Source organism: Aquabacterium sp. A7-Y (genome assembly GCF_026153205.1).
Taxonomy (GTDB): Bacteria; Pseudomonadota; Gammaproteobacteria; order Burkholderiales; family Burkholderiaceae_C; genus Caldimonas.
Genome location: NZ_JAPFBW010000029.1, coordinates 1 through 91,652 on the forward strand (window position 1 = coordinate 1; position 91,652 = coordinate 91,652).

The following is a 91,652-nucleotide window of genomic DNA, read 5'->3' on the forward strand; positions in this document are numbered from 1 at the left end:
TGCGATGGTCCCCGGGGCCACGTGGGCGCCGCCCGGCCCCCCGACAGCAGCGGCAAGCCCATCGGCCCCTCATCCGGCGTCGCCTCCCACCGTGCTGGCCGTCGACGACACGCGCATGAACCTGGAGCTCAAACGCGACCTGCTGGAACCACACGGCTACCACGTGCTCACTGCCGACGACATGCAGCGCGGGCTTGAACTGGCCGCTCTGCACCGTCCGGCGCTCATCATCTCCGACGTAGGGATGAGCAACGGCAACGGCTTCGACTTCATCCGGCGAGTCAAAGCCGATCCCGCGTTGTGTGGCATCCCTTTCATGTTCCTGTCGGCTACGCATTGGGATCCGGCATCGCAGAAGCTGGGACTGGCACTCGGCGCCGCCCGCTACCTGCTGCGCCCGATCGAACCGCAGATGCTGTTGGATGAGGTGCGGGCCTGCCTCCGGCCTTGATGAGCGCGCTGGCGTTCCGTCCAGTGGGCAGGAAGGCAAGACTGGAGGCCTCGCCGCTGCTCAGCCTGGGCGGTTAGGAGGTTGCGCGGTACCCGACACCCGCTGTCAGATCACGCACAACGCGTGCAACGCCGGGCATGCCGGCTGCTCTTTCCCATACGGTGACCGCTCGAGTTGTAGTGAGAAGGGCCGAGGAGACGCAGCGGCGAATGCCAACGCAGGCGAAAGCTTCAACCGTGTCTAGCTCCCAAGTGCTCTTCTTCCGCGGGCCGGCGGCCGCAAGCCGGGCGGCCACCGCCATCGCCATCGGGATCGTGACCGGCGTCCTGGTTCTGGCGCTGTACGCAGTGCTGCACTTGAGAGGTTCGGCCGTCGAGGCGGCTGAGGACCGCCTCGATGATCTTGTGCTGTCGCTGGCCGAGCAGGCGTCGCTGGCGTTTTCTGCCGCCGATTTCGTGCTCGATGGCGTCGTTCAAGCCGTCGCCGCCCAACACCTTCCCGACTCGAAGGCACTGCGGGCTCGATTCGGCACCCACTCCGAACACGAGTTGCTGCGCGCGCGCGAGCAGAGCTTCGAGCCCCTCAGCATGGTCGCAATCACCGACGCCGAGGGCGATATGGTGGTCCACTCGCAGGGCTTTCCTACGCAGAAGATCAACCTGAGCGACCGCGAGAGCTTCGCCGCTGCCAAAGCCCAACCTGCCGGCAAGACCTACGTTAGCGCGCCCGTCCGCAACCGGGTCGACGGGAAGTTGACCTTCTACCTGTCGCGCCGTCTGGAATCGCCGAAAGGCGAGTTCATCGGGGTTGCCATGGTGGGTTTGTCCTGCGACTACTTCGTACGCTTCTACGCGACGCTCAGACTCGACCGGAGCGCTCCTCAGAAGGACGTCATGGCGACCACACTGTTGCGCAACGATCTGACCGTGCTGGCCCGTTCACCGGACGAGGAGAACGGTCTGGGCCGGCGTTTGCGTCGGGACGGCGTTTATGGTCGCCTGGCCGCCGGCACCCACCGACCGACGGATAACGTGGCCGAGTACCGGCCTTGGGATGCTGAGCCCGCCCTCGAACGACACATCCTGATGTCGGCGCAGCCGGTACCGGGCTTCCCGGCGCAGGTGGCTGTGGCCGCGCGCGAAACGCTTTACTTGGCCGCCTGGCGCCGTCAGGCGCTGGTCATCGTAGGGCTGGCACTCGTGGCCTCTGCCCTGCTGACGACGACCTTTAGCGCGCTGCTGCGGGGGCAGCGGCGCCGCGAGCGGCACTTGGCGGAGGTGCAGCGGCTGCGTGAGGCGGCGGAGGCGGCCAGCCGGACGAAGTCCGAGTTCCTTGCCACCGTGAGCCACGAGATCCGCACCCCGCTGAACGGGATTCTCGGTACTGCGGATCTGCTGGTCCGCTCGCACCTGCCGCGCCGCGAGCGAACACTGGCTGAGACACTCCTGCGCTCCGGGCGCAGCCTGCTGGGCATCATGGATGACATCCTCGACCTCTCGAAGATCGAGGCGGGGGAGCTGCGGGTCGACTCGGTGGCGTTCAGCCCGGCGGACGTGCTGCGCGAGATGCACGACCTGTTCCAAGGCTATGCCGCGGAGAAGGGGCTCGAGCTGGCCGTGGAAGTGTCAGAGTCTGTGGCGCCGACGGTGATCGGCGATCCGAACCGTGTGCGGCAGGTGCTCGCCAATCTGGTCAGCAACGCGATCAAGTTCTCTGCAGGAGGACGTGTCAGCCTCCGTCTTGCGGCAGCGCCGGACTGCGGCACGCTCGCCCTGTTGCGCTATGAGGTCGACGACTCGGGCATCGGCATTCCGGAGGACGCGCGTGACCGGATCTTCCAGCCCTTCGCCCAGGTCGACAGCTCGGTGAGCCGCCGCTTTGGCGGCACCGGCCTGGGCCTGGCGATCTGCAAGCGGCTGGTCGACCTGATGGGGGGCCGCATCGACTTCCGCAGTACGCTGGGCCGCGGTACCTGTTTTTGGGTTGAGCTGCCCGTGACGCTGGCCCACACGACGGAGACTGCGTCACCCGTGCCTGAAGACGCCTCCGAGTTTCGCTTCGTTCACAGCGGCGCCATGCCGCTCGGGCTTGTAGAGCCTCTCACCGAAGCAGCTGCTGGCCCGGTGCGGCGCCATGTCCTCGTGGTCGAGGACAACACGGTCAACGCCCTGGTGCTCGAAGCGCAGCTTGCGAAGCTCGGCTGCTCCTGTGATATCGCCGTCAATGGCGAGGACGCGATGATCTGCCTCCGTGGTACCCGCTATGACCTGGTGCTGATGGACTGCATGCTGCCGGGGATGTCCGGGTCTGAGGTGACTCAGCAATGGAGAGAGCAGGAGCGCCAACGGGGGCTGCCGCGGCTGCCGATCATTGCGCTGACCGCCAACGCGCTGGCCAGCAACGTTGAAGACACCCAACGTGCTGGCATGGACGACTTCATGACCAAGCCCTGTACCGTGGACAAGCTCGCGTCAATGCTGAGGCGCTGGTTAGCGCCTCGAGCTGCTACAACTCCCATGTAACGTGGCCGCAGGACATCTCACGGCCTCTCGGACAGTCGCCAAACAACAGGCGGTCCTATGGAGGTTCTAACAGAGAGGCATTTGGAACTCCGCACCCGTCAGTCTTGCATGTTCACCCAGCGGGGAAGGGTGCGGGCCCCGCCCAGTTAAGCATCGTGATGTATTCACGACGATGCCGCCGCGTGGCCGGTCGAGGATCTTGGCGCGACGTGAGAATGAGCTGACGTCCGTAGAAGTGGTGTAACTCCTGAATTGCGGCAAGGCGCGTAGGGCGAAGCCCGAAGCGGCTTGCCGCATGGCGATGACTGCCTCCATGGGAGGTTCATCGTGGTCCTTGGATATGGTTGAGGTGCGACCCACCAACCTGTCCCCAAGGAGAGATCCACGATGACCACCCCCACTCTCGCATTGAGCGAGCTGCTGGAGAAGGGAGCCGACATCGACATGCTGCGCCAGAGGGTTCAGTTCATGGCGCAGCGGCTGATGGAGCTGGACGTTGAGGCGCTCTGCGGTGCTGGCTACGACGAGAAGAGCGCCGAGCGGCTGAACAGCCGCAACGGTTATCGGGATCGGGCCTGGGAAACGCGAGCCGGGCGCATCGAGCTCAAGCTACCCAAGCTGCGCCAGGGCAGCTACTTCCCGGGCTTCCTGGAGCCGCGGCGCACTGCGGAGAAGGCGCTGGGCATGAGTGGGGCTCCAAGAGCCAGGTCTCGCGGCTGTGCGGTGAGCTGGATGAACGGGTGGGCGCCTTCCTGAACCGCCCGCTGGAAGGGGACTGGCCCTACCTATGGATCGACGCGACGTACGTGAAGACCCGCGAGGCCGGGCGTATCGTCAGCGTGGCGGTCATAGTGGCGGTGGCAGTCAACACCAACGGCCAGCGCGAGGTATTGGGCTTGAAGGTCGGCCCCAGCGAAGCCGAGCCGTTCTGGATGGAGTTCCTGCGCAGCCTGGGCCGGCGGGGCTTGCGCGGCGTGAAGCTAGTCATCAGCGATGCACACGAAGGCCTGAAGGCCGCGGCCGCCAAGGTCCTGAAGGCGACCTGGCAGCGCTGCCGGGTTCACTTCATGCGCAACGCCCTGGCGCACGCCGGCAAGGCCCAGCGACGCATGGTCTCGACCGCCATCGCGACCGTCTTCGCACAGGACAGCGCCGAGACCGCCCACCAGCAGTGGCGGGCAGTGGCGGATCAGCTGCGCGAGAAGTTCCCCAAGCTGGCCGCACTTATGGAGGCCGCCGAGCACGACGTGCTGGCCTTTATGGACTTCCCCAAGGCACACCGGCTGCAGATCCATTTGACCCACCCGCTGGAGCGCTTGAACGCCGAAATCAAGCGACGTACCGACGTGGTTGGCATCTTCCCCAACGAGGCAGCCATCATCCGCCTGGTAGGCGCCGTGATGCTGGAGCAGAACGACGAATGGAGTTTGCAGCGGTGTTATATGCAGCTTGAGGGCTTGCAGGCGCTCAGCGATACTGCCCCCACTCGGCTGCCCGCTGTGGCCTGCTGAGTCTTGTGCATCTCAGCCTTCTTCCAGGCTACGGAGATACACCACCCGCTGGGACACGATCGTAGCGCCTGCGCTTGCGACTCTGTTCGGCTTCCATCCCGTCCAGCTATTGATAACTGGGCAGCATCGTTATCGCTGCAGCGGCGCTTCTCAAGACGGGTTCACCGGCTTGCTCTTACCCACAAATTCGCCTTATCTGTGAGCGGTTGGCGCCGAACCGCTGAGATTTCCTAGTGAGTTCAGCGTCGTGTCGCAACTTGGCAGTACGGCACGGCCGGAGGCTGCCATGGCGAACTCGCAGGGAACAAGAGCAGGTCAAGCGATCAAGGTGGGGCAGAGCAGCTGGATCGACCAGGAGTTGGACGAGCGCGTTTTCAAGGACGCTCGCCTGGGTCGGCGCCTGCGAGGGTTGCTGGCGCAGTTCGCTCAAGCGCCAGGCCGGCGCATTCCATTGGTATGCCAAGATTGGGCCAACACCCCGTGGACCTTGGTTTCGACGACGAGCGGACGAGAGCCTGCCCGGCACCCGCACAAGTTCCGAAGTTCGACGAGACGGTATGTGACGCTGGTCGCGCCATTCAGCGGCCATTCAGTTCCATCGCGCGTCTCGTCGCCCGCGAATCGGAAAAGTGGGGCCGCCCGCCCGCTTTTCGAACGTTCCGGCTCGTGCGCGCGTGGGAGCATTCCAAAAGTCTTGCCCAAACTCTCCCCCGGCTTCTACGCTGACATGTTCGCTCCCGCCCCTCTTCGACCAACGCGTCGGCTCTCGGTTGCTGCTTGCAGAATCCGTCTTGCCATTGCCCGGCTGTCCTGCGCCCTGGTGGCGACACTCGCGGGCTGCGGCGCCGAGAAGACAGGCTACGAACCGACGTTCTCGGCGGAGCCCCTGGCGCCGGAGGCCGATGTCGTGACCGTTGCGGTGCACCCTCTGCACGGCCCGCAGAAGCTGGTGACGCTGTACCAGCCGCTCGTCGACTACTTGAACACCCGCATACCTGGCACCCGGTTCGCTCTCGAGGCTTCTTCCAGCTACGGGGCATTCGAACAGAAGCTGCGCGATCGGAAGGTTCATGTCGCGCTGCCCAACCCCTACCAAACGGTGATGGCCGAAAAGCATGGCTACCGGGTGATTGCAAAAGTGGCCGACGATCGGGACTTCCGAGGTTTGATTCTCGTGCGCAAGGATGGCGGCGTGCAACGGCCCACGGATCTGAACGGAAAGTCGGCGAGCTTTCCCGCACCGACCGCCCTGGCAGCAACGCTCCTGCCGCAGCGTTGGCTGCACGACCACGGCGTGGACATGGGGTCGCTGACGAAGATCTACGCCGGTACTCAAGAAAGCTCGATCCTCAACCTCGTGCTGGGCAAGACGACGGCGGCCGGCACATGGCCGCAGGCCTGGCGCAGCTTCCAGCAGGAGCAGCCGCACCTTGCCTCACAAGTGATGGTGAAGTGGGAGACAGAGCCTCTGGTGAACAACTCCATCATGGTCCGGCCGGACGTCAACGATGTCTTGGCTGCGAAAATCAGGGAAGCGCTTTTGTCGCTTGCAACCGAGAGCGGCGGCCGTTCGATGCTCTCGCGCATGGAAATCCGCGGTTTCGAAGCTGCGGACGCCGGCGTGTATGACAAGGTGCGCCTCTTCGTGCGGAACTTCGAGCGCGACATTCGGCCGGTAGGCTGGAACTGATCGGAATACACCAAGTGCTGCAACAGCGCCGTTCATTCCGCGTGCGGCTCGCAGCCGGGGTCGCTCTCGTGCACGCCGTGCTCATGGCGCTGTTCGTCGCGCACCTTGTCATCGGACAACAGCGCTTTCTTCATGAGCGACATGTTCAGCGCAGCATGAGCTTGACACAGGGCATCGCGCAGCATGCCGTCAACGACCTGCTGAGTGCCGACCTCGCGGCCGCGCAGGAGATCATTCAAGGGTTTGTGTCATACCCCGAGCTGCGCTATGCAGCCGTGCTCGACCCCACCGGGCGCATCGTGGCTCACACCCAGCTAACACGCGTCGGTATGTACATGACCGACCGTGAGACGCGCAGGATGCTCGACGGCCCACTGACCGCAGCGGTGCTGGTCGACGACGGCCAGGTTCTGGACGTTGCTGCGCCGGTGCTGTGGAAGGGCAAGTTGCTCGGCTGGGTACGTTTCGCCGCGGGCATGGAGGGCGTGAACGAGCAACTCCACAAGGTGACCATCGAAGGTCTCGGTCTTGCGGCCCTGGCGGTAGCACTCGGCGTCGTCCTCGCGGTTTGGATGGCACGCAGCACCACCCGCGGCCTATACGATCTGATCAAGGTTGCAGATGCGACTGGTCGAGGGGACCGCAACGTGCGCGCCGCAGCCGAGCACAACGAAATCGGACGCTTGGGAGCATCGTTCAACGAGATGCTCGACGCTCTTGCCGCTCGAGAAAATGAACTGCGGGCGGCCAATCAGGAACTTGAATCTCGCGTTGAACAGCGCACGGCCGCCCTGGGGGAAAGCGAGGAAGCACTGGTCGCGATCCTCGAACAGGCGAATGACGCCTTCGTGAGCGTGTCGGATGACGGGCGCGTCGTGAACTGGAACAGGGCCGCGGAGCAAACGTTCGGCTGGAGCCGTCAGGAGGCGATCGGGGCGCCGCTCGCTGAACTCATCATGCCGCCCGAGATGCGGGGCATGCACCCCGGCTGGATGCGTCGTTACCTGGAGCATGGCGGAGCGACGCGTATGGTCGATCGCCGAGCGGAACTCAAAGGCTGGCGCCGCGACGGTACGACGTTCCCGGTGGAAGTGGCGGTACGGGTGCGAAACCGGCGCGACGGAACCAGGTTCTTTGACGCCTTCATGCGTGACATCAGCGAGCGCAAGTCGCTGGAAGCACAGCTGCAAGCCCTGGCGATGGAAGACGCCCTCACCATGTTGCCCAACCGGCGTGCGGCGTTGCTGGCCATCCCGCCGGCCCAGGCCAGAGCCATCCGTTCGAACAGGAAGATCGCCATCCTGTACCTTGACCTGGACGGGTTCAAGGCAGTCAACGATCGGCTGGGCCACCCGGCCGGCGACGAGGTCCTGCGATCCTTTGCGCGCCGAGTTAAGGTCTGCGTACGTGCATCTGACCTCGTTGCTCGCTTGGGTGGAGACGAGTTCGTGGTGCTGCTGGAAGGTGTGACCGATGCGGCAGATGTTCGACATGTCGCGGCAAAGATCATCGATGCTGGCAGCCGGCCGTACCCGCTAGGCGCGGCTATAGCAGAGATCTCGGTCAGCGCAGGCGTGAGGATCGTCGACAATGCTGAGGAAGGCGACCCCGCAGACCTTCTGGCCGACGCTGATGAAGCGTTGTACGGGGCGAAACGTGCAGGCAAGTGCCGAGCACACGTCTGGGAACCCTCGACGCCGGCAGTCAAGATGGAGGCCGGGTCTGAAGAGTCCCGCAGCTCGTTGCCCAGCCCCACGGCGGGATTCGGGTAAGAAGCGGGGATCCTCGGTATAACGGGTCGAGGACGATCTCGTCCACCTGCGCGTTCACGGTCGACTTCGCTTCTTCCCGGATCGGTTGGCGTCATGCTGCCATGACCGGTTGGATGAGGAAGGGCGAAGTCGACGCCACCAAGGGCTGTATCGAGGAGGTCTTTGACGGTCCTGGCAGATCCCTCGCGGGTCATGCCGCCCGTCGCGCAATTCCAACCATGCCGTCATTCACACACGCCTCGCGCCGGATTGAATCCCGGCGTGAGCACGTGTCTTCATTTCTGCAAGAACTGCTGCTATCCGTCCTCGCCGTCGCAGGCTAGCGGCCCATACAGGATGGGCCTCGCGGCCGACACGGCAAAGCGTCCGCTCGCAGCTTGGCACGCAGCGTGCTCATCTAGTCGGGCTTCCCATTTCTCACGCGGAACGCGATGCAGTACGACTTGGAACGTGGCAAGAAGACGCCCAACGCCGGGCGGAACCTGCCGCTGCGACTGGCTGTCGCAACGGCCGCGGCTACCGCGCTCACCTCTGCCGGTGGCCTGCTCGCGCGAGTGCTGCCGATAGAGCATGTCCCCATGAGCGGACTGGTGGCGGCTCTCACCGACATGCAAGGCACTACCGCGCTGTGCCTCCTGGCGATCTCCACCTCCGTCATCGCGATTGCAAGGAGCGCAAGGAGCGCACGGAGGCGCTCGGGCCTCGTTCTTGCACTCTGCTTGTTCTCTGCATGCATTGGCACGGCAATCGCGGCCGAGTATCTGGGGAAGGTGGATCTGGGCATCGACCACTGGTTCAACCCCAGCCCCAGCGACAGCGGCACGCGCTATCCGGGGCGGATGGGGTTCCCGGCCGCCATCGTCGTGATCCTGACATCGATCTCGCTGATGATCCTCTCGCAGGAGCACGGTGCCACTGTCCGCCGATTCGGCTTTTGCGCCGCGACAGGCGCGCTGTTGTTGCCTTACGTGTCCTCCCTGGTGCTGCTGCACGACCCGACGAGTTCCGGCTACCTGTTGCAGGAAGTCGGCTCCATCAGCCTCGTCTCGAGCACCGCACTCCTCACCATGGGGATCTCAGTGCTTGCGCTGCACGCGGCTCGACAGGGGACGACCTGGCGACAGGCTACAGCGCCGGTCGGTACCCGATTCATGGCAGGCGTGGTCGTGCTCGCTGCGCTGTTTCCCGCCCTCATGGCGTGGCTCAGGCTTCTCGTCAGCGAACTCGCAGGCATGGGCATCGGCGCAGGGGCGCTGTGGGTGGTCGGCATCTCGGTTGCGCTTTTTCTGGTCGCCGGCGCGCTCGGCGCTCGGTGGATCGGGCGGTATGAGTCCCGCTGGCTGGAGCCAGATCAACTTGCCAAGCTTTTCACGCCCTTCAACCGGCTTGGTCAGGAGCGGAGCAAGATCGAGGGTACAGGCATCGGCTTGGTGCTGTCGAAGCACCTCGTCGAGGGGATGGGTGGACGTATCCTTGTGAGCAGCTCCGCAGGGGTCGGCTCGCGGTTTTCCGTCGTCCTGCAATTGTGGTCCGGACCCGTCTCCGGATTTGCTGACATCACCCGCTCCGCGTCCCATGGCCGTTCTTGATGACATGGGCAAACCGCCTGTCAGCCATTCTCGTCCCATCATGGTCTGTCAGCTGTTGACCGGGTTGTGCCAAGCCGCCATGCCAAGCGCGCGTTCACGAGGTCTGGCGTTCCTGTACGACTATGTCGGTCCACAGGTTGCGAGCAGGGTGTCAGAACAGGTTCTCGAACAGTACATCGCAAACTTGATCGGATGCGCCATCGAGGGGACAAGCAGCGGCTGCGTGGTGCTGACGGCAGAAGCGATCGCCGGTGGTGTGCCGCAGCGCGGGCCCATGGCGCTGGTTCACGTGAGCATCGCCGGTACAGGCTGGCGGCTACAGGCGGACGAGTTCGAACGGCTGTTCGACGGACAAGTGTTGCTCGATCGGGAAGAACGCTTTGGTGACGTCCATCGCGGCATCACGATGCGCCGGGCGATTTGCCTGGCGAGCGGGTTGGTGATGACCTACATGGCATCGCCTCGGGAGGGCTGCGGTGTATCGCTGTCGTTTCCTGCGGTGCAGGGCGATCTGCCCGCCGGTGAAGACATCGACGCAGGCGGGGCGGTGGTGTGGATTCTCGCGGCCCGTGCCCAACGCTACGAGCTACTCGCAGCTCGCTTCGAGCGCCTTCGATGGCACCCACGACTGTTTCATTCTGTTGGGGACGCCGAGGCGGCCCTTCGGAACGGGGCAGGGAATGGCGAGCCTGCATTGGTCATCGCGGTCGAGTCGCCGCAAATGACACATCAGGAGGTAATGCGGCTACAGACGGCGCTCCCCGCCGACGTTCCGCTAGTGCTCTGTGTCGCGCAAGCTGGGGATGCCGCGGCGAGCCATGACGGATTGCTGCGGGTGCGCTTGCCGCTCAGCCCCCTGGAGATCCAGAGCCTGTCGGTCCACGCGTTGCAGCGCCAGCGCCGCCAGCACCCGCACGTGCTCCACGGAGGAGCCGACCCAAGGACGAACGCCGCACGACGGCCGCTGGTGATGGTCGTTGATGACAATCCCGTCAATCAGCTGGTTGCGTCCGGGATGCTCAAGGCCTTCGGATGCGAATCGTTCTTGGCCTCGGACGGACAGGAGGCTTTGGCGCTGGCACGGCTGCGCGTGCCCGACCTGGTCCTGATGGATGTGCAAATGCCGGTGATGGACGGCCTGCAGGCGACCGCAGAACTGCGCCGGCTCCAGGCGAGGGGCGCAATTCCTCGGTTCCCGATCGTCGCGGCCACGGCCTACGCAAGTGGCGCGGACCGGGATCAATGTATTGCGGCCGGGATGGATGCGTTCATGACCAAGCCGCTCGACCTACCGCTGCTGGAAGACGTGCTTCGCCGCTATGGTTGTCTACGCGGCGCCCCGGCATCCGACGATGACGGCAAGATCACCTGATCGCTGGCCAACGCGAGCGTCCGGTCAATCTTGCTCTTACCCACATCTTTAAGGCCGAAGTGAGTAGCCGAACTGGATATCAGCAAGTCGTGCCATTCCTCGCCAGATGACGGTATTGCCTGGCGGCGGATCCGAAGCGCGGGCCAAGTACCCGCCGAGTCGGGCGAGCTGGATCAGGCAGGACGATAACGACTGTCTGCAAGGCGATGCTGCCGCACGAGAAGGTGGTTTGAGACGGTCCAGCACCTCGACTGACCCTGCCTCGATTTCACGTACTGCAAGCCCTCAAGCTGCATATAACGCCGCTGCAAACTCCATTCGTCGTTCTGCTCCACCCGGCAGCGCTGCCAGGTCGTCTTCAGGACCTTGGCGGCCGCGGCCTTCAGGCCTTCGTGTGCATCGCTGATGACTAGCTTCACGCCGCGCAAGCCCCGCCGGCCCAGGCTGCGCAGGAACTCCGTCCAGAACGGCTCGGCTTCGCTGGGGCCGACCTTCAAGCCCAATACCTCGCGCTGGCCGTTGGTGTTGACTGCCACTGCCACTATGACCGCCACGCTGACGATACGCCCGGCCTCGCGGGTCTTCACGTACGTCGCGTCGATCCATAGGTAGGGCCAGTCGCCTTCCAGCGGGCGGTTCAGGAAGGCGCCCACCCGTTCATCCAGCTCATCGCACAGCCGCGAGACCTGGCTCTTGGAGACCCCGCTCATGCCCAGCGCCTTGACCGCCTCGTCCACCGAGCGGGTGGAGATGCCCTGCACGTAGGCCTCCTGGATCACCGCCGCCAGCGCCTTCTCCGCAGTGCGCCGCGGCTCCAGGAAGCCCGGGAAGTAGCTGCCCTGGCGCAGCTTGGGTAGCTTGAGCTCGATGCGCCCGGCTCGCGTTTCCCAGGCCCGATCCCGATAACCGTTGCGGCTGTTCAGCCGCTTGGCGCTCTTCTCGTCGTAGCCAGCACCGCAGAGCGCCTCAACGTCCAGCTCCATCAGCCGCTGCGCCATGAACTGAACCCTCTGGCGCAGCATGTCGATGTCGGCTCCCTTCTCCAGCAGCTCGCTCAATGCGAGAGTGGGGGTGGTCATCGTGGATCTCTCCTTGGGGACAGGTTGGTGGGTCGCACCTCAACCATATCCAAGGACCACGATGACCCTCCCATGGAGGCAGTCATCGCCATGCGGCAAGCCGCTTCGGGCTTCGCCCTACGCGCCTTGCCGCAATTCAGGAGTTACACCACTTCTAGGGACGTCAGCGTCACAGCGGACGCGCTCTCAGAGCCACTTCCGGCTGAACGGGCGAAAGCCGCTGACTGCATGTTCTAGCCGTCGGTCAGCGTTCGAGTTGTGTGCTGAGGGCCGTCGGCCACTGGCGACCTGTACGCAGTCGATGCTTCTCCTGGTACACCAGGGCCTTGGAAAACCGCTCTCTTTGACCCTCGCGTAAATCCGCGTCGGCAAGGACTTCCGCGTGTCTCCCTCGCGGCAAGCGGCCTAGCAGCCTATGCGTGAACGGAGATCTGGCCCTTGCCCGACTTCTTCGAGCGGTACATGGCGGTGTCTGCCAGCTTCATCAGCGTTGCAGAGTCGTTGCCATGGTTGGGTGTCATTGCGACTCCGATGCTCGCGCCGACTCTCACGGACGACCCTTCGGGCAGCGCAATCGGCTGGCCCACGGAGTCAACCAGCCGATGCAGTACGACGTCGACTTCGCCCGCCTCACCGAGATGTGTGAGCACGAGTGCGAATTCGTCACCCCCCAACCGGGCGACCACGTCGTTAGCGCGCACGCATGCCAAAATTCGCGCAGCGACCTCGCGCAGCACGACGTCTCCGGCATCGTGGCCGAGCCCGTCGTTCACCTGCTTGAACCCGTCAAGGTCGAGATAACAGACCGCAGCTGTCTCACCGCTGCGCTTGGTGTCCGTCAAGATGTAGTCCAGGCGTTCCCTGAAGAGCAAGCGATTCGCAAGGCCGGTGAGCGGATCGTGCAACGCCAAGTGCTGCGCCTTTTCCTCACTTGCCTTGAGCGCGGTGATGTCCGCCAGCATCCATAGCGAATCCTCCTGTGACAGCTTGGCGCCGGCCAGGTCGATCCAGATGGAACGCCCGCTCTTGTGACGCATTCGGACTTGCGCGCGATAGGCCCCGCCTTCCCGCATCGACGCTGCCGCGAGCTTTCCCTGCTCCAGGTACGCGGCTTCATCCTCCAAGAGCTGCCGTGCGGAAGCGCCTGACAGCTCACTCCCCTCGTATCCGAAGAGCCGCTCCATGGCTCGGTTCTTCCAGACGATCTTCCGATCCTTGATCTTTGCCATGCCGATCAACTCGTTGTCCAGCATGACATGCTGTTCGGCCGCTAGCCGGGCCAGTTCAGAACGGGCCGCGTGCTCGCGCCGGTGCTGTAAGAAGATGACGACCGAGAAGCCGCCCATGGCGACGATGATGGCGCTTACCAGCACGACCTGCTGCGCCAATTCCTGGCGCCAGTCGGCGAGGAAGTCCTCTGTCGCCAAGCCGGCCAGAACGGTCATCGAGCCTCCGTTCAACTGCCGGTAGGCGGTGATCCGCTCGACGCCATCGAGCGCCGTTTTTGCACGATACCAGCCGTGTTTCGGCTGCACCGCGATCAGTCGTTGCAGTTCGGACGACACGAGTACTTCGCCCAACCCCTTCGTCGATTCCGGCTCTTTCGCCGAATATCGGGCCACCAAGCGCATTTCCTTCGATCGCAGAGAAATGGCGCCGGTGCTGCCCAAAGAGAAACGCTTGAACTCTTGCATGAAGTGCGCGGTCGACAGGTTGGTGTACACGACGCCTGCAAAGTGGCCATCGGCATCCTGCAAGCGCCTCGCCAGGATGATGCCCCAGGTTCGGATGATGCGGCCCTGCAATGGCTCGGACACGATCAGACCGGAGGCACCGCGTACTGCTGCTTTGAAGTAGTCACGGTCCGCGACGTTGACAGGGGCCGCACCGGCGACGATGCCATAGACCACATTCCCTTCAGCGTCCGTCGCCCGCATCGTGTCAACTTGAGGTATGAGCGCGAGCTGGTCGGCGATGCCGCGCTCTATCGTCGTCCGCCGCTCGGCGGCGTTCGAACTTGCCCGCTGAGCCTGCAGCGCGACAGTCGCCAGCGCATTGTCGATTTGCTTGAGCTCCGCGCCGATTTCCGCGCTCAGGCTGTCGGTCAGGTTTTCGGTGGCCTGCCGTGCACGGTCAGCGTGGGCCCTGGCACTCGAATCGAGCGCCGACCACGTGGCAGCCATGAGGATTGCGGCCATGACGATGTTGCCCGCCACCAGCCAGTAGGCCAGCTGCCGGACAGACGTTTCACTGGGTTGGAGAATCTTGTTCATCCGCGCTGCCGAGGGCGCCGATCCCCAAGAACGGCGCTAAACAAAACGGGCATACCGAAACCGATTCCGTCCAGGATCCTGTTGGACCCCATGCTGGTCTGCATGCGTGACATCGGCTCTTCGAAATTGCCCGCATCATCTTAAATCCCGTGCGCCGCGATACATGTCGGTCTCGTCGCCCGCTGCCTGCCGTTTTCTCTCCGTCTGTGGTAGAGCAAGCGAGGTGGAAAACCGCTCTCTGTGGCCTTCGCGTAAGTCCGCGTCGGCAAACGACTTCTGCGTAGGCCAGAGCGAAGAAGTTGCCCTACTTTTTAGAGAAGAGAGAGGAAAAGAGAGTCGAAACCGGGCAAAAACGGGCGAGAAGAGCGCAGACGTGGCCTACGCAGAATGGCCCGGAACCCCGCGCCGTCGCGGGACACGCCCAAAGCAAAACGCCCAACCGAGAGCGGTTGGGCGTTGTGTCTTGGTGCAGGACTGACGGCCCGTACTCAAACTCTGCTGCGGTGTTGCGCGGGCGTCTGCGGGGTAGGGCGGGACCGCGAGGGCGACCTCCGGCGCCCGGGCGGCGGGACCCCGATCTTTCCCTTCCCTGCGCCGCCGAGTCCCTTTATCGTGTCCCCCGCGGCAACCGCCGCAAGGCGCCGGCCTGAAGGTGCGGGAAACACCCCAGGCCAGCTAACCACAACCAACCTACCCAGGAAGTCAATCGTGGCTGATGACAATCATAGGCCGGGCGTAGCCTCGCCCACAATCAAGTTACCCAAATGGGAACGGCACGTCACCGTGTCGTATACGTTCCGCTCCTACGACAAGTCGGGACCCGGAGCGTACAAGCAGGCTGGCGACTACAAAGTGCCTTGGATACGCCTGAGCGGCAGATGGCTCGAAGCTGCGGGCTTCAGCATCCAGGCGCGAGTGCGGATCAGGATCATGGCCGGCTGCCTCGTGTTGACCACGGACTGAACCCGGGAATCGCTGTAGTGCCTAACCAGCGGCGGCCGGCGACTTGAGTTGCCGGTCGATCGAAGCGTCCACAGTTATTGAGCCAGTCTACTGCACCGCCGCGGTGGCCCCTTGGCTGAATAATCGTCGGTGTTTATACCTTTAAGCCTTGATAAATGACAATTTGACCTTCCGTGACTGGTTTCCTCGTTGTTGCAAGTCACTATGCATTCTTCTTCGTTGATGTAATTGCATGCCGCAGGAATGAATCGAGGGACTTCCAGGACGTGCAAATATCAAAAAATGCACGACCTGCTGGCTGGAATCAGGTACTCGCCAAACTTCAGTTCAACAATTCGAAGAACCGAGGTGAAAGCGGCATGACTTTCACTCCTGTAGAAAACTCAATTCGGCAGGCGCCGTCGACGGAAATTACCTCGAGCACACGTCCCTCCCCGAACCCTTTAGTATGAAGGACCCTGTCTCCAACACGGATTAAGCCGAGGCCAGGCACCAGTGCGCACTCTACTTTAGCTTCCATTTCCTCATGGTTGGGCTGAAATTTTGAACCGAACCGAGACCATAATAATGGAAGCTTGAGATGCCAGCGGGAAACATCCGCATCTTTCCAATCCCAGAGCGCTGGAGAATCTGGTAAAAGCGCGTAAGCGGATACTGAGTCAAGCGATCCTAGTCTTTGTGTATCGATTTCACCGATGGTCCCCAAATTGCTCAATTCTTCAAAAAATGGATGATCGAGCGTTCCGAATCGGAAAGTTGCCGTTGCGAGTGAGTCCGGATTTGAGGCAATTTGGCGGTGAAGCTCTTTGCCTTGCAATATGATCCAGTTTCTAAAGTACTCGAACGAATCGTCACCAAGCGGTCTGCCATTTATTAGGCTTCCCGCTTCCCAGCACTCTAGATGATCGAGTTCCTTGCATGCTAGTTTGTACGCGCCGGCGATCGATAGGTGCTTTTCTAGTTTCATCGCGCGGATCGACGTAGAGATACGGCTCTGTATCGACTGTATTGCTTCTTCTCGAAGTATTTCGTCGAGCCAAGTCCAGAGATCAACTTTATCCATTGTCGAAATCCTTATTGAATTATTGACAAGGTGTGCAGCGATTGGAGTACCACTCCTGCCATTTTCTGTATCGCTCCATTCCGCTATCCGGATTGTGGCTGATGTTTGCGAATGGTCTATAGTATTGAATCTCTCGCCTCTCCGCATTCTCGCACTCAGCACGAGTTTGATATTGGCGCCTCTCCTCGTAGGTTAGCCTGCACCGATCGCATTCATATTGCCTGATCTTCCCATCAGGTTTGTTTCGGTGTTCATACTCTCTCTGTCGTGGATCTCGCTCTGTAATGCCCACATAGATCACCTCCCCAACACAGTCAACGATGTTGTAGAGAATGCACTCGTTCCCCCGGCTTCGACTATTGTCGGCCGTGTCGCGGCTTCGATCGCTCCCGCCATCGTCGCCACGGTTGCCGCCACCGAAGCTAAATCCTGCCCCTGACCCTACCCCTCCGGCTCCCCCGCCTCTGCCGAAACGTCCTCCGCGGAGGCCGATCAGTCCCGTCGGATCTGACTCCGTAGAAGGATTGGAGTCAACGTAGCTGAAGGTATTTAGTCCCGCATCCAAGCCAACGGGGTCACTTTGGAGATACCGTCCGGAGTGAGGACTATAGGTGCGAAAATAGTTATAGGCTGTAGCAGTTTCCTGGTCGAAGTATTGGCCTGGGAAGCGCAGGTGGAAGTCCAACCGCTGCGCACTGACTTGCCCTTGTGGCGCGGAGTTGGCTGCTGCAATCCCGAAGGGCTCGCTCAAAACCGGCCACTCCCAGCGCTTGGCCCCCGTGGCGTCAGTAATCGTTCGAGGAGTGTTCAAGTGGTCGCTATGTATATAGCGTACCTGCGGCGGGTTTACTAACGTGCCTGCGCTGCGGACCGGCTGTGTTGGCGTTATTCCAGTGACGACAGCTACCGGTAGATTCCCGAGCCAGATGTACTCACGCTTGACCAGCTGATTCGCATCTCGCTCGGCGATGAGCTGCCCACCCTGGTCGTAATGGAAGTAGGTATCGCTGGAGCCGACATAGGCCGGTGGGCTGTAGGTGACGGCGCCCGAGGTGAGGGTCGAGCCGGCCTTGCGAATGCGCTGCCCCAGCCCGTTGTGACTGTAGACATGCCGCGCCATCGGCCCATAACTCACATTCAAGCGGCCGGTGGCCACCAGCCCCTCGCTGGTGGTGTAGGCGTAGTTGATGGTGCCCAGCGGGTTGGCCGGATCGACGGTGATGTTGCCGGTGGCATCCGTCGTGAGGGCCTGCGCTGGATTGCTGTCCTGCTGCACGCTCTGCAGCCGGTTGTTGGTGGTTGGGTAGGTGTAGGTGGTGGTGCTGGCCCCGGCCCCGCTGAGCACTCGCTGGGTGCGGTTGCCGTTGAGGTCGTAGGCGTAGCTGTAGGTGGCGGTGGGCAGCACCGCCTGGGTCAGCCGGTCGAGGTTGTCATAGCCGTAGGTCACCTTCGTGGGAGTGGCCGCCGGGCCGGTGCGGATCTCGGTGATGCGGCTGGCCGGATCGTAGACGATCGTGTACTGCGCCTGCTCGGGCGAGATGCCCGTAGCCCCTTGGCCGAGCGTGAAGCCGGTAATCCGCCCATCGATGTCGAAACTGCGGCTGTAGCGCTGCACCGGAGCCGTGCTGCCGTTGCCGTAGTTGAAGCTCTTGACCGCGTAGCTGACAGCGCCAAGCGGCTGGTATTGCACTGCGCTGACCACCGCCTGCGGTGTGCTGCCGCCAGGGTCGGTGGTGGTGATGCCGCTGACGCGCCCTTGGGCGTCGTACTGGTAGTCGACCTTTCGGCCGGAGGGATAGGTCAGCCCCAGCAGCCGGCCGGCCTGGGAGCCGCTGCTGCCCCAGCGGTAGCTCAGGGTGTCGGCGGCCGTACACGTGGTGGCCGCACCCCAAAGCTGGCAGCGCCGCAGCAGCCGACCCTTCGCGTCATACGCAAACTCCAGGCGGCTGGTCTGCACAGCGCTGGGGTTGAGCTCGGTCAGGCTGGTGAGCTGGCCACGGCCGTAGTTCTCGGCCCCGGCGGTGGTGCTGTAGGCGTCATAGCCGTAAACCGTCTTGCCGCCGCCCGGCCAGGTGATGGTGGTGGGGCGGTTCAAGCTGTCGTAGGCGTAGAAGATCTTCTGCCCGCGTGAGTTCGTCAGCTCGGTGACATTGCCCGCGGCATCGACCTTGGTGATGGTGGTGGTGCCGGTGTCGGGGCTGATCAGGTTGACCGGGTTGCCCAGGCCGTCGACGCCGTAGCTGGTGGTGTTGCGGCGCGGGTCGGTGACGCCGGTGAGCTGGTCGCGTTTGTCGTAGGTGTAGTCGACGACCGGGGTGCCGGCGCCGGTGGCCGGCACCGGCAGCACCTGCTGTTTGAGGCGGTAGAGGCTGTCGTAGCTCTGGGTGGTGACCTGCGAGCGCGGGTCGGTGATCTTGGTGCGATTGCCTTCAGCGTCGTATTCGTAGTGGGTGGTGGTGGTCTGGGTGGGCGGGGTCTGCGCCCAGGCCGACAGGGGCAGCACCTGGGCTGCGACCAGGGCGGTCACCAGGGCGCGCTGCGCCCATTGCCGCGGTGTGCCGAGGGTGGTCATGAGGTCCTCTCCCGAAAGGGGGTTGTTATGCGGTAGTTGTTCTGAAAGCGGAAGGCGCTGCCTCACTGGAGAGTCCCCGTCGCGGTTTTCAGGCGGCCCAGCGCGTCATAGGCCCGGGTCATGTTGCGCATCAGCACGCCGCTAGGATCTTTGATCTCTTCCTTGGTCCTGTTGCCGGCCTTGTCCAGCGTGTAGGTCACCGAGTTGCCCAGGCCGTCCTTAAGGCCGGTCAGGCGATGCGCATCGTCATAGCTGTACTCGATGTAGCTCAAGTCGGGCTGGGTCACGCGCTGCAGCAGGCCGGTGGGGTAGTAGTCGTACTTGGTCAGCTCGGTGCCCACCGTCACGGTCTTCAGGCGCTGGCGCGGGTCATAGGTGTAGGTTGTCACGACGCCGTTGGTGTCGCTCATGCTCAGCACCTGGCCATGCGGGTTGTACTGGGTGTACTTGGTGACCTGGCCTGCGGGGTTGGTGACCTGCTTGAGATCGCCCTGGGTCCAATCCACGGTAGTGTCGGGGTAGTACTCGTAGCGGGTGATGTCCGCGACGTCGGTGCGCGGGCCATCTTCCGTCAACACCTGGCCCAAGCTGTTGTAGGTGTAGGTCCACTGCCGGGGCGCGACGCCGACTGCCAAAGTTGCGGCGAAGCCCTTCGAACCGTCGACGTCCGTTGTGGCCTGTTCCACGCGCTTGCATACCACCGCGATGGGCTGCTGGTCGGGCAGTTTCGCCTCAGCGGGCGCACAGGTGGCGATTGCTCCGTTGTTGAACGGGTCGGCTTGGCCGTTGTAGATCGTCCACACGATCCGGCGCGGCTCTGCTACCTTGGTCGTCATTGCCCAGCGCGAGTGCCATTCCGTACTGACCTTGCGTGCTTCTGGCGGAAGAGTCGCACCAGGTGCTATGTAGGAGCTGCAGGCGGCAGTATTCGCCAGACCTTCCACTCGCACTGTCTCAAGGTTCCGCCCCAAGTCGTATCGATAGCACACGCGCTTGCCGTTGAAGTCGTCGCGACTTGTCGCGTTACCTTGTGCGTCGTATGCGATATGGCTAGAACTGGCCGCGCAACCGCTCCCGGCGGGCTGGCTGACGCCGGAATTGCGCAGCATGGTCGAAGTGACATAGTCGCCCGTGCCAAATGCCGTGGTCGGAGCAAAGCCCAAGCTGCTTCCGTTGGGTTGCGCCACCCGCACGTCCTGCGGCAACACCCATTCGTGATACCGCCACACCATCTCGGTGGACCAGTCGATTTGCTCTCGGACAACCAGTCTGGGCGGGCTGGAATAGCTGGCTTCGAACTTGTTCACCTCACCGGCGTGTTCGCTGCTCTTGACCCAGCCGCCGGCGTCGTACTTGAAGGTGGCATACCGCTTGTTGTTCTCGTCGACGATCCCCGTCAGTGCCCAGCTTTGCCCTGGGTTCGGGCTGTCATACAAAAAGCGGCGTGTGGTCTGATCCGGCCATGTCACCTGCGTCAGATTCCCCGCTGCGTCGTAGCCCATCTGAATCACCGCACCCGAGGGCGACTGAATGGTGGAAATGACGACCTCGCTGTTGGCCGAAGCCTTGTAGGTAAAGCTGACGCGGCGTCCGAAGGAGTCGGTCAGGCTCAACAAGTGGCCCGCCCCGGGCGCAATCGATGGATCGGTACTCGCGTCACTGAAAACCGGTGTGACCCGCGTTCCGTTGGCGAGCACCCAGTTCTGCCACTGCCCGAAGTTGTTGTACTGCTCGAGTCCCAGCCCGTTCTGGTCCCTGTACTCGTAGCCTCCGTCTTTGGGTACGACCGTGTCTTGCGTGGCGCGCGACGCCGTCCACTTGCCTGCGATAATGTTGAAGCTGACGAAGCGCCCGCCATCTCTTATCGCCTGCATGCTGTGGGTGTGACTCAAAGCAAGCTGGCGGTGGATCGAGGTGGACCACAGCCTTCCGAGGTTGCCGCCCCAGGGGCGCGGTGTGATGAACTTTTCGTCGATGTCGAGGCGGGCCCGCGCACTGTCGTAGATCAACTGCAGCGGTACACCGGCGATCGAGATACCCAGGTCGACCACCTCCCGCTTGTTGCCGTAGAGGGGATAGAAGGGGTTGCCTTGTGACGGGTTCTTCGGGCAACTGCGGGGTGGCGACTCGTAGACGTCCTTGAAGAGCATGCAGTTGCCGGCAGGCATGTGGTAGGTGTCGTTTTGATTGGGATAAACGACCCACTTCGCCGCGAGGCCACAGTAAACGTAAGACCGATAGGCGCTGCCGTAGTTTTTGCCGCCCCACGACCATTGTCCTTCGGTTAAAGCGCAGGCGTAGCCCTCGGAGCGCTTCTCTTTGAAATAAGGGGGAGGAAGACGATTGAACGGATGGTATTCCACCGGTACAAGCTTCGTTGACGAAGACGCAGTAAGCGTCTTGTCGCAAACCTCTTCAGGTGTTGACGCGGACGGCGTACCGTTGCCGTCGAAACCGTATGGCGGGTCTGGCAGAGTGGAGTACCAGCGTTGATTCGGTGCAACGAAGTACCAGCCGCCGCCCGCGTCAGAGGCGAACCCGACGCTCATAGAGGTCGACAGCCCGCCTAGCAGTGCTCCTCGGACGAGGAAATGGACGAGGCGATATGCCTCCTGGTTTTGCATGGTGGGTTCCTTCCCTCAACGTTTTAATGAAATTAAGGCAATCGGCGTGGGATCTATGACGGTTAGGAACTAACACCCGATCTCCGTCGTTTCAAGGATGATTCTTGGCATTCGTCGTCTCGATACGTCACCGAAATCGGCCGCGCCTGTGAAAGCTGGTAGATGGGCAACTGCCGGTGGGGATGTCACTCCGCGGTAATCCTCCGACGGCCAGCTGCCGGGGCGATCACTGGAAGGTAATGGTGCGCGACGCGCATTGACGACTGGCCGGACCTTCGGGCTCCTGTATCCGGCGGGTCGCCGGAGCAGGGGCGTTTTGGTCCGGCACGATTCGCCTTGACTCTGCTTCTCGCATGTTTCCCTCCAATCCCCGTTTATCTTGTTTGCTGTGCCGGGGCAAGCAGCGTCGGCAGCATAGGCAAAGTAAGAAGCGGTCACAACGACATGTATCTCAGCTCCCCCTTGGACGCGGGGGTGCCTCTGTTCGTACTGGCGGTTCGGTGCTAGCCGCGCGAGGCGGGTCCGGTCTCTGCCACTGAAATCGCGGCACACGTCTGCTTAGCGATGTCCTGCTTTGCTTCAGTGGGGTAGGGCCGTGGATGTCTTCGCGGCAGAGAACATGACTTCGGTGGCATCGGAAAACGGGCAACCAGTCGCAGTCTTGCGACAGCTGCCGAAAGACAGCAAGAAGGACTTGGCCTTCTCGCGGAAGGGAGCGTTCATCACGCCACAACCCCTCAAACGGAGAAATGCCATGAGCCACAGCAGCATCACCGACACCCAGTGCCAAGTTCTTGAGCATGCCCTGGATCACGCCGAAGGTCGCATCGACTGGTTCCCGGAGAGCGTCAAGGGCGGTGCCCGAGCCAAGGTTCTGCAGGGCTTGCTGAACCGCGCGCTGATCATGCTGGACGGCGATCACCACCTGGTGGCCGAGGCCGGCTACGAAGCGCTCGGCCGCGACCTGCCCAACGCGAAGGCCATCGCAGCCGCTGAGCCTGCCGCGCACGACGCCGAGCTGGAGCAGGAGGTCGCAGCGGCCGAGGCGCAATGGCAAGGTGAGGCGAACACGGCCGAGACCAACGACGCCGCTCGCACGGCGCCTTCGGACGCCGCGGCGGTAAGGCCCGAGCCCCGCGCCAAGACGCCGCGCGCGCCCCGCACCGACAGCAAGCAAGCGCTCGTGATCGGCCTGCTGCGGCGCCCCGAGGGCGTGACGGTGGAGCAGGTCCAGGCGGCCACCGGCTGGCTGCCGCACTCGGTGCGTGGCCTCTTCGCGGTCGCGCTGAAGAAGCGGCTCGGCTTGAACGTGGTCTCGGAGAAGAACGAGAGCGGCGAGCGCCGCTACCGCATCGTCGACGCGCACGGGGCCTGACGCGACCAAACGAACCGCAAGAGCCGGCCGGCTCTTGCGCCATCGAGCACCGACCATCCTTCAAAGGGCCATCCCGTGAGCAACGACTCCCTGAGCATCACCCAGCACCTGATTGTGCGGTATGCCATCGACTACACGGAGGGCCGCATCGAGTGGTTCCCGCCTCACGTCCACGGGGCCGCCCGCAACAGCGTGCTGCAGGCGTTGTTCAACCGGGGGCTGGTCACGACAGACGGCCCGCGCTGGCTTGTTGCCTATGCGGGCTATGAAGCGGTGGGACGGCGGCGTCCGCATGTGCCGCCTCCGAACCCCTTCGAGGACCTGGCCCGCCTGGTCGACCAAGCCCAGGCGATCTGGGAGCTGGAACACGGCAAGCCCATGCTGCACGAGCCGGCGCCCATCGGCTGGTACGCCGACGCCGCGGCGCGGAGGCGGGCGCGATGAGAGCCGATGCCAGCAGGGCACCCGAATCGCTCGGTTTCATCGGCACGATGAAGGAACACGCACCGGCCGCGTGGCCGCTCTCGATGACCGCCATCGCCTACGCCACGGGCCAGCCGCTGGAGGCGATGAGGGCGTTTCTCGACAGCGCGTCGGGCCGGCACTTCGCCGACGACGTGCTGAACCGCCTCCGCCTAGGGCTCCCACTGGCCGACGCGATCCGCGCAGCTGTCCACGCCTGGATGACCTGGCGCATCGATGCAAGGACGGAGAGGCGCCGCGGCATCCCGCGCGGCTTGCCCTACCTGACCGGCTTTGTCATCGACGCGGAGATCGGCGAGGAGGCGGCCGGCTGGTGCGACACGGACCACACGTTGCTGTGATGGTGGTGATGGTTGTGACGGTCAATCGCTATTGTTATAGGTTCTCGGAAAAAGGAAGGCGCTCAAACGCCCATGCATCGCAGTCGTTCTCTTTGGCTTGGGGCCAGTCGTTCTGCAGGTGCGCTAGTTCGTGCAGTACCAAGAGAGACACGAAGGCGCGCGGCGAGTCGAGGCGCTGAAAGACGTCAATGTCTTCGTGCCCGCCGAAGAGGTCGATACGCTCTTTCACGCTCTGGACGGTGTCCGGGTCTATCTCGCTCCGGAGCAAAATCCCCCAAGCGCCTGCCTTGCCTGTGATGGCCATTGCACAGGGATTGCCGAGACACTCGCCTCGGCGTTCAGCACACCACCGCGCGATGTCGGGGACGATTAGCAGGTCGACGGATCGAGTAGCGTGCTCTCGTAGCAACGCCTCCAACTCACTGCGAAAGGGCTCAACGATGATCGTTTCCATTCTCTCGCTCTGCTTCTTATGTTGGTTGGCCGGCTCTGTATGGCCACCGATCCAGAATACCGGAGGGAAGTATGAGCGTCCATGGGACCGGGCCCCAGGGCACCGCGAACGGAGGTGCAAACGCTGCGAACCTTGGTTCGCATCTGTCGGTAGACGAGCGTCGCGCGTTTCCCGCCCGCATGGGAAATCCGCCAGGAAGGACCCATACCAACCCGCCATACCCTTTTCTCGCGCGTAAAGAATAGGAAAACACCATCACGACAGTCACAGCCGGCTTGTGACGATGGCTCGCAGCCGGGGCTACTACCTCCTCCCCCGAGACAGTAGTAGGAATCCACCATCACAACCGTCACGACCATCACCGGGTGACGGTGCCCAACCGGGGTCTATCCCTTTTCCCAGAGCAATAACAATAGGAATTGACCGTCACCACCATCACGACCATCACACCCGCCACAGCCGTGGCAGCGGCGATGGCCTGATGCTTATGACAGGTGGGCCGCGGGTTTGGCTCGCTAGACTGGCCCGCTTCATCAGCCGCCGACCTCGCCGATGCCCTCCCAATTCAACTGCCTGCGCTACTGGGACCTCTCTAACCAGATCCGACTGGACGACGCCATCGCGCTGTGGTGCAACGTCGATCCCGCTGAACTCGGCCGCCTGGGGTACGACACCCACTGCATGAGCGCCAAGCGGGCGGCCCTGGTGACTGCCCTGCGCGACGGCCTGCTGGAGTACGAAGACCTCGGCATCCCCACCGGCCGGGGGCGGGTCATCATGGACGCGCCGCTCGATGAGTTGCTGGAGAAGGACCGGCTGTTGATCAAGAAGCCTAGCTTGCGCCGCTGGTTCGAACAGCTGCCCTTCGAGGACCGGCCCGCGTTCCTGTTCGACGAGTCGCGCCAGCCGGTGCTGCCCGATGGCAGCGAGGCGGCCGAGATGAACAGCCTCAAGGCCATCGCCGTCATGGCCCACCTCCTGGCGCGATCTGCGCCGGGCTACCGCACGGGCGAGCGCCCCAACGCCGAACAGATCGGCAAGGCCGTGGCCGAGGTTGCGCAGCAGCTGTTCGGCGACGACGTCCGCGGCTTCAAGTCCTTCCACAAGAAGGTGGGCGAGGCGCTGAAGGTGTTTAACCGCGAGCTGCCCAAGCGATCTTGGGAAACCTGAAGTTCAGGAAATCGGCCTGAACTTCGGCAGGTTCCGAGCCTGCCCAAATCAACACTCAGCATTCCGAATGAACCCCAAGGAATGCCGAGATGCCCAAACGGGTCCGAACCCCGCAGCAGCAAGCCGCCACCGCTGAGCTGCGCGCCGACTTCTGGCGCGCGCCCTCCGAAGCCCTGCTCGACCGCAAGACCGCGGCGGCCGGCTTGGGCTACACCATAGGTTGGATGGAATGGGCCGCGACGCACGGCGGCGGCCCGCTGTTCACCAAGATCGGCCGCAGCGTGCGCTATCGCAAGGCCGATGTGCTGGCTTGGCTCGATGCCAACAGCCGCCGTGTCCGCAGCACCGCCGAGCTGAACGGCCGCACAGGGGCGTGAACGTGCCTGTGCCGACCCCTGCTTCCCCGGATTCAACCGGGGAGGGCGCAGTTGCAGTGGAAGACACCCGGCTTCCCGCATCTGAGCCGCAGCTGCAGCAGCCGGAGTCGGAGGAGCCCGCCAGCCCCACCGAGATCGTCGAGCGGGCCATCGCCCGTCTCGGGAAGGATGTCGCCGCGCTGTTCGAGCCCCCGGTGCTCGCCGCGCTCGCCAAGCTGCAGGCGGAAGACCTGCCGACCTACCTGCGCCTGCGGTACAAGGCCAAGAAAGCCAACCCGGCCTGTTCCGTGACCCGGCTGGACGAAGCGGTCAACGGCAAGGAGCCGGGCGGCGGGCCGCCGCCCTCGGCGCTGGACGAGCTGGTCGCGCTGGCCCGCACCGAATGCGACCTGCACCACGACCAGGACCGCCAGGCGGTGGCGATCATCTCGACGCCGCGTCGCCGCGAGGTCTGGCGCGTCAAGTCCTCGGGCTTCGAGGCCTGGCTGCGTGCCGCGTACTGGCGGGCGTTCGGCGCGGGCGCCACCGACACCATCATGAAGGCGGCCCTCGCGACGCTGGAGGCGGCCGGTATCAACGACGGCGATCAGGTCGAGGTTCACCTGCGCGTGGCCAGGTACCAGGACGGGTATGTCATCGACCTGTGCGACGAGCACTGGCAGGCCGTTCACGTCACGCCCGATGGCTGGCGCATCGTCAGCCGCTCGCCCGTGCTCTTCACCCGCACCGCGTCGATGCGGGCCTTGCCCGAGCCCGAGGCAGGACCGGGCGACGTCACCCTGCTGCTGCGCTACACCAATGTGCCGCCTGCCGATTTTCCGATGCTGCTGGCGTGGCTGATCGAGTGCTTTCGCCCCGACACCCCGTTTCCCGTGCTGGAGCTGGTGGGCGAGCAGGGCTCGGCCAAGTCCACCACCCAGTCCGTCCTGCGCAGCCTGGTCGACCCGAACAAGGTGATGTTGCGCGGCCGACCGAAGAGCGTCGAAGACATCTTCGTCGCGGCCCACAACAACTGGCTGGTCAGCTACGAAAACCTGTCCAGCCTGACCGCGGAGCAGCAGGACGCGTTCTGCACCCTGGCGACGGGGGGCGGCTTCGCCGCGCGCCAGCTGTACAGCAACGGCGAGGAGCACGTCATGGAGACCAAGCGGCCCGCGGTGCTGAACGGCATCGCGGTGGTCGCGACCCGCCCGGACCTGATCGACCGGGTGGTGCACATCGACATGCCGGTGATCGCCCCCGAGCGGCGCAAGGACGACAGCGAGACGCGCGACGCCTGGGAGCGCGACCGGCCCAGGGCGTTTGCCGGCCTGCTCGATCTCTTCTCGCGCGTCCTGGACTACCTGCCGGAGGTCCAACTGGAGCAGAAGCAGCGCATGGCCGATTTCGAGCGCCTGGGCGCAGCGGTGAGCTACTGCCTCGGCTGGGAGGAGGTCGATTTCCAGCGCCGCTATGCCGAGATGGTGCGGGCCGGCGCCGAGCGGGCGCTGGAGGGCAACCCGGTGGCGCAGGCGCTGGACAAGTTCCTGGCCAAGCGCATTCCGCCCATCAGCTGGAAGGGCACCGCGGGACAGCTGTACGACGAACTCAACCAGTACATCGTGCACGACCGCACGACCTGGCCGCGGTCGCCCAAGGGCCTGTCCGACCAGCTGCGACGCATTGCCCCGGCGTACCGAACCAAGGGCATCGAGATCAGCCACCTCGGCCACAGCCGGGAGGGCGCGATGTGGCGCATCGCTTCGGTGAAGCCCGCGTCGGCGGCCCCTGTATCCCCCAACGCCACGCCACCCGGCGCAGAGGGTGGCCTTTGATTGAAATGGACAACACGTGAAGACGCCATCAGGACTCCATCTCGCCTGGGCGCGCCACTTTGCACGCAAGGCCGCGCAGAACCCGAACTCGGCGCGGCATCCCGGCGAGCCGGGGACGGCCGCTGCGAAGGCGCCGCCTCCGTCGAACCTGCATCCGGCCTGGATGCGCTACTGCGAACTCGAATGGCCCGATCCCGATGCGCCAGGCAGCGCCATCCTCGATGCGGCTGGTCACCGCATGCAGTTGGTGAAAGCCAGCGAGGCCCCGCCCGCGGGGCGGCCCTACGCCGAGGCCGTGAAGGCGGCCACGTCGTTCCACGTTCCCCCCAGCGAGGCCGAGGGCTGGGAGCCGACCAGCACGATCCGCCCGGCCTTCGGCGCGCCGGTGGCGGTCAAGAAGCGGCTCAGCGCCAACGTTTGGATCAGCGGGACCGTGTTGCCCGGCGACGCGCGCTACCCGAAGTACGACTACTCCGACGCCGCATCTTCGGCGTCATCCACTTGAGAACGTAACCCTATGAAGTTGAATCCTTTCACGAAGAAAAACACGGGCGGCTACTACGCCAAGGTCAAGGCCGAGTACGAGCAGCTGAGCCGGGAGCTGGCCGAAGCGAAGCAGCAGCTTCCGCTGGCGCAGGCGGACTTCGATGAGAAAAACCGCTTGTTGCGCGCGGCCGAGGCCCGGAGCAGCCGGTTCACCGCCAGCGACGAGGAGCAGGCCGCACGCAGCGCGTGCCACGGTGCCAAGGAGGTGTTGAGCCAACTCGAGTGGCGGATACGCGAGCTGGACAGCACGGTCACGCCCCTGGGATGGGTCGTCCATGCGCCCGGAAAGCTGGAGACAGCGCGGCAGACGATCAAGCAGCTGAAGCAGCGGCGCGCATCTCTTGAAGGCGATCTGGAGAAGACCGGGCGTGTCATCGACAAGGTCGAAAAGCGCGCCGAGCAGTTGCGCCAGCGCATCGCGGACGAGACCGTTTCGGCCAGCCAAGCCATCGCCGACGCCGAAGGCGAGATCGCTATGCCGGACTCGCTGATGCGCTTGGAGTCGGAGCTGCGGGTGACCGAGACGGCGCTCGGCGATCAGAAGCGCAAGGCCGAGGAACTGCAGCGCGAGTTGCAGGCGATCCCCAAGCAGCTAAATGACGCCCGTAGCAGCTTCCAGCACTCGCGTGCCGACGTCGCCGATATCGAGTTGCGCGAGCAACTGCACTTGTTGATGAACAGCATCGCGCGAGCCACAGCGGCGGCACACGAAAGCCTTTACTCCCGGCCCGACAACAAGTACGAGATCGAGGTGCCGCATGAGTACGTGACCGCTGCCAAGGAGCAGCTGGATGCGGAACTGAGCGCCCTCTGATCCGACCGTTTGCGGCGCCACTGCAGTGGCGCCGCCCCGACACCTTCACCTCATCATTGACGGAGCACGGTTTGCCCCTTGCCTTCTGCCCCGCACAGAGCGTCCATACGACGGTCTCAACGACGGGAGCCAACCCGATGAACGAACGACGCAGCGCTGCCAGTGTGGCGGCGCAGATTGCCAGCCTGAGCGAGATGGCGATGAAAGACCTGTGGGCGCTTTGGGACGATCACTTTCCCAAGCGCCCCAACCACTGGAACCGCGACTACGTGGAAAGCCGCGTCGCGCACCGGCTGCAGGAGCTGGCCTTCGGCAAGCTGCCCGAAGCGCTGGAAAGTCAGCTGCTGAAGATCGGCGCGTCCGATTCCAAGTTCAACCCGAAACGCGGCGAGGTGACGCTGACCCCTGGCACGATCCTGACGCGCGAGTACCAGGAGGTCGAGCACCGGGTGATGGTGACCCCCGAGGGCCAGTACGAGCTGAACGGCCGGCGCTTTAAGAGCCTGTCGGCGGTGGCGCGCCACATCACGGGTGTGCAGTGGTCCGGGCCCGCCTTCTTCGGCCTGCGCGCGCCCCGCAAGGGAGGCAAGGCATGAGGGCCGCACGCGGGGGCACAGGGGCGCCTGTGACGCCGAAACGGCGGTGCGCGGTCTACACCCGCAAGTCCACCGACGAGGGCCTGGAACAGGACTACAACAGCCTGGAGGCCCAGCGCGATGCCGGGCTCGCCTACATCGCCAGCCAGCGGCACGAGGGCTGGGTTGCTGTCGAGGATGGCTACGACGACGGCGGCTACTCGGGCGGCAACCTGGACCGGCCGTCGCTCAAGCGGCTGCTGGCCGACATGGAGGCACGCCGCGTCGACGTGGTGGTGGTCTACAAGATCGACCGGCTCACCCGCAGCCTCACCGACTTCGCGCGCCTGGTCGAGGTGTTCGACCGTCGCGGCGTGTCCTTCGTGTCGGTCACCCAGCAGTTCAACACCACCACCAGCATGGGCCGGCTGACGCTGAACGTCCTGCTGTCCTTCGCCCAGTTCGAGCGCGAGGTGACCGGCGAGCGCATCCGCGACAAGATCGCCGCCAGCAAGGCCAAGGGGATGTGGATGGGCGGCGTGCCGCCGCTGGGCTACGACGCCAAGGACCGCAAGCTGGTGGTGAATGCCGTCGAGGCCGGGACGGTGCGACACATCTTCGAGCGCTTCGTGCAACTGCGCTCCATCGTCGAGCTGGCGCGCGAGCTGAACCGGGACGGTGTGACCACCAAGGCGTGGATCACACGGGAGGGCCGGGAGCGGGCTGGCCAGCCCATCGACAAGCAGTTCCTCTACAAGCTCCTGCACAACCCGGTGTACCTGGGACAGATCCGGCACAAGGGAATGATCCACGCCGGTCAGCACGAGCCGATCATCGAAACCGAGCTTTGGGAGGCCGTCCAGGCGGTGCTCGCCGAGGGCGCGGCGCGGAGGGCTGCAGAGACAAGGATGCGGGCCAAGCGCGACGTGCTGCTGCGTGGCTTGCTGTACGGGCCCGAGGGCGACCGGATGATCCCGACCTTCACGACCAAGCCCGGTGGCAAGCGCTACGGTTACTACTACTCGATGCGGGACAAGAAGTACGGGCATGGCACGAGCAAGCTCGGGGCGATTCCGGCTGCCGAGATCGAGGCGGTGGTGCTGCGGCAGGTCTTCGATGCGCTGCGAGCGCCGGAGGCGGTCCAGGCGGTGTGGAACCGGGTGCGCGAACTGGACCCGAGCGTCGACGAGCCGCACGTCGTGGTCGCGCTGTCGCGGCTGGCAGACGTGTGGGGTCAGCTGTTTCCCGAGGAGCAGCACCGCATCGTGCAGCTGTTGATCGAGCGGGTGCAGATCACGCAGGCCGGGGTGGAGATCCAGTGGCGCGACCTCGGCTGGCGCGAGCTGGTGGGCGAGCTGCGGCCGAACACCATCGGCGCCGAACTGCTGGCCAAGGAGCGCGAGGACGCGGAGGTGATCGGATGACACGGATCAATCAGACTGAGCCGGCCCGGCACCGAGCAGGAGAGGGCGCCGGGGCGCCGGGCGTGACGACCTTCGTGCCGCTGCGATTCAAGCGGCACGGGGTGAGGAAGGTGGTGATGCACGCGGAGCCGGTCGAGGCGCCTTCTGCCAGCAAGGCCGAAGCGTCGCGCGTCGACCCGCTGGTGGTCAAGGCCATCGCCCAGGGCCTGTACTGGCAGAAGCTCCTGCACGAGCACAAGGTGAAGGACGCGGCCGAGATCGCGCGAGTGGAGGGAACGGACCGGGCCCGGGTCACGAAGATCACGAAGCTGGCGCTGCTGGCGCCCGATGTGATCGCCGCGCTCGTCGACGGGCGGCTGCCCATGCGCCTGCAACGGCTGCTCCGTGAGGAGATCCCCTACGACTGGCGGCAACAGCGACAGATGTTCGGGGGCAACTGATGGTGGACATTTCACGTGTCCCTGAACATGAAGGCAGCAAGGCGGCCTTCGACTCAAAGCACGCGTGCGCGAGCCTCTCCGGTGGGCGGCTCTTCGCAGCACGCTGACAAGCGTGTCCCTCACGCTATGTCTTTATGGTGCTGAACTCCTGTAGTTCGACCAGCATCAGGGCGGCACACGCAATCGTGATCCCATTGCACATGTGCAGGTATCTGCTGTATGGCATTTCGCGCTCGGCGCCGGTGCCTCCGCTACGGTACTTGACCCGCTCGCCGTCGCGAGCAATAGCTGCATGGTGCGATCCATTTCGCAGGGCGCTGTCCTCCCATTTCGTGAAGGCGGCAAGAACAGGGGCGGCAGAAAAAGGTGCCGACTTTTGCGCCTTGTTCAAGTCCTTGATGTACTTCGTCAGACTCATAGCTGCGAAGGTGTCAAAACTGCGGCCGTGATTGATGTTGTTTAGACAGGCAAGCGTGACGTAGGCAGAGGTGAGCGTTTCGTACGCCTGCCCGTAGTAGAGCTTCACATCATTGAAGCGCTTGGCGCCAACGATCAGCTCGTCCACGTCGTCGCGGCCCACCCGCGCGTATGCCAGGAGCTGTCGAAACTGATCGAAGTTGGAGAAGTAGTCATCGAACAAGGCCGAGTAGCGCGCAAAGTTGTCCGACTCCAACTCCGCTCGATAATAGTTCTCGAAATCCGCTACTGCCTGACCCTGGATTGCTCGAAGATCGCGCACAAGTCCGCGAAGGGGCCGCCGCAGGTTACCGATCGCCGGGTGCAGTGCGTCGTCAAAAAATGACGTGATGCATTTGAAGGTGGTGGAGCATCGAAATTCTTTCAGATACTCTCGCCGCTTCTCCGAGTACCGGGCGATCTGCTTTGGCAGAACGCCCGCTGGGTCACCGTTGGAGTGCAAGGACATGACGCTCTTGACAAGGGCCCATAAAGCTTTTGTCTCCGGGAGTTCGAAATGCAGAGAAACATCCAGATGTCTTGTCCCTGCTGGTACTCGCATAGCGGCATCCACGAGGTCGAAAAAATCCAACGAGGGGAATGCCTGGGGCGAGTGATAGTCCTCAAGACTGAACGCCATGGAAGGGTGCAAGTTGACGACAGTCAGGTCGGGTGAGTCCTCTTCAGCCACACGGCAGTTCTCTAAGAATTCATACCAGGCTGTAGGAGGTGCACCGAGCTTGACCTTCACCGTGAGTGGGCTGAAGCAGTTCGGGCAATCGAAACTGTGAGCGCATTCCTGCTCCAAGCCGACCCCCGCCCGTACAACGAACTTCAACCCACAGACCAGGCACTCACCACACCCGCGAAGAACCATCTCTATTTCCTTTCAGATGTAAATGGTACGTCGCTGTTCAAAAGGCGGCCGCTTGGCCCGACGTCCGCTTCCGGCCGAGAAGCGCCATCGATGGTTGACACGCTACGTCTGCCGCCGGTTGTTACGGTTGAAAGGCGAATTGGGACGTGAGTCCAACGACTGTCAATACGCGTCAACTTGTGATTTGGGTAGCAATGACGCGGTGCAAACATTGCCCCGGGAACCCCTCCAAACACGACCCTTGGTGCGAAGGACGACCAACGCAAAAACAGAGAACAGAGAGAGGAGAGGGCCCCAAAACAGCCCAAAACGGCCGGAGACGGGGGCCGCCGCAGGAGGCCCTGAAAACGCGCCGCCCCGCCAGACCGCGCCAGCGCTGGGGCTTCGGCGGAAATGAAAAAGGCCAGAGGTGAGTCTGGCCTTTTAGTTCTGGTGCAGGAGAAGAGGGCTACGGCAAACCTTCCTCTCAAGCTCCTGCGGGTTCCCGCGGGCTGCCGAGGCCATGTGCGCCGCCTGGGACGTCTTTGTCACTATCGCCGGCGTGCGGGCCGGGGGCGAAGCAGGCATGCCTTGCGATGGATGTTCGCTATCGCTTCACGAACGTTAAGTGGCACCCGCGGGCGCGCTTGCTTCCGAGACGCCCGTAACCCTTCGAGCGTGTCGACATACTGACTCACCTTGCTTCGGGTGACCCGAAACGCTATCGTTTTGCGTCCTTGGCTTCAAAACGGTGCGTCAATGTTCGGTAAGCTATCCGTCCGCAACATCCCGGATCAGATCTTCCGTGCTCTAGAGAGCATGGCGGAACAGCACGACCGCTCCACCGAGGCCGAGGCGCGTCAAGCTATACGCGCTTGGGTGGAACCGTCTTTGGTAGAAGAGACCCGCAACAACAGGCGAAGGGAGATCAGCGAGCGGCTCAATCGGATGCTCAGGCAGGTGAACTCTGACCGCCCTTCCAAGCTATTGCCTTCGCACATCGCAGAGGCGATTGGAGAAGAGCGGGCAGAGGAGGTCGAAGACTGGTTCCTGGGCGAGAGAGAGCCGAGTTTTGCGCAGCTGTCGGCAATCGCAAAGCTGCTCGGCGTCGACGCCAAGTGGCTCAAACATGGCGACGCCCGGCTCTACCCTTGTGAATACCATCGGCTGTCAGAAGATCCTTTCGCAGCCGTGGATTGGCTGTTAACGTGGACTCCCCCCTCTGAGTGGGCCGACGGCAAGCTGACGAGGCTTCACTTGGTGCGCGCCGAAGACAAGGCGGGCAACCTTTACATCGTGAAGGAATCCGACCACGGTCACTTCCTCACGTTCTACACGCCCATCCACGTGTCCGAAGAGATTGGGGCTGGAGGCGAAGCGATGCTGGCCGCCCTCTTCGTCACACTGGAGCTGCTGTATCGGCGATACACGAAGCTCGACATCAATGTCCTAGGCCACCAGCTGCACCCGGACGATATCGCCCAACTGACGAGCGGCAACACTAACCCCGGCTCCCTGCTCAAAGAGGGCGGGAGGTCGACATGGTGGGAAGACATCTGGGATCGCGAGATGGTGTCGAAGCGCGAGTATTGGCCGGGCTGGCATTCGCTGTGCGATCGGATTGAAGGGGTGATCTCGGAGCGAAAGCGCCTGAACACGTTGCGAACGCTCATTAGACGGGGGGTCATCACCAAGCCTCGCGAAAGCGATCTCGACGCGGAAACTGGCGCAACCGGCGAGGTGAGCGAGCCGACGGCTTAGTTTGGACTTCCAAGCCGTGCGCGCCCTATTAATCTTCGGTGGGTAGCAGCTAAGGCGTGCACTCTGTGCGTCAATCAGCAGGCTCACCGCAGCCTGCCCGGAGCAATCCATGGACTTCGACTTGGTAGTCAAAGCAATTCCGGCGTTTTTCGGGGTGATCGGGGGGCTAAAGGCATTACATGAGTGGGTTTTGACGCCACGTAGCCGACTTCGGGAGGACTACAAATTCACCAAGGAGGTACTACAAGACCTGCAGCAAAACACCACCCTTCATCCTCATGCCCGGGACAAGGCGTATATTGCGCTCGCCGGGGACGCTACCATTGAGCCGCATGTCGTCGAGTACCTCGTTACCTTGGAAGACGTCCATGCGCTGCAGAGATACAAAACAGGTCGCCCTTATCTAACGGATCAAGGTACCGAAAATGGGATTGAAATTGTTTTCAAGGAAAAGTACCGGAATCCGAGGGCGCTGAAGATTCGTAGGGTGATATACGGGACTTTGTACGCTTTTAGTGGCCTGGTTTCACTCTCCCCATTGTTCGTCGGCCCCTTCGCTGACGCATTGTTCAACGTCAAGCTTTTCAAGGACAGCTCGCAGATGTGGGCCGCCCTCGGCATCACCATGCTCTATGGCGGGCCGCTGGCAATTCTGTCGCTTCGGTCGCTAACACGGATTTATAGGGCCGAGGCTCTGGTGAAAAACCAGCGACGACGGACGTCGCTACACCGGACAGACAGCCCAAAACTTGACTCTGCGGCGGTGGTCAACCCGGGGAAGAACTGTACAGATTTCGCTGTCTTGCAGTGGAATAGCTACTCGATCGGAAAGCTACCACAGCTCCCAACACAGCTTATCGAGGCGCCGGCCGGGGGCCGAGCAGGGGACTCAAATTCAGCCGTGGAACGTTCCCAACGGAGTGAAGCGTCGGCCCAACTCGCGCGGGCTGGCGAACCGACCTGACCGGCGGCACATTGCCTTGCAGGTATCGGACTGAGGGTCCGAGCCGACCGCAGGCGGTGCCCGCCCTTTCAACCCCGCTTAAGGGGTGAGAGGGCGGGCGCTGCCTACCTAAATTGACTCGGCCGGCGCCTCCAACATCAGAGCGCCCGTCTCGGCCGGACTCTTGCCCTCGCTGTGGCAGCGGCGCAGCAAGCGGTCCCGGCACATCATGATGCCTTGGGCATCCGACCGGTCGACCTCACCGTGTTCTTCGATGTGTCGCGTGACCAGCTCCTCCCATTCGAGAAACTCTTCGGACTCCGGCTTCAGCGGCCTGATGCCGTTAATTTTCTTTCCCGTTGGCTTTGCCATTTGTCGTCCTTTCGCTCTGCAGTGGTTGGGATGGACGACATACTGGCTCTGTTTTCCCGAGAGGTGTCGGGGAATGGACCGTCCAGATGGACGATGTTCAAACTACCCCGGCTGACGAATGCAAGGCGAACGGGCTGTCGGTCGTAGCCGGTGAGCCTACTAGGGCGCCCGTGACGAGGTCGATCTGTTCAGCCGGGCGAGGACAGGCCTGGACTCAGCACCGTGACCTTGCGTCTCGTCTGGCTCATCGTTGCAATGAATGGGCGCGGCTCGTAAGGCTTCTCAACCACTCCGGGGGGAGTCTCCATCGCTCGGCAAGACGGTTCGCTCTCGGAAGACACTTCTCGATCCATTCGCCGCGCGCCTTCCCAGAACGCTTAAGGAGGGCCTCCTGATCAAAGGCATCGGAGCGAGAGTCGAAGCGGACAGCACCGAGAAGATGCCAGTGCCGGCCCCGCGTCCACCCCTTATTCGTCGGCGAGTTGTGCGAACGAAATCGCTGCCGAAGGTCTGTAGTGGCGCCGACGTAAACGATGCCGCACCGCGAGACAAGTAGATATGTCCAGCCACGATCTCTTCGAACTGTTCGACCCGAGGTAGAAGCCGAGGATCGCTTTGGTTTTGTGTTGTACCGGCCCCGTTGGTAGTGGGAATTTACACCGAGCACGACGTTCAGGGACACGCCAAGCTGCTCCGCGATTTGTTCAAAGGTAAATCCACCTTGCTCAAGCATGGCGAGCACCGGTGCAGTTTTGGGGGTTGGTTTTGCCACGGACGTTGTGCTCTTACGGACGATTAATCTGTCCTTGCGAGGGCGGCTTTCCAGTGCAGCAACCCGCCCACCTGAACTCGATTGATGTTCACGTCGCACTCGACGAATGCCGCGGTGAGCTGCCGTAGCGCGGCCGCGCGCGAGACTGACCGTTGCGGATCTGCGCTGCGTGAGCACATTCGGGACACCAGTGTCCGTTGCGAACGATCCCCAAAGTCGTCTGCCACTGATGTCCCCGGTCGCAGACCCAGGTCAACTTCGTGAGTGTGTTGGTGTAGGTCGTTGAGAGGCACTGCCCGCCACGGGCATGCGCGGCCTGCCTGGCAGCCTCGATGCCCAAGCGCAGTTTCTCCAAGTTGCAGGCGCGGCACCAGGCACCTCTCAGGGCTCTTGCTCCCGATGTCTCCCATTCGTGTCCCGCGGCGCAGCGAAAGCGGTACTGGTGCATTCCACCCAGATAGGCCTCGCTTTCGCACGTGCCGCCCTTGGCTGCCGCCGCAGCTTGCAGCCGCTGCAAGCCGTCGGGCAACCGGTAGGCGAGCCGCTTTTCAGCCGAAGCACAGCGCCTACACCAGGCGCCGCGTGCTACCTCCCCACCGGCCGCGTCCCACTCGTGTCCCTGCCCGCATCTAAAGCGATACCGGTGCGCACTACCGAGGTAGGCATCGCTCAAGCAAAGTCCGCCCTTGCCGGCTGCTACCCGCTGCAGTCGGAGAAGTCCGTCCACCAAAAGGCGGCGTGCGTCGGCGGCAACCTTGACGCACGTTGGACATTGCAGGCATCCGGGCTGGTTCATGCCACGCTTCGGCGCCCGAAGCCACTCGTGCCCCTGTGAACATCGGAACCGATGCTGTGTCTCCACGCCCTTCCATTTCATTTCCAGGCAGGTCACCCCATCCCGCTTGGCCGCTTGATGCAGGCGCTGCAGCATGTCTTCGCCACGGCAGTGTTCGCACGACGTCGTCAACCGCAGCACGGCCGATGGCACGGCAAGCAGTTCATGCCCTCGCCGACAGACGAAGCGGTGACGAACGTGCCACCCGCCCCATACAGTGTCGAGACACTGCCATCCCATCTGGGTCGCGGCCGCCCGCAGCTTCTTGCTGTGGTCCAAAACCGGGTGAGGCTGCGAAAGCGGGTTCGCCGCTGCGCGCTGCCTTTTGGCGTTCTTGCTTGGCTGCGTCGTGCTCATGTCAGGACTGCTGTAAAAGGTCCGCCCGAACGATGGTCGGCGCTGACTTGGGAAAGCGTTTACCCAGCCTCTGCGGACGATCCCGGTAGGGACGAGGTCTTCCCGAGAACGTGAGGCCCCCTGCTGCGTTTCGCCTGCATACGCTCTTGCCACGCCTCCTGCTCGCACTGGCGGCACCACACTCCCGCAAACACATGCTTGATCACGGCGTTCCATTCGTGACCGCGGGCGCAGCGCCAGCGGTAGCGCCTGGCGCCGATGTACTGCTCCGACAAGCAACTGCCCCCGTGAGCCCGAGCCACTTCCTGCATCGAAGCAAACAGATGTTCCCTGCGGTGATCCAGGAGTTGGCGCTGCGTGCGCTGGTCGGACGTGGTTCGTTGCGGGGGGCGACGCTTCCTGGGCGCTGCAAGGCTCGCTGTGGCAGGCTGTTGCCTGAGTTCCCGGCACACTGGGCACCAGTTGCCCTTCAGCACGGATTTGCAGTCCGCGGTCCACTCGTGGCCATGGTGGCATTGGAAGCGGTAGGGCGCCCACAATCCGTGGTATTCCTCACTGAGGCATCGGCCCATCCGCTCCAGCGCCGCTTCACGCAATCGGTCAAAGTTTTCGTGGTTGTACTTCGCCGCGTTCAGGCATCGCAGACAGTGGGGGCGTGCGATGCAACTGTCACCGCGTCGCAGCCATTCGTGGCCGTGAGCGCAACGGAAGCGGTACTTGTGCTCGCAACCCAGCCACTGCATATCCAGGCACGTGTTGCCGGCAGCCTGCGCCGCGAGATGAATGGCTCGCATGCGTTCTTCGCCGCAGACGCCTTTGGGCTCCGTCGTCATGAGCGGCCTTCCTCTCAGCCCTTGTCGAAATTGCCGAGGGACGCGATCAACGTGGCGCCGCAGCTGGTCTTGTGCCCGTCGAAAGCGACCGGCACTCCGTCGACGGTGAAGTTGGGGTCGCCCTCGACGATGGTGCAGTTCTTGTGGCCCTTCTTCGGGCAGATGCACTTGTCGCCGAGACGAGCGACGGGAATCCCTTGCACGGTGTGGTGGGTCGCGCCGACGGCGACGACTATGCCGCCGTGACTGGTGCGGTCACCGAGACGAATGATGTTGACCATTGAAGTTGCTGGTATCCGGAATCAGGAAACAGTCGATTAACTTTGACAAGACCATGATGGCTCTGATTCTGCAGAATCTCGACACTTCGTATTGCTGCGGGTAACTTGCGAAGGCGTTGTTGGCAGCTGCAGCACTTAAGGTTTGATCATGCTGCTCGGAATATTGGCGTTAGTTGTTCTATGGCTTGACAAACTTTGTGTCTTGCTCATCATTTGTTATATAAATTCCATCCAGCTTCCCGCCGGAGTATGTATATCTGTATGTGAAGAAAATTTTCCCATCCAAATACTTTTCAACCTCCAAGAGAAGATTGTTTTCATAAGTGGCTTTGATGTACGTCCTTCTTGCCGATGCTTCTGCTTCTTTGATTTCGCCAATGAGCTTAACGGGGTGGTCATACCCCCCAAACATTTCATAGTACTTAACTTTGGTCATAACGCTATCCCCATTTCCTGCAAGTACAGGAATGCCAATGACTGAAGCAACCACAAAGACTATTGAAGCCCGCATTATTTTGGCCTCTTCTTGGTAGTTAAGTTCAACTCCTTCAGCATTTTTTCTTGGAATGTGTGGCAATTCTGCCCGCCGGGCCAGCTCCATTGACCATTGTATTTCTTCGCGAAATCTCTTACCTGATTCTGTATTTCTTCACTGCTGCGGTTATCGTTTGAATATACGTCAAACACATTAACGCCGCGGCTCCTGTCGCCATGGTGCGGATCTCTGGTCGGTGTTCCCCCGAACCGTCGTTGGCCATTTAGATCACCAGGCACCCCCAAAACTGTCTCGGTTAGGCTGACTCCTTTGGATGGCCACCATCCATAACTTTCATTTCGGCCCAGCTCCACCCACCAATGGCCGTATTTGTCCTCGGCAGAAAGATCAATGTCTTTTCTTAGGATTGTTATGTCATTTACCTTGGTTGGGGACTTGGTGGATGGTGTTAACCCCAGGCGGTCTGTCCATCCAATTGGATTTGGTGCGTAGGCGTGTAGATTGTTGCCGCCGTTTAAACCAATCGGATCACGCGAGGCGAACCGCCCGGAGTGCGGATCGTAGTACCTGTATCGGTTGTAGTGCAGCCCGGTCTCTTCATCAAAATATTGCCCCTGGAACCGGATCTGGTTGGTGAAGCCCGCCTTCCGCGCCGCCTCGCTGATCACCTCCTTGGCCTGTCCCCACGCCTTGTACTGCGCCGCCCAGGCGACGTTGCCCTCGTGGTCCGTGAGTTCCTGCGGTGTGCCCAGGTGGTCGCACTGATAGAAGACGATCTCTTCCTTGCTGAAAGGCACCGTTTCTCCCTCGAAATCGCCGTTCCACAGCGGGTCGAGTTCGGTGGCGTATTGCCCTCCGTTGGACGCCATCAACGCCTTCACGTCGGTGGTCGGCGCCAGTTGGACGATCTCGCTCCTTCTGGCCTGCAGCAAGGGCACGAAGCCACCCGGCTCATGGATATAGTGGACCGTCACGCCGCATTGCGGGTCTGCACTGCTCTCGAAAGCCAGCGAATTACCGTCCCAGCCATAAAGAGTGGTGCGGGCTGTACCGGAGACTGAACCGTCTTCAGCCGCTCGTTGGCCCCGCTTGGCGATGCGTCGGCCCAGCGGGTCATATGCAAAGCTCGTCGTGCCTTGCGGGGTGACCGCCTGGCTCATGCGATTGAAAGCGTCCCACTGGAACGTGCTGTGCTGCCCGTTGTGCACACGTTCGATGAGGTTGCCCCGCTCATCGTAGCTGTAAGCGCTGCCCGCGTATTCCTTCAGCAGGTTGTCCAGCACCTTGGGCAGCGTGGGACGCCCATGGGCCTTGCGGTGCTCCCTGTCCTCGACCGAGGGCGTCAGGATGTTGCCCGCCGGGTCGAAGGCAAAGGTCTCCTTGGCCAGCGCGCTGGTCGCCTGCAGCAGCCGGCCCACCGGGTCGTAGCGATACGCCAGCCGTCCCCTGCGGCTGTCCTCGATGTGGTCGAGCTGCCCGGCCTGGTCGTAGCGGTAGCGCCGTATGATGCCCGCTTGTGCGCCGACGTTGCTATGCGATTGCTGGTAGGCCTCGCTGATGTCCACCGGCCGGGGCTGCTGGCTATGCTTCACTTGCTGCTCCAGCAGTCGGCCTAACGGGTCGTACTTCTGGTGCTGCTCCAAGCCGTTGCCCTGCTGCCTGTACACCTCCCGGTGCAGCGCGTCGCGCTCGAAGCTCAGCATGTCTTCGCCGTCGAGCACCAAGCCATGAATGTGGCCCGAGCCGTAGGTGAGCCACTCCAGCGTGTGCCCGTCCGGCCGCGTGGTGCCGATGCGCTGGTTCAGCTCGTTGTAGCGGTGTTTCCAGACTGCAGTGCGCCTTTCCGGGAAGAAGAGGCCCAGGTAGTGATGGTGCTCGCGCACCAGGTTGCCGGCTTCATCGTAGAACCACTGCAGGCGCGCGTGCTCGTTCTTCGCTTCGCCGAGGCGGCCCCCAGGGTAGTAGGCGAAGGTTTCGATCTGCGCGTCCCTGCCGGGCGCCGTGGCCGTGCGCTTTTGCAGCCGGCCCATCGCGTCGAGTTCGAGTTTCGTCGTGACAGGGCCTTCCACCACTTCGGCCAGCACGCCGGTGGCTTCCTCGTAGCGGTATTCGGTGCGCTTGCCGTCGAATCCAGTTTCTTCCAGCAGCCGGCCCACTGGGTCGTAGCGGAAACTGTAGGGCTGGTCGTTTTCGTTGCGCAGTTCCATCAGGCGGCCGAGCTTGTCCCAGCGATAGCCCAGGCGTTGGCCCAGCGCATCAATGCGTTCATGCACCAGGCCAGTCGCTGTGTAGCTGTAGCTCGTGGTGCGTTTGAGCGCGTCGGTGTGCTTGAGCAGCCGGCCTTCGGCGTCATGGTAGAAGTGCTCTTCGCTTTCATCCGGGTGAACGACCGCTTCTAGCTGACCGGGGTGGTTGCCGAAGTCCTCGGGTTGATAGACCTGTTGCAGCGCTTCGGGCGTGAGGCGTGTATAGCGGTAGGCGGTCTCGTGGCCGGCGGCATCCGCTGTCTTCACCAGTCGGTCACGCTCGTCGTAGGTCCATTGTGTGGTGCGGCCGGAACAGTCGGTGTAGCGAGCGAGCTGGCCGCTGGCGGTGTATGCCAGCTTCTTGGTGCCTCCCTTGGCGTCGGTGACCTTGGTCACGCGGCCCGCTTGGTCGTAACCGTACTGCGTCTTGTGGCCAAGCGGATCGGTCTCTTCGCTCAGGCGACCTTGCAAGTCATAGTCGCGCTTCCAGACGCCGCCGTCCGGATCGAGGATGCCAGTGATGCGGTGTCCCTTGTCGTACTCGATGTGCACTAGGCTGCCATCGGCACGGGTGTGCTGGATCAGGTTGCCGAACTCGTCGTATCGGAAGTGCTCGGAGCTGCCATCTGGGTGGACATGGCAGGTGATTTTCTTGGTGTCGTCGCGGTAAAACCACTCCTCGCGCTTGTCGGCGTGGATGACGCGGTAGGTGTAGCCCTTGATGTCGTAGTAGACCCAGGTCTCCTGGCCGAGGGCGTCCGTCACGTAGGTCAGGCGGATGTTCTCGTCCCACTCCAGGCGGGTGTCGAAACTGCCATCGTCGGCCCACTCGCGGATGGCCTTGGCGGTCGGCTCCGTTCCGTCATATTCAAGGTTGATGCCTCGGCCGGTGCGATCGGTGTAGCGAGTGACCAGGTGGTGCTGGTACTGATAGTCCCAGGCAGCGCCGTTTTCGTCGCGTGCCTGCACCAAGTCGCCTTGCTCGTCGTACTGGTAGGCCGCCAGCTGACGCACCAGCTGGCCGTCCTTGATTTCCCAAAGTCCGAGGATGCGGCCGGTCTTGGCATCCGGTTGGACGCCGACGTGGGCGACCGTAGTTTCGCCCTGCTTGCTCAGGATGTCGCTGAGCACCTGCTCGCCGGCGTAAGGACCTTCGGTGAGCGTGTGATCGTAGCGCAGGCCGATGGCCGCGCCGTGCAGAGCCTGGAGCGCCACGAGCCGGAAGTGCTGGTCGCCCAGCGTCTGGGCCTTGCCTTTGCAGGTGTCGACCAACTCGTAGGTTTCGCGCCAAGGGCTGGGTTCACCTTCGGGCAGCGGCTTGCCCACGTCGAGCCACAGTAGCGTGGGGCTGATGCGTGTGAGCGTGCGGTTCTCGATGGTGTCGCGGTGGCTCTGCCCGACGTCAAGCCAGGGGTAGCGGTGGCTGCGGCCGTCGGCGCCGTGGTAAACCAGCGCCCGCTGACGGCCCTTGCCCAACACGTCGATGCGGGTGCTGAAGGGTGTCAGCCAACGGGCGCCAAGGCTGCCGTCGTCGAACGCCTGGAGGTTGCTGCGGTAGGTGCGGCTCCATTCGATGGGTAGCGGTGCTTGCAGCGCGAAGTCGGTGTGGGTGAAGCTCTCGGTGCCGGTGACCAGGCTGATGGACTTGCCCGTGCTTGCGGGCGCGGGGCCCAGTGGGCAGATGTCCGGATCCCCCTCGGGCTTGGCCTGCTTGCTGACCGCCTCGACCTTGTTGCCGTGGATGTTCTCGCGCACCTGGGTGCCTTTGTCGGCGCTCATCATCACTTGCCGCGTCTTGCGGCGCTTCGCCACGGCCTGCAGGATGCTTTGCAGCAGCCACATGATGCTGCGCTCGACGTTGGGGTCTGCCAACTGGGTCAGGCTGGCCCGAAAGCCGGCCTTGGTCTGCTGCAACGTGTTGATGAGGCCCTGCACCGTGGCGCGGGCCTTCTCGGGCAGCAGGTCGGCGCCTTTAGCACCCACGTAGTTGCCGACTTGCTTGTAGGCGTTGCCGTAGTGGGTCATGCCCACCTCGGCCATGTGCTTGGCGTTGCGGCCCATCTGCTTGGCCGACTGCATCATCTCCCCAAAGAAGGAGGTGGTCTTAGGGTCATAGACGACACGTGCGGGCGGCGGTGGCGGCGTGTTGAGCTTGAACAGCGGCTCTTTGCCGAGGCTGCGCTGGAGCACGCTGATGAGCGAGTCAGCGAACTTGTCGGCCCAGTCGGCGCACTCTTTGAGCATGCCGTCGAGCTTCTGCGTCGCCTGCGTGATGAAGTCCTCCATGGAACCGCTGATGTGGTCGGCCAGGTCCATCGCGAGAACTTCGAGCACCGCCGCACCGATGTTCTTGGCGCCGGCCGCGAAGCGGCTTCTGACGAGGTGCAGCGCGGGGCGCAGACTCATGCGCACGGCGCCCAGGGTGGGCACGATGCCGATGACGTTGATGCCGAGCGACACCCAGAGGAAGAAGTCGGCGCTCTTCTTCTTGAGGTAGCTTTCGACGATATGCACCACGTCCATCACGGCGCTGGCCAGCGCCATGATGTTGCCGAGCACGGGCAGGCTGCCGGCCACGGCGGTCAGGCGGTCGAGCGTGATGTAGTTGTCGGTCTTCTTGCGCAGCCAGGCGTCGAACTCGTTGGCGCTGGCCTGCAGGTCTTCGGGGGCTATGGTGTTCAGCGGGGCAACGGCCGTCTGCGGCTCGCGCTTGGGCGCCTGCTCTGCTTGGGCCGGCGTCTTTGTAGGCTCGGTCATGTGCTTTTTATGACGCCGTCAGACGGCGTGTTCCCTGAAGTCGTCGAGTGGTGCGGGGGACGGCTTGGCTGCGGCCATCGCGGGCATGCCAGGCAACCCGCCGGTCAGCTCGCTTGCAAATCCGTGCGGCAAGACGCCCGCGGCCTTTTGCACCACAGCGGGCAGGGCCTTGGACTGCGCCAGTTGCAAAGCCGGGTCGAGCAAGGCCTTTGCGCCGCTTTGCTGGACGGCCTGCACCGTGCCGAGCGCCTGCTGGGCCGTGGAGGCGATTGACGCCAACTGGCCCAGGCTAGCACCTGCCGTTGAGGCGCCGGCCGCGGTGCTCGCAAGAGAGGCCACGCCCGCGGCGCTGCCAAGGGCTCCAGAGGCCGTTCTAGCACCTTGCGAGGCGCGGACCATAGAGCCCGAGGCCGACATCGCCGAGGCACTCTCGGCAGGAGGCTCGGGTGGCCAGTTGAACTTGCCAAAGTAGCTGCCCTCGTCCCAAGTGTTGCTGGGATCTTTGCCGTAGACGATCTCCGCCATGCCCATCGGCACGCCGGCAACGGCGTTGAACCCCTTGCCGTCCAGCGCGCCGCTGCGGCTGGCCGCCTCGGAGTCCAGCACACTGAACTCGCCCTGTTTGACGCCTTGCACTCGCTCGCCGGTGGAGCGCACGTACTCGTGGAACAGCTCCAGGTTGCCCTTGGGCAGCTGGAACGTCTGCGGCAGGCTGGGCGAGCCCATGCTGGCAGGGCCGCTGTGCGAAAAGCTCGCCGCCTTGACCTGCCAGGGACCGCTGGTGCCATGCGTGATGCCGCCGCCGCTCCATTTGCTATAGCTGCCTCCACCGTTGATCAGCACCTCTTCCTTGGCCGTGATCGTGATGCGGTTCGCGGTGTGCGTGATGTTGAGCTTGGCCAGCAGGTTGATGCTGTCCTTGAGCGCCGTGATGTCGATGTCCGAACTGGCCGCCACCAGCTTCATGCCGGCCTTGTAGGCGAACAGGCGCACGGCCTCCTTGACGCTGGCCAGCAGGCTTTTGCCGGCGCTCACGCTGGTGTGGCCGCCGCTGGTCAAGGCGTTGTGCTCGGTGCTGACGACGTGGGTCGAGCCCTGCGTGGTGGTCTGGATGCCGGCCGGGCTGGCCAGCGTCAGGTGGGGCGCCTGGTACTCGGGGAACTCACCCTGTTGCGGGTTGCCGCCCGACCCCTTGATGTCGGCGGCCTGCGCTTGCAGCGCCTTGACGACTTCGTCCTGGTCGCCCGCCTGGTGGGCCTGCGCTTCCTTGGCTGCGTCGGACAAGCTTTGGTGCAGGTCCTGGCCCTGCGTCAGACGCTCCACCGTCTCGGCCATGTCCGTGATGTGGGCGCGGGCGTTGAGGCGCTCTTCGGTCGTGACCAGCAGGCCCTGCCTCGCACGGACGGCACCGTGACCATCTGTGCGCAGTTCAAAGCCCTGGCCCCTTGCATCCTTGCGCCCGGCGGTGTCTTCGATACGGGTGATGTGGCCCAGACTCAACTGGCTGCTCTGGTGGTCGCTCCGCGCCTGGACCTGCATGCCCTGGTCGGTGTCGTCGAGCAGCACGTGGTTGCTGCGTCCGCCCGCACTGTTGCCGCCGTCCTGCGTCAGTTCGCGGCTGCGCAGCCCTGTCAGGGCACGCTGCTCGGGCAGCTTCCAGGGCGGCATGTAGGCCTGGTTATGGACGCACCCGGTCACCAGCATCCGGTCCGGATTGCCATCCAGGGCGTGAATCACCACCTCAGAGCCCACCCTGGGGTGGCTGATGAGGCCGTTCTCGCTGCCTGCCCAGTTGGTGGCCACCCGCAGCCGGCAGCTGCCGCTGTTGTCGCGGTCCCAGTGGAACTGCACCTGAATGCGGCCGTACTCGTCAACGTTCAAACTACCCGTGCCCTCCGGGCCGACGACAAGGGCCGACTGGGGAGCCAGCATCAGGCTGGGCTTGCTGTTCCAGCCGAGGCCCGGCCTCCAGACGACCTTCCTGGGCTGGCACACGAAGGTGTTCCGGTACTCCGCGACGGCCTCATCGCCTTGCAGGTAGTTGTTGCGGGCTTCGTGGCGGGCTTCGATGATGAAAAACTCGGCGTCTTCGCCGCCGTGGGCGAAGTGGTCGGCGAGCTTGAACCAGCGACCGGGCTGCACAAAGGCGTTATTGCTATCGGCCTCGTACTGCTTGCCGCGCGCTTCGATTTCCTCCATGCGCTGGCGCGCCAGCTGTTCACCCCCCGAGCGGTCCTTGAAGCCGTAGTGCCCTTCGTAACTCTGCACGTTCAACTTGGGCACGTCGCCTTGCTCGACGATGCCGGGCATGTCGACGTGGACCGGCTGCGCTACCTTGAAGTCGAAGCTGGACACGGTGTAGCTGGCCGAGATGCCTTGCCGCTTGGGCCGCCACTGTGCGATGGCGTTTTCTTCCTGGGAGCCGGCGTTGCTGTGGAAGCGGATGTCCGGCGTCGCGCCGTCGATGGGCGCCGCGTCGAGCGTCGAGCCCCACACGACCCAGGTCTGCCCCTGCTCGCTGTGCTCGTACGAAAAGCTGTGCCCGGCGGCCTCGAGGCGGCGGCAGACGTAGTTGGCGTCGTGCTCCGACCACTGGACGGCCATCGTGAACGTCGGCTGCTCCCCGGTGACCTTCCACTCCCACACAGGCAGCGCCCCGTAGTCGGCGAACAAGACCTCCAACTGCTGCTGCAGGGTCTGGTGGTGGAACAGGCGGTTGTTCTGGCGCAGTGTGAGGAAGTGCAGCCACGGCACCAGTACGGCCTCGTAGAAGGCGATGCCGCCGTCCGTTTTGACGTGGACGAAGCTCCAAACGTACCCCGTGAAGTGCCTCAAGGTGCCGTCGGCGCGCACGAGCGACACGCACAGCTGTTTGCCCTGGAGATCTTCGAGCGGGATGTTCGCGCTGTCACTGAGGAGCTCGACGGTGTACCTGTAATTGCGCGACAGGGACTCGACGGCCTGCAGGCGTTCGGCCAGCAGTTCGGCCGATGGCGCATCGTCGTTGGGAAACGTCAGCCGCAGAAGGCGCGCGTGCTGGCGGCCTCCGATGAGGGCCGCCAGAGAGGTCAGAGGAGATGTGCTCATCCGTTGGAACGTGCCGGCGAGCGAGGGCACCGGCCTTGGAGTTGGTTCTTGAGCAGCGGACGCAACGGCGTCCAACCACCGGCCAGAAACGAGACGGCGCAGTCCCTCATTGGCATCGGAGCCCTCCCTGCAAGGCGTGCCGCCGTGTGGCTGGCAGCAATTGGATTGTGTGCAGGCAGTGTAGCCAGCAGGTCGCGCCCCAGCGCCGCACCTCCCCCGCTTTGGGGGTCTCCGGTTTGTAAATTTTCGTAGGAAAAGAGAAGGCCCGCGCTGCGATACGTGGCTTGCAGCGGCGGGCCGGAAGGCGCCCCATAGGGAGGGAAGAAATCAGGGCGCGCCGCGGAGTGTAGCGGTGGCCGGTGACAATGCGACCTGTGCTTTCTCCCCCCGTGCCCTCAACAACGTGGGGCACATGGCGACACAAGCCCGGGAACGCCGTCCGCTAAAAGCTGTGATTCACGCCAGGGAGGACGCCGTGACGCTCGTTTGGATACTGTTGCTTGGCTGTCTACTTGTGCTTGCTGTAAGTTGGTACACGGATTGGCAGGTCGCAAAACTTCGGCGAGCAGGCGTCTACCCCCAGAAGGGCCACGCCACTGACGCGGACGTGACACGCCTCATCGACTTGGGCATGCCAACGTATGCCATGCGCTGCGACCGGGAGGTGCATCAAGCCAGCTTGAAGGAAGCTCGCGACTCGGTCCGCCGGCAAATGAGCACCCGCTCCACACCCCGGTAGCAGGACTTCCCCCGCATTTCCCGGACCTCGGCTGCGCTTGCACGGGGCAGAGGCCCCACCAGGCCTAGGCTGCCAACAGGGGCAGGAAGAACCATAGCAGCGCGCCGCCCACCAGCACTGCCAGCCATGTGGCGATGGTGTCGGAGACGCGGTTGAGCAGGGAGAAGTAGGCCGCGCTGAAGGCGAGCGTGCCCAAGAAGCCCAAGGCTAGGGCCCAGCCGATCGACTCGAACATCAGCCCGAGGAGCAGCGCCAGCACCGAGTAGCCGACGGCGAAGTGCAGCGGGCGCTCGAAGCGGTGCACCAGCCAGGCGAAGCCGAGCAACAGGAGCACGGTCATGCCCGCTCCCCCGATCTGCCGAGGAGAAGGCGCTGCCCCGCAAGGAAACCCGCCAGGGCACCGACCGCCATTCCGCCGTAGAGATAAGGCAGGATCTTCTCGTAGTTGACGTCGGGGAACAGCACGGCGCTCAAGACAAGGACAAGCATGCACCCCAGGAGGGTTCCCCCGAGCACCAACAACGCACGCAACAGGGCGCGCATCACAACCCGCTCCGGGACGCGCCGACACCGCCACGTGTCCGGCGATGCTTTGCCTTGATCATCTGGTGCCCTCCCAATCTTGTGTTGCGCCGGACTCTAGAGGCTCGCGGAGAGCGCCAAGTTACAGAGTGCTGCCGGGCCTCTAGAGGCTGCGAGTCCTCGCCACCTCAAATGCAAAAAGGCCCGCCCCGCGGAAGCGGGACGGGCCATGGGTTGGTCTGTTGACGTCAAGCGTCGCCAACGATTCGGTTCGTTGAGACGTACAACGTTTACCTCTTAAAAGATGGGCCGATGCCGTGAATAGAGCTAGTCCCCAACTCGGCTTACTCAGCCCCACATCGTTTTCCATTCAAGTATCGTCGTCCCAGTGGCCGCATTCACCCACCGCTTGATCGGATCCCAAACCATCAAACCTTGTTCAAGCCGGTCGGCCATCGTGGTCAGAAGTTCGTCAAGGCTTCGTGCCACGACAATCGGCTCGCCTGTTCCGTTGTCCTTCAGAACTTGACCACGGACGCCGGCCGGCCCTGGCTGCAAGTCGACAAGCAGCATGTTGTAGGTATTGCTGCCGCTCAATGGGATGCGGTGCGGATTCCACCACTCCGGCCGGATCTCCATGTCAGCCCAGGTCTCGTCCTCCTCTGGAAAGTTATCCATCCCGCCTGGCTGCAACTTCAGATCGTCTGCCAATCGACACGTGCTCTGCCACTTGTACACCATCATGTCCAGGCTGCACCAACCGCCGTAGTAGAAAAAGTAGGGCCCGTGATCGATCGTTTGGTCTGCTGCCCCGTTGTGGCGAAGGTACGCCGTCCGCACGTCCTCGGGGAACGATACCCCCAACGCTTGTTCCGCGGCGTGGATCTTTTCTAAGGAGGCGGGCGGGTTCAACGAGGCCAACACCTCTGGTGCATGGCGCTCTAGCAGAGACTCCAGCCGATCCCAAAGTTCGTTCATCAAGGCTCCCTTTCAGTTGGTTGCCGCGCCGGTCCGCTTGCCCAAGTACCGCGGCAGCTACGCTCGGTTCTCGGCTCACATGACGAAGACCCAAAAATCGTCGCCCTTACCAGGCACCAGCGGTTGCCCACGGGGCTGATCATCGGCGAAGGTATGGTCCACCACCCGTTCGTATCTGTACCAATTGGTCAGCTGGGCGGAGCCTGCCTTCTTGTTGTGCGCATCGTTGATCCGTTTGACGGAAGTGCGGTCGGGATTGAAGAAGCCGCCATTCCATGTTGAGGCGAACGGGTACTCGTCACAGGAGCAGGGCACGGATCCGGCGGCGCAACTCGCCGATTGCTTCTTCGGCAAGCGTGTCTCGATCAGCGAGTTGGATGCACCGCAAGACCGATCGCGATTTTTTTCCTGCACCCTTTCGGATTTCGCCCGCTGCAAGGCGTTTATCCCGCGGACCTCGTCCGCTGCGATCGCCCGCGTTCCTGCTTTGAGCTTGAACTTGCCGGGCGAACGAGCGGCCGGATCCGGGTTGTTCTGCGCCTCGTAGATGTGCTGAGCGGCTTCGGATAGCGTCGTATCGGACCGGCTCAGGGGATAGACCGCTGCAGCGTCGGGAAACACGCAGCCATTGCTCCCACTGTGCGCCACTCCTTTGTCGCATCGCAACCTGGGCGGTTGGCCGAGCCCCGAGCCGACGTCGTTGTAGATCGGCGGTCCGCCGGGGTTCAGCGGCGCTTCGTACGGCGTTCCGTTCTGGGTGTAGTAGAAATTGAAGATGTCCACCAGGAACTCCTCCCAGTCGCTCTTGGTGTTGGGATCCTTCGTCCAAGAGAACGCGACGTCGAAGGCTTGGGCCGCACCCCATTTGCCGACGCTCGCGGTGCTGGCGACCACGTCGGGCGCGGTGTAGGTGCACTTTTGTGCCGTGCTGTTGTTGTACCCGGAGGTACAGGCCACCCGTGGACGGAACTTGAGCACGGGACGTGGGTTTCTGCCCGTGTAATTGGGATCCGGCGTGAACTCCGCGACTTGGATCCTGATCTCGTAGCGTTTGGCGAGTCGGTTGGCGGGACCATGGGCTGACACTTGTGTCTTGACACGTGCGGTACCGACCCGCGTCTCGATGTACCCACTGTTCGGATCGGGCCTGGTGTACTCGTACACCGTGAGGTAGTTGCTGAGCCCAACGCGACAGTCGACGTGTCGGTTCACCAGGCTGCTCTCATAGTCGTTGTTGGCTCCGGTCACGGTCGCGAACTCGTTGTCGCTGCCGCACGGGTGCTCCCCGCCTCTCGGTATCCCGGACGCAGCTGCTGCCTGCGCATCGGTGACGTCCGCCCGGTCGACCGCAGCCTCGCTGACATCGACATCCTCGGCGGCCGCGGTTTCGTCCGAACCTCCGCCGCCGCATGCGGTCAAGGCACAGGCCGCCGCGATGATTACACCGACGGTGAAGCGCCGTGACCCTGTTCCAACTGCTCGTGCTGCCATAGGGATCCTTTCGCAGAGTGCATAGGAGCACGTGTTCCTCGCACCAGCACGGAACGACGGCCGGGCCCGCGAGAGGTCGCACGTGGGGAAAAGGAAGGAAACCGTGCCGGACATAGGCGCGGACAAACCGTCCTGCGTCATCTGGCGCGGTATGGCGGGAGTTGCCGATGAGTTCTTGATGTACCAGGCAACGGTAGCGACGATAGCGACCATCCGAGTGAGCGCCAACCTGCGATGGGTGTCAGGCGCCATGCCGGGCCGTCACTGTGCAGGGACGCGTACCTCGCCGCGATCAGATGAGGTCAGGATCCACTCAGCAGCAACAGCGCCTCGGCCTCGCGGCGGGCCAGAAGGCCGGGCAGCACCCGGCCGCGGCCGTAGAACCAGCGGCGCTGCTCGCGCACTGCAGCGGGCCAATCACGCACGTTCACCCGACGACGCAATGAGGACGTGCGTAGCCGACCAGCACCAAGGTTGAAGGTGCAGTCGACGATCGCAGCCAGCCGGCCGCGCGTCCCGGTGGCGAGCCCTGGGCAGCTGCGCAGCGTTGTGCCGAACGCCTTGACTAGGCTTGGACCAGATTAGCCATGGCCGGGAGGCTGGGCAGACGGCTTAGCTGGCAAGCAGCACATGCGCGTCCCGAGAGCCACTATCGAGAATCCCGGCTCTCAGTCGCCAGCCGCCCGAGCAGCGGCGTCAGGTCTTGCAGCCAATGCGCCACCAGGTGCCGCACCTCCCCGTCGCGCTGCCACACCCCGTAGACCGCCATCAGTCGTGACTTGAGCAGGGCGTCCCGCTGCTTGTCATGCACAAGCCCGGCGAAGAGAAACTGATGATGGTGGTGCTCAGCGAGGAGGAGTACGCGCCGTGGCTGGAGGCACCGGTGCAGGAGGCGAGGCGCATGCTGAACCAGTACCCGGGAAGGACTCGCGGCGGGACCCGATCCGCTGCCGGCCAAGGGCTCGCGCGCCGCTGATGCAAGCGCCGAGGGCGACACCTAGCGCCAAGGAACAGGGCGGAGCGACTGCCGCTCTATGGAGCGAGTTGCGCAAGGTTGCACGCCCGCGCTTTGGACTTCCTGTTGAGTGAGCGGTAGGCTGCCAGCTGTGCGGCAGCAGCTCGTCGATGAATCGGTGCGGCGACGGCTTCGAGCAGGTCGGGTGCCGATGGCGGGCAAGACCCGGCACAAGCGGCGTAGGGGAGGGGGCTCGACGTAGCTCTGTAAGACCAGACAAAGGCACCTCCTGCGCCACACACCTATGGCAAGATCCGCTCGGCAACCTGATGCTGCAACCATCGGAGGACCTGGAAATGGGATGCTGGGCGATCGACTCTTTCAGCAACGACGATGCCGCCGACTGGATTGCGGAACTCACAGAGCAAGATGACTGGACGCCGGTGGACGAAGCCCTGGCCACCGTTGTGGAGACAATCGAATACGTCGAGGCGCCAGAAGCGGCCGAAGGTCTTGCCGCCGCAGAAGTCGTGGCCGCGGCGCTCGGCCGGCCTGGCCCGGCGGCAACGGCCAACCCGGCGCTCGTCAAATGGCTTGCCCGTACCCAGCCCCGGCCCAGCAGGCAACAGGTCGAAACGGCAGCAAAGGCTGTGGCCCGGGTGCTCGCGGAGGATTCAGAACTTCGCGAGCTGTGGGCGGAGACCTCAGATTTCGAGGCATGGAGGACCGATGTCGAAGGCCTCCTTGCGCGACTGAACGTCTGAGACTGCAGCGCTCCGCGCAGTGGTGCCGTGAGCAGCCGACTGGTGTGTCAGTTTCTCCACCCGTTGCCGATGTCTTCCGTGGCTGCTATTGCGCGACTGGCGGCCTTGTGCAAGAGCCCTGCGCGACTGAATAATGACCGTTGGCAGCGGTAGCACGGTCTCGCACACTGTGAGCCACGGCGAGACCCGGCCGTCACCACGACGCGAGCGAAAGCCCGAGAAGAGCGGTACGTCGAGAATCCGATCGGCTCTCCGGAATGTCTGGACGGCAACGAGAGCACTGTAGTCGCAGGGGGGGTTGCAATGCGCATGAGGCTCCGCTTGTTTCTTTATGCGCTGCTCGGCAGTGCCGGCGGTATCGCGCTCTACGATGCCAGCTGGTGGCCCGTTCTCGCCATCTCGCTCGCGAGCTGGCTCGCCCTCCTGAGCCTGGACGAGGCTGCACGGCGTCCAACTGCGCCTTGCCGGCTTCTGTCGTTGGTTCATCTCGCTACGGGCTCGGCCGCGTACTGGGTCCCCCTGTTCACGGTGGCATTCGACCCGGTCGGCGCGGCTTTCGCTCACAACTTCGCCCCGGGGGGCTTCTGGCGCCTCCTAGTGTCGCTCCTGCTCGCCGGCTTCACAGCCAGCGGGTACGTGCTCGCCACTGCTTTCGCCTTTGATCGGTCTCGACGTTCGCCCACAGGCCGTGTGCTGCTGTTCGCCGGGTTTGTCTGGGCTTGGGAATGGCTCCGCACCGAGTGCCTGCACTGGCCATTGGCGAAGCTGGCGTATGGCTTCTCGAACAGTCCCCTGATGGATGTTGCACCCGTGGCCGGCGCCTACGGAGCTAGCGGTCTTGCGGTCGGACTGGCGACCTCGATCGCAGTGCTGGTTCCCATCCGGACCTGCGGGCCAGCTCTCCTTGCACCTGTTCTGATCATGTCTTCGGTCCTTGGCGCGATCGCGATGCTGCACCTCGATCGACGCGACCTACCGACGGACACCCGCCTGGTGTCCGTCGCGTTGTTGACTGCTCCTCCCAACGAGAAGTACGCGCGCGCGAGGCTGAAGGCACGGGCCGAATACATCATCGACTTTGCTGCCCATGCACCGGGCCAGACCGTCGTGTTCCCAGAAACCGCACTGCCCCTGCCATGGCAGCTCCTGCCGACGTCCGTTCGAGGGCGCATCCAGGAGATCGGGCAATCAAAGACCGTAGTCGTGGGTAGCTTCCGCATGACAGACGATCGAACCTTCAACACGGCCCTGGTGCTGTCGCCTGCGGAGCCCGTGGCCTTCGTCGACAAGCACATGCTGTTCATTTTTGCAGAGTTCTTTCCGCCCGGCCTGCAGTGGGCCAAGCCACTGATGCAGATGCCCTTCCAGGATCTGACGCCCGGCGAAGTGACGCGCGTCTACTCCGGCGAGCCGGTCCAATCGGTGCTTATTTGCCAGGACGTTGCATCACCGACGGTCAGCGCACGGCGTGCCGAAGGGACTGATTCGGTGCTCCTCATCAGCGACTTGAGCTGGTTCGCCGATGACAGAGCCAGTGCCAACCAACTCATGATGGCCCGATGGCGAGCTGCAGAGACCGGGCGTTGGCTGCTGATGGCAAACGTGCCGAAAGGAGCAGCTCTCGTCACGCCAGCGGGCGTCGTTGCTCAAGAAGCACCCTCGCAGGCGTCAGCTTGGCACGTTGATGTGCCGCGGCTCCCCGCCGGGACGACGACGGTCTACATGCGAGCGCCGGCCGCCTTCCTGCTGATCTTGCCCCTCGGTCTCTTGCTGGAAACCCGAAGGAAAGAGAAACGGGGCACGACGGGCGTGCTTGAACCCTCCGGCCCCCCACCGCCATCGCTTGGGTAGCGCTGCATTTGGCCGGGCCTGTCAGGCAGTCGAACGAGCTCCATCCCACGGCAGTGAATGGCCCCTGCCGTGAAACCGCGACGTCCACGGGCGCCTGTGCGTCCTACCGACTTGCTACAACGTGACTCTAGGGCCCAGGGTGACGTGCGTGCCCATCCCACCGAGGGGCGGTTCGTGCCTGGGCGAGACGGCCGCGGCCTTTGTGGAGGTGGCAGGAACGAGGTGAAGGACTTTGTCGCGGCCCCGCCCTCACCGCTCGGGCCCGAGTAATCCAGACGGCACGAGTTGAGGCTCCAGCAAATCCTTCATTCAGTTACTAGAAGAACAGATTTGAAAAACAAATGAGAAATCTCATGGAAGACCTTACTTAACACTCTGTAAAGCTGTATCAAGATGGCATTTATGATACTGACACTCAGAACGTTCTTCATCAGCAAACCTTCAAGGGGAAGAGAATGAACGCAAGCAGGGAGTCCAGGAAAAGCAGGCAGCGTGGTCAAGGGATGACCGAATATGTCATTGTCGTCGCTTTGATTGCTGTCGCTGCCATCGCTGTATACCAGTACTTTGGTCAGACGGTCCGAAATCAAACGGCAGCAGTGGCGCAAGAAATTGCCGGCGGCAACGGTGCTGCGGCGCGGACAGAGGCCGGGAACGCGGCAAACGATGCAGCGCGGCGAGCCGATCAGAAGGCGACGTTGAACGACTACACGAGTCAGAAAGACAAGTAAGAGGCGATCGATCCGAGGGCGAGCGCGCGCTTCCAATGCGAAGCTGGCGCTCGCGTTTCGTAAGGGAGGACAGCATGGTTCCGATCGCCACCCCTGCCCGGCAGCGGGGTCAGGCAATGCTACTCGGGCTGTTCGTGCTGATCATCGGCGCGGGCATGCTGTTTTTCCTGTTCAATTCGGGTCAGCTGCTGCGTGAGCGCGTCACCGCAACCAATGCAGCAGATGCCGCAGCATATAGCGCGGGGCAGGTGATGGCTCGGGTCATGAATTTCGAGGCTTATAGCAACCGGGCGGTTATGGCCAATTCGGTCGCAATCGGCCAGCTCACGGCTTTGGCGTCCTGGAATAGATACGTCGTCGGCATTGCTTCTTCCTACGATATGCAAAGCCCCGGCTCTGGAGAGATTTGCGAGAGATTTTGCTTCACCGCCAAAGGTCTTCTCCCTTTGGCCGGCACCTACGGGGGTAATGCCGTCCTCGAAGCGTACACGGGCGTGGACGTTTTTGAAATCTACCGGACTTATATCGCTCCGATTCTCGATTATTCCGTGCCCGCACTCATTTTTACCAGCAACGGTATCAGCAACCTGCGGATGCAGCCGCCAGGCATCAAGGACGTGTTGCTCGGGACCTTGCCGGTCGCGCGCCGCCAGGCCGTGCAGGACGTGGTCGATCGCAACTATGAAGGTTTCGGGCCTGCCCGCGGCACCGGCGTGCTGGTGGAGGACACGTTCTTCAGCTTTCAAAACGGCCCCATGATCCGGCGTTATCGGGGTGACGAGCGCGAGCGGCTGCGCGCCACCGTTCAGGCCGCTGCTTACAAGGACCCGTTTGTCGAAGCCCGTTCCTTCGAGCGCAAGACCTTGTTCCCCACCTGCGTCGGCGCCAACGGGGCCAAGTTCGATGAGCTCAAACGAGGTGGCGGGACGAAAGTCGGTCTGGATGACTGGGAAGCGATCGACACCTCGGCATGGCACGAGAAGTACCTGCGCAAAGGCAAGTGCCGCTCACGCGAGGTGCCCCTGGGGTACGGGGCCGGCGAAGCGGGGGGCGAAGAGGGGCTGTCCACGACCAACATGGGCGGCAGCGGAGCCAACAAACGCACCGCATCCTGGGCCGAGTCGAACGCAACGAGCATGGGATACACGGGGCTGCCGGCCTTCTATGAGTTAAGCGCCGAGGCACTGACTCGGGAGCGACCGGCCGCGCGCTTCGCCGTGCGCGTGAATCGCGCCAGCAACGACCTGCACGTGACAGGCAGAGCCGCGCAAACGCAGCCCTCGGGATCGATGGAGCTGATGGGCCCGGGCGGTACCCGATCGATGGCGGCCCTCTCGGCCGTCGAGGTGTACTTTGAACGGCTGACCCCGCGAGACGACGGCCGGGACGAACTGGCCAGTCTGTTCAACCCCTTCTGGCACGCCCGCCTGGTCAGCCCCGGCATCGGTGCGATCGCCGAAACCCTGTCCACCCAATGAGCACGGCAGAACATTCCGGTTGCGGCTGGGCCTTCCCGAGAGCGCTCCTTCTCGGCGTGCTGGGCGCGCACGCCAACGCGCAGGTGCCGGCCGACCCCTTGCAGGGTTACCGGTCGTTGACTGCACAGTACGCCGAGGCAGCGCCCGGACGGCAGGTGCTCACCCGCTACGTCGTGCGCGAAGGCAAGCTCAAGAGCATCGGCGGGGTCAACCGGGACCTGCTGGTGCAGACCCAGCATCTGTGTGTCGAGGGCAAAGGTGTTGGCCGGAAGATCGAGGCCAACGCGCTGCCGCCCTACCTCAGCGTGCTGAGGGAGGAAGAGTACCTGAGCGAAGCAGCGAAGCTCACGGTACAGACACAGGCACGGCTGGAAGTGGGCTTGAACGACTGCAGCGTTCGATGGAAAACCTCGCGGCGCGGGACCCTGGGGCGGTGGAGCAAGGGGACCTGCATGCTGGACTTTGACAAGCGCACCTTCGCGGGCCGCTGCGAGGGGGCAGAAAAGCCGACTGCGGCGCGTGGCGGTGACGAGGAAGTGGCTGCGGCAGCCGCCACGGCGACGAGCGAGCAACGAACCGTCCACGGACAGCGCTGTGTTGTGATGGCCCACCCGGCGCCCGGTGAACTGATGGCGGGCGCCCAGTCTTGCTATTGGCTGCCGGCGGAGGCCGAAAAGAAACGGCTCCCCGGTTTGCTCAGCCGCCCACTGGCCCTCGAAGTGGACTTTGGGCGAGACAACGGGCGGGTGTCGGCGACCGAGCTGAACGAGGGCAAGCTGATGGATGCGCGGCTGTTTGCCATTCCCCTGGGGTTCTCCAGAGGTCAACGATGAACGGTCCTCACGTCAGCCGCCAGAACGGGCAGGCGCTTGCGGAATTCATCGTCGTGCTGCTGGCCCTGGGGGTGCTGCTGGTGTTGTTTCCTCTCATCGGGAAATACCAGGACATCAGCCACCAGGCGCAGATGGCCAGCCGATACGTCGCCTGGCAATCCACGGTTCGCAACGACGCAGACGGGGGCAGCTTCGCCTCCGCCGACGAGATGGCGCGTGACGTGCGCAAAAGGTTCTTCGGGCCCACCACCTCGCGCATCTTCACCGGCGATGCCGCTTCCGACACTCCTCGGGATCGCAATCCGATGTGGACCGATCACAAAGGCAGGCCGCTGTTGCAGGACTTCGGGGACGTGAAAGTGTCGTTCGGTGCAGCGGGTTCGACCGACCCGACGGCCGGCTTCAATGGGGGCGGGTCTCTGAGCGGCGTGTACCCGACCTTGTCGCCGGGCACCTTTGGGCTCAGCAACCGCGGCATCTTCCGCGGAACGGTCGAGGTCCGGCTGGCCAACCTGGACGTCGCTTGGCTGGCGCCCTTCGACAACTTGAACCTGAGCATCACCCGGCACACCAGCATCATGCCGGACAGTTGGGCCGTGGCCAGCGCCGAACGGGTCGAGTCGCGCGTCACCGACTCCCAGGCCAACTTCCCCAGCACGCCACTGAAGGCCCCCGCGTTGATTGTCACGCTGCCGGTGATGGCCCTCGAAGACAACCGCATCAAACCGCCCGAATTGGGCAAGGTCGACTTCTGGCGCGACACCGTGCCGGCGGACCGCCTCAAGTGAGGAGGCACGACATGCACAGCGTCGCGATGGCCAATCGGCTTCGAGATACGAAGGTCCTGCACGTGCTGCTGGCGGCGATGCTCGCCGCGCTGGCCGCCGGTGCACAAGCTCAGGGCGATCCCTGGGCTGGGGTGACCGTTCCCAAAGGGTGGAGCTTGGTCAAGGTGGGCGAGCAGGTGAGGGTCAGTGGCCTGCCCATGACCTTGCGTGCTGGTGTCGTGTCGACCAGCCTAGCAGCGAGCTCCGAAGCCCTGAGACAGACTTGGGGCGAACTGGTGCAGGTGCAAATGGCGCCCGAGGTGGCACTGGTCAGCAAGAAGTTCGGCCCGCACTTCGTGACCGCCCAACTGACACCCGGAAACGACGGGCGCTCGACCCGGGTGGTGCTCTCCAGTGTCCGCCTGCAGGATCTGGTCAGCGGCCCGGTGCCCCGGCCCTTCGCCAGGATGCCACCCGGATCCCACCTGGTGTACGACACCGAGTCCCTCGACCGGGGCAAGTCCGCGCGGCACGTCAGTTGGGTGAACGGGCTGTCGCTGCAGAGCAATCGCAATTTTGTTGTTCGTGGTTTGGAGCAAGACGGTTTTGTCTTGCAGGCCGACGAAACCACGCCCCAAGGCTCAGTGCCTGGCCGGCTGCTCCTGCTGTCCGCGCCGGGGCGGGAGGCCACTGTCGTGCTGCGTCAGACGCAGGAGACGACCAGCGTCACGGTGAACACGACCACTCACGCCGAGGCTTTGCGATGACCCATTACGGATTCCGCCACCAGAACAGGCGACAGAGAGGCCAAGCCATGGTCGAGTACGTCATTGCATCGGCGGTGCTGGCCTTCCTGCTCTTTTTCCTTGTCTGGCCCGGCTCCGACTTGGCACCTGTCTGGTATTTCCTGGACCAGTTGAAGGTGGCCCTGCAGAAGTTTGTCTATTCGCTCTCCACGGCGTTCTAGCGAGACAGGAACAACAAACGAAGGGTGGACGTGGTTCGACGCATCAACAAGAACTGGGTGGTGCTGGGCGTGGCCGTTGGCATTGGGTTGTTGGCCGCCTTCGGTGCGCAACGCTACTTCCAGACCAAGCAGGAGGAGCTGGCGCGCGGCGGCGCCGGCGAGCTGCTCAAGGTGGTCGTGGCGAGCGACGATCTGCCGAAAGGGGAGAGGCTGTCGCAGAACAACCTGGCGGCGCGGGCAGTGCCCGCCGACTTCGTGCAATCCGGCGCGGTCCGTCCCGACCAGTTCGAGCAGATCCAGAACCTGAAACTCGCCTACCCGGTCCGGCGCGGCGAATTCATCATGTGGTCCATGCTGGAGGACCAGAACGCAGCGCCGTTCGCGACACGCGTCTCAGCCGGCCGCCGCGCCGTGGCGGTGCCTGTGGACGAAATCAGCTCGCTGTCCGGCATGCTGCAACCGGGGGATCGCATCGACCTGTTCGTCAGCCTGCAGCGTCATCAGCACAACATCGTGACGCCTTTGCTCGAGAACATGCTGGTGTTGGCCGCCGGCGATCGCGTCAGCGCGGGCAGCGGCGAGGGAGCACAACGCAACTACTCCACCATCACGCTGGATGCGTCGCCTGACCAAGCCTCACTGCTCATGCTGGCGAAGGAGGCTGGCAAGTTGAATGCGGTCCTGCGCAACCCCAACGACCAGACCCCGCTTGCCGTCCTCCCCAACCTCCGGGCCCTCCTGATGGGGATCGAAGAAGTCAAGCCGACAAGACCGGTCATTCCCGTTCTAGTCGGTGGCCAGTCCATGCCGGAGAGCACAGGTGCGGGCGCCGCCAGCACGGAGGCGAAATCCTTGCAGCGGCTTGCCTCGGCGCTCGAGCGCCTGGCACCGGCGCCGACATCCGCTGACGGTCGCTCCGCTCCGCCGGCGGCGGTCGGCAACGCACCCGCCGGCCACGGGCCTGCACCGGCGCCGACGACACGGCCTTAAGACGATGTCCCGATCAACTCAGAACAACCATGACATTTCTACGTTGGCTCTTTGCGGCGGCGCTGGCTGGGGAGTGTGCGACCGTCGCTGCCCAAACGCAGACGCCGGCCGCTGGCTCCCATCTGCCTGCGCCGCCGCCCATTTCGTCCTCCGGCCCCAATGCGGAGGCGGGTGCCGCTGCGCCTGCATCTCGGGGGCTGCCTCCCTCCGGCGTCAGGCATGCGGGGCGACTGCTACCTCTGATCATCCGGGACCAGAACCAAGAGCCGGTGGACGAAACGATCATGTACCAGGGCGAGGCCAGAACCTTCCTCACGCCCAACGTAGCGCGTATTGCGGTTGGCAATGGAGGCGTCCTGAACGCCACCACCCTCGAAGAGAAGGAGGTGCTGGTGTTCGCGAACTCGGTCGGCATCTCCTCCCTGACGGCTTGGGACAAGAGCGGGCGCTATGCAACGGTGAAGATCACGGTGGTCCCCGCCGACACGACCCGTGTCCTGAAGGAGGTGGTGGCCTTCCTGCAGCGCATCCCCCGGGCGCGCGCCGAGATCGTCGGGGACAAGATTGTCGTGGACGGCGATGACCTGTCCGATACCGACCAGGAGCGCGTCGCGCTGATTGCACAGCGCTACCCGCAGGTGATCAACTTCGCCGGCCGTGTGGGCTGGGAGAAGATGATCCGTCTGGCGGTGCGCGTGGTGGAACTGCCGACATCCGAGGTGCAGAACCTCGGCGTCCGCTGGGGTGGTGAAACGGGGCAGACGATCGGCGGATTCAACATCGGGGTTGCGAGCGACATCGGCGTCGGCAAAGCCATCGATCTGCGCCCCGGTGAGGTGCCCATCGCGCTGCCGTTTCCGACTCGGCGGGTGCAGGGCTACTTCGGGATCAACTCACTATTGAGTTCCCAGATCAACCTGCTCGCACTGGACGGCCGGGCGGTGGTGCTCGCCGAACCGACGCTCTCGACCCGCAGCGGCAGCCCCGCCAGTTTCCTCGCGGGAGGTGAGATTCCGTACTCGTCCGCCAGTGCCACCGGCACGCCCAGCGTCCTGTTCAAGACCTATGGTGTGAAGCTCGAGATTACGCCCCGCGTTGACGTCAAGACCGGCACGATCCGCTCCACGATCGAGACCGAGGTCAGCGACATCGATCCCACCACATCGACCAGCTCGGGACCGGCCCTGTTGACACGGCGGGTGAGGAGCGAATTCAACGTGCGGGAAGGCGAGACGATGGTGATGTCCGGCTTTGTCCAACGCCGGCGTGCGAATGACGTGCAAAAGGTGCCGGGCTTGGGCGACCTCCCTTTGGTGGGATCGCTGTTCCGGTCCAAGTCCTTCGTGGATCGCGAAACGCAACTGTTGGTGCTCGTCACCCCCATCACGGTGGACGCGAAGTCGCCCGAGGTGCGCGGCGACGTTCAGAAGACCGACCGCATCGTGGAGCGGGAACTGCGTACGCCGGACCGGGAGCGGCAGCGGATCGAGGAGGAGCGAGCCCGCATCCGAGCGCAACCCAGCCGAGCCGAGCCATTGAGCCCTTGAAAGTCACCACCATACCGAGAGGAGCCCCCTGTGTTCCATGTGGAGATCGTTGCCGGCAAAGAAAGGCGCCAGTTGGAGGTGCCGGACGATGCCATCATCGGCCGCAGCCCTGACTGCGAGGTGCGACTGGAGAGCTGGCGCATTTCCCGGGAGCACGCGCGGCTCTACCGCACGCCCAGTGGTGTGGTCGTCGAAGACCTGGGTGGCATGGGCGGCGTGTTTGTCAACGGCAAGCGGGTGCCGCAGTACGGGCCGCTGGCGGCAGGTGACCGCATCGAAGTGGGGCCGTTTCAGCTGCGGGTCGTTGACGAAGCTCCCGCCCCTCGCACCGCGATGAAGGATGGCTCACTCGCCAAGCCAGTCCCTCCGGCTGCAGGGGGGCGCTCGCAAGAGGAGGTCCGAGCTCACCTGACCGACGTGAAGGCGGCGCGCATCGCCAAGGACGAGGAGCAGCGCCTGAAGGCCGCGGCGCTGGAGTACCAGTGGAGGAGAAGATCACACGAGCGCTTGCTCGAACTGATGGACTTGCGCCGCAAGGACGTCTCCCGCATGAGCGACGAGCAACTCCACACGGAGATCGACGTGCTGGTGCGCGAGGTGATCACGGAGTTGCAGCCGGAGCTGCCGCCGGACGTCGATCAGCATGAGCTGCGTCGACAGACCATCCACGAAGCGATCGGCCTCGGTCCGCTTGAGGACCTGCTGGCCGACGAATCGGTCACCGAGGTCATGGTCAACCGCCACGACGAGATCTACATCGAGCGCTCGGGCCGTTTGCAGCGGCATCCCGTGTACTTCACGAGCGACCGGGCTGTCATGGCGGTCATCGAGCGCATCGTTGCGCCGCTGGGCCGGCGCATCGACGAAAGCTCCCCGATGGTCGACGCCCGTCTGAAGGACGGCTCGCGCGTCAACGCCATCATCCCGCCGCTGGCCATCAAGGGGCCCACGGTCACCATCCGCAAGTTCTCTAAGAAAAAGCTGACCACCGAGGATCTGGTGGGCTACAACGCACTGAGCGTCGAGATGGCCGAGTTCCTGCGCATCTGCGTGGAGCACCGCAAGAACATCGTCGTCTCGGGCGGCACGGGTTCCGGCAAGACGACGCTGCTCAACATCCTCTCGAACTACATCCCGTCCGGCGAGCGCATCCTCACGATCGAGGACGCGGCCGAGTTGAAGCTGCCGCATCCCCACTTGGTGTCCCTGGAAGCGCGCCCCGCGAACGTGGAAGGACGGGGCGCCGTGACGATCCGCGAGCTGGTCCGCAACGCGCTGCGGATGCGCCCCGACCGCATTGTGGTGGGCGAGTGCCGGGGCGCCGAGGCGTTGGACATGCTGCAGGCGATGAACACGGGCCACGAAGGCTCGATGACCACCTTGCACGCCAACGCACCGCGCGATGCCCTGGCTCGCCTGGAGACCCTGGTGTTGATGGCCGGCATGGACCTACCGCTGCCCGCCATCCGGGAGCAAGTCGCCTCCGCGGTCGACATCATCGTGCAACAGACCCGCTTTTCCTGCGGCGCGCGCAAGGTGACTCGGATCGTGGAGATCACTGGGATGGAGGGGGGCAAGCTGCAACTGCAGGAGCTCTTCAAGTTCGAGCACCGGGGTTACGGCACGGACGGGCAGGTGCAGGGCCACTTTGCCGGCTGTGAGACGGTGCCGTCGTTCTTCGAGGAGTTCAGCTCGACGGGCCGTGTCATCGACCTCGAGCTGTTCCGCGCCAAGGCCTAGGAGCACCGGCATGAACATCCCCCTGCTGTTGACGGTCGTCTTCGCCCTGGCCGCCGCGTTGTTGGCCTACGTCGTCATTGACGCCGGGTCTGCCGCGATGGCCCAGCACCGCGCGCAGTTCACGCAGCGCGCGCGGGTCCAGCTCCGGGACCTGTTCTTGTTTTTCGATCCGGCCAAACTGTATCTCGCCAACCTGGCTGCCATGGCGATGGGGGCGATCCTTGTCTACGCGATCACCGACTCCGTGGTTCTGATGCTCGGCAGTGGGGCGGTGCTGTTTTTCATGCCGCCATGGGCCTGGCGCTTCTTGCGTCACCGGCGCCTGTTGAAGGTGGAGCAGCAGCTGCCGGACGCCTTGTTGATGATCTCCGGCGGCCTCAGGGCGGGCGTCAGCCTGAGCGTCGCCCTGCAGAACTACGTGGACATCGCGCAGCCCCCGCTGGCCCAGGAACTGGAGTTGATGCTGCGGGAGCAGCGCCTGGGTGTCAGCCTTGACGATTCCCTCGGGCATCTGGCGCGCCGGGTACCGACCCAGACGATGTCGTTGGTGGTGTCCGCGGTGCGTATCGCCAACGAAACCGGCGGCGGCCTGGCCGAAACGCTGGAGCGTACCTCCCACACCCTGCGCTCCAAGTTCCAGGTGGAGGGAAAGATCCGGGCCCTGACGTCGCAGGGCAAGTTGCAGGCGGTCATTGTCGGTCTGCTGCCGGTCCTGCTGATCTACATCCTCAGCGGCATGGAACCCGAAGCGATGTCCAAGCTCTGGACCACCTACGTCGGATGGGCGACGCTCGCCGTCATCGTGTTCCTCGAGCTGACCGGCATCTACCTGATCCGTCGCATCGTGAGCATCGACGTATGAACACCGACGCCTGGTTCCAGTCCTTCGCCGCGGCCGCTCCGATATGGGCGTTCGCGCTGCTCTTCGGCGCGTCCGTCGCCCTCGCCGCGTGGGCCGTGGGGCGGGCGATGGCCGATGTTCCCGATGAAGACCGCACCTACCTGGACCCGCCACCACCGGGGTTCCGTTGGCTGTGGTGGGTCATACAGCCGGTGGGCTTCGGTGTCGACCGGCTGTTGAGCGAGACCCGACGCCAGATGCTACAGCGCCGGCTGCAGCAGGCCGGCCTGGAGTTCCAGGTGGCGCCCGCGCAGTTCGTCGCCGGACAGCTCGTTGCGGCGATGGTCGGGGGCGTGTTGGTGGCGGCAGTGGCCAATGCCTTCGGCCTGGGCCGCGGCTGGCCCTTTGTCATCGGCACGGTGCTCGGGGCCGGTTATGTCTGGTTGTGGTTGAACGACCGGATCAACGCCCGCCGACGGCAGTTGCAAAAGGCTTTTCCGTTTTACCTCGACATCATCACCTTGTGCGTCGAGGCCGGCCTGAACCTGAGCGGCGCGCTGCAGCAGGCGGTGGCCAAAGGACCTCGGGGCATGTTGCAGGACGAATTGCGCCGCGTGGTGCGCGACGTGAGGGCCGGCAAGCCGCGCGCGGAGGCGTTGCGCGAGCTGGCTGAGCGCGTGAACGACACCGGCGTCACCAGCTGGGTGACGGCGGTGATCCAGGCCGAGCAACTCGGCATGAACCTGGGGCCGGTGCTGCGGACGCAGGCGGACCACAAGCGGATCGAGCGCTTTCTGCGGGCAGAGAAGTTGGCCATGGAGGCACCGGTCAAGCTCTTGTTCCCGCTGATCACCTGCATCTTTCCTTGCGTCTTTGCCGTCATTGCGTTTCCGATCGCCATGAAACTGATGGAGATGAGCCTGTGACCGGAACGGCCCTCTCCCCACTGCGCATCGTGGTTGCCGCGCACTTCCACCAGCGACTGCTGGGGTGGATGGGCCGACGCCATTTTCCGGTCAACGAGGGCCTGCTGTTGAACCCGTGCAACGCAGTCCACGGATTTTTCATGCGCGCGCCGATCGACGTGGTGTTCCTGGACCGCTTCGCCAGCGTGGTCCGCGTCCAGGCGCTCCAGCCGTGGCACACCGCTCGTTGTCGGCGGGCCCACATGACCTTGGAGCTGGCACACGGCGCCTTCGTCAGGATCGGTCCAGACGCGGTGGAGCGCTCGGTGGCGCGCGCGCTGTACCGGGGCAGCCGATCGACCTTCGCTAGGGAGAGAAGATGAGACCGACCTGCGTCCATCGCCGCAGTAGCCAGCGCAAGGGCATGCGCGGCGTGTCGATGATCGAACTCGCCTTTGGCACCCTGGCTTTGGTGACCATCGGGCTGGCCGTTGTTCAGTACGGCATGCTCTATTTCGCCAAGAACAACGTCAACTACGCGGCCTTCGAAGCCGCGCGGGCAGGCGCAATGGCGCATGCTCAGGTGCACGATATCCGCCAGCGCTTTGCACGGGCCCTGGTCGGGCTGTACGGCGGCGGGACCAACCCCGCCGAAATCGCGCAGTCCTACGCCAGGGCCGCGGCCGATCTGGAAGCGAACGCACAACTCGAGATCCTCAACCCGGTTCGGGAAAGCTTCGAGTGGAACGACCCGAAGCTGCAGGCGACGTTGGGCGAGAAGTTCCCGAAGGTCCGTGGAGCCACGCCGCGCGTCATCCCCAACACTGCGTTGCATTTGCGCGAAGGTGCGGAAGCGGTGCGTCCGGCCTCGAGCCAGAACCTGTATGACGCCAACCTGCTGAAGTTGCGCATCACCTACGGCTACGAGCCCCGCATTCCGATCGCCAACAAGCTCTTGCTCGGCGCTTGGAGCGCGGCCAGCGGGTTCAGACCACCGGACGACCCCTACCAACAAGCCTTACTCGCGCGCGGGCGCATCCCAGTGGTAACCCACGCCACCGTGCGCATGGAGAGCGAGCCGGTGGAGAACGTGGCGATGGTGTCGCGCAGCGGTGGCCCTTCGGATGGAGGCGGTGGCGGCGGCGGCACGCCGCCGCCGGGGGGCGGTGACCCGGAGCCTGGCGATCCAGGTGGAGGTGGTGAGGGGCCGGATCCATGCGTGGGTGGGGTTTGCGAGCCGCCGCCCAGTTTGTGCTTGCCCGGTGACGCCAGGTGTCTGCCTCCTGGATGCCGCCGAGGGGACCCGTCATGTGACCCCGTCTGTCGGGTGAGTTGCTGTCCAGGGACACCCGGGGTAAGCCGACCCGTGTCGAGTGCCGCGCTCACCGGCCCCGACGCGGTCTCACGACCCGGTGGCGGGTGAGCGAGCACCAGGATGTCCACGTGTAGCCAAGCCAGCATCTAAGCGACCGACTGCGGCCCGACAGGGCCCAGTTCCAGGGAGGCGAGTTCATGAAAACCCATCGCAGCGCTCTGTGCAGGAGCGCAGGCAGGACCTTGTTCGTCCTCATCTTGGCCGTCTGGGCCCTGCTGACGCCTACGGCCTGGGCGCAGGGCGGCGGCTGCGGATCCGATCCCGTCGGCGGGTGCTCGTCGTCGGGACCGGCCATGCCCGATACCTTCGACGATCCCTACTTCGCAGGGAACCCGATCAACCTCGCGTCCGGCAACAAGTACCAGCGGGAAACGGACATGCCAGCACTCCCGGGGCCTCTGGGGCTCGAGGTGGTGCGGCACTACAACAGCCAGAGTCGGTTCGTGAGTGAGCTGGGCGCCGGCTGGCGCTTGTCCTACGACACCTTCGTGGTCGAAGACAGCGCGGTGGTTCAGGTGGCACTTGCCGACGGCAGCCGGCGCATCTTCAGCAAGGACGACCAGCGGCCAGGGCTGTGCACCAGCGCCAGTGCGGCCGACGGACGCATCGAAATACAAGGCAGCGGCCGTGGCCGACACTACCTCTGGACGTGGCCCAACGGCCGGGTCCTGCGCTTCGATGCCCAGGGACTGCTGGAGGAAATCCGGGCGGCCGATGGACGGAGGGTGACGCTGCAGCGTTCGCTCACAGGGCAGCTGCTGAAGGTTACCGATCCCGAAGGCCGCGAGCTGTCCATCAGCTACGGCACCACGCCGCAATGGCGCGGCATCGTGGCGATTCGCACCCCGGTGGGCGTGTTCTCGTACCGACACAGCACGGAGCAGCATCGGGCAGGGGTGCTGCTGGAGGTGCAGCGTCCCGACAAGGCTCGGCGGCTGTACCACTACGAGGACACGCGATGGCCCCAGGCCTTGACCGGTATCAGCGTCGGCCGCGACGACAAGGTCACGCGGCTGTCCACCTATCGTTACGACCCGAGCTCCGGAAAGGCCATCTTCAGCGCCAAGCAAGACGGATCGGAAGCCGTGTCCGTCGAATACCCCGAGACGGCGTCGATCACGGGGCGTCCGGGCCGCACCTTGGTCCGAGACGGCCAGGGGCGCACGACGACCTATCTCCACCAAGTGCTCGGCAACCGGTACGTGCCGCTGGAAGCCAAGGGGCCGGGTTGTGCGCTGTGCGGCGACGTGAATCGCTGGTTTGTTCGTGACGCAGCAAAACGGACGCGCGACGAGGTGCGGCTGGATCCGAAGACAGGGCAAGCGGTCGAGGGGGTGCGCACGGTGGCGGATGAGCTGGGCCGTACTGTCGAGCAGCGGCGCTTGATCTTCAACGGTGAGCGGGTCGTCCGCGACACTCCGATCGCCACGATGGCGTACGAAGGCAGCTCTCCCTTCCCCTCGCGCATCGAACGTCCCAGTGTGGTCGCGGGCCAGCTCGCGGTCGTCGATTTGGTCTACAACCAACACGGCCAGCCCGTCCGTGTGACGGAGAGGGGCTGGCGCCCCGCTGTCCGCCACGGCGGAGCCCCGGAATTGCTGGAGAGGACGACGTCCTACCAGTACGAAACGCATCGAGGCATCTCCCGCCTCCAGTCCATCGACGGCCCTTTGGCGGGCCCGCAGGACACGACCCACTTTGAGTACGACGATAGCGGTCCGCAACGGGGCGGCCGGCTGCGCACCAAGGTTCTGCCGGGCGGACTGCGGGTGCAGTACAGCTACGACGCACTCGGGCGGGTGGCGTCCGAACGAGGGATCGATGGCGTGTTGCGCGAGTATCGGTATGACGCAGCAGGACGCCTGCAGGCCGTGCTCCGGTCAGCCATCGGGAACGGCGACAAACGCACGGAGAGCGAATGGCTCTGGCATGACGACCAAGGTCGTGTGAGGCAGGTGTTGTATGCGACCGGGCAACGCCTGTTTCTGGACTACCACCCGGCAGGCCAGATCCGATCGATCGCAGATCCCCAGAACAACCGCATCGAGTTCGAGTTCAACGGCGCAGGTGCCCTGGTGGCGCGGGTCTTGCGCAATCCTGATGGTTCCGTCGCTCAGCGCATCGTGGCTCCGAGTGCGGAGATGGAAGCAGCGGAGCAGATTGGAGGCCTGAACGACAACCCCTTCGCCAGTTTGCAGCAGGCACTGTCTCAGCTAGCGGACAGCCGGTGGGCGGTTTCCCTTCCCTGGGAACGGGTGAACCAGGCGGTCGACGGCGTTGCGTTGGCCCGGCGCCTGCAGCAGGCCGGGGTCCGTCAGGCAGAAGACGCGGTCGTCGACCACCGCGGGCTGACCACGCTCTACCGCTATGACGACTTTGGCCGGACGGTCGCCACCGACTCGCCCGACGCGGGACGCACCATCTACCTCCACGATCAGGCGGATCGAGTGGTGAGACGGGTAGGGAACTCGGGAGCGAGCACCTCGTACGCATTCGACGCGGCGGGGCGTCTCGCCGGATGGAGCAATGCCGACGGCGCGACCCGCATCGAATGGGGCCCGGCAGGCAAGCCGAGCCGCTTGCTGGAAGCGGACGGCGCACAGCAACGTTTCGTCCACGACCCCTTCGGCCGTCTCGTCGAGCACGGCCGCACCCTGCCGGGTGGGTCCGGATTGCAGGAGTACGTAACGCGCTACCGGTACGACAGTCGGGGCCTGCTTCTCGCGAAAACCCTGCCCGACGGTCAGGAGCTGCAGTACCACTACTACGGGTCGGCACACCCGAAGGCCGGCGTCTTGCGAGAGATCCGTCGCAAGGATCTCTGGGGCAGCACCACAGTGGTGAGCGGGCTGAACGGGGACGGTGACCGGTACACCGATCGGCGCATGACGCTGGCCGATGGCAGCATCGACCGCATCGCGTTGGATGCGCAGGGCCGATTGATCTATGCCGGTTCCCAGCGGTTTGGCGAGAGCTTCGACTATGGGGAGACAAGCTCGGATCTGCCGGCGTCGGCAAAGGGCCCAGGTGGAACTCGCTCGTTCTCTTATGACAACCGCAGTCGCCTGACTGGCTTCGCGCGCACCGACAACGGGCGGCCTCTTGACGAAGCACGCAGAAGTTTCGACGACAACGGGAATTTGGCGTACCGATGGTCCAAGAGCAACGGCGCCGTCACCGAGCTGCGCTATGCGGTGAGCTTGACAAGCAACGCGATCGGTAGCGCTCATTCCCCATCCGGCTCGGTCGACTGGATCGGGCATGACAGCGATGGCGCCGTCGTCGAGACGGCCACCCGGCGTTATGTCTGGAACGCCGAGAAGCAACTGAAGGAGGTGCACTCGCGCGACCCTGGCACCGGCCAGGAGCGGCTGCTTGCGGAGTACCGGTACAACACCTTCGGGCAGCGGATCCAAAAGGTCGTGCACTCCGCAACAGGGACGAAGGTGACCTACTTCCTGTATGACGGCGCGCAGCTGAGTGCGGAGGTCGATGGGAAGGGGGAGTTGCTGGCCCAGTACGTCTACGTTGGCCATCGCCCCGTTGCCCGTCTCCAGGGCAAGGAGGTGCAAGCCGTCCACAGCAACCAGCTGGGGGCCCCCGTTGCGGTGACCACGCGCGATGCCGACGTGCTGTGGCAGGCACGCTACGACGCCTGGGGCACGGCGACGGTGACGGTGCACCGCGTCGATATGAACCTCCGGGCGGCGGGCCAGTACGCCGACGCCGAGACCGGGCTTGTCTACAACCACCACCGCTATCTCGACACCACCGTCGGTCGCTACTTGTCGCCCGACCCTCTGCTGCTTGCCGCCGGCCCCAACCCGCGACTGCATGCCGACGCGCAACCCCATCTGAAAATTGACGCTGCCGGGCTCGAGCCGAGCACGCCGGTGTCGCAGTGGACCTTCGCCGAGAAGTTCAGTGCCGTGATCGAGCGGGCCGTGAAGCTGAAGGATGCTGATGGGAAGCTGGTCGTCGCCGAGGAGATGAAGCAGGCACTGCTGGCCCTGATCGAACCCAGCTCGATCGCCCTCAACGTCGCCGTGATGGCGGTATGGGGCGCCCTCAATCTCACCCCTGTCGGCTGGGTCGCGAACGCCGCCTTGATCACCTTCATGGTGTACGAGTACGGCAGGGCGGGGTTCGAGTTCATCAAGAGCACGATCCGGCTGGTCCACGGTCTGAACGCGGCCACCTGTCCCGAGAACCTCGACGATTTGGCGAGGGCCGCCGCACCAGTGCTGGCCAGCGCCGGCGTGGGCATCGTCGAAGGCACCTTCGGTCGCGGCAAAGCAGCGGCGAAGATCGTGCAGGAGCATGCGCCGTCGGTTGGTACCGGCAAGACCCTCGACAAGGCCGACCTTGACAAGGTCAAGATGGTGGACGGTCCGGGACGCTTCCGGAGATCGCTGTGGAACGACGTATGCCGCAAGTATGAGCACCAGGCGACGCGCTCGGCGTGCATTGGATGGATTGGCGAGCTGGAGGCAGCGGACATCCTGCAGCGCAAGGGATACCGGCCGATTGCAGGAACTGCGAACGCTCACAACTATGCGGATCCCGCGGACTTCCAATTGGGAATGACAAAGCAGCGCGGGCAGAACGCGATCGATGGAGTCTTTGTGCGGGACGTTCAGGGCCCCGATGGGAAGACGACCAAGCAGTATGTGCTCGTCGAGTCCAAGTCGACCGACAAGAGTTGGGGGTCAGCGAAACCGGACACACGCGGGGGGCTGCCTGTCACCGAGAGTGGACGGCAACTAAGCGATGGGTGGCTCAAGAAGCACATCAGCGATCAAGAGAAGTTGTATAAGGAGACCGGCGGCACAGACGGGCTGAGTCCCGACGATGCAACTGCACTGCGTGCCGGTATCGAGAACCCTGCTAGCAATACAGTTACGCGGATTCTGTCGAGAACGGACGAGAATGGGACATTCTTTTACCGGATCAGACCGGACGGTGAAAAGAACGTGTACGTAGAACCGACCAGCATCCCGCTGTAAGGCAGAAAATGCAAGAATATATTGCTCGCGATACTTGGGGTAAGGATCCTCGCACATGGCACAGATTCTTTTCTGAGGAAAATCTCCAAGCTATCCTTCGAGAAGATGGCTACCCCGACTCGATACGAAGCCTTGTGCTGGTCGCCTACTCGGCCGGAAGGCCATTGGATGAGATCGCATCGTATGTTGAAGCACTTCTTCGCCGCACGGTGGAGACAAACCGAAAGAATATTGCGTCGGGCTTCAATCGTTACGTCGGAGGCGACGGATACCAAGCCGCAGGCGTGTACCAAGATCATTACTTATGGACGCTGGGATTAGGCGTCTTATTCAGGGTGCCCCCCCCCCTGATTGAAGCATTGCTGCAAGAGTTGGTGCATACTGATGCCTTGCTCGATGCGATAGCGACAGGAGCCTTTCCCAATCGACCAATCGTTCGGCGCCAATTCCACCTTGAGCCCTGGAAAGAGCTGTATGAGGCGGTCGAAGCTGAACCCGTTCGGAGGCCGCTGCTCGTAGAAGGCTATCTGCAGGTTTGGTATGCCAAACGCATGCGCGGAATGTTCTGGAAGAATAGCCATGTGCGAGGTGCTTACGTGGGGTATTGGTGCATCGAGGCGGCAGCACTGAGCGCCGCTTTGAACATCGACGACAGCAGCTTTCGGAAGCACCCGCATTATCCAAGGGACATGGTTTCTTATTATCGAAGTCACCCGGCCGCCTGAACAACGCCTCGTAAATATAATCTCATTGGAGCAAAGAGGAACAGCAATGAAACGTAAAGTAGATCCTGAAGGCGTTCCCTTGTTTGTTTCGACTGCCCTCATGCAGCCACAGGATGCTGACGGCGTCGTTTTGGAACACGAGAACGAAGAACTCGAACGAATGGAGCGAGAATGGGCAACTTTGGACTACACCAGAAAATCGTCCCTGTTCGATTTCATTCAGCAGTGGATCGCCCCCCAATTCAGACTACTCCCTGAAGCAGAACAGACGGTTATCCTGGACAGCCTGTGCTACATGCTTCTCAAGGAACGCGAGGAAGCACCCCTAAACGAGTTGGGCGAGAGCTGGCTCGATGCATGCTTCGAGTACGGCTATGAGAGCCATTTCATCCCTCGGGATGCCATGGCGTTTTGCGAAGCAATGCTGGAGGTGTTCGCCCCGGGGTTTGATTGCGCCTCTCGAACGCTGGCGGACTATGACGCCGGAGGATGGGAGCACCCGATTCGAGCCTCTGGACCGTTCGTACCCAAGAGGCAGCGTGCGAACTGAAAAGAGCGACATGTCCTCCGCGGCGAGGCTGAGCGACCGGGCAAGGCGGCGACGTGGTCCTGTCGGCAGCAGGATCAGGCGCCTTAGCGCGGCTCCGACACCGGCTGCCTGTCACCTGTGACGACGGCGGCTGGCAAGGCATCGAAGAGCTCGGGCTTTGCGGCACCTTCCAGGTGCCAGTGTCGCTCCTCAGTCCATTGCCGTAGTTTGTCGAACGCTCCCTCCGGTGCCCCTGCACACGGCGTTTTCTGGCCGGTGGAGCGGAGCTGGTAGTAAAACTGGATCTCCGCGACCCTGTAGTACTTGGTAGGCCTCACGGTCTCGTGCAGTTCTGCCACGTCCCGCTTGCCCGCGTCGTTCAGTACCGCTACCTTCTGCAGCCTTGCCTCTGCAGGCTTGATCCGCCCGAGAACGGGATCGTTGTCGAGCAAGGCGATCACGTCGGTCAATGCCAAGTGCACGCCGTTGTTGATGAGGTAGACGCGAATCTGCTTTGCGCCGATGCCGCTTTCGTGCATGGCCTTGGCTACTCGGATCACCCCTCGTTTAGCCTGCCTTGGTGCCGTCGTGGACGAAGACATTCGACCCTGCTTCAGCTCCGCCGAACTTTCGCTTTCGCCGGTTGGTTTTGGCATTGTTTCATCACAGATCTGAGAAGCTGCCACAGCGGCTTGGGGGTTGAACCGTCGAGAGGATGACTGCTGAACACCTCGCCTCGCAGCGATCCTCGAGTAGGCATCGGGTCCCCGCAGAACGTCCGCCTCTGCAGCGCCGACCAGCACCACACTCTTCGCTACGCGGTACTGCGCCGTGAACCGGTAGCTGAGGGCCGGCTGCAGGTTCGTCAGCAAGGCGCCATGGAAATCCGCATGCGGGGAAAAGGAGGGAAACCGCCTCGCTCACAGGCGCTGATGAACTGTCGTCCGTCATTCGTCGCAGTATGGCGGGAGCTGCTTGCTTGATGTTTTTGATGACTCCGGCGATGGTTGTGACGATAGCAACGCTCTAGGTGAGCGCCAACCTGCGATGGGTGCCAGTCGACATACCGAGCCGCCGCTGCTCCGGTCGGCTGACATCGCAAGCGGCTTTTCAGAGTCAGGTACTGCTGAGCAGCAACCGCACCTCGGCCTCGCGGCGAGCCAGCAGGCCGGGCACACCTTGCCCTCGCCGTAGACCCAGTGGCGCAGCTCTCGCGCCGCTGCGGCCCAGTTCCGCTCGTCGAGGCGGTGGCGCAGCGCGGAGGTCTGCAACTGCCCAGTCCCGAGATCGAAGGTGAAGGCGGCGGCAGCAGCGAATCCGAAATGCCGGGGCACGCGCCCGTGCTGAAGCGACGGCGCTCACTGACCGGGCTGGGCGCTGAAACGCAAAAAGGCCCGCCCCGCAAATGCGGGACGGGCCGTTGCAAGCTTCAATCAGTAGTCATCGAGCATCGCCAGCACCTCCAGGCGCTGCTCGTCGCGCAGGAACTCGCCGCGCCACATCGGCACCTCGTTGTGGACCTCCTTGCGCACGGTCAAGGTGAACCCGGGCAGGTAGTGCGTGGCGACCCCGGCGAAATCGTCGGTGTGGTAGGTCGCCTCGCGCACCCGGGTGCGGGCCGTCTCCTTGACGATGTGCTCGTAGAAGCTCATCAGGGTCTGCTGGTCGCCGGGCGAGACGTCCGTGGCGACGACATCGTCGATCCACACTTTCAGATAGCGGACAGTACTGGGTTTCGACATTGCGGTTTCTCCTTTCGGGTCGCTATGAACGCTCTGTCCGGCGGAGATATCAAGCGGTACCGCGCGTTCAGTGGCTGCCCAGCAGCAACCCAGCCTCAGCCTCACGGCGCGCGACCAAGCCAGGCAGCACCTTGCCGCCACCGTAGACCCAGCGGCGCAGTTCGCGCGCCGCAGCGGCCCAGTCGCGCTCATTGACGCGGCGGCGCAGCGTGGAGGTCTGCAACCGGCCGGCGCCGAGGTTGAAGGTGAAGTCGACGATGGCCGCCAGCCGTCCCTGCGGCTCGGCGGCCAGCCCCGGGCAGTAGCGCAGCGTCGCCTCAAGCGCCTTGGTGAGGTCCTGCATCAGGTAAACCTCGGCCTCGGCCTCGGTGATGGGCGGGTGGTCCGGCTGGCAGAGATGGCCGAAGCCGATGGTGTGGTACCCGGCCGGGCAGATGTACGGGTGAGCGCGGCGAAGTGGATCGTGCTTCGGGACACGGTGGAAGCCCTCGAAGCGCTTGGCCAGTTCGACAGCCTGAGGAGGCGCTTCGATCATGGCAAGTGACTCCAGGTTTTGCGTCGCTGGATGGACCGCAGACCCGTCTTCGAGATACCGTATTCCGCGCGGATTACTTTCGGGGGACGGCTGTCCCCGCGAATGGCCAACACCTGCTCGGCCGTCAGCCGAGCAAATGGACTGCGCTCGCCTGCCGAGGAATGCCGCCTGCCCTTGCGGATCATGTCCAGCACGTTTTCGCGCTGCGTGGCCACGAAGAGATGGCGCGGGTTCACGCAAGCCCGGTTGTCACAGCGGTGGCATACGACGAGACCCGCAGGAATGGGACCGACCTCCAGCTGATACGCGACACGATGTGCCCGCATCAGCGGCTTGCCACCATCTGCTCCGATACTTCCGTACCCACGAGTATCGATGGAGCCGACCCAAAGCCAGCACTCGTCGTCCTCGCGCCGTTGCACCTTCTCCCAGAAGCGCTCGACCAGCGGGCGGGGCTGGCGGCCCTTACGTCCGGCCACTGCGGCGCTCCCATGCTCGAGAAATGAACCAAAAATTCAGCACCCCCGCCCACAGCGCCTGATCTCCTTCGGTCCAGATCTGCGGGATGCTGAACTCCCAGCTCACGCCGGTGTTCAATGCAGCTGCGAGCACTGCGGCCTTGACGGTGCAGTACAGGCCCATGAACGTGTAGGTGATCACCGGGCGCACGCTGGTCGACAGCGCGTCGGCCCATTTCACGCCGGACAGCTGGCCCTGCGCTGCCACCGCTTCCTTCAAGGCCTGCATTGCGCCGACGCCCCACGCGGCATCGGCCGCCGCGCCGATCTCCGCCATGCGCTGCGCGCCCCTGAGCCGCTCGAACTCCAGCGCCTTGTCCTGCATCGCCAGCTCGTGCTTGCGCTCGCCCGCCCGGTCCAGCCACTTCAGCAGCTCCGGCGCCAACCGGAGAGCGCCACCGAGCAAACCGCCCAGCAGCGTCTCGATCACGGGTTGCCTCCCGTCAGCTTGAACTGGATGGCGGCGCCGACCAGCAGCGCGGCCAGCAGGGCGCCGGTGAGTACCTTCACGACCGTGCGCCAGGCGGTGCGGCGGGCGTCGCGCCAGGCGTCCAGCAGGTCGCGCAGCTCGCGCAAATCGTGCGCCGCATCGCCGCGGTCGTCAAAACCGAGCAGCATCAGCACGCGCTCGGCGCCACGCTCCGCAGCGCGGTCCAGCAGGTTGTCGAAGTCCTCCTTGTTCAACACCAGCATGTTGTCGACGAGGGCGGGCTTGTTCTCTTCAGTCATCGGTGTTCTCCAAATGAAAAACCCGCCATAGGGGCGGGTTCGGGTGGGGAAGGGGAAGATCAGACGGCGATGCCGGGACTCCAGCCGGAGGCCTTGTAGACGCTCAACTTGTTTTCGTCCTCAAGGAAGCACAGCCATCCCGGCTTGGGGACGTGGTACTCCCAGGCCCCGGCGATGCGCACCGCGACCTGTCCGGACTTGCCAGCCCAGGCACCGGTGGCCCCGGCCGCAACGATGTAGCGCTCGCCATCAATGGGCGCGGCCGGCGGCGCGGTGAGATCCCGGTCCTTGACCGACAAGCCCACCACGGCGCCCAGCCGCTTTAGGTTGGCGTCCATGCCGCCGTTCCAGTTGTGTTCCCCCTGGGCCCAGCCGTAGCTCAGGCCGAGGTTGGGATCGGTGCTCGCCATCAAACTCCCCCGTAGTGGTTGCCGTAGTGCAGGCCGTAGCCGGCCCGCTCAAATTCGATGCTGTGCTTCTGCCAGGACACATGACCGTCCCGGACGGACTCGATCTCCACCCGCAGCTTTGCGTTGACCCGCCCGAGCCCCGAGTCGGCCAGCTCCTGCGCCAGCGCCCAGGTCGTGCTGTTGCCCGTGAGGCCGGTCAGGGTGCGACGCAGCGAGCCGGTCTCGCTGTAGAAGCGCACCGTGGTCGTTTGCCCTGCCTCCGGCGTCACCTCGCCTTCGGTCTGCAGCACGAGGTAGGCCGTCTGGGTGCGGCGGTTGCGCGTGGCCCAGCTGACCGTGATCTCCCCCGCCACCGCCGCGGGGTAGGCTCGGCCGTTCATGCGAGGGTTGCCGGGGCAGTAGGGCCGGATGAAGCGCTTGGCGAGCGTCAGGCTCACCTCCGGCGCTTCGCCGAGCGGCAAGGTGCCGCGTGCTGTCTGCGTAAGTAGCCGGGCCCGCACCGTCTCGCCCTGGACGTACTCCGGCTGCAGGTAGTGGCGCGCCTCTTCGGCGAACCAAACCCGGCTACCAGCCGGGTGGCCCACGGGCACCGTATCGAGCAGGCCGCGCTCGAACACCGCGGCCGGGCCCCCGGCTGCCGCCCGGTCGATCGAGGCGACCTTGAGCCACTCCCCGTTCACCAGGGCGAGTCCTCCCGCTTCGATATCCTCCAAGCCGTTGCCGTTCGTCAGTGGCACGCGCACCTGCGTGGCTGATTGCGGCAGGGCGGCAGCGAGCACAGCGGTCGGCGTGAAGCTGCCCTGGCCTTTGTCTTCCCAGCCGCCTCCCAGGCGGGCCATCGCCTTGAACCCGAAGGCGTCGCCGCTCGGCCGCGACCCGCAGACCCCCACCAGCCCGTCTAGATCACCGATGTCCCCGAGGCGGCTGTCGGACTCGCCGGTGAGATCCTGGACGATCCACCAGTACGGCACTTCGAACAGCACCTGTTGCGGGCACGGCAAGGGCTCGCTCGTCGGTTCCTTCCAGCCGGACGAGGGCGGCGCCGAGTAGACCGATTGCGGCAACCCGAAGATGTCCTGCACGCAGTCCACCCGCACCGCGCTGCTGGCCAGCTCGCCATAGGCGATGCGGACGATGCGCATCGGCAACTGCTCGATGCCGTAGGGCGGCCACGACAGCTTCACGACGTCACCGATCTGCAGCGCGGCGGCCTGCCGGTTGGCGATGAAGGTGCATTTCGCCAGGCTGGCCGACAGCTGTTTCAGTTCGCGCATCGCGACCCGGGTGGCGAGCGCCCCATGGCTGATGCCCGGGTACTGGAGCGAGGTGGCGACCACACCGCCGTTCAGCTGCACCGCCGCGATGTCCTGCACGGTCACGGAGGCGTCCTTGTCGCTCGCCGCATCGCGGTACACCACTGTCACCTGATTGACCGTCTCGCCCCAGGAGGGCCGGGTGAACTCCTCGATGCGCAGGATGTTGGACGGGTCGAACACCGGCAAGCGATCCAGCTGATAGTCCGCTCGGGCCAGCTGCAGCACAAAGAGCCCTGTGCGCGGGTGCACGTAGAGCACCCCATCGACGTGCTTGAGCACCGACAGCACGAAACTCTCGATGGTCTCTTCCTGGCTCCACAGCAGCGAGAGCCCGAAACCTTCCGCATGCAGCGTGTCCGCCGCCCGCCGGAAGCTCGCCTCGTCCATGTCGCCCGCCGGGTAGCCCATGCCCCAATCGGCATCGGTCAGGCACTCCCGGATGATGTGGGCGGGATTGGCGTCGTCGCCGATGCGCGCCCGCTCGGGGTACCAGCCGCGCGGCATGCGCCGGGCCCGGACGGACCAGGGCTTGATATACGGGTTCATCGCCGCGACCCACACCCGTTTGAGCACCAGCGACACCACCCCCCGGAAGGCCGGAATGTCGGCGCCGAGCCGTTCTTGGAGGTAGGCGTTGCGGCCTTGGCCCTGCTCACCCATGAGGATGTCCACCGAGCCCTCGACGCCGCCCTCGCGGTCTTCGCCCCCGAACAGGTCCAGCCGGTTGATGCCGATCGTGGTGGTGCTGCTGGCCTGCCCGGCCCAGGCCACCCGCTCGCCGACCCGGATCTCGGTGATGGCGTCCACCGGGCCGTGGCACAGCACCAGCTGCGCGCCGAGCCCGTACCAGTGGCCGACGGTGACCTTCTTCTTGCTGCCGCCGCTCATCGGCTTCGATCCTCGGCCGCCGCGCGCTCGGCCTGCTCCGCGACCCGCAGTGCCAGGGCGTCGCCACTGGCCCGCAGCCACTCGGCCGGCACCCCGTGCTCGACAAACTCGACCCAGCTGCGCTCTCGGCCCTCAAACCAGCGGCGCATGCCGCGGGCGCAGTAGCCGAGCGCGCGTGCATGCTCCAGCCTTGCGATCACGTCCGTCACTTCTTGCCTCCGCCTTTCTTCTTGATCGGTTTCACTTGCACGTCGCCGTACCAGACGACGTTGGGGCCGGAGATCACGCGGGTGCCGAACAGCACCGGGATGGGCGCGTCCTGGGACGCGATCGGGACGTCCTTGTCGCCGATCTGGCCGGGCTGGGCTTCCTGGGTTCTGGGTTTGGGCGCGAGCAGCGCCGACAGGACCGTCGTGACGATCCAGACAATGATTTGGGCCCACATGGCGTGCTGGGTCTAAACGATGGCGTCGCCCGAGAACGGGTTCTTCCAGGGGATGAACGGAAAACCGCCGAAGTTGTCGAGGTTGTTGAAGCGCTTCTGGCAGTGGATCGTCGAGTGATCGCAGCCGGCGTAAAGCTGGACCGGATCGCCCACGGCCAGGCCGAGCAGCGGCGCGGCCAGGGTGAGGTCGATACCGGCGTGGGCCACCACCATCCGGGCGCCGGCCGTGGACTGGAGGTAGCCCGCCACGAAGTAGCCGTTCTCGCGCGTGGCTGCCGTCGCGACCTGGACGGCGATGCCGCTGACCGCGGCGACCGCACCATCAACTCGGAAGCTGTCGCGCAGCGCCGCGCAGCCGGCGGAGTAAAGAACATGCCGGCAGTTCAGCTGGTAGCGCGCCCGCAGCCCGAGTCGCTTGAGCGAGGAGCCGACCGGCTCGCATTTCAGTGTTGCTTCCGCGCCCACCAAGCGCGCCACCATCACGCGGCCCTTCCAGTAGGTGACGAACTCGCTGGCCTCGCTGCCCGGTCCGACATGCCGCCGGTAGATCGTCAGGCTCACCACGCCTTCAGGGGGCGCGGCGACGAACAGCGCCGCCAGCGGTAGGTCGCGCGGCACCCGCACCTCGATGCCATTGCGCGACAGCTCGTTGCTCTGCTCGATCTGGCTGCGGGTGATCGGCGCCGGCTCGTAGGTCTCCGACTGGTAGTCGATCGCGGCCTGCGCCGAGGTGTAGAGCCAGCGCTGGGTGCCTTGGGCGAAGCGGTACAGCTCCTGCGGCTGGCCGTGGTGCGCCGAGCGCTCCTGTTCGAGGTAGTTCATCGCGGTGAGGGCTGCGTCGTGGGTTGGGGGCGTTGGTCGTGAGCCAGAAGACCTCAACTCCTGGGTAGCTTGACAGGTCGGGAGCGCGCCCAGAAGGGTCGAGGCCTGCCTGGGAGGAAGGGCGGTCATGCACTGCCCAGTGCCCGACCCGCCAGTCCGGATTTGACGGGGGTGGAGGATCGGCGGAACATGGTCCGGCCGGGGCAATCCGAGGCCTCCATGCGTCGAGCCGCGAGGGACTCCGGTCTCTTCACCAGGAGCACTCGTCATGAGAACGAAACTGCTCACCGTCCTCGCGCTGGCTTCGCTGTTCACCGCATGCGGTGGTGGCGATAGCGACGGGGAGAACCTGCAGCTGCCGCCCGCCGGCACCGAGGCAGCGCCGGCCCCCAGTGAGGGGGGCCATACCCCCCCGGAAGCCGGAGAGCTGCCGGATTCCCTGCAGGCCCGCATCGACACCCTGAGATCTGAGGGCGTGCAGATCCTACGGGTCTACAGCACTCCGTATACCGAAGCCGCCAGCGGCGCGAAGCCCGCCGCATTGGAGTACGGGCTGCCCGTACGTCCGACCACCGATTTCGACTTGCAGGCCTTTCCTTCGGGATGCGGGCTTTGGGTCCTCGTCTACCGCGACGGCAACATCGTCTACAACGCTTCGAGCACCTCGTGCGTCAATCCCGTCAGTCGCATCGAGATGCTCGCGGGCCTCGCGTGGTCCAGATGGTGGGGATGGCAGGAGCTGTACCAGGACGAGGACGGCGTGAGCAACCGCAGCTACCTCGACCTGACGATCTGGGTCGACTGCTCCGAAACGGGAACGCACGACTACCAGGGCGTGACCAACGGCTACGTGGGGATCGCTGGCCGGGACTATCACGCCTCGGCGTGGGACCAGATCGATCGGGTCGAGTGCGGTTGAAAGCAATACCGGCCTGATCAAACACATCCCAAGTCACGATCTCAGAATCCGGGTCGCGAGTTGAAGGCGGGCGACCTGGTCGGTCTCCCAGAACAGCTCCACGGCGTCCTGCTCCAATCGGACCAACTCCAGCCACGAGATCTGAAAGAACTGATCTGGCGCCACCGTCACGCCTAGCGGCGCGTCCAGCGAGAGCAGCTCTTCGTCCGCCGATATCTCGTCGGCACCGGTCACGCGGCGGTAGAAGACCCCCGCGGTGGTGCGCAGCACCAGGTCGCGGCGTTGGGGGTGGGCCGCTACAAAACGGCTGTAGCCGACGTTGCGCAGGGTGAGGCCGCTGTCGGCGGTGGCCACGGGCCGGGTCACGACGAGATCCGACTCGAAGGTCGGCAGCCACGCCGGGTTGGCCCGGCCGGCGCGCGCCGCGAGCCAGGCGCGGAAACGGCTCACTTGCGAGCGATCCGGGAGCAACCAGGCCAGCCGGCGGCCGATCTGTGACGTCCCCGACTCGTCGTCGTAGCCCCGCACGCCGGTGTCGTGGTCCAGCACCGCGAGCTTGCGCTGCCAGCTGTCCTCAAGGTCCTCTCTGCGGTTGGGTGGCCAGTCGAAGATGCGGTAGCCCTGGTAGGCGGGGCCGGGTTCGGCAGCCGCCGGCGGCGTGAGGTCCTCGACGGTGAAGCGACAGCGGCCCTCGGCAACGCTGTCCGTCGGACGGCGGACCGCGGTCTGCCCCTCCAAGCGCGCCAGGCGTGCGGGGAACACCTGGGTGCCGGCAGGCCAGCTGCGGCCGAGGGCGAGGTTCAGCGTCAGCGTGTTGCCGTCGACCGCGAGGATCTGCACGGCTTCGTTGTCCAGCACCGATCGCCACAGCACCGCCATGCCGCCCGGGTGGTAGTCGCTGTTCGCTGCGTCCTGGACCTGCAGCTCGGTAGTGCCGGCACGAACTTCGTCTGGCAGGAAAGCGAGGTCGGTCCACACGGGCAGGCAATAGGTCCGCCCGCCCCAGGCGAACAGCAGGTGATCCAGCACCCGCGCATCCTGGCCCTCCAGCAGGAAGCCGTACTCGAAACCCCGCCGCGGCATCTGGCGCAGCCGGATGCGCTGCTCGGTGCCGTCGTGCGCTTCCAGCACCTCGGTGAGCCACTCCAGGCGTTCGGTGATGCCGTCGGCCCAGTTGGGCCGGATGCCGAACACCACCACCCGCCGCCCGGTCACCGGCAGCACTGCTGCCAGCCCGCTGGCAAAGCGGAAGGTGTAGCGGGCGTCGATCAGGGGCGCACCACGGCTGCTGGCCGTGAAGCGGTAAAGCCGCGTCTGCAGCGGGCCGAAGGCCAACGGCGGCTCCGGCTGCCCTGACAGGGTCAGGCCATCGGTCGCGGTCGCTTCGATGGCGTTCAGCGTGTGAGCATCGAGGTGGGCGTTCCAGACCTCCAATCGTCGCTCCACCGGGCTGATGACGTTGCCCAGGTCGATGCGCGAAGGGATCAGGTGGATGCGGTGGTACCAGTCGCCCACAAAGCTCGGGAAGTAGCTCCCGGCACGAGCGAGCCGCAGCTCGTCGACCGGCTGGGTATCCGCCTTCGCCCCGGGCAGGATGTCGATGCTGTCCCGCGCGTCGAAGGGATAGGTGACCCGTTGGAACTCCGAGATCTCCGGCGAGCGGCGGTAGTTCGTCGGCTCCTGGACGATCGATCCGGGCAGGAGGCTGCCGGGCAGCGTGGCCATGATTTACCGCACCAGGCGCACCGCGTAGCCGTGCGCGCCGGACTTGCCGTTTTTGGAGTGCCCGGGAAACGCCATCCACTCCTCGCGCCCGATGGAGAACGCCTCGGCTGCGGTGTAGTGCTGGATGTTCAGATAGCGCAAGTGCGGGGTGTGGCCGAAAGGCGAGAAGTAACCGTCGGGCCGCTCGATGAAGACATAAAACGGCTGCATGGGTGCGACGCCGTTCAGCGTGTTCGGGGCGTGGGCCCACCAGTAGCGCGCCAGGCTCTCGCGGGGCCCGCCGGTGCCGTCCTCCCAGGTCGACTTGGCGCGCTTGCCGGTCAGCGGGTGGTTGTGGCAGATCGAAAACCAGCCGTCGAAGCCGTCGATCTGTACGCGCACGAAACTGCCGCCGTAGGACTTGAAATCGTTGAACGGCAGGCCACAGTGGTGATCCTGGCGGTAGGCAAACACGAAGTCGTTCGTGTTGGTATAGATGGAGTCGGACGGACCGAAGGCGCCCGACACGAACGCGCCGCCGGGGTAGCTGCCGTGTTTGGTCAATTGCCCAAAGGCCAGGTGGTGGTACACCCCGGGCGCCACCTCCGCCACCATCGTGAGCTGGGTGGGGTTCTCGACCGAGAGCAAGTGGTAGGTGCAGGGGCCCACGACCTCGTACAAGCCGCAACCCTCCAGCTGGTTGTTCGGGCCGCGGGTCATGCCCGGCTGGTTGTTCCAAGGCTGCGCCGTGTCGAAGCCATCTGCGCCGACCAGGAAGATGCCGGTCACGGCCTGGTAGCCGGGACGCAGTGCCTCGTTGACGGCGCTGCGCAGGTGCACGAACTGCGCGCCCTTCTGCAGGGACAGCTGCTGGCCGGGGCCCGAGGCCCCCCAGCGCAACTCGGTCCAGCCGTTGGCGACGGCAAAGACCCGCAGCGCGTCCAGCAGCTGGCTGGGCCCCGTGGCAGAACCGGTCAAATAAGCCATCGATGTGGTTCCTTTTGCTCAAGCGAGGCGCAGCGCCCAGTAGTCGCGCACCGAGGTGCGGTAGACGTTCTGCACCACCAGGTGGTCCACGCCGCCGACCTTGATCAGGTTCTCGGCGGCGTTGTTGAAGCCGCTGACGTGGTAGACCCCGTCGAGCTCGCCAAACAGGTCGTGGTCGGTGCCCGAGTTCCACTGGGTCAGCACCAGGGGTGTCAGCACATAGGTGCCGTCCGGCGCCTCCCGCTGGTTGCCGAGGTAGCTGTAGATGGTTGGCCAGACGATGCGCGGGTTGTCGTAGCGGTACTCGCTGGAGGAGTAGGCGACGTTCTGGAACGGCAGCCACGCGCCCGACGGTCCGCGCAGCATGGCCGCGGTGTTCGGGTTGTTCTGGCCGTCGTCGCCCGGGTCGGCGAAGTGCCGGTGATTGGGGCTCGTGGTGCTGTAGTTGCGGCCCCGCTGCCCCGTCATCGAGCCGCCGATGAAGAGCGGATAGGGGTACTGGCCCGGCGTCGCGTACGGCAGGATCAGGCCCAGGTGGCACGCCTCGTACAGGGTGGACACCTTGACCACCACCACCGCGCGCCGGCCGCTGGCGACGAACCAGTAGGGCGTGGCGGCGTTCCACAGGCTCATCATCGGCACCCAGCCGGTCAAGGTGCCGGGCTGGGCGTAGAAGCCATTGGCCGGGTTGAAGCCGATGTAGCCGTTGAGGTCCCACATGTAGTAGCCGGACGTCGGGTTCGCGTAGGACCGGAGGCCGCAGTAGATCTCCTCGGCACCGGCGAGGCCGGGGGCCTTGAGGATCAGCTCCTGGGTGGCCGCGTCGGCGGTCCAGCGCAGCTCCTGCCACTGCTGGCTGGCGGCGACCAGCGCCGGGTTCTTGGTGAGGAAGGTGCGGAAGCGCTCCAGCAGGTCGCGGTAGTCGCTGGCGGTGCCCGATTCGAAGGCCATCGGTGTTTTGTCTTTCTCTCAAGTCAGCACCTGCCTCACAGCGCCGGCATTGCGCTGCAGGAGGTTGAGGATGGTTTTCTCGCCCGCGGACGAGTTGAGGTAGTCGGCGGCCATCGCCGGGTCGATCACGTTGACGATGCGCACGCCCTGGCTTTGCGGCGCTTGCGGGCGCGGCTGCACGTCGGGCACCAGGCCGCCCGCCGCGAAGGCGAGCGCCGGGCCCTTGACCCGGGGCCCCTGGGAAATGCCGTTGATCCCCTGCAGGAAGGCGACACCGACCCGCTTCACGGCCGCCGCGTTGACGACGAACTCCCCGGCCGATAGCCGGGCCGGGATCGAGTCGCTGGTCGACGTGCCGGGGCCCGTGACGTAGCCGCCCCGGGCGAAGCCCTGGAGCACCGAAGAGACGAAGGCGCCGAAGCCGCCGCCGCCGGCCCCTGAAAACAGGTTGCCGAACAACGCCTCGGCGAGCTTCTGCGACGCGATGCGGTTGATGGTGTTCAGGACCGAGCGGCCGAATTCGCTGAACGCGTCCTTGGCCGACTTCGCGCCGCTGCCGATATCCTGGAACATCTGCCCGAAACCGTTCTGCACCGCGCCCTTGATGGACACGGCCACGTCGTCGACCGGCAGCTTGACCTGGGCGATCTCGTTTTTCCAGCCCTGCACGCGGGCGACGGCCTCGGGGCCGATGGCGGCGGCGGTGGCCTCCAGTTTGGGCAGCAGGGCATCCAGCGCGACACCGGTTTCCCGGTGTAGGGCGAGGATCTGCTGCTGTGCCTGCGACTCCGTGAGCCGCCCGGTCTGGCGCTGCAGGTCGATGGACTGCTCCAGCGCCCGCATCCGGGACAACGCGCCATCGAACTCGCGCTCGTAGGCGGCGAGGTCGGCGGTTGCCGCCTGCACGTCGACGAGCCGGCCCACCGTGGCCACGCCCTCGAAGTCGCCTTCGGCGCGCAGCCGCTCGATCAGCGGCCGGTACTGCTGCTCTATCACCGCCCGCCGGTCCAGCCCGCTGGCTACGCCAGTAATGTCGAACAGCTCCTGCCGCACCCGGGCCAGCTCCTCGCGCAGCTCGCGTTCGGCCTGCGCCGCCTTGCGGGCGTTCGCCACTGCGACGTCGGCCCGCCTGTTGTTCAGCACCGCCAGGTCGGCCTCGATCTTGGCGATCTCGGCCCGCGCCTTCAGGCGCTCGTCCGGCTTGTCATCGGGCTTGTCGCCCGGTTTGTCACCGAGCTTGTTGCTCGGCCTGGCGAGGCGCTGCTGCTCGGCCAGCAGTTGTCGGGTGCGTGCGATCTCGGCGTCGATCTCCTGCTGCTCCAGCCGGGCCTTGCCTTCGTAGAACGCGCGCAGCGAGATCTGCCGGTCCTCCAGCGCGCGGTCGAGCGCGACCTGGGCCCGCTCCAACCCGTCCTTGAGCAGCTGGAACTCCGCATCGGCCTGGGCCTTGAGCAGCGCCTGACGTGACGCGGCGCCGGCCTGAGCCGCGGGAGCGGCACCGGGCTTCGGAGGCTGCGCGTAGGTTTCCTTTTTCTGGGCCTCTGGCCGAATGCGGGCCGCAATCGCCTGCGCGGCCTCGCCGAGGTAGTCCCGGCCCAGGGCCTCACGCACCGTTCCGGCCAGCTCGTCGCCGAACCCGCGCATCTGCTGCAGGTTGCTGGAGAACTGCGCCTTCAGGGCGCTCATCGAGAAGTCGCCCGAGAAGGCCGCGGAGACGTCGCGGCCGAGGGCTTCCGCCATCGCGCCGACGTTCGAGAAGGCGGTGCGGAAGCGCTCCACCAAAAAACCGGCGGTCTTGCCGGCGACCTGGCCGAGGGCGTTGAACAAGCCGATCACGCCGTTGACCATGCGCCGCAGCGCGCCGCCGACCGCCCCCGCGCCGGCTGACACGGCGTCCCGCAAGCGGGACCAGGTGCTGTCGTTGATCTGCACCAGCTCGGCCAGCGCCTGCCAGAGCGCCCGGACCTTCTCGGTCACCAGCTCCCAGGTCGCGACGACGATCTGCCGGATGGAGGCCGTCCGGCCGCCGAACTCGACCACCGCATCGCGCGCCGAGTAGAGTGCGGCCCCCAGCAGGCCGATGACGGTGACGACGATGCCCACCGGCCCGCCGAGCAGGGCCAGGCCGCCGCGCAGCAGCGCTGCCGCCCGCCCGAGCAGGGTGGTCGAGGCCACGGCCTGCGTGACGGCGGCCGTCGCTGCGCTGGCCTGCTGGCGGGCCTGCACGGCATCGGCGGCCAGAGCCACAGCCGTGGAGCCCTGGGCACGAGCTTGTGCCAATGCCGCCGTCGCGACCCGCATGCGGGCGACGGCCTCGGCCTCCAGCCCCCGCAGCTGAACCAGCCGCATCGCGGCTTCCGCACGGGCGGCCGCGGCGCTGGCCACCAGCGAGCTGATCATGCGGCCGAAGGCCGCGACCAGCACCACGCCGGCCAGATTGATCAAGGTCTCGATGTGCTGGGCGATCAGCTGGATCGCCTGGGCGAGTCCAGCGGACAAACCGCCGCCCGAGTCCCAGCGGCCGAAGGCCCGCACGAAGGCGTTGCGCAGCCGGGTCAGGGCGCCGGACACAGTGTCCGGCAGGCTGCCATACTCCTCGGCGAGACGGTCGCGCTGCTTCAGGAGCGCGTCAATCATGGCGGCCGACGTGATCTTGCCTTGCTCGACCAGCCCGCGCAGCGCACCTCGCGGTACGCCCAGGCCATCTGCGAGGGCCCGCCCCAGCCGGGCGTCTGTTCGATGATGGAGTTGAACTCCTCGGCGCGCAGTACACCGCCGTCCACGGCCTGGCCAAACTGCAGCAGGGCGCCCGCAGCCCCTTCGGCGGACCCACCGGACAGCGCGATGGCCTGGCCGACCGCATCGGTGGTGGCCAGCGCCTCGGACTGCGAGCGGCCCAGCGCCTGCAGCGCCGGCGCCAGCTTGCTGTAGAGCGACACGGTTTCGGCCCACGGGGCGCGGTTGCGCTGGGCCATCTCGAAGAGCTCGCCCTCGGCGCGGTTGAACTCCTCCTGGGAGGTCACCGCCAACCTGAGGCGGGCCTGCAGCTCCTTGTACTGATCGGCGGCGGCGGCCAGCTCGCGCACGCCGAGCCCGGCCCCGATGGCACCGCCAATGCGGCCGAGGGCAGTTCCCAGCTCGCCGGCTTCGGCCCGCAGCCGGGCCAGGCCGGACTGCAGCGGCTGCAGCGCTCGTGCGGACTGGGCGGCAGCCTGGCCGATGCTCGAGGTGGCGGACACCACGTCGCCCTGCGAGCGGGCCGCCGTCCGTGCTGCCGGCGTGAGCCGGACGTACAGCGCGAGGGTCTCAGCCAGCGCCGCCTGGTTGCGCCGGGCGACGTCGAGGCGCTCGGCCTCGGCCCGGTTGAAGGTCTCCTGGGAGTCGGCCGCCAGCTGGAGTCGCCCCTGCAGCGCGTCGTACTGCGCGGCGGCGGCCTGCAACTCGCGCACCCCGGCCCCGGTGCCGATCGCGGCGCCCACACCCCGCAGCGAGATGCCCACCAGCCCCGCTTGCTCGCGCAGCTGGGTCAGGCTGGCCTGGATGGTCTGAAAAGCCCGCCGGGTGTCGTCAACGGCGGTGATGAGGATTTGCGCGCGGTTGAGGGCCATGCTCGTGTGGAAGTCAGAGGCCGGAGGCGGTCTTTTGAATGGCCGCAGCCAGCTGGGGCAGGTCGCGCTCGACGGTGCGCTGCAGGTCGAAGCGCCGCCGCAGCGTGACGCGGCGCACGAACACGGCGATCGGGATCTCCTGGCCCCGCTTGAGGCGCTTGACTCCCGTCCGCTCGCGTTCGGCACGCCGGAACCGGGTCAGCGCCCGGCTGTTGGCGGACAGGTTCTCGGCCATCAGGATCGCCCGGCCCTCCCTTTGAATGAAAAACGCGTTCCCCGAGTCCATTAGGTCGCGGACGACGCGGGCGAACGCCTTGCGTCCCAAACGCTGGTGCTGCGGCAGCAGCGGGATCAGCATCCGGCCCTGGATCGTGCCGCCTTGCTCGTGCAGTCCCAGCCACGGCACCTTGGAGCCGATGTAGAGCGCCGGGAGGCGGTCCGGCTTGCTGTCGAACACCTTGGACCGCATCGAGCGCAGGAAGGCCGGCTTGGCGGTCTTGAAGCGGGTCCGCATCTCGGACCGGACGTTCTCGGCCATGACCTTGCCGGTCTCCCGCATCGCCTGGGCCACCTGGCCCCGCAGCGACTGCCAGAGGCCGGATCGCCAGGCGTCGAAGCTGCCCGCATCGAGCAGCCCGGAAGCAGTGAACTGGAGATTCATCGGCTGTGACGCTGCAGCTCGCGCTGCAGCTGTTGGATCGACTCGCGGCTGCCCTGCGCGGCCACCGCCATGACGGTCAGCAGCGCCGCCAGCCGCTCGTGTTCCAGCCGCGCGTCAGCGGCGAGGAACGCGTTGACCTGGGCCAACGTGTAGCTCAAGACATCGGAGTGCCGGTGGCCGGCGCGGATCAGCCGGGCGACGGCGTCGGCCCAGCCAGCCGGGTGCTCAGCCGCTGCGCCAGCGCGCCGATCCGCGGCGCCACCCGCCGCACGAAAAAATCGGCGTTGGCCTCGAAGACGGCGGCGGCCAGCACCAGCGCGTCGTCGACGGCCAGCTGGTCCACCCAGGTGCGCGGCTTGCGAGCGGCCAGGGTCAGCGTCTGCAGCAGCGCCTCGCCGTGCTCTCCGAACAGCGCGAACCAGTCCGGCGCACCGGCCAGCTGCGCGGCAAAAGGCCGGACGGCCTTCAGCACCGCCGGCAGCTCGCCCAGCACGAGAGGGCGGATCTCGAGGCGTTCACCCGCGATGTCCAGTGGCTGTGCTGGCGGAACCAGGATCTCCAGATCGGGAGAGGCGTTCATGTCGGATGCTTTACAGCAAAACAATTTTTCCAAACTGCCCGAGATCCCCCGCGGCCGGCTTCAGCGTGTCGGCGAGCACCTGGCCCGAGAGTTCGAACTTCAGCAGCTCGTCCGTGATCACCGAGAGTTCCTTGGCCGGATTGATGGCGACGCGGTACAGGTCGATGACGACCTCGCTGTTGCCGTCGGCGGTGTTGAGGCCCTCGAAGCGCACCCAGCGCTCCGGCAGCGGCTGCGTGAACATCGAGGTCACCTGGGCCACGCCGTAGGCGTAGTCGACCTTGAAGGGCTCGACGTAGGGGCCGCCGGCCGTCTTGTCGTTGATGACCAGCGAGCCGTGTTTGGTGTTGACGCTGTACTGGGCGGCTGGCAGCGTTTTGGGCGTGCCGGCGGTCGAGTCCTTGACCACGACTGCCGAGACGTTCTGCTTGGAAAGCAGGTAGAGGCTGCCCACCGTCGTCGGATTGGGCAGGGCCTCGGCGGTCACCGTGCCAGCGGCCTGGGCGAAGGTCGTGCCGTAGAGGCCCAGTGCCAGGTTGACGGGGATTAGCTCTTCCAGCGTGCAGGAGAACTCCCCCTTTTTGGTTTTGATCAGTTGCAGGTCGGTGAGGCGCTGGCCGCTGGTCGATTCCTGGTGCTCTAGGGTCTCGACGGAGAGGGACACCTTGAGTTCGGGCACGTTGCCGACATAGGACAGGCCGAGCGGGCGGCCCAGGGCATCGCGCGAACCGACGTAGACACGGCCTTGGCCGGAGAAGTAGGGCATGGTTACTCGCTTTCGTTGGTGTGGTCGGGGTAGGAAGGGGTTGAGGCCAGCGCTTCCGCCGCCTCGGTGAGGCCGAGCTCGGCCAGCTGGCGCTGGCCGGTTTCGTTGGCATCGAGCAGGCGGCCACGGCCGTGACGCAGGTCGGAGACGGGCTGCAGCTCGCGCAGGCGGCGGCGGTCAACCGGGTCGGGTGAGGTCTTGGGCATGGGTTCGGTAGCGGATCTCGTAGCGGGCCGGCATCGCCACCGCGCCGGCATCCGCGTCCTCGGCGTCCCACTCGCTGTCGATCTCCCGGAGGGCGATCGCGAGCCCGCCAAGGTTGGGATCGGCGAACAGGGCGGCGTGGGCGGCGACGACGAGCCGGTCGGCCACGTCGAAGGCGCTGTCGATGTCGGGGATGCCCCGGGCGACGGCGACGAGGCGGAAGGTCAGCGCGCGGTCGACCAGGGCGTTGGCGTGGCCCGTGACGGCGTCGGTTTCGGGAAACAGCAGCAGCGCCGGGCTGTCGTCGCGGCGTACCGGGGAGGTCGGTGCGCGCAGCACCGGGACCGGCGCCACGGCAACGGACAGGCGCGCCAGCACCGCCCGCAAGAGGCGCTCGCGGACGGAGGTCATGGACAGGCGGGTCAGAGTCGGGTGAGCAGGGCCCGGCGTTCGCTGCCGTCCCCGACAGAGCGGACGTCCCGCACCCGGTAGGGCACGCCGCCGATGCGCAGGGACTGGCCGGCGGCCAGGTCGGGCAGCCACGACGCCGGGTAGCGGATCGCGTGGTCGGTGGACAGCGCCAGGCCGTCGAGCACTGTGTCGTCCGGTGCACGAAGTTCCACGAACAGCTGGTGCCTGTCCAGATCGATCTCGACGAGCAAGCCGGCGCGCGCGGCTGCCTCGTAGAGTTCTTCGATGCGGTACATCAGGCCATCTTCAGTTTGACCAGCACGCCGGGTCGGTGGCACATCGGCAGCGGGTTGCTCTGCGTGTGCAGGTCGGTGCC

The 91,652-nt window shown here is 64.5% G+C and carries 80 protein-coding genes and 4 pseudogenes; 41 read left to right on the forward strand and 43 right to left on the reverse strand.

Annotation, left to right across the window (positions count from 1 at the left end; genetic code table 11):
* The first annotated feature begins 91 nt into the window (after positions 1 to 91).
* The 7 genes and pseudogenes from OOT46_RS22750 (at position 92) to OOT46_RS22780 (ending at position 10,907) form a co-directional block, all read left to right on the forward strand.
* On the forward strand, positions 92 to 451 hold the full coding sequence (locus OOT46_RS22750) for a response regulator (protein WP_265405915.1): 360 nt from the start codon (positions 92 to 94) through the stop codon (positions 449 to 451).
* Between the two features lie 251 nt (positions 452 to 702).
* Complete coding sequence (locus OOT46_RS22755; RefSeq protein ID WP_265405916.1) at positions 703 to 2,973, forward strand: hybrid sensor histidine kinase/response regulator; 2,271 nt, start codon at positions 703 to 705, stop codon at positions 2,971 to 2,973.
* A 387-nt stretch (positions 2,974 to 3,360) separates the two neighbouring features.
* A pseudogene (locus OOT46_RS22760) lies at positions 3,361 to 4,484 on the forward strand (IS256 family transposase).
* A 286-nt stretch (positions 4,485 to 4,770) separates the two neighbouring features.
* Positions 4,771 to 6,174, forward strand: a complete 1,404-nt coding sequence (locus tag OOT46_RS22765) for a PhnD/SsuA/transferrin family substrate-binding protein (protein WP_265405917.1) — start codon at positions 4,771 to 4,773, stop codon at positions 6,172 to 6,174.
* A 14-nt stretch (positions 6,175 to 6,188) separates the two neighbouring features.
* The gene (locus tag OOT46_RS22770) at positions 6,189 to 7,946 is read left to right on the forward strand and encodes a diguanylate cyclase domain-containing protein (RefSeq protein ID WP_265405918.1); all 1,758 of its coding nucleotides are present in this window, start codon (positions 6,189 to 6,191) and stop codon (positions 7,944 to 7,946) included.
* 431 nt (positions 7,947 to 8,377) lie between these two features.
* Entirely contained in the window at positions 8,378 to 9,535 is a 1,158-nt protein-coding gene (locus OOT46_RS30800) for an ATP-binding protein (RefSeq protein ID WP_322114283.1), read from the forward strand.
* Positions 9,522 to 10,907, forward strand: a complete 1,386-nt coding sequence (locus OOT46_RS22780) for a response regulator (RefSeq protein ID WP_265405919.1) — start codon at positions 9,522 to 9,524, stop codon at positions 10,905 to 10,907. Before OOT46_RS30800 ends, OOT46_RS22780 begins: the two co-directional genes overlap by 14 nt.
* A 332-nt stretch (positions 10,908 to 11,239) precedes the next feature.
* On the opposite strand, the pseudogene OOT46_RS22785 reads toward OOT46_RS22780, so the two are convergent.
* Positions 11,240 to 11,986: pseudogene (locus OOT46_RS22785) on the reverse strand (IS256 family transposase); the annotation flags it as partial.
* Positions 11,987 to 12,399: 413 nt separating this feature from the next.
* Complete coding sequence (locus OOT46_RS22790) at positions 12,400 to 14,259, reverse strand: diguanylate cyclase domain-containing protein (RefSeq protein ID WP_265405920.1); 1,860 nt, start codon at positions 14,257 to 14,259, stop codon at positions 12,400 to 12,402.
* A gap of 387 nt (positions 14,260 to 14,646) precedes the next feature.
* Here OOT46_RS22790 and OOT46_RS31010 point away from each other — a divergent pair, with 387 nt between their 5' ends.
* Complete coding sequence (locus OOT46_RS31010) at positions 14,647 to 15,222, forward strand: SymE family type I addiction module toxin (RefSeq protein WP_416136243.1); 576 nt, start codon at positions 14,647 to 14,649, stop codon at positions 15,220 to 15,222.
* A gap of 322 nt (positions 15,223 to 15,544) precedes the next feature.
* Here OOT46_RS31010 and OOT46_RS22795 read toward each other — a convergent pair whose 3' ends face one another.
* The 3 genes from OOT46_RS22795 to OOT46_RS22805 all read right to left on the reverse strand — a co-directional run bounded on the left by OOT46_RS22795 (position 15,545) and on the right by OOT46_RS22805 (position 21,481).
* Positions 15,545 to 16,285, reverse strand: coding sequence for a DUF4240 domain-containing protein (locus tag OOT46_RS22795; RefSeq protein WP_265405921.1), 741 nt, complete (start codon positions 16,283 to 16,285; stop codon positions 15,545 to 15,547).
* 19 nt (positions 16,286 to 16,304) lie between these two features.
* Entirely contained in the window at positions 16,305 to 18,857 is a 2,553-nt protein-coding gene (locus tag OOT46_RS22800) for an RHS repeat-associated core domain-containing protein (protein WP_265405922.1), read from the reverse strand.
* A 62-nt stretch (positions 18,858 to 18,919) separates the two neighbouring features.
* Positions 18,920 to 21,481 (reverse strand): RHS repeat domain-containing protein, encoded by a 2,562-nt coding sequence (locus tag OOT46_RS22805; RefSeq protein WP_265405923.1) that lies wholly within the window; start codon positions 21,479 to 21,481, stop codon positions 18,920 to 18,922.
* 754 nt (positions 21,482 to 22,235) lie between these two features.
* Here OOT46_RS22805 and OOT46_RS22810 point away from each other — a divergent pair.
* The 3 genes from OOT46_RS22810 (at position 22,236) to OOT46_RS22820 (ending at position 23,680) form a co-directional block, all read left to right on the forward strand.
* A complete protein-coding gene (locus OOT46_RS22810) occupies positions 22,236 to 22,856 on the forward strand; it encodes a DUF3489 domain-containing protein (RefSeq protein ID WP_265405924.1) in 621 nt (206 codons plus the stop codon).
* Between the two features lie 75 nt (positions 22,857 to 22,931).
* Positions 22,932 to 23,300: a hypothetical protein gene (locus tag OOT46_RS22815; RefSeq protein WP_265405925.1), complete on the forward strand. Its 369-nt coding sequence runs from the start codon at positions 22,932 to 22,934 to the stop codon at positions 23,298 to 23,300.
* Positions 23,297 to 23,680 carry a hypothetical protein gene (locus OOT46_RS22820; RefSeq protein WP_265405926.1) on the forward strand — a complete coding sequence of 128 codons (384 nt, stop codon included), beginning with the start codon at positions 23,297 to 23,299 and terminating at the stop codon, positions 23,678 to 23,680. The genes OOT46_RS22815 and OOT46_RS22820 overlap by 4 nt, the downstream gene beginning before the upstream one ends.
* A gap of 34 nt (positions 23,681 to 23,714) precedes the next feature.
* On the opposite strand, the gene OOT46_RS22825 is transcribed toward OOT46_RS22820, so the two are convergent.
* Positions 23,715 to 24,134 (reverse strand): hypothetical protein, encoded by a 420-nt coding sequence (locus OOT46_RS22825; protein ID WP_265405927.1) that lies wholly within the window; start codon positions 24,132 to 24,134, stop codon positions 23,715 to 23,717.
* Between the two features lie 552 nt (positions 24,135 to 24,686).
* Here OOT46_RS22825 and OOT46_RS22830 point away from each other — a divergent pair.
* The 8 genes from OOT46_RS22830 (at position 24,687) to OOT46_RS22865 (ending at position 31,294) form a co-directional block, all read left to right on the forward strand.
* Positions 24,687 to 25,304: a hypothetical protein gene (locus OOT46_RS22830; RefSeq protein WP_265405928.1), complete on the forward strand. Its 618-nt coding sequence runs from the start codon at positions 24,687 to 24,689 to the stop codon at positions 25,302 to 25,304.
* Between the two features lie 89 nt (positions 25,305 to 25,393).
* Positions 25,394 to 25,681, forward strand: a complete 288-nt coding sequence (locus tag OOT46_RS22835; protein WP_265405929.1) for a helix-turn-helix transcriptional regulator — start codon at positions 25,394 to 25,396, stop codon at positions 25,679 to 25,681.
* 56 nt (positions 25,682 to 25,737) lie between these two features.
* Positions 25,738 to 27,495 (forward strand): hypothetical protein, encoded by a 1,758-nt coding sequence (locus OOT46_RS22840; protein ID WP_265405930.1) that lies wholly within the window; start codon positions 25,738 to 25,740, stop codon positions 27,493 to 27,495.
* Between the two features lie 16 nt (positions 27,496 to 27,511).
* Positions 27,512 to 28,000 carry a hypothetical protein gene (locus tag OOT46_RS22845; RefSeq protein ID WP_265405931.1) on the forward strand — a complete coding sequence of 163 codons (489 nt, stop codon included), beginning with the start codon at positions 27,512 to 27,514 and terminating at the stop codon, positions 27,998 to 28,000.
* Between the two features lie 12 nt (positions 28,001 to 28,012).
* Positions 28,013 to 28,855 (forward strand): hypothetical protein, encoded by an 843-nt coding sequence (locus OOT46_RS22850; RefSeq protein ID WP_265405932.1) that lies wholly within the window; start codon positions 28,013 to 28,015, stop codon positions 28,853 to 28,855.
* A 137-nt stretch (positions 28,856 to 28,992) separates the two neighbouring features.
* A complete protein-coding gene (locus tag OOT46_RS22855) occupies positions 28,993 to 29,451 on the forward strand; it encodes a DUF2924 domain-containing protein (protein WP_265405933.1) in 459 nt (152 codons plus the stop codon).
* Positions 29,448 to 30,854, forward strand: coding sequence for a recombinase family protein (locus tag OOT46_RS22860; protein ID WP_416136244.1), 1,407 nt, complete (start codon positions 29,448 to 29,450; stop codon positions 30,852 to 30,854). The genes OOT46_RS22855 and OOT46_RS22860 overlap by 4 nt, the downstream gene beginning before the upstream one ends.
* Before the next feature lie 62 nt (positions 30,855 to 30,916).
* On the forward strand, positions 30,917 to 31,294 hold the full coding sequence (locus OOT46_RS22865) for a hypothetical protein (RefSeq protein ID WP_265405935.1): 378 nt from the start codon (positions 30,917 to 30,919) through the stop codon (positions 31,292 to 31,294).
* Positions 31,295 to 31,418: 124 nt separating this feature from the next.
* On the opposite strand, the gene OOT46_RS22870 is transcribed toward OOT46_RS22865, so the two are convergent.
* Entirely contained in the window at positions 31,419 to 32,501 is a 1,083-nt protein-coding gene (locus OOT46_RS22870; protein ID WP_265405936.1) for a hypothetical protein, read from the reverse strand.
* Between the two features lie 864 nt (positions 32,502 to 33,365).
* Between OOT46_RS22870 and OOT46_RS22875 the strand changes: the two genes are divergently transcribed.
* Together OOT46_RS22875 and OOT46_RS22880 are read left to right on the forward strand one after the other, a co-directional pair.
* A complete protein-coding gene (locus OOT46_RS22875) occupies positions 33,366 to 34,367 on the forward strand; it encodes a FitA-like ribbon-helix-helix domain-containing protein (RefSeq protein ID WP_265405937.1) in 1,002 nt (333 codons plus the stop codon).
* A 109-nt stretch (positions 34,368 to 34,476) separates the two neighbouring features.
* Positions 34,477 to 35,331: a hypothetical protein gene (locus OOT46_RS22880; protein ID WP_265405938.1), complete on the forward strand. Its 855-nt coding sequence runs from the start codon at positions 34,477 to 34,479 to the stop codon at positions 35,329 to 35,331.
* 108 nt (positions 35,332 to 35,439) lie between these two features.
* Here the strand turns inward: OOT46_RS22880 and OOT46_RS22885 are convergent, their stop codons facing one another.
* The 13 genes and pseudogenes from OOT46_RS22885 to OOT46_RS22940 all read right to left on the reverse strand — a co-directional run bounded on the left by OOT46_RS22885 (position 35,440) and on the right by OOT46_RS22940 (position 51,887).
* Positions 35,440 to 35,682 carry a hypothetical protein gene (locus OOT46_RS22885; RefSeq protein WP_265405939.1) on the reverse strand — a complete coding sequence of 81 codons (243 nt, stop codon included), beginning with the start codon at positions 35,680 to 35,682 and terminating at the stop codon, positions 35,440 to 35,442.
* 244 nt (positions 35,683 to 35,926) lie between these two features.
* Positions 35,927 to 36,415, reverse strand: a complete 489-nt coding sequence (locus tag OOT46_RS31015) for a GIY-YIG nuclease family protein (protein ID WP_416136246.1) — start codon at positions 36,413 to 36,415, stop codon at positions 35,927 to 35,929.
* 127 nt (positions 36,416 to 36,542) lie between these two features.
* A complete protein-coding gene (locus OOT46_RS22890) occupies positions 36,543 to 37,646 on the reverse strand; it encodes a hypothetical protein (protein WP_265405940.1) in 1,104 nt (367 codons plus the stop codon).
* Positions 37,647 to 38,493: 847 nt separating this feature from the next.
* Positions 38,494 to 38,760 (reverse strand): PAAR domain-containing protein, encoded by a 267-nt coding sequence (locus tag OOT46_RS22895; protein WP_265405941.1) that lies wholly within the window; start codon positions 38,758 to 38,760, stop codon positions 38,494 to 38,496.
* A 178-nt stretch (positions 38,761 to 38,938) separates the two neighbouring features.
* Positions 38,939 to 39,250 (reverse strand): DUF6156 family protein, encoded by a 312-nt coding sequence (locus OOT46_RS22900; RefSeq protein ID WP_265405942.1) that lies wholly within the window; start codon positions 39,248 to 39,250, stop codon positions 38,939 to 38,941.
* A gap of 20 nt (positions 39,251 to 39,270) precedes the next feature.
* Complete coding sequence (locus OOT46_RS22905) at positions 39,271 to 44,259, reverse strand: RHS repeat-associated core domain-containing protein (RefSeq protein ID WP_265405943.1); 4,989 nt, start codon at positions 44,257 to 44,259, stop codon at positions 39,271 to 39,273.
* Between the two features lie 18 nt (positions 44,260 to 44,277).
* Positions 44,278 to 47,346: a type VI secretion system Vgr family protein gene (locus OOT46_RS22910; protein ID WP_265405944.1), complete on the reverse strand. Its 3,069-nt coding sequence runs from the start codon at positions 47,344 to 47,346 to the stop codon at positions 44,278 to 44,280.
* 803 nt (positions 47,347 to 48,149) lie between these two features.
* Entirely contained in the window at positions 48,150 to 48,425 is a 276-nt protein-coding gene (locus OOT46_RS22915) for a hypothetical protein (RefSeq protein WP_265405945.1), read from the reverse strand.
* Entirely contained in the window at positions 48,422 to 48,628 is a 207-nt protein-coding gene (locus tag OOT46_RS22920; RefSeq protein WP_265405946.1) for a hypothetical protein, read from the reverse strand. Before OOT46_RS22920 ends, OOT46_RS22915 begins: the two co-directional genes overlap by 4 nt.
* A 327-nt stretch (positions 48,629 to 48,955) precedes the next feature.
* Positions 48,956 to 49,585: an SMI1/KNR4 family protein gene (locus tag OOT46_RS22925; RefSeq protein WP_265405947.1), complete on the reverse strand. Its 630-nt coding sequence runs from the start codon at positions 49,583 to 49,585 to the stop codon at positions 48,956 to 48,958.
* 75 nt (positions 49,586 to 49,660) lie between these two features.
* Complete coding sequence (locus OOT46_RS22930; protein WP_265405948.1) at positions 49,661 to 51,076, reverse strand: hypothetical protein; 1,416 nt, start codon at positions 51,074 to 51,076, stop codon at positions 49,661 to 49,663.
* A gap of 302 nt (positions 51,077 to 51,378) precedes the next feature.
* Positions 51,379 to 51,645 (reverse strand): annotated as a pseudogene (locus tag OOT46_RS22935) (glycoside hydrolase family protein); the annotation flags it as partial.
* 80 nt (positions 51,646 to 51,725) lie between these two features.
* Positions 51,726 to 51,887 carry a hypothetical protein gene (locus OOT46_RS22940; RefSeq protein ID WP_265405949.1) on the reverse strand — a complete coding sequence of 54 codons (162 nt, stop codon included), beginning with the start codon at positions 51,885 to 51,887 and terminating at the stop codon, positions 51,726 to 51,728.
* On the opposite strand from OOT46_RS22940, the gene OOT46_RS22945 reads away from it, so the two are divergent.
* The 19 genes from OOT46_RS22945 to OOT46_RS23035 all read left to right on the forward strand — a co-directional run bounded on the left by OOT46_RS22945 (position 51,882) and on the right by OOT46_RS23035 (position 73,101).
* The gene (locus OOT46_RS22945; protein ID WP_265405950.1) at positions 51,882 to 52,052 is read left to right on the forward strand and encodes a hypothetical protein; all 171 of its coding nucleotides are present in this window, start codon (positions 51,882 to 51,884) and stop codon (positions 52,050 to 52,052) included. The genes OOT46_RS22940 and OOT46_RS22945 overlap by 6 nt on opposite strands.
* 308 nt (positions 52,053 to 52,360) lie before the next feature.
* The gene (locus tag OOT46_RS22950; protein ID WP_265405951.1) at positions 52,361 to 52,795 is read left to right on the forward strand and encodes a DUF4259 domain-containing protein; all 435 of its coding nucleotides are present in this window, start codon (positions 52,361 to 52,363) and stop codon (positions 52,793 to 52,795) included.
* A 309-nt stretch (positions 52,796 to 53,104) separates the two neighbouring features.
* Positions 53,105 to 54,646 (forward strand): nitrilase-related carbon-nitrogen hydrolase, encoded by a 1,542-nt coding sequence (locus OOT46_RS22955; protein ID WP_265405952.1) that lies wholly within the window; start codon positions 53,105 to 53,107, stop codon positions 54,644 to 54,646.
* A gap of 503 nt (positions 54,647 to 55,149) precedes the next feature.
* The gene (locus tag OOT46_RS22960) at positions 55,150 to 55,377 is read left to right on the forward strand and encodes a hypothetical protein (protein ID WP_322114284.1); all 228 of its coding nucleotides are present in this window, start codon (positions 55,150 to 55,152) and stop codon (positions 55,375 to 55,377) included.
* 74 nt (positions 55,378 to 55,451) lie between these two features.
* Positions 55,452 to 56,855 (forward strand): pilus assembly protein TadG-related protein, encoded by a 1,404-nt coding sequence (locus OOT46_RS22965; protein WP_265405954.1) that lies wholly within the window; start codon positions 55,452 to 55,454, stop codon positions 56,853 to 56,855.
* Positions 56,852 to 57,688, forward strand: a complete 837-nt coding sequence (locus OOT46_RS22970; RefSeq protein WP_265405955.1) for a hypothetical protein — start codon at positions 56,852 to 56,854, stop codon at positions 57,686 to 57,688. The genes OOT46_RS22965 and OOT46_RS22970 overlap by 4 nt, the downstream gene beginning before the upstream one ends.
* A gap of 53 nt (positions 57,689 to 57,741) precedes the next feature.
* Positions 57,742 to 58,476 carry a hypothetical protein gene (locus OOT46_RS22975; RefSeq protein ID WP_265405956.1) on the forward strand — a complete coding sequence of 245 codons (735 nt, stop codon included), beginning with the start codon at positions 57,742 to 57,744 and terminating at the stop codon, positions 58,474 to 58,476.
* Positions 58,477 to 58,487: 11 nt separating this feature from the next.
* A complete protein-coding gene (locus OOT46_RS22980) occupies positions 58,488 to 59,222 on the forward strand; it encodes a hypothetical protein (protein ID WP_265405957.1) in 735 nt (244 codons plus the stop codon).
* 47 nt (positions 59,223 to 59,269) lie between these two features.
* Entirely contained in the window at positions 59,270 to 59,422 is a 153-nt protein-coding gene (locus OOT46_RS22985; protein WP_265405958.1) for a hypothetical protein, read from the forward strand.
* A gap of 24 nt (positions 59,423 to 59,446) precedes the next feature.
* Positions 59,447 to 60,412 carry a Flp pilus assembly protein CpaB gene (gene cpaB / locus OOT46_RS22990; protein WP_265405959.1) on the forward strand — a complete coding sequence of 322 codons (966 nt, stop codon included), beginning with the start codon at positions 59,447 to 59,449 and terminating at the stop codon, positions 60,410 to 60,412.
* Between the two features lie 269 nt (positions 60,413 to 60,681).
* Positions 60,682 to 61,959 (forward strand): type II and III secretion system protein family protein, encoded by a 1,278-nt coding sequence (locus OOT46_RS22995; RefSeq protein WP_265405960.1) that lies wholly within the window; start codon positions 60,682 to 60,684, stop codon positions 61,957 to 61,959.
* A gap of 30 nt (positions 61,960 to 61,989) precedes the next feature.
* Positions 61,990 to 63,699 carry an ATPase, T2SS/T4P/T4SS family gene (locus tag OOT46_RS23000; RefSeq protein ID WP_265405961.1) on the forward strand — a complete coding sequence of 570 codons (1,710 nt, stop codon included), beginning with the start codon at positions 61,990 to 61,992 and terminating at the stop codon, positions 63,697 to 63,699.
* A 10-nt stretch (positions 63,700 to 63,709) separates the two neighbouring features.
* Positions 63,710 to 64,561, forward strand: coding sequence for a type II secretion system F family protein (locus OOT46_RS23005; protein ID WP_265405962.1), 852 nt, complete (start codon positions 63,710 to 63,712; stop codon positions 64,559 to 64,561).
* The gene (locus tag OOT46_RS23010; protein ID WP_265405963.1) at positions 64,558 to 65,466 is read left to right on the forward strand and encodes a type II secretion system F family protein; all 909 of its coding nucleotides are present in this window, start codon (positions 64,558 to 64,560) and stop codon (positions 65,464 to 65,466) included. Before OOT46_RS23005 ends, OOT46_RS23010 begins: the two co-directional genes overlap by 4 nt.
* The gene (locus OOT46_RS23015) at positions 65,463 to 65,828 is read left to right on the forward strand and encodes a DUF192 domain-containing protein (RefSeq protein ID WP_265405964.1); all 366 of its coding nucleotides are present in this window, start codon (positions 65,463 to 65,465) and stop codon (positions 65,826 to 65,828) included. Before OOT46_RS23010 ends, OOT46_RS23015 begins: the two co-directional genes overlap by 4 nt.
* Positions 65,825 to 66,868 (forward strand): TadE/TadG family type IV pilus assembly protein, encoded by a 1,044-nt coding sequence (locus OOT46_RS23020; protein WP_265405965.1) that lies wholly within the window; start codon positions 65,825 to 65,827, stop codon positions 66,866 to 66,868. Before OOT46_RS23015 ends, OOT46_RS23020 begins: the two co-directional genes overlap by 4 nt.
* Positions 66,869 to 66,957: 89 nt before the next feature.
* Complete coding sequence (locus OOT46_RS23025) at positions 66,958 to 71,826, forward strand: DUF6531 domain-containing protein (RefSeq protein WP_265405966.1); 4,869 nt, start codon at positions 66,958 to 66,960, stop codon at positions 71,824 to 71,826.
* Between the two features lie 8 nt (positions 71,827 to 71,834).
* Positions 71,835 to 72,551, forward strand: a complete 717-nt coding sequence (locus tag OOT46_RS23030) for a PoNe immunity protein domain-containing protein (protein ID WP_265405967.1) — start codon at positions 71,835 to 71,837, stop codon at positions 72,549 to 72,551.
* Positions 72,552 to 72,597: 46 nt separating this feature from the next.
* On the forward strand, positions 72,598 to 73,101 hold the full coding sequence (locus OOT46_RS23035) for a hypothetical protein (protein ID WP_265405968.1): 504 nt from the start codon (positions 72,598 to 72,600) through the stop codon (positions 73,099 to 73,101).
* Positions 73,102 to 73,184: 83 nt separating this feature from the next.
* On the opposite strand, the gene OOT46_RS23040 is transcribed toward OOT46_RS23035, so the two are convergent.
* The 12 genes from OOT46_RS23040 to OOT46_RS23095 form a co-directional block, all read right to left on the reverse strand.
* Complete coding sequence (locus tag OOT46_RS23040; protein WP_265405969.1) at positions 73,185 to 73,952, reverse strand: hypothetical protein; 768 nt, start codon at positions 73,950 to 73,952, stop codon at positions 73,185 to 73,187.
* Between the two features lie 75 nt (positions 73,953 to 74,027).
* On the reverse strand, positions 74,028 to 74,414 hold the full coding sequence (locus tag OOT46_RS31020) for a glycoside hydrolase family protein (protein ID WP_416136245.1): 387 nt from the start codon (positions 74,412 to 74,414) through the stop codon (positions 74,028 to 74,030).
* Between the two features lie 99 nt (positions 74,415 to 74,513).
* Positions 74,514 to 74,822, reverse strand: a complete 309-nt coding sequence (locus tag OOT46_RS23050; RefSeq protein ID WP_265405970.1) for a hypothetical protein — start codon at positions 74,820 to 74,822, stop codon at positions 74,514 to 74,516.
* 67 nt (positions 74,823 to 74,889) lie between these two features.
* Positions 74,890 to 75,357 carry a lysozyme gene (locus tag OOT46_RS23055; RefSeq protein WP_265405971.1) on the reverse strand — a complete coding sequence of 156 codons (468 nt, stop codon included), beginning with the start codon at positions 75,355 to 75,357 and terminating at the stop codon, positions 74,890 to 74,892.
* The gene (locus OOT46_RS23060) at positions 75,354 to 75,836 is read right to left on the reverse strand and encodes an HNH endonuclease signature motif containing protein (protein WP_265405972.1); all 483 of its coding nucleotides are present in this window, start codon (positions 75,834 to 75,836) and stop codon (positions 75,354 to 75,356) included. Before OOT46_RS23060 ends, OOT46_RS23055 begins: the two co-directional genes overlap by 4 nt.
* A complete protein-coding gene (locus OOT46_RS23065; protein ID WP_265405973.1) occupies positions 75,823 to 76,305 on the reverse strand; it encodes a hypothetical protein in 483 nt (160 codons plus the stop codon). Before OOT46_RS23065 ends, OOT46_RS23060 begins: the two co-directional genes overlap by 14 nt.
* Entirely contained in the window at positions 76,302 to 76,604 is a 303-nt protein-coding gene (locus tag OOT46_RS23070) for a DUF6127 family protein (RefSeq protein WP_265405974.1), read from the reverse strand. The genes OOT46_RS23065 and OOT46_RS23070 overlap by 4 nt, the downstream gene beginning before the upstream one ends.
* A 59-nt stretch (positions 76,605 to 76,663) precedes the next feature.
* Positions 76,664 to 77,014 carry a DUF2793 domain-containing protein gene (locus OOT46_RS23075; protein ID WP_265405975.1) on the reverse strand — a complete coding sequence of 117 codons (351 nt, stop codon included), beginning with the start codon at positions 77,012 to 77,014 and terminating at the stop codon, positions 76,664 to 76,666.
* Complete coding sequence (locus OOT46_RS23080) at positions 77,014 to 79,218, reverse strand: phage tail protein (RefSeq protein ID WP_265405976.1); 2,205 nt, start codon at positions 79,216 to 79,218, stop codon at positions 77,014 to 77,016. Before OOT46_RS23080 ends, OOT46_RS23075 begins: the two co-directional genes overlap by 1 nt.
* Entirely contained in the window at positions 79,215 to 79,427 is a 213-nt protein-coding gene (locus tag OOT46_RS23085) for a hypothetical protein (protein WP_265405977.1), read from the reverse strand. Before OOT46_RS23085 ends, OOT46_RS23080 begins: the two co-directional genes overlap by 4 nt.
* The gene (locus tag OOT46_RS23090; RefSeq protein WP_047196005.1) at positions 79,424 to 79,663 is read right to left on the reverse strand and encodes a hypothetical protein; all 240 of its coding nucleotides are present in this window, start codon (positions 79,661 to 79,663) and stop codon (positions 79,424 to 79,426) included. The genes OOT46_RS23085 and OOT46_RS23090 overlap by 4 nt, the downstream gene beginning before the upstream one ends.
* Before the next feature lie 12 nt (positions 79,664 to 79,675).
* Entirely contained in the window at positions 79,676 to 80,485 is an 810-nt protein-coding gene (locus tag OOT46_RS23095; RefSeq protein ID WP_265405978.1) for a DUF2163 domain-containing protein, read from the reverse strand.
* 268 nt (positions 80,486 to 80,753) lie between these two features.
* Here OOT46_RS23095 and OOT46_RS23100 point away from each other — a divergent pair, with 268 nt between their 5' ends.
* Positions 80,754 to 81,404 carry a hypothetical protein gene (locus OOT46_RS23100; protein ID WP_265405979.1) on the forward strand — a complete coding sequence of 217 codons (651 nt, stop codon included), beginning with the start codon at positions 80,754 to 80,756 and terminating at the stop codon, positions 81,402 to 81,404.
* A 33-nt stretch (positions 81,405 to 81,437) separates the two neighbouring features.
* Here the strand turns inward: OOT46_RS23100 and OOT46_RS23105 are convergent, their stop codons facing one another.
* From OOT46_RS23105 to OOT46_RS23165, 11 genes and pseudogenes are all read right to left on the reverse strand, one after another.
* Positions 81,438 to 83,129 (reverse strand): hypothetical protein, encoded by a 1,692-nt coding sequence (locus OOT46_RS23105; RefSeq protein WP_265405980.1) that lies wholly within the window; start codon positions 83,127 to 83,129, stop codon positions 81,438 to 81,440.
* Between the two features lie 3 nt (positions 83,130 to 83,132).
* Positions 83,133 to 84,095, reverse strand: a complete 963-nt coding sequence (locus OOT46_RS23110) for a hypothetical protein (protein WP_265405981.1) — start codon at positions 84,093 to 84,095, stop codon at positions 83,133 to 83,135.
* An 18-nt stretch (positions 84,096 to 84,113) separates the two neighbouring features.
* Positions 84,114 to 85,046, reverse strand: coding sequence for a hypothetical protein (locus tag OOT46_RS23115; protein ID WP_265405982.1), 933 nt, complete (start codon positions 85,044 to 85,046; stop codon positions 84,114 to 84,116).
* Positions 85,047 to 85,064: 18 nt separating this feature from the next.
* Positions 85,065 to 88,654: pseudogene (locus OOT46_RS23120) on the reverse strand (tape measure protein).
* A gap of 13 nt (positions 88,655 to 88,667) precedes the next feature.
* Positions 88,668 to 89,315: a DUF6441 family protein gene (locus OOT46_RS23130; RefSeq protein WP_265405984.1), complete on the reverse strand. Its 648-nt coding sequence runs from the start codon at positions 89,313 to 89,315 to the stop codon at positions 88,668 to 88,670.
* The gene (locus OOT46_RS23135) at positions 89,312 to 89,473 is read right to left on the reverse strand and encodes a hypothetical protein (RefSeq protein ID WP_265405985.1); all 162 of its coding nucleotides are present in this window, start codon (positions 89,471 to 89,473) and stop codon (positions 89,312 to 89,314) included. Before OOT46_RS23135 ends, OOT46_RS23130 begins: the two co-directional genes overlap by 4 nt.
* 29 nt (positions 89,474 to 89,502) lie before the next feature.
* On the reverse strand, positions 89,503 to 89,895 hold the full coding sequence (locus tag OOT46_RS23140) for a hypothetical protein (RefSeq protein WP_265405986.1): 393 nt from the start codon (positions 89,893 to 89,895) through the stop codon (positions 89,503 to 89,505).
* Positions 89,896 to 89,905: 10 nt separating this feature from the next.
* A complete protein-coding gene (locus tag OOT46_RS23145) occupies positions 89,906 to 90,661 on the reverse strand; it encodes a hypothetical protein (RefSeq protein ID WP_265405987.1) in 756 nt (251 codons plus the stop codon).
* Positions 90,662 to 90,663: 2 nt separating this feature from the next.
* Complete coding sequence (locus OOT46_RS23150; protein WP_265405988.1) at positions 90,664 to 90,867, reverse strand: hypothetical protein; 204 nt, start codon at positions 90,865 to 90,867, stop codon at positions 90,664 to 90,666.
* Complete coding sequence (locus OOT46_RS23155; protein ID WP_265405989.1) at positions 90,839 to 91,276, reverse strand: hypothetical protein; 438 nt, start codon at positions 91,274 to 91,276, stop codon at positions 90,839 to 90,841. The genes OOT46_RS23150 and OOT46_RS23155 overlap by 29 nt, the downstream gene beginning before the upstream one ends.
* Before the next feature lie 295 nt (positions 91,277 to 91,571).
* Positions 91,572 to 91,652: major capsid protein (locus OOT46_RS23165; protein ID WP_265405992.1), on the reverse strand; the 81-nt coding region annotated here is incomplete at its 5' end.

What these genes read in the sequence shown, in the direction of transcription:
- OOT46_RS31010 (WP_416136243.1), top strand. Translation starts at nt 14,647, where the DNA reads ATGGCCCGGAACCCCGCGCCGTCGCGGGACACGCCCAAAGCAAAACGC.
- OOT46_RS31015 (WP_416136246.1), bottom strand. Translation starts at nt 36,415, where the DNA reads ATGCTTGAGCAAGGTGGATTTACCTTTGAACAAATCGCGGAGCAGCTT.
- OOT46_RS23155 (WP_265405989.1), bottom strand. Translation starts at nt 91,276, where the DNA reads ATGACCTCCGTCCGCGAGCGCCTCTTGCGGGCGGTGCTGGCGCGCCTG.
- OOT46_RS22800 (WP_265405922.1), bottom strand. Translation starts at nt 18,857, where the DNA reads ATGACCACCCTCGGCACACCGCGGCAATGGGCGCAGCGCGCCCTGGTG.
- OOT46_RS23095 (WP_265405978.1), bottom strand. Translation starts at nt 80,485, where the DNA reads ATGAACTACCTCGAACAGGAGCGCTCGGCGCACCACGGCCAGCCGCAG.
- OOT46_RS22965 (WP_265405954.1), top strand. Translation starts at nt 55,452, where the DNA reads ATGGTTCCGATCGCCACCCCTGCCCGGCAGCGGGGTCAGGCAATGCTA.
- OOT46_RS22960 (WP_322114284.1), top strand. Translation starts at nt 55,150, where the DNA reads ATGACCGAATATGTCATTGTCGTCGCTTTGATTGCTGTCGCTGCCATC.
- OOT46_RS23025 (WP_265405966.1), top strand. Translation starts at nt 66,958, where the DNA reads ATGAAAACCCATCGCAGCGCTCTGTGCAGGAGCGCAGGCAGGACCTTG.
- OOT46_RS22885 (WP_265405939.1), bottom strand. Translation starts at nt 35,682, where the DNA reads ATGGCAAAGCCAACGGGAAAGAAAATTAACGGCATCAGGCCGCTGAAG.
- OOT46_RS22780 (WP_265405919.1), top strand. Translation starts at nt 9,522, where the DNA reads ATGGCCGTTCTTGATGACATGGGCAAACCGCCTGTCAGCCATTCTCGT.
- OOT46_RS23090 (WP_047196005.1), bottom strand. Translation starts at nt 79,663, where the DNA reads ATGTGGGCCCAAATCATTGTCTGGATCGTCACGACGGTCCTGTCGGCG.
- OOT46_RS22970 (WP_265405955.1), top strand. Translation starts at nt 56,852, where the DNA reads ATGAGCACGGCAGAACATTCCGGTTGCGGCTGGGCCTTCCCGAGAGCG.
- OOT46_RS23140 (WP_265405986.1), bottom strand. Translation starts at nt 89,895, where the DNA reads ATGAACGCCTCTCCCGATCTGGAGATCCTGGTTCCGCCAGCACAGCCA.
- OOT46_RS23130 (WP_265405984.1), bottom strand. Translation starts at nt 89,315, where the DNA reads ATGAATCTCCAGTTCACTGCTTCCGGGCTGCTCGATGCGGGCAGCTTC.
- OOT46_RS22805 (WP_265405923.1), bottom strand. Translation starts at nt 21,481, where the DNA reads ATGCAAAACCAGGAGGCATATCGCCTCGTCCATTTCCTCGTCCGAGGA.
- OOT46_RS23070 (WP_265405974.1), bottom strand. Translation starts at nt 76,604, where the DNA reads ATGACTGAAGAGAACAAGCCCGCCCTCGTCGACAACATGCTGGTGTTG.
- OOT46_RS22790 (WP_265405920.1), bottom strand. Translation starts at nt 14,259, where the DNA reads ATGAACAAGATTCTCCAACCCAGTGAAACGTCTGTCCGGCAGCTGGCC.
- OOT46_RS22830 (WP_265405928.1), top strand. Translation starts at nt 24,687, where the DNA reads ATGCCCTCCCAATTCAACTGCCTGCGCTACTGGGACCTCTCTAACCAG.
- OOT46_RS23075 (WP_265405975.1), bottom strand. Translation starts at nt 77,014, where the DNA reads ATGGCGAGCACCGATCCCAACCTCGGCCTGAGCTACGGCTGGGCCCAG.
- OOT46_RS23030 (WP_265405967.1), top strand. Translation starts at nt 71,835, where the DNA reads ATGCAAGAATATATTGCTCGCGATACTTGGGGTAAGGATCCTCGCACA.
- OOT46_RS23050 (WP_265405970.1), bottom strand. Translation starts at nt 74,822, where the DNA reads ATGTCGAAACCCAGTACTGTCCGCTATCTGAAAGTGTGGATCGACGAT.
- OOT46_RS22855 (WP_265405933.1), top strand. Translation starts at nt 28,993, where the DNA reads ATGAACGAACGACGCAGCGCTGCCAGTGTGGCGGCGCAGATTGCCAGC.
- OOT46_RS22920 (WP_265405946.1), bottom strand. Translation starts at nt 48,628, where the DNA reads ATGCGCGCCCTGTTGCGTGCGTTGTTGGTGCTCGGGGGAACCCTCCTG.
- OOT46_RS23145 (WP_265405987.1), bottom strand. Translation starts at nt 90,661, where the DNA reads ATGCCCTACTTCTCCGGCCAAGGCCGTGTCTACGTCGGTTCGCGCGAT.
- OOT46_RS30800 (WP_322114283.1), top strand. Translation starts at nt 8,378, where the DNA reads ATGCAGTACGACTTGGAACGTGGCAAGAAGACGCCCAACGCCGGGCGG.
- OOT46_RS22820 (WP_265405926.1), top strand. Translation starts at nt 23,297, where the DNA reads ATGAGAGCCGATGCCAGCAGGGCACCCGAATCGCTCGGTTTCATCGGC.
- OOT46_RS22825 (WP_265405927.1), bottom strand. Translation starts at nt 24,134, where the DNA reads ATGGAAACGATCATCGTTGAGCCCTTTCGCAGTGAGTTGGAGGCGTTG.
- OOT46_RS22860 (WP_416136244.1), top strand. Translation starts at nt 29,448, where the DNA reads ATGAGGGCCGCACGCGGGGGCACAGGGGCGCCTGTGACGCCGAAACGG.
- OOT46_RS23100 (WP_265405979.1), top strand. Translation starts at nt 80,754, where the DNA reads ATGAGAACGAAACTGCTCACCGTCCTCGCGCTGGCTTCGCTGTTCACC.
- OOT46_RS22950 (WP_265405951.1), top strand. Translation starts at nt 52,361, where the DNA reads ATGCTGCAACCATCGGAGGACCTGGAAATGGGATGCTGGGCGATCGAC.
- OOT46_RS23020 (WP_265405965.1), top strand. Translation starts at nt 65,825, where the DNA reads ATGAGACCGACCTGCGTCCATCGCCGCAGTAGCCAGCGCAAGGGCATG.
- OOT46_RS23115 (WP_265405982.1), bottom strand. Translation starts at nt 85,046, where the DNA reads ATGGCCTTCGAATCGGGCACCGCCAGCGACTACCGCGACCTGCTGGAG.
- OOT46_RS22985 (WP_265405958.1), top strand. Translation starts at nt 59,270, where the DNA reads ATGGTCGAGTACGTCATTGCATCGGCGGTGCTGGCCTTCCTGCTCTTT.
- OOT46_RS22765 (WP_265405917.1), top strand. Translation starts at nt 4,771, where the DNA reads ATGGCGAACTCGCAGGGAACAAGAGCAGGTCAAGCGATCAAGGTGGGG.
- OOT46_RS23150 (WP_265405988.1), bottom strand. Translation starts at nt 90,867, where the DNA reads ATGCCCAAGACCTCACCCGACCCGGTTGACCGCCGCCGCCTGCGCGAG.
- OOT46_RS23005 (WP_265405962.1), top strand. Translation starts at nt 63,710, where the DNA reads ATGAACATCCCCCTGCTGTTGACGGTCGTCTTCGCCCTGGCCGCCGCG.
- OOT46_RS22835 (WP_265405929.1), top strand. Translation starts at nt 25,394, where the DNA reads ATGCCCAAACGGGTCCGAACCCCGCAGCAGCAAGCCGCCACCGCTGAG.
- OOT46_RS22890 (WP_265405940.1), bottom strand. Translation starts at nt 37,646, where the DNA reads ATGAGCACGACGCAGCCAAGCAAGAACGCCAAAAGGCAGCGCGCAGCG.
- OOT46_RS23110 (WP_265405981.1), bottom strand. Translation starts at nt 84,095, where the DNA reads ATGGCTTATTTGACCGGTTCTGCCACGGGGCCCAGCCAGCTGCTGGAC.
- OOT46_RS23010 (WP_265405963.1), top strand. Translation starts at nt 64,558, where the DNA reads ATGAACACCGACGCCTGGTTCCAGTCCTTCGCCGCGGCCGCTCCGATA.
- OOT46_RS22895 (WP_265405941.1), bottom strand. Translation starts at nt 38,760, where the DNA reads ATGGTCAACATCATTCGTCTCGGTGACCGCACCAGTCACGGCGGCATA.
- OOT46_RS22910 (WP_265405944.1), bottom strand. Translation starts at nt 47,346, where the DNA reads ATGAGCACATCTCCTCTGACCTCTCTGGCGGCCCTCATCGGAGGCCGC.
- OOT46_RS22875 (WP_265405937.1), top strand. Translation starts at nt 33,366, where the DNA reads ATGTTCGGTAAGCTATCCGTCCGCAACATCCCGGATCAGATCTTCCGT.
- OOT46_RS22925 (WP_265405947.1), bottom strand. Translation starts at nt 49,585, where the DNA reads ATGAACGAACTTTGGGATCGGCTGGAGTCTCTGCTAGAGCGCCATGCA.
- OOT46_RS22955 (WP_265405952.1), top strand. Translation starts at nt 53,105, where the DNA reads ATGAGGCTCCGCTTGTTTCTTTATGCGCTGCTCGGCAGTGCCGGCGGT.
- OOT46_RS22915 (WP_265405945.1), bottom strand. Translation starts at nt 48,425, where the DNA reads ATGACCGTGCTCCTGTTGCTCGGCTTCGCCTGGCTGGTGCACCGCTTC.
- OOT46_RS22930 (WP_265405948.1), bottom strand. Translation starts at nt 51,076, where the DNA reads ATGGCAGCACGAGCAGTTGGAACAGGGTCACGGCGCTTCACCGTCGGT.
- OOT46_RS22905 (WP_265405943.1), bottom strand. Translation starts at nt 44,259, where the DNA reads ATGACCGAGCCTACAAAGACGCCGGCCCAAGCAGAGCAGGCGCCCAAG.
- OOT46_RS22980 (WP_265405957.1), top strand. Translation starts at nt 58,488, where the DNA reads ATGCACAGCGTCGCGATGGCCAATCGGCTTCGAGATACGAAGGTCCTG.
- OOT46_RS22945 (WP_265405950.1), top strand. Translation starts at nt 51,882, where the DNA reads ATGCACAAGCCCGGCGAAGAGAAACTGATGATGGTGGTGCTCAGCGAG.
- OOT46_RS23080 (WP_265405976.1), bottom strand. Translation starts at nt 79,218, where the DNA reads ATGAGCGGCGGCAGCAAGAAGAAGGTCACCGTCGGCCACTGGTACGGG.
- OOT46_RS22850 (WP_265405932.1), top strand. Translation starts at nt 28,013, where the DNA reads ATGAAGTTGAATCCTTTCACGAAGAAAAACACGGGCGGCTACTACGCC.
- OOT46_RS22810 (WP_265405924.1), top strand. Translation starts at nt 22,236, where the DNA reads ATGAGCCACAGCAGCATCACCGACACCCAGTGCCAAGTTCTTGAGCAT.
- OOT46_RS23035 (WP_265405968.1), top strand. Translation starts at nt 72,598, where the DNA reads ATGAAACGTAAAGTAGATCCTGAAGGCGTTCCCTTGTTTGTTTCGACT.
- OOT46_RS23055 (WP_265405971.1), bottom strand. Translation starts at nt 75,357, where the DNA reads ATGATCGAAGCGCCTCCTCAGGCTGTCGAACTGGCCAAGCGCTTCGAG.
- OOT46_RS22880 (WP_265405938.1), top strand. Translation starts at nt 34,477, where the DNA reads ATGGACTTCGACTTGGTAGTCAAAGCAATTCCGGCGTTTTTCGGGGTG.
- OOT46_RS23105 (WP_265405980.1), bottom strand. Translation starts at nt 83,129, where the DNA reads ATGGCCACGCTGCCCGGCAGCCTCCTGCCCGGATCGATCGTCCAGGAG.
- OOT46_RS22795 (WP_265405921.1), bottom strand. Translation starts at nt 16,285, where the DNA reads ATGGATAAAGTTGATCTCTGGACTTGGCTCGACGAAATACTTCGAGAA.